Here is a 112,232-nt window from a genome sequence, read left to right as displayed (position 1 = left end):
CTGGCGCAATCGCGGTTTTCTGCACGACCCGTCGCTACGCACCCGCTATGCCTGGCGTGACCTGGACGAAACGGAAAGCTCCGACAAACTGATGTCGTTCTGGCTCAAGGAACTGCCGATATGATCCGCCTGGCGGCCTGCCAGTATGCGATCGAGCTGCATGAAACCTGGGAGGCCTACGCCGCGCACCTGCAAGGCCTGTGCGCCGAGGCTGCGGCGGCGGGGGCGCGCCTGCTGCTGTTGCCGGAGTACGCCGGGCTGGTGCTCAGCGGGCAGTTGCCGGCCGAGCAGCGTGGCGACCTGAAGGCCTCGATTGCCAGTATCCAGCCGCTGGTCGAACCGTGGCTGGCGCTGTGCGAGGGCATTGCCCGGCATTGGCAGATCTATCTGCAGCCTGGCAGCCTGCCGGTGCAGGATGCCGATGGGCAGTACCGCAACCGTGCCTGGCTGTTCGGCCCCGAAGGCGTGCTGGGTTACCAGGACAAGCTGATGATGACCCGTTTCGAGCGCGAGCAATGGAACATCACCGCAGGCCAGGGGCTGCAGGTGTTCGACACCGAACTGGGGCGCCTGGGGATCCTGATCTGCTACGACAATGAATTCCCGATGCTGGCCCGGCACCTGGCCGAGCAAGGCGCCGACCTGATCCTGGCGCCGAGCTGTACCGACACCGAGGCGGGCTACCACCGGGTGCGCATTGGCGCGCAGGCGCGGGCACTGGAGAACCAGATTGCGGTATTGCAGAGCCCCACGGTCGGGCTGGCCGCCTGGTCGCCGGCGCTGGACGAGAATATCGGGCGGGCAGGCTTGTTCGTGCCACCGGATCATGGCATGCCGGGGGACGGCGTGATGGCGTTGAGTGAGCAACTGAGCCCGGTGCATAGCCAGTGGCTGCTGTGCGAGGTGGACCTGGAGGAAGTGCGGCGGGTGAGGCGGGAAGGGCAGGTGTTTACCCGCAGGGACTGGCCGGAGCAGTTTGACAGAATCCTGTGAAAGCAGTGGCGGCCTCTTCGCCGGCTTGCCCGCTCCCACAGGTACAGCGCAAGCCTGAGGGCTACGCCTTACCTGTGGGAGCGGGCAAGCCCGCGAAGAAGCCGCCGCAGTTACATCAGGCTTACTTCACTTCGACTGCCAGGCTCTGGGCAATCTTGCTCTGCCACAAGGCAGGGCCAGTGATGTGCACCGACTCACCGTTGCTGTCCACGGCGACGGTCACCGGCATGTCCTTGACCTCGAACTCGTAGATCGCTTCCATGCCCAGCTCGGCGAAAGCCAGGACCTTCGACTTGCGGATGGCCTGGGCCACCAGGTAGGCGGCGCCGCCAACGGCCATCAGGTACACGGCCTTGTTGTCCTTGATCGCTTCGATGGCGGCAGGGCCGCGCTCGGACTTGCCGATCATGCCCAGCAGGCCAGTCTGCTCGAGGATCTGGCGGGTGAACTTGTCCATGCGGGTCGCGGTGGTCGGGCCGGCTGGGCCTACCACTTCGTCACCTACCGGGTCGACCGGGCCGACGTAGTAGATGAAGCGGCCTTTCAGATCCACCGGCAGCTCTTCGCCACGGTTGAGCATCTCGACCATGCGCTTGTGTGCGGCATCGCGGCCGGTGAGCATCTTGCCGTTGAGCAGGATGGTCTCGCCCGGCTTCCAGCTGGCGACTTCTTCCGGGGTGATGGCGTCGAGGTTGACACGACGGGCGCTCGGGCCGGCTTCCCAGACGATTTCCGGGTAGGCGTCCAGCGACGGCGCTTCCAGCTCGGCCGGGCCGGACCCATCGAGCACGAAGTGGGCGTGGCGGGTAGCGGCGCAGTTGGGGATCATGCACACCGGCAGCGAAGCGGCGTGGGTCGGGTAATCCATGATCTTGACGTCGAGCACGGTGGTCAGGCCGCCCAGGCCCTGGGCGCCGATGCCCAGCTGGTTGACCTTGTCGAACAGCTCCAGGCGGATTTCTTCCAGACGGTTTTGCGGGCCACGGGCTTTCAGTTCGTGGATGTCGATGGACTCCATCAACACTTCCTTGGCCATCACCGCAGCCTTCTCGGCGGTACCGCCGATGCCGATGCCGAGCATGCCAGGCGGGCACCAGCCAGCGCCCATGGTCGGCACGGTCTTCAGCACCCAGTCGACGATCGAGTCGGACGGGTTGAGCATGGCCATCTTCGACTTGTTCTCCGAGCCGCCGCCCTTGGCTGCGACATCGACCTCGACCTTGTCGCCGGGGACGATGGAGTAGTGGATCACGGCCGGAGTGTTGTCCTTGGTGTTCTTGCGAGCACCGGCCGGGTCGGCCAGGATCGACGCGCGCAGCACGTTTTCAGGCAGGTTGTAGGCGCGACGCACACCTTCGTTGATCATGTCGTCGACGCTCATGGTGGCGCCGTCCCAGCGCACGTCCATGCCCACGCGGATGAACACGGTGACGATACCGGTGTCCTGGCAGATCGGGCGGTGGCCGGTGGCGCACATGCGCGAGTTGATCAGGATCTGGGCGATGGAATCGCGCGCGGCAGGCGATTCTTCACGCAGATAGGCCTCGTGCATGGCCTGGATGAAATCGACGGGGTGGTAGTACGAAATGAATTGCAGGGCATCGGCGACGCTCTGAATCAGGTCGTCTTGCTTGATCACGGTCATGCAGCGCGCTCCTCTTAAAGACGGGAACATTCATAGAGACGCTCGACGGTGCCGACCAGCATGTCGAAACGCCTTGCAAAGGCGCGCCGGCGGCATGGCCGACGCAAAAAGGCGCGGCAGTATAGCGTGCCTCTCGGTGTGAAACACCTGCGTGTGGTCTGGACCATGGTCGGCAGGGCCCGGGCATCCTTTTTGCTGCCATTGCCCGCTTGGCATACAGTGGCCTGATGACCGATGGAGAAAGACCGACCATGCCTGAACTTTGCGTGGGCGAGCGCCGCTGGACGGTGCCGACCGGCAGCAACCTGCTCGATGCCCTGAATGAGGCCGGGCTCGATGTGCCCTACAGTTGCCGCGCGGGCAGCTGCCATGCCTGCCTGGTGCATTGCCTGGCCGGGCAACCGCTGGATGCCCGGCCCGAGGCCCTGGCGCCGGACAAGCATGCCCAGGGTTGGCGCCTGGCGTGCCAGTGCCAGGTGGTCGAGGACCTGCGTGTGGCGCTGTTCGACCCGCAGCACGATGGCGTAGCGGCCGAGGTCTGTGCGCTGGATTGGTACGGCGATGTGTTGCGCTTGTGCTTGCGGCCCGAGCGGGCGTTGCGTTACCAGGCCGGGCAGCATGTAGTGCTATGGCATGCTGCGGTCGCGCGGCCCTATTCGCTGGCCAGCCTGCCGGGTGAGGACGATTTCCTCGAGTTCCATATCGACTGCCGGCGCCCTGGCGCCTTTTGTGACCAGGCGCGCGGCTTGCAACTGGGTGATGTGTTGCGCCTGGGGGAATTCCGGGGCGGCGCCTTGCACTACGACCCGGACTGGCAGGACCGGCCGCTGTGGTTGCTGGCGGCGGGCACCGGGCTGGCGCCGTTGTGGGGCATCCTGCGCGAAGCGTTGCGGCAGGGGCATCGGGGCGAGATCCGGCTGCTGCATGTGGCGCGGGAGCGGTCAGGTCACTATTTGGCGGAGCCGCTGCTGAAGTTGCCAGGGGTTGAGGTCGAGCTGGTGCTGGCGGAGCAGCTGGAGGATGTTCTGGCCGGCTTGCGGCCGTCATCGCGGCAGACGCTGGCGCTGCTGTGCGGGGCGCCGGGGAGCGTCGAGCGGTTTGCCCGGTGGCTGTTCATTGCCGGGGTGCCGCGGGGGCAGGTGTTTGCCGATGTGTTCGTCGAACATGCCTGAGGCATTTTTGTGGATTGTGCCGGCCCTTTTGCGGGCACGCCCGCTCCCACAGGTACAGCGCTAGCCTCAAGCTTGGCGCGCATCCTGTGCGAGCGGGCGTGCCCGCGAAAGGGCTGCAAAGCGGCCCCTTGGAACGGATCAACCGACCAGCGGATCACCCACGTGCAGGATCTTCATGCCGTTGGTGCCACCGATGGTGTGGTAGCTGTCACCCTTGGTCAGGATCACCCAGTCACCTTGTTCCACCAGGCCACGCTTGAGCAGTTCGTCGACCGCCGCCTGGCTCACCTTGTCGGCCGGCAGCGAAGCCGGGTCGAAGGCGATCGGGTACACGCCGCGGAACATCGAGGCGCGAGCCTGGGTGGCGCGGTGCGGCGACAGGGCGAAGATCGGCACGTGCGAACGCAGGCGCGACATGATCAGCGGGGTGTAGCCACTCTCGGTCAGGGCGATGATCGCCTTCACGCCCGGGAAGTGGTTGGCGGTGTACATGGCCGCCAGGGCGATGCTTTCGTCGCAGCGCTCGAAGGTGGTGTGCAGGCGGTGGCTGGACTTCTGGCTGGTCGGGTGCTTTTCGGCACCCAGGCAGATGCGGGCCATGGCCTGGACGGCTTCGATCGGGTAGGCACCGGCGGCACTTTCTGCCGACAGCATGACCGCGTCGGTGTTGTCCAGCACGGCGTTGGCCACGTCGGACACTTCGGCACGGGTCGGCATCGGGTTCTGGATCATCGACTCCATCATCTGGGTCGCCACGATCACCGCCTTGTTGTTGCGGCGGGCGTGCTGGATGATCTTTTTCTGGATGGCGATCAGCTCGGCGTCGCCGATTTCCACGCCCAGGTCACCACGGGCGACCATCACGGCGTCGGAGGCGGCGATCAGCTTGTCGAGGGTGTCGTCGTCGGCAACGGCTTCGGCGCGTTCGATCTTGGCTACCAGCCAGGCGCTGCCGCCGGCCTCGTCACGCAGCTTGCGCGCATATTCCATGTCGCTGGCATCACGCGGGAACGACACGGCCAGGTAGTCCAGGTCCATTTCCGCGGCCAGCTTGATGTCGGCCTTGTCTTTTTCGGTCAGGGCCGGTGCGGTCAGGCCGCCACCTTTACGGTTGATACCCTTGTGGTCCGACAGCGGGCCGCCGATGATCACCACGCAGTGCAGGGCGTCTGCGGTGGCGGTTTCGACGCGCATGACCACGCGGCCATCATCGAGCAGCAGTTCGTCGCCGACGCCGCAGTCCTTGACCAGGTCGGGGTAGTCGATACCGACGATGTCCTGGTTGCCTTCGGTCAGCGGGTGGGCGGTGGAGAAGGTGAACTTGTCACCGATCTTCAATTCGATGCGCTTGTTGGCGAACTTGGCAATGCGGATCTTCGGACCCTGCAGGTCACCCAGCAGCGCGACATGGCGGCCGTTCTTGGCGGCGATGTCACGGATCAGGCGGGCGCGGGCCTTGTGCTCGTCCGGGGTGCCGTGGGAGAAGTTCAGGCGTGCCACGTCCAGGCCGGCGAGGATCAGCTGTTCGATCACTTCCGGCGAATTGCTGGCGGGGCCAAGGGTGGCGACGATTTTGGTACGGCGGATGGTCATGCACAGACTCCTATAGTGAAGCGCAGCGAAAGGCTACTCCTGAATCTCGCTGTAGTCATTGTTCCGTTGCACTACCTGCGACTTCCTGGGTAGGGCAGCTGCAAGCTGACAGCAACAGGTTACAAGTTGAGGCATGGGCCCAATGCGTGCTGATTTTGCTGGCGCTGAAGAAAACCCGGCCGCGGCCGATATACTGGCCATCAAAGGAGATCCCCATGCGCGCCCTGATCGTTTTTGCCCTGGCTGCCAGCGCCGTCGGCTGCACCCGCTGGTCGATGGACCATCACCTGAACAACGCCTACCGCGCCTATGACCGCGGCGACTGCCAGCGGGTCATGCTCGAGTTGTCGCAAGTCGACCGCACCAGCCGTGCGCGGCCGTTCATCCACCCCGAGGTGTCGCTGCTGCGTGGCCAGTGCCTGGAGCGCCAGGCGCTGTACGTGGATGCTGCGCAGACCTACCAGTACCTGATCCAGCAGTATCCGGGCAACGAGTATGCCTATCGCGCCCAGGCGCGCCTGCAGACCCTGGAAAAACTGGGCCACCTGCGCGGCGAAGCAGCTGTGGCCAGCCCGGTGCAGAGCGCACCTTGGCGTTAACACCAAGGTGTGATTTATTTCACGGGATTTGCTGCGTGCGCTGCGCTAATCTGTAAATCAGCTGTTACAACAACCGCCAGTTCATCGTATTCCTGGCCCCTGGGTACGGACTGCACTGCGATCATGTTCAACAAGCGCTACATAGAACGACACCAGCTGCCCTGTGTTCTCAAGGTGTTCAATCGCTTTACCGGCCAGCTCATCGGCCAGTTGGGTAACGCCTCCGAGGACGGGCTGATGCTGATCAGCCAACTGCCGGTGCTGGTAGGGCCCGACTACGAATTGCAATTGCGCTTGCCGTTGCTCGGCGGCGGGCATCAGTTCGTCAACCTGACTGCCAGTTGCCTGTGGTGCCGCGAAGACCAGACGCCCGGCCATTACGATTCCGGTTTCATGCTGCTGCAAACGCCCCGCGAGTACGATGAATTCGTCGCTTCGTTGCGCGACTATTTCAGTTTTCTTCCCGCCGACGCTTCGGTCTGAGGCTGCGTTAGAATCGGTCGACCTCGATACAGGACGACCCCGTGACCTCCAGCATTTTCTGGCACGACTACGAAACCACCGGCATCAACCCGCGCTGCGACCGGCCGTTGCAGGTGGCCGGTGTGCGCACCGACTTCGACCTCAATGAAATCGACGAGCCGATCAGCCTTTATTGCCGGCCCTCCGACGACATCCTGCCGCACCCGGCTGCCTGCCTGGTAACCGGCATCACCCCGCAGCAGCTGGCTGAGCAAGGGCTATGCGAAGCCGAATTCATGACCCGGGTGCATGAGCAACTGGCCCAGCCAGGCACCTGTGGTGCTGGCTACAACACCCTGCGCTTCGACGACGAAGTGACCCGCTACAGCCTGTACCGCAACTTCTTCGACCCCTATGGCCGTGAATGGCAGGGCGGCAACAGCCGCTGGGACCTCATCGACATCGTGCGCACGGCGTATGCCCTGCGCCCTGACGGTATCGAATGGCCGCAGCAGGACGGGCGTGTCAGCCTGCGCCTGGAACTGCTGAGCAAGGCCAATGGCATCGACCACGGTCATGCCCACGAAGCACTTTCCGACGTGCGGGCAACCATCGCCCTGGCCCGTCTGATACGCCAGAAACAGCCGAAGTTGTATGAATGGCTGTTCCAGTTGCGCAGCAAGCATAAAGTCATGGAACAGGTCCGTTTGCTGCAACCGCTGGTACATATATCCGGGCGCTTTTCAGCGGCCCGCAACTACCTGGGTGTCGTTTTGCCACTGGCGTGGCACCCGCGTAATCGCAATGCGCTGGTTGTCTGCGACTTGCATCAGGAAACCCTACCTTTAATACGGGAAAGTGCTGAAGTTCTACGCCAGCGCTTGTATACCCGCCATGAACAACTGGCCGAGGGTGAACTACCCGTGCCGTTGAAACTGGTGCAGATCAACCGCTGCCCGGTACTGGCACCACTGTCGGTACTGCGCCCGGCCGATCAACAACGGCTGGGCCTGGACTTGGCCTCGTTGCAATTGCGCGGCGAAGAACTGGCCAGGCAACAGTTGCAATGGCAAGACAAACTGGAACACATCTACGGCCAGGAAGACTTCGCCCCGAACGATGACCCGGAACAACAGTTGTATGAAGGATTTTTCGGCGACCGTGACCGCCGCTTATGCGAGCAAGTTCGTGCGCTGGAGCCTGCGCAATTGGGCCGTGGGCACTGGATGTTCGACGACCCGCGCTTGCCGGAATTGTTGTTCCGCTACCGGGCGCGCAACTTCCCCGACACCTTGAGCAGCGAAGAGCGGCAACGCTGGTTCAGCTTCTGCCAGCAGCGCCTGAGCGACCCGAAATGGGGCGCGCCGAATACCCTGGGCGACTTCGAGCAGGCGCGCCAGCAGGCCTGGGCGGGCGCTGACGAGGCGGGGCGGCGTGTGCTGGAGGCCTGGCATGAGCACGCCCGGCAGTTGCAGGCCAGGTTTGCCATTGGCTGAGTACCAGGGAAAACACAGGCAAACAAAAACGCCGGCAGGGTGCCGGCGTTGTTGCTGCGATAAGCAATAAGCGTAGATGGACAATCAGTCTAGCAGGGTCGCCCAGCTTTCAACCACATCGCCACCCCATTTGGCTTTCCACTCTTTCAGGGTCTTGTGGTTGCCGCCTTTGGTTTCAATCACTTCATTGTTGTGTGGGTTCTTGTATTGCTTGACCTTGCGCGCACGCTTGGTGGCGGTAGTCTTGACGGCACCGCGAGGCGCTTTGCTCAGTTTCGAATCGGGGTCGAGCAGGGCAATCACGTCGCGCAGCGACTTGGAGTATTCGCCCATCAGGTTGCGCAGTTTGCCTTCGAACTCCAGTTCTTTCTTCAGCTTGTCATCCTGCGACAGATTGGCCAGGCGAGCTTGAAGTTCCTTGATGGCTTCTTCGGTGGCGCGGTATTCGTTGATCAGGGACATGGAGTGTTCCTTAATGCGTGTTCAGAAATGTGTGGGCCAATAATAGACAGGCGATCCGCTCAAGTAAATATATTATTGGGCGGTTAACTGTTAATTAAGCTGTGACAACATTTCTCTAGGTGAACAAAAATTTACATTTAACCCCTGCATTTGTCCTGTCTGTCAGATGCTGTGCACAGCGCGCAGGGCAAGGCTCACAATCCCGGGCGGCTGCGATCAATACTGCGTTTTTGCTGGCGGGCCGCTAGAATGGGCGCCTTTGCGAAGTTCTGGAGTCTCATTCATGCGCACCTATCGTCTGGTGATCGCCTGCCCCGACCGTGTTGGCATCGTGGCGAAAGTCAGTAATTTCCTGGCCTTGTACAATGGCTGGATCAACGAAGCCAGCCATCACTCCGATGAGCAGAGTGGCTGGTTCTTCATGCGTCATGAAATTCGCGCCGAATCGCTGCCGTTCGGTATCGAGGCCTTCCGCGAAGCGTTTGCGCCGATCGCCGAAGAATTCTCCATGACCTGGCGGATTACCGACTCGGCGCAGAAAAAGCGCGTGGTGCTGATGGCCAGCCGCGAATCGCACTGCCTGGCCGACCTGCTGCACCGCTGGCACACCGATGAACTGGACTGCGAGATCCCCTGTGTAATCTCCAACCATAACGACCTGCGCAGCATGGTCGAATGGCATGGCATTCCGTTCTTCCATGTACCGGTCGACCCCAAGGACAAGGCCCCGGCATTCGCCGAAGTGTCGCGCCTGGTGCAGGAGCACGCTGCCGATGTGGTGGTGCTGGCTCGCTACATGCAGATCCTGCCGCCGCAACTGTGCCAGGACTATGCCGAGAAGGTGATCAACATCCACCACAGCTTCCTGCCGTCGTTCGTCGGCGCCAAGCCTTACCACCAGGCTGCGCTGCGCGGCGTCAAGCTGATCGGCGCGACCTGCCACTACGTCACCGAGGAGCTCGATGCTGGCCCGATCATCGAACAGGACGTGGTGCGCGTCAGCCATGCCGACAGCATCGATGACATGGTTCGCTTTGGCCGTGACGTGGAAAAGATGGTGTTGGCCCGTGGCCTGCGCTATCACCTGGAAGACCGCGTGCTGGTGCATGGCAACAAGACCGTGGTATTCGACTGAGACAACTGGGTTGTCGGGATACCCTGGGGCTGCTTTGCAGCCCATCGCCACACAAGGCCGCTCCTGCAAGAGATGCGCGACGCAATGGCGGAACGCGATTTCTTGCAGGAGCGGCCTTGTGTCGCGATGGGGCGCAACGCGCCCCCGCTAATCCTGGAGGGAACATCAATGACCAAGCAGCGCAACCAACCCACCGCCGCCGCCCCACCGACCCTCGGCGAAGGCTGCCTGGCCCGCTACGACCCCGCAGCCCTGGCCGATACCGACGGCACCGAGTTCCCCGGCGCCGCCGAACTCTGGCAGCAGCTCAACCAAGCTGACGCCGCCGCCAGCGCTCCAGCAACGGCCGCGCCAGCAGAAACACGAATACCGGCCCACCCGCCAACAGGTAGAAGTAGTAGGTAACCGCCCGCCATATCACGATCGCCGCCGCCGCGGTCGAGCTGCCCACCAAGGGTGTCAGCAGGCTCGCCGAGGTCAGCTCGGCGGCACCGGCACCGCCCGGCAGCAGGCTGAACTGGCCAGCGCTGAGCGACAGCATCTGCACCAGAAAGCTGGGTATCCACGCCAGGTTCACCCCCAGCCCCTGCAACACCAGGTACAACACGCTGTAGCGCAGCCCCCAGTGCACGCAGGTGAGGGTGAAAACCAGGATCAGCGTGCGTTTCGGCAGGCGCCAGGTTTGCGCCAGGGCATCGATGAAGTGCAGCAGTTTGCGCGCCCAGCGGCGTTTGCGCTGCGGGCTCATGCCCAGGCGGCGCAACAGGCGGCCATTCAGGCGCATCACCGTGCGCCGGTAGCGCAACAGCCCAAGCACCCCGGCCAGGGCCGTGCACAGGAGCAACGCGCTGCCCAGTAGCATGCCTTGCTGGCTACGCCCCAGGCTGTGGAACAAGGCGTAGCCGGCAATCGCCAGCATGGCGCAGAAGAAGAACACCAGGTCGTTCAACTGGTCCATGGCGAAAACCGCGCCGCTGCGCGCCGGGCCGATACGGTCGCGGGCCAGCAGGGCCATCAGCGCCAACGGGCCACCGCTGCCGCCGGGCGTAGTGCAGATGGCGAACTCGGTGGCCATCACCACACCCAGGCTGCGCAGGCGCCCGAGCCTTGCACCTTGCTGGCCGAGCAGCAGGCGCAGGCGAAGGGTATTGATCACCCAGCACAGCAGGATCATGCCAAACAGGGTCAGCAGCAAGCTCGGATCGAAGCGTTGCAGCCTTGGCAGCAGCCCGCTGCCACCGAGCAAGGCCGGCACCAGCACCGCGCCGAGCAGGGCCAGGCCCAGCCATGCCAGGCGGTTCATGCGCCGACCTTGCGGTCCAGCCAGGCCGACTTGGTCAGAGGTTCGCGGCCCTGGGCCAGGAGGTTGCGCAAGGTGTTCAACCAGTAGTCGCGGGAGCTGCGATGGCGCATGTCCACCGGGTGCAGGCCCAGGCGCAGGGTTTCGGCCTCGCGCCAACGCCGGCATTGCCAGTCGCAGACCCACCGTGACAGGCCGCGGCGCCAGGCGCTGCGGGCACTCCAGACCAGGCCTGGGGCCTCGACCGCGGTGAACTCCGGCAAGCGATACAGGTGCTGCGGCGTGCTGGTGTAGCGCAGCGGCAGTTGACGCAAGGCCTGGCGGGTACCTTCGCTCATCAGCCAGGCGGGTGCGACAAAGCCGGCCACTGGCCAACCCTGCTGGCCGAACACGGCCAGGCCGTGCTGCAGGCGTTGCAGTGCCTGTTGCTGGTCGAGTGCGTAGAACTCGCCTTCATGGGTATAGATGCGGCGCATGAAGTACTCGCCGGGCGTACGCGGCGGCGGGCCGTCATCGGCATGGTAATAGCCGTGCAGCGCCAACTCGTCGCCTTGTGCCAGGCGCCGTTCGAGCAGACGGCAGAAGGCGGGCGAGCGCAGCAGGGGGTTGCGCTGGTGAAAGTCCGGTACCACCAGCCAGGTCATGGGCACGCCGCCGATGGCGTCGACTGCCTGGACGAAGGGTTGGTAGTCCGGCCAGGTCTCGGGGGCCACATCGTGCAGCACCAGCATCAGGCTGCGCGCACCTGGCAATGGCTCAAGCATGGGCGCGAGCCTGCGGCTGGTGGCCGAGCACGGCCTGGTAGTGCTGCAGCAGGCCGGCCACCACGTTGTCCCAGGAGTAATGCTGTTCGACATGGCGGCGGGCCTGTGCCCCCAGTTTGCGTACGCCGGCCTCGAACGCCTCGCGCACGGCGTCCGCCATGGCCTGGCCATCGTTCGGCCGGCACAGGCGCCCGCAGTGTTCGTTGACGATCTCGCCGAATGCACCGGCGCGCACGGCCACCACCGGGGTGGCGCTGGCCATGGCTTCGAGAATGACCAGGCCGAAGGTTTCCTGGTCGCCGGCATGCACCAGCAGGTCAGCGCTGGCCATCAGCCTGGCGACTTCCGGGGCAGGGCAGAAGTGGTCGATCACGCTGACGTTCTGCGGCACGTTGGCCGGCATGTTCGAGCCCACCAGCAACAGGTGGTAGGGGCGGCCAAGGTGCTGCATGCAGTCGAGCAGTACCGGCAGGTTCTTTTCCCGCGAGCCACGGCCGGCATAGATCAGCAACCGGCTGGTGTCGGCAATGCCCAGTTCGGCACGCAGCTGCGGGTCCCGTCGGCTGGGGTGGAAGGTGCCCAGGTCGACGCCCAGGCGCTGCACGTGCACGTCCCGCACGCCCAGCCGGCGCAGTTTGTCGGCCATGACCTGGCTGGGCGCCAGGACCCGGTCGAAATTGCCATACAACTTGCTGACGTAAGCTTCGACATTGGGCGTGAACCAGTTGCCCATGCGGTTGCTGACCAGCAGTGGCAGGTCGGAATGGTAGAAACCGATCACCGGCACATTCAACTGGCGCCTTGCTTCCAGCGCAGCCCAGGCAGTGAGGTAGGGGTCGCCGACTTCGATCAGGTCAGGCTTGAGCTTGCGCAGTACGTTGCACCAAGGGGCCAGGCGTACCGGGAAGCGGTAGCCGTTGCCGAATGGCAGCGGCGGTGCGGGCACCTGGTAGATGCCATCGGCATGTTGCGCGCTGGCGCCGGGTATCAGCAGGCTGTGGCGCACGCCGTGGATGGCGTCGAGGCGGTGGTGTTTGGCATCAAGATAGGTACGTACGCCGCCGCTGGCGGGGGCGTAGAACATGGTGATGTCGGCGATGTGCACGATCAGCATCCCTCCGGGATCGTCTTCGGGTCTGTCATCCGGCGGTAAAGGGCCGGCGATGACGCGCCTTAAAGTTGACCTATCAGAAGGATAGTTTGTTCGATCGGGGTTGGGCGGGATAAGGCGGGGAGCGGTGTCGGCTCATTCACGGGCGTGCCCGCGAAGAAGCCGACGCGGTCCTGGGTCAGATACGGAAGCTGCCCACCAGGTGCTTCAGGCGGCTGGCCTGTTGCTCCAGGTCGGAACAGGCGCGCAGGGTGGCCTGCAGGTTCTCCACGCCCTCCTGGTTGAGCATGTTGATTTCGTTGATGTCCATGTTGATCGCTTCGACCACGGCGGTCTGCTCTTCGGTGGCGGTGGCCACCGACTGGTTCATCCCGTCGATTTCGCCGATGCGCACGGTAACGCTGTCCAGGCGTTCGCCGGCCTGGTTGGCGATCTGCATGCTGTCCTGGCTGTGGCGTTGGCTCTGGTCCATGGTCTCGACCGACTCGCGGGCGCCGACTTGCAGCTCTTCGATCATGGTCTGCACCTGCTGCGCCGATTCCTGGGTGCGGTGGGCCAGGTTGCGCACCTCGTCGGCGACCACGGCAAACCCGCGCCCGGCCTCACCGGCACGGGCCGCTTCGATGGCCGCGTTGAGGGCCAGCAGGTTGGTCTGCTGGGAAATGCTGGTGATCACTTCGAGGATCTGGCCGATGTTAACGGTCTTGCTGTTCAGCGTCTCGATGTGCGCGCTGGAGGTGACGATCAGGTCGGACAGGCGGTTCATCGCCGCAATGTTGCGCTCGACCACCTGTTGCCCTTCTTCGGCCAGCAGCCGCGCCGAGCTGGCGTGCTGCGAGGCCTGGGCGGCGTTGCCGGCAATTTCCTGGGCCGCGGCGCCCAGTTCGTTGATGGCCGCGGCCACGCTGTTGGTGCGGTTGGCCTGCTCGTCGGAATTGGTCATGGACGAGTTGGAGGCGCTGATCACCCGCAGCGCCACTTCGTTGACCTGCTCCGTGGCCGACGACACTTCGCGGATCGAACTGTGGATACGCTCGACGAAACGGTTGAAGGCGTTGCCCAGGATGCCGAATTCGTCGTGGTTGTGGATACGCAGGCGCTTGGTCAGGTCGCCTTCACCTTCGGCGATGTCCTCCATGGCGCGGGTCATGGTGTGCAGCGGCTGCATCAGCACACGGATCAGCAGGCCGAGCAGGCCGATGATGATCACCACCGCCACCAGCGTGGCGATCACGGCCGAGGTGCGGAAGGTGCTGAGCATCGAGAAGGCCTTGTCCTTGTCCACCGACAGGCCGATGTACCAGTTGGCCGACGGCAGCCCGGTGATCGGGGTGAAGGTCAGCAGGCGGGTCTGGCCATCGCTCTGCACTTCGGTCAGCTCACCGGTCAGTTTCGGCGTGTGCTGCGGGAACAGGTCCGACAGCGACTTCATCACCAGGTCTTTGTCCGGGTGCACCAGGATCTTGCCCTGGTCGTTGACCAGGAAGGCGTAGCCCATGCCGCCGAAGTTCAGCGAGTTGATGATCTGCACCAGGCCGTCGAGGGCCAGGTCGCCACCGACTACCCCGACATTGCCGGCGATCTTGCTGATGATGCCGATGACCATCTTGTTGGTGGCCATGTCGATATACGGCTCGGTCAGGATGGTGCCGGTGGCATTCATGCCGTCTTTGTACCAGGGGCGGGTGCGCGGGTCGTAACCGTCCGGCATCTTCGTATCGGGGCGCACGCTGAAGCCGCCATCGACCTTGCCCGCGTAGACCGTGAGGAAGCTGGAAATAAGGGCGTTCTGGCCCAGCAGGGTGTCGGAGCTGGCCGGCTCCTGGGCGATGTTCTGTGCCAGGTTTTCCACCAGCTTGATACGGCCGTCGAACAGGTTGCGGATATTGGTCGAAGTGGAATCGCCCATTTCAGCCAGATAGTTTTCCAGGTCTGCGCGGATCGCATTACGCTGGAGGTAATCGTTGTAGAGCGTGAAAAGGCTGAAGGCGAGGATCACGATCAGTGATGCGGCCAAAAGGATCTTGTGGCTGAAACGAAGGCTTTTGTTCATGGCGTAATCGGTTCCGCTAAGGTGTTGTATCAGGCGTTTGCACGCGTGGCGTCGCAGCCGTGCAAGATCCCGAAAAGTCCCTTTTCGGTTGTCCCTCTCTATTAAGGCGAATATCACCCACTGGTATCGGCCGAACTAAGGCAAAGCTTGAGAAGAGGATTAAAGAGATGTCGGAAATTTCGACCATCGTTGTAGGTGCTGGCCCGGATGGCCAACCAGTCGGGCAGGCGATGAGGCTGGCCAACCGCCATGGCCTGGTAGCGGGTGCTACAGGCACTGGCAAGACTGTCACCCTGCAGCACCTGGCGGAAGCGTTCAGTGATGCGGGGGTGGCGGTGTTCGCCGCCGATGTCAAAGGCGACCTGTGTGGCCTCGGCGCTGTCGGCGCGCCGCAGGGCAAGGTGGCCGAACGCATCGCCGGTATGCCTTGGCTGGGGCACCGGGCGCAGGCCTACCCGGTAAGCCTGTGGGACATCGCCGGGCAGTCCGGGCACCCGCTACGCACCACCCTCAGCGAGATGGGGCCGCTGCTGCTGGGCAATTTGCTGGAGCTGACCGACAGCCAGCAGGCGGCGCTGTATGCCGCGTTCAAGGTGGCCGACCGTGAAGGCCTGTTGCTGCTGGACCTCAAGGACCTGAAAGCGCTGCTGGCGCACCTGAAGGACAACCCGCAACTGCTCGGCGAAGACAGTGCACTGATGACCACGGCTTCCACCCAGGCCCTGTTGCGCAGGCTGGCTACCCTGGAACAGCAGGGGGCCGAGGCGCTGTTCGGTGAGCCGGCATTGCAGCTCGAGGACCTGCTGCGAGCAGACCCGGATGGCCGTGGGCGCATCCACTTGCTGGACGCCAGCCGCCTGGTGCACGAGGCACCCAAGGTGTATGCAACCTTCCTGTTGTGGCTGCTGGCCGAGCTGTTCGAGCAGTTGCCGGAGCGCGGCGATGCCGACAAGCCGGTACTGGCGCTGTTCTTCGATGAAGCGCACCTGCTGTTCAACGATACGCCCAAGGCCTTGCAGGACCGCCTGGAGCAGGTGGTGCGGCTGATCCGCTCCAAGGGGGTTGGGGTGTACTTCGTTACCCAGTCGCCAGGGGACTTGCCGGATGCAGTGCTGGCGCAGTTGGGCTTGCGCATCCAGCATGGCTTGCGGGCATTCACCGCCAAGGAGCAGAAATCGCTGCGAGCGGTGGCAGATGGCTTCCGCCCCAATCCGGCGTTCGACACCTTGGCGGTGCTGACCGAGCTGGGCATTGGCGAGGCGTTGGTAGGGACGCTGGAAGAAAAGGGCACGCCGGCGATGGTGCAGCGCGTGTTGGTGGCACCGCCGCAGTCGCGTATCGGGCCGCTGAGCGCCGTCGAGCGTAGTGCGCTGATTGCGGCTTCCCCATTGGCCGGGCGTTATGACAAGCCGGTGGACCGTGAATCGGCTTATGAAATGCTCAGCCAGCGCAAGGGCGAGCCGGTAGAGCCGGCACCACAGCCCCAGGCGGACGAGGAAAGTTTTGCCGACAAGGCCGGCGAGTTTCTGCAGAGTGCGGCCGGGCAGGCGATCAAGTCGGCGGTGCGTCAGGCGGCCAACCAGTTGGGGCGGCAGCTGGTGCGGGGGCTGATGGGGTCGTTGCTGGGGGGCAAGAAAAGGTAGGTTGCCTGTACCGGGGCCTTCGCGGCCTGCGCTGTACCTGTAGGAGCGGCCTTGTGTCGCGAAAGGGCTGCGCAGCAGCCCCATCGATTGCAAACCAATCGGTTGAACCAGACGTTTCCCGCTCACCATCCTGGGGCTGCTGCGCAGCCCTTTCGCGACACAAGGCCGCTCCTACAACAGGCGTGCATGTTTGCGGATATGAAAAAGGCGCCCTCAGGCGCCTTTTTCATTGCGGTTGTCACTCAGCCAATGGCTTTGGACGCCAGCCAGAACAGGCCAGCCGCCAGGCCCATCGACGCCGGCAGGGTCAGGACCCAGGCCAGCAGGATGGTTTTCACGGTGCCGCCTTGCAGGCCGCTCTTGTTGGCGACCATGGTGCCAGCCACGCCGGACGACAGCACGTGAGTGGTCGATACCGGCAGGGCGAACACGTTGGCCATGCCGATGGCGCAGGCCGCAGTAATCTGCGCCGACATGCCCTGGGCATAGGTCATGCCCTGCTTGCCGATCTTCTCGCCAACGGTCAGCACCACGCGCTTCCAGCCAACCATGGTGCCCAGGCCCAGTGCCAGGGCGACTGCCACGATCACCCAGAACGGTGCGTATTCGGTGGTGGCGGTCAGGTCCTTGCGCAGTTTTTCCAGGTCGGCCTTTTCACGGGCCTCCAGGCCTGGCAGCTTGCCGACCTTTTTCGCGGTGTCGTCCAGGCACAGCAGGTAGCGGCGCACTTCAACGCGTTTTTCAGCATCCAGGCTGTGGTAGTCGGTCACGCCCTGCAGCGAAGACTGCAGCGCGGCGATGGTCGGCTCGGTCTGTTGCGGGTTGCAGCTGAACTGCTCCGGCAGGTCGCTGGCATTGGCCTTGCCCAACGCCAGGAACTCGCCCAGGGTGGCGGCATTGCGCTGGTAGAACTGGCTCATGTGCAGGGTGGCGTCGCGGGTACGCTCGATCTGGTAGGTGGTGCTGTTCAGGTCGAGGACGAACTTGGCCGGGACGATACCGATCAGTACCAGCATGATCAGGCCGATGCCTTTCTGGCCATCGTTGGAGCCGTGCACGAAGCTCACGCCCATGGCCGAAACCACCAGTACCAGGCGGTTCCAGAACGGCGGGTGCTTCTTGTCGTCGAGCTTGCGGCGCTGTTCGGGGGTCTTGTGCATCTTCGACAGCGGGCGCCACCACTTCAGGCCGATCAGCACCAGGGCTGCGACGGCGAAGCCGGCCATCGGCGAGACCACCAGCGACATGGCGATGTCGATCGCCTTTTGCCAGTTGACGCCATCACCAAGCGGGATGTCGTTGATCAGCGCGTTGGCCAGGCCGACACCAAGGATGGAGCCGATCAGCGTGTGCGAACTGGAGGCCGGGATGCCGAAGTACCAGGTGCCCAGGTTCCAGGTGATGGCCGCAGCCAGCAACGAGAAAACCATGGCCAGGCCGTGTCCGGTGTTCACGTTGATCAGCAGCTCTACCGGCAGCAGGTGGACGATGGCATAGGCCACCCCGACACCGCCGAGCAGAACGCCAAGGAAGTTGAACACGCCGGAGAAGAACACGGCGAGGTGCGGCGGCATGGCTTTGGTATAGATGACGGTGGCTACCGCGTTGGCGGTGTCATGAAAGCCATTGATGAACTCGAAGGCGAGTACGAAGGTCAGGGCGAGCAGCAAGCTCACCAGTACCCAGGCATCCAGTCCGCTGAATAATTCGATCATGAAGGTTGTCTGGCGGTCATAGGGGGGCGGGATTATGCCAGAAAACCGCGGCAATCGATGCATCTGCTACAGACCGATGGCAGCCTTCCGGCGGTGAACTGAATCTGCGCGGGGAGCCGAGTGCCCAGGGAAATGTCGGCCAAAACGCTTGAAACAGGGCAAAAAATGGCAAAAGCATGAGGAAAATGCCGCTTTTGAATCATTCAAACGGCTGTATGAAATTTGTGTAATTCCATTTCACTCATCGGCTTGGCGGTAAAGATCAAGCGTGCCCGGGCTGGCCGGGCGACGACCCGCTGCTGGCGAGGCCGTGCTCAGGGATTATCGCTGCGCAGTTCCTTTTCCATGCGTTCCAGTTCCTGGCTGAAGGCCTGGTCACGCACGCTGGCACGCTTGCGCCAGGGTTTGCGTTCCGGATCCGGTTGTGCGGCGTAAGTCGTGACTTCACCACCGTAGACGTCCTTGTAACGTTCAGCCTGGCGCTCGAGTTCTGCGCGCAGTTCATCTTTCGTCACATGCAGTACCTGATATTAAGTTTGATGACTGTTTGTCATGCGCAGTGCAGTGTGCGCATGCGTGCTGGCCACGCTTGCGTGATACAGCGGAAGGTTCATTGCCGCGGCAGCGCCATGGCCTGCGCAAGCGATTATAGCAATCGCCATTTCGCCGGACATCGTTATTTACCCAACCGTGACATATCTGACATTAACTAATGAACGCTACCCAACAATAGCCTGCACTCTTCGTACAAGTTCGAAAGGCAAGGCGGATAAAAGTTCGTTCCGGTACAGGCGTGCGAGGGGGCGGGCATGCAATGAAAAACGGCCTCGCCTGAAAGGCGAGGCCGTTGCCTGGGACTTCTACGGTGGGTACCTGACCAGTCTCTCCAAAGAAGCCACAAGTGGCCTGAGAAAGGTATAAGCAAAAGTGTCAGCGGTCAATTGCGATTATCGGCCGTTTGTTCGATAATCGCACGAGCTGGCGATTTTTTTGAGGTATGCAATGAGCGACGAAACCCTGGCCAACGATTCCGTCAATCCAGAGTCGGCCACTCCAGAGCAGGCACGATCTGTCTCGACAGCCCTGGCTCCACCGATCGTGGCTTCCCCGGCCAAGCGCATCCAGGCCTTTACCGGTGACCCGGACTTCATGACCTCCCTGGCCCGTGGCCTGGCCGTGATCCAGGCTTTCCAGGAGCGCAAGCGCCACCTGACCATCGCCCAGATCAGCCACCGCACCGAAATTCCCCGGGCTGCGGTGCGCCGTTGCCTGCATACGCTGATCAAGCTGGGTTATGCCACCACCGACGGGCGTACCTATTCGCTGTTGCCCAAGGTGTTGACGCTGGGGCATGCATACCTGTCATCGACGCCGCTGGCGATTTCTGCCCAGCCTTATCTGGATCGCATCAGCGACCAGTTGCACGAGGCGGCCAACATGGCCACCCTCGAAGGTGACGATATTCTTTATATAGCCCGCTCAGCCACGGTGGAGCGGCTGATTTCGGTCGATCTGTCGGTGGGTGGGCGCTTGCCCGCCTACTGCACCTCGATGGGGCGCATCCTGCTGGCGGCGATGGACGATACCAGCCTGCGCGAGTACCTCGAGCGCGCCGACCTGAAGGCGCGCACCAGCCGTACCTTGCACGACCCCGAGTCGCTGTTCGCTTGTATCCAGCAGGTACGCGCCCAGGGCTGGTGCGTGGTCGACCAGGAGCTGGAGCAGGGGCTGCGTTCGATAGCGGTACCGGTGTATGACGCTTCGGGGCAAGTGTTGGCGGCGTTGAACGTGAGCACGCATGTGGGGCGGGTGACGCGCAGCGAGCTGGAGCAGCGCTTCCTGCCGATTCTGCTGGCGGCCAGCCGCGACCTTTGCCACCAGTTGTTTGGTTAAGCCCGCTGCGGGCGCTTTGCGCCCGGCCTGCCGGCAAGCCTGGCTCCGACAGGTCAGCGCCAGCCCGATATTTCCCGACAACCTGTGGGAGCCGCGCGATTGCGCCGCAAAACGGCCGCTTTCAAATTTAGAACAGGCAAAACCCTTTCCTGTGCGATAAACGCACAGTGTCGTTCGCGACGAATTGCTTCACCTCCGCCCGCTGATTAATGTCTCTCGCAGCGGTCGGCCGTGCTGACCGAACAAGAAAAATACAAGAGGCACTTAGCAATGAATACTGTCCCTTCGCTGGCGCGGCCGCACCCGCGCGCAGTCCCGTTGTATCCAGGCTGACGCAAGCCGCTTTCTCGCAATGATTGCCTTCTGTGCCGGTTTACCGTGTGCAGTGGCGTGGCTGTGCCCTCATTCTGGATAACAATAATGAACCAAGTGCAATCCAACGTCGGCAAAAGCCTCGACGTCCAGTCGTTCATCAACCAGCAGCCGCTGTCCCGCTATCAATGGCGGGTGGTGCTGCTGTGCTTCCTGATCGTCTTCCTCGATGGCCTGGACACCGCGGCCATGGGCTTCATTGCCCCGGCCCTGTCGCAGGAATGGGGGATCGACCGGGCCAGCCTCGGCCCGGTCATGAGTGCCGCATTGATCGGCATGGTGTTCGGCGCCCTGGGCTCCGGCCCGCTGGCCGATCGGTTTGGCCGCAAGGGCGTACTGGTCGGGGCGGTGCTGGTGTTTGGCGGCTTCAGCCTGGCATCCGCCTACGCCACCAACGTCGACCAGTTGCTGGTGCTGCGTTTCCTGACCGGCCTGGGCCTTGGCGCGGGCATGCCCAATGCCACCACGCTGCTTTCCGAATACACGCCCGAGCGTCTCAAGTCGCTGCTGGTAACCAGCATGTTCTGCGGCTTCAACCTCGGCATGGCCGGTGGTGGCTTCATTTCCGCCAAGATGATCCCGGCCTACGGTTGGCATAGCCTGCTGGTGATCGGTGGTGTGCTGCCGTTGCTGCTGGCGCTGGTGCTCATGGCCTGGCTGCCGGAGTCGGCGCGGTTCCTGGTGGTGCGCAACCGCGGCACCGACAAGGTGCGCAAGACCTTGTCGCCGATCGCCCCGCAGGTGGTGGCCGAGGCGGGCAGCTTCAGCGTGCCGGAACAAAAGGCGGTGGCCGCACGCAACGTGTTTGCGGTGATCTTCTCCGGCACCTATGGCCTGGGCACCGTGCTGTTGTGGCTGACCTACTTCATGGGCCTGGTCATCGTCTATCTGCTGACCAGCTGGTTGCCGACGCTGATGCGCGACAGCGGCGCGAGCATGGAGCAGGCTGCTTTCATCGGCGCGCTGTTCCAGTTCGGTGGCGTGCTGAGCGCGGTCGGTGTGGGTTGGGCCATGGACCGCTTCAACCCGCACAAGGTGATCGGCATTTTCTATCTGCTGGCAGGGGTGTTTGCCTACGCCGTGGGGCAGAGCCTGGGCAACATCACCCTATTGGCTACCCTGGTGCTGGTTGCCGGCATGTGTGTGAACGGGGCGCAGTCGGCCATGCCGTCGCTGGCGGCGCGCTTCTACCCCACGCAGGGCCGGGCCACGGGGGTTTCGTGGATGCTGGGCATCGGCCGTTTCGGGGCGATTCTCGGGGCCTGGAGTGGCGCGACGCTGCTGGGCCTGGGCTGGAGTTTCGAGCAGGTACTGACGGCGCTGCTGGTACCGGCAGGGTTGGCGACCATTGGTGTGATCGTGAAAGGTTTGGTGAGCCACGCTGACGCGACCTGATGTGACGGCCTGATCGCCGGCAAACCGGCTCCCACACGAGTGCGCCGACCGCCGTACCTGTGGCAGCTGGCTTGCCGGCGAAGGGGCCGCTACCGGTAACGAAAGGAGATAGGTAGGGATGCAATAATTGGTTCGATAATCGAACAAATAGTCGATTATCGGATTGTCAGCCCCCCGCGAGCCTCCTTAATCTGAGCTTACCGAAGCATCCTGACCAGGAGTCTCCAAATGGCCGCAATTCTCTCGCTTCACGAGGCCGTGAAGCAGTTCATCCAGGATGGCGATACCGTCGCCCTGGAAGGTTTCACCCACCTGATCCCGACCGCCGCTGGCCACGAAATCATCCGCCAGGGCAAGCGCGACCTGACCCTGGTGCGCATGACCCCCGACCTGATCTACGACCAGCTGATCGGTGCCGGTTGCGCCAGCAAGCTGATTTTCTCCTGGGGCGGCAACCCGGGTGTCGGTTCGCTGCACCGCCTGCGGGATGCCGTCGAAAAGCAATGGCCACATGCCATCGAGATTGAAGAACACAGCCACGCCGACCTGGCCAACGCGTATGTTGCCGGTGCCTCCGGCCTGCCCTTCGCGGTGCTGCGTGCCTACGCCGGTTCCGATCTGCCGAAGGTCAACCCGCTGATCAAGAGCGTTACCTGCCCGTTCACCGGTGAAGTGCTGGCGGCGGTACCGTCGGTGCGCCCGGACGTGACCGTCATCCACGCGCAGAAGGCGGACCGCAAGGGCAACGTGCTGCTGTGGGGGATTCTCGGTGTGCAGAAGGAAGCTGCCCTGGCCGCCAAGCGTTGCATCGTCACCGTCGAGGAAATTGTCGACGACCTGCAGGCACCGATGAACGCCTGCGTGCTACCGACCTGGGCCCTGAGCGCAGTGTGCCTGGTGCCGGGTGGGGCACACCCGTCCTACGCTCACGGCTACTACGAGCGTGACAACCGCTTCTACCAGGCGTGGGACCCGATCGCCCGTAGCCGCGAATCGTTCACCGCCTGGATCGACACCTACATCCGCGGCACTGCCGATTTCAACGAATTCAAGGCCAGGCTGGCCAGCACTGCGGAGGCCGCACAATGAGCTACTCCACTTCCGAAATGATGACCGTCGCCGCAGCCCGGCGCCTGCGCAATGGTGCAGTGTGCTTCGTCGGCATCGGCTTGCCGTCCAAGGCCGCCAACCTGGCGCGCCTGACCTCGTCGCCTGACGTGGTATTGATCTACGAATCCGGCCCGATCGGCGCCAAGCCAAGCGTGCTGCCGCTGTCGATCGGCGACGGTGAGCTGGCCGAGACTGCCGATACCGTGGTGCCGACCGGCGAGATCTTCCGCTACTGGCTGCAGGGTGGGCGCATCGATGTCGGTTTCCTGGGCGCCGCGCAGGTCGACCGCTTCGGCAACATCAATACCACCGTGGTCGGTGACTACCACGCCCCGAAAACCCGCCTGCCGGGTGCCGGCGGCGCACCGGAGATCGCCGGTTCCGCCAAGCAGGTGCTGATCATCCTCAAGCAGTCTCCGCGTGCCTTCGTCGACAAGCTGGATTTCATCACCTCGGTTGGCCACGGTGAAGGCGGCGACTCGCGCAAGCGTCTGGGCCTGCCAGGCGACGGCCCGGTCGGCATCATCACGGACCTGTGCATCATGGAGCCGGAAGCCGGCACCAACGAGTTCGTCGTCACCGCCATCCACCCAGGTGTGAGCCGTGAGCAGATCATCGCTGCCACTGGCTGGGCGATCCGCTTTGCCGACGATGTGCAGACCACCGCCGAACCCACCGAAGTCGAGCTGTCCGCCCTGCGCGACCTCGAAGCCCGTACCGCCGCGGCGCATGGCCAGGCGGCAGGAGAAGCCTGATGCGCGACGTATTCATCTGTGATGCCATTCGTACCCCGATCGGCCGCTTCGGTGGCGCACTGGCTGGCGTGCGCGCCGATGACCTGGCCGCCGTGCCGCTGAAGGCGCTGATCGAGCGCAACCCGAGCGTGCAATGGGAACAGCTCGACGAGGTGTTCTTCGGCTGCGCCAACCAGGCCGGTGAAGACAACCGCAACGTGGCGCGCATGGCACTGTTGCTGGCCGGCCTGCCGCAGAGCATCCCCGGCGTCACCCTGAACCGCCTGTGCGCTTCGGGCATGGATGCCATCGGCACCGCCTTCCGCGCCATCGCCAGCGGTGAAATGGAGCTGGCGATTGCCGGCGGCGTCGAGTCGATGTCGCGTGCCCCGTTCGTCATGGGCAAGGCCGAGAGCGGCTACTCGCGCAACATGAAGCTCGAAGACACCACCATTGGCTGGCGTTTCGTCAACCCGCTGATGAAGAGCCAGTACGGTGTGGATTCGATGCCGGAAACCGCCGACAACGTGGCTGACGATTACCAGGTTTCGCGCGCCGACCAGGACGCCTTCGCCCTGCGCAGCCAGCACAAGGCCGCCGCTGCCCAGGCCGCCGGGTTCTTTGCCGAAGAGATCGTGCCGGTGCGTATCGCCCACAAGAAGGGCGAAACCGTTGTCGAGCACGACGAACACCTGCGCCCGGAGACGACCCTGGAAGCCCTGGCCCGGCTCAAACCGGTCAATGGCCCGGACAAGACCGTCACCGCTGGCAACGCTTCGGGTGTGAATGATGGCGCTGCGGCGCTGATCCTGGCATCGGCCGAGGCGGTGCAGAAGCACGGCCTGACCCCACGTGCCAGGGTCCTGGGCATGGCCAGCGCCGGGGTCGCGCCGCGGGTGATGGGCATCGGCCCGGTGCCGGCGGTGCGCAAGCTGACCGAGCGCCTGGGGCTGGCAGTGCCGGATTTCGATGTGATCGAGCTTAATGAAGCCTTTGCCAGCCAAGGTCTGGCAGTGCTGCGTGAACTGGGCGTGGCCGACGATGCGCCACAAGTGAACCCCAACGGTGGCGCGATCGCCCTGGGCCACCCGCTGGGCATGAGCGGTGCGCGCCTGGTGCTGACGGCGCTGCACCAGTTGGAGAAGAGCGGCGGGCGTAAAGGCTTGGCGACCATGTGTGTGGGCGTTGGGCAAGGGTTGGCGTTGGCCATCGAACGGGTTTGACCTGTACCGGCTTCTTCGCGGCCATGCCTGCTGTCACAGGGGAACCACGCCTCCTGCTGTGGGTGTGGGCATGCCGGCGAAGAGGCCGAACCTTAGACACGAGGCCAAGGCGGAACGAGCGTGTTACCAGGTGTGTCTAGAATTACCTGCGACCCTCCAGGAGTGAACTCACCATGACTTCAACCTATTACACCGGCGAAGAACGCAGCAAACGCATCTTCGCCATCGTTGGTGCCTCTTCAGGCAACCTGGTGGAATGGTTCGACTTCTACGTCTACGCCTTCTGCGCCATCTACTTTGCCCCGGCTTTCTTTCCCTCCGACGACCCTACCGTGCAGTTGCTGAACACGGCGGGCGTGTTTGCCGCAGGCTTTCTGATGCGCCCCATTGGTGGCTGGATCTTCGGCCGCCTCGCTGACCGCCATGGTCGCAAGAATTCCCTGATGATCTCGGTGCTGATGATGTGCTTCGGCTCGCTGATGATCGCCTGCCTGCCCACCTATGCCAGCATCGGCACCTGGGCCCCGGCATTGCTGTTGCTGGCCCGCCTGATCCAGGGCCTGTCGGTAGGCGGCGAGTACGGCACCACCGCCACCTACATGAGCGAAGTGGCCCTGCGCGGCCAGCGCGGTTTCTTCGCATCGTTCCAGTACGTCACCCTGATCGGCGGCCAGTTGCTGGCGGTGCTGGTGGTGGTGATCCTGCAGCAGTTGCTCACCGAGGACGAGCTGCGCGCCTGGGGCTGGCGCATTCCGTTCGTGGTGGGTGCCATCGCCGCGCTGATCTCACTGATGTTGCGCCGCTCGCTGCACGAGACCAGCAGCGCCGAAGTCCGTCAAAGCAAGGAAGCCGGCACCATCAAGGGCCTGTTCAGCAACCACGCGGCGGCCTTCATCACCGTGCTCGGCTATACCGCCGGCGGCTCGCTGATCTTCTACACCTTCACCACCTACATGCAGAAATACCTGGTGAACACCGCCGGCATGACAGCGAAGAACGCCAGCTACGTGATGACCGGTGCGTTGTTCCTGTTCATGGTGCTGCAGCCGTTCTTCGGCATGCTCTCCGACCGCATCGGCCGGCGCAATTCGATGCTGCTGTTCGGCGCCCTGGGCACATTGTTCACGGTGCCGCTGCTGATGGCGTTGAAAACCGTGACCAGCCCGTTCATGGCCTTCGTGCTGATTACCCTGGCGCTGTGTATCGTCAGTTTCTACACCTCGATCAGCGGCCTGGTGAAGGCCGAGATGTTCCCGCCGCAGGTGCGTGCGTTGGGTGTGGGCCTGGCCTATGCGGTGGCCAACGCGGCGTTCGGCGGTTCGGCCGAATACGTGGCCCTGGGCTTGAAGACCCTGGGCATGGAAAACACTTTCTACTGGTACGTGACGGCGATGATGGCGATAGCCTTCCTGTTCAGCCTGCGCCTGCCGAGGCAGGCGGCGTACTTGCACCACGATGATTAAGGACGTGGCATGACCAACCAACTGTTCGACGCCTACTTCACCGCGCCGGCCATGCGCGAGATATTTTCCGACCGCGGCCGGCTGCAAGGCATGCTCGATTTCGAAGCGGCACTGGCCCGTGCCGAAGCTGCAGCCGGGCTGGTCCCGCACAGCGCCGTCGCGGCCATCGAGGCGGCCTGCCACGCCGAGCGCTACGACGTGCGCGCACTGGCTGACGCGATTGCCAGCGCTGGCAACTCGGCAATCCCGCTGGTGAAGGCGTTGGGCAAGGTGATTGCCAGTGGCGTGCCCGAGGCCGAGCGCTACGTACACCTCGGCGCCACCAGCCAGGATGCGATGGATACCGGCCTGGTCCTGCAGCTGCGCGCGGCCCTCGACCTGATCGAGGCTGACCTGGCCAGGCTCGCCGATACCCTGTCGCACCAGGCCTTGCAGCACGCCGATACGCCGCTGGTGGGGCGCACCTGGCTGCAGCACGCCACACCGGTGACCCTGGGTATGAAACTGGCGGGTGTGCTGGGCGCCTTGACCCGCCACCGACAACGCCTGCAGGAGCTGCGCCCACGCTTGCTGGTGCTGCAGTTCGGTGGCGCCTCGGGTAGCCTGGCGGCCCTCGGCAGCAAGGCAATGCCGGTGGCCGAAGCCTTGGCCGCTCAGCTCAAGCTGACTTTGCCCGAGCAACCCTGGCATACCCAGCGCGACCGCCTGGTTGAGTTCGCCTCGGTGCTGGGCCTGGTCGCCGGGAGCCTGGGCAAGTTTGGCCGCGATGTCAGCCTGCTGATGCAGACCGAGGCGGGGGAGCTGTTCGAGCCTTCCGCGCCAGGCAAGGGCGGCTCCTCGACCATGCCGCACAAGCGCAACCCGGTGGGTGCCGCTGTGCTGATCGGGGCGGCGACGCGCGTGCCGGGCCTGGTCTCGACGCTGTTTGCCGCCATGCCCCAGGAGCACGAGCGCAGCCTGGGCCTGTGGCATGCCGAGTGGGAAACCCTGCCGGATATCTGCTGCCTGGTCTCCGGTGCGTTGCGCCAGGCCCAGGTGATTGCCGAGGGCATGCAAGTGGATGCCGCACGCATGCGCGCCAACCTCGACCTGACCCAGGGGCTGGTACTGGCCGAGGCAGTGAGCATCGTCCTCGCCCAGCGGGTGGGCCGCGACCGCGCCCACCACCTGCTGGAGCAATGCTGCCAGCGCGCCGTGGCCGAGCGGCGTCACTTGCGTGCGGTGCTGGGCGACGAACCGCAGGTCAGTGCCGAACTGTCTGGGGAAGAACTCGATCGCCTGCTCGATCCTGCCCATTACCTGGGCCAGGCCCGCGTCTGGGTGGCCCGCGCCGTATCTGAACATCAACGTTTTACTGCCTGAAGGAGACCGCTGTGGCGCACTTGCAATTGGCCGATGGCGTTTTGAACTACCAGATCGATGGCCCGGAAAACGCCCCGGTGCTGGTCCTGTCCAACTCGTTGGGCACCGACCTGGGCATGTGGGACACGCAGGTCCCGCTGTGGAGCCAGCACCTGCGGGTGCTGCGCTACGACACCCGTGGCCACGGCGCATCGCTGGTCACGCAAGGCCCCTACACCATCGAACAGCTGGGCCGAGACGTATTGGCCCTGCTCGACGGCCTGGACATCGCCAAGGCGCACTTCGTCGGCCTGTCGATGGGCGGCCTGATCGGCCAGTGGCTGGGCATCAATGCCGGCCAGCGCCTGCACAGCCTGACGCTGTGCAACACCGCCGCCAAGATTGCCAACGACGAGGTGTGGAACAGCCGGATCGACACCGTGCTCAAGGGTGGCCAGCAGGCCATGATCGACCTGCGCGACGCCTCCATCGCCCGCTGGTTCACCCCGGGGTTTGCCCAGGCCCAGCCAGCCCAGGCCCAGCGCATCTGCCAGATGCTCGCGCAGACCAGCCCGCAAGGGTATGCCAGCAACTGCGCGGCGGTGCGCGATGCCGACTACCGCGAGCAACTGGGCCGTATCCAGGTACCAACGCTGATCGTGGCCGGTAGCGAAGACGTGGTGACCACGCCTGAACACGGCCGCTTCATGCAGGCTGCGATCGAAGCTGCCGAATACGTCGACTTCCCGGCTGCGCACCTGTCCAACGTCGAGGTCGGCGAGCCGTTCAGCCGCCGCGTGCTCGACTTCCTGCTGGCTCATTGAGGATATCGGCATGGACGAGAAACAACGTTACGACGCCGGCATGCAGGTACGCCGGGCAGTGCTTGGCGATGCCCATGTGGACCGCAGCCTGGACAAGCTCAACGATTTCAATGGCGAGTTCCAGGAAATGATCACCCGCCACGCCTGGGGTGACATCTGGACCCGCCCGGGCCTGCCGCGCCACACGCGCAGCCTGATCACCATCGCCATGCTGATCGGCATGAACCGCAACGACGAGCTGAAGCTGCACCTGCGTGCAGCAGCCAACAACGGCGTGACCCGCGACGAAATCAAGGAAGTACTGATGCAGAGCGCGATCTATTGCGGCATTCCGGCGGCCAACGCCACCTTCCACCTGGCCGAGTCGGTGTGGGATGAGCTGGGGGTGGAATCACGTAGCTGACCCCTGCGCGGTTGAGCTGCGCCCCGGATGTTGGGTACCTGTCCATCATCAAGGGCGCCGATCAGCTAGCTGTAGGAGCGGCCTTGCGTCGCGATGGGCCGCAAAGCGGCCCCAGGATCTCAGCTTCGCAACCGCATCCCAGCTTCGCAGCCAATACCGCCGGGGCCGCTTCGCGGCCCATCGCGACGCAAGGCCGCTCCTACAACGAGCGCGCCACAACCGGGCCTGCGTTGCGCTCCACGGCCTGCTTCAGGGCCGGGCACAGGCCCAGCATGAACGCCGCTTCCGCCACCACGAACAGCGGCCCGATGATCAAGCCGCTGATGTCGTCGACAAACGCCGGTTTGCGGCCTTCGTAGTAATGGCCGACGAACTGGATGATCCAGCCCAGCACGAACGCTGCCAGCCCGCTGCCGAGCCACAGCGCCGTGGACTGTACTGCCAGCACCTGGCCGACCCACAGGCAAAGCCCCAGCAGCACGCCCATCACCAGCCCGAAGCGCAGGTCCAGGCGCAGGTAGAACCATACCGCGGCTGCCGCTGCCAGCATCGCCGGAGACAGCCACATGCCGGCCACGTCCCAGCCAGGGCGTGACAGCAGGATGGTGACTGCCAGTACGATCAAGGGAATGCCCACGAAGTGGGTGGCGATGTTGCGTGGGTCGCGGTGGTAGCTGGCGTATTGGCTCAGGTGGTCGACGAGGTTCTTCATGTTGTGCCTCCCTGGTTTGCCGGATCGGGGTGAATTGCCGGCACCGGCCTGTTCTCACAGGGTTCGCTGGAAACCTCGTGGCAGCGGGGTTAGCCGCGAAGCGGCCGGTGCAGCAACCGATATAGCTCAGGATAGACCGCTGCCACCACCATCATCAGCCAGGCGAATGGCAGTGGCCCGCACTGCCGTATCCAGCCTGTTCAAAGCAGGTTCAGCGGGTAACTTACAATCAACCGGTTCTCATCGAACGCGTTGGTGCTGAAGTCCCGGCGCATGGTGGAGTTGCGCCATTTCAGCGACAGGTCCTTGAAACTGCCCGATTGCACCACATAGGCCAGTTCGGTTTCCCGCGCCCATTCCTTGCCGTCGTCTACCCCGCCTGCGGTGACGTTGTCACCCTTGATGTAGCGGTTCATCAGGGTCAGGCCGGGCACGCCGACGGTGGCGAAGTTGAAGTCGTAGCGTACCTGCCAGGATCGCTCCTTGGCATTGTCGAAGCTGGAGTTGTAGCTGTCGTTGGCCAAGGTGCCGCCGCTGGTGCCGTTGACCCGCATCCAGGCGTTGTCGCCGCTGACCTTCTGCAGGCCGACATAGAAGGTGTGGCCTTGGTAGCGTGCCGAAAGCAGCGCCGAGGCGGTGCGGTTGTCCAGTTCGCCGGCGCGTTCGGCACCGTCTTCCTTGCCGGTGAAGTAGCCCAGGTTGGCGCCCAGGGTCCAATCGCCCAGCGGCTGGCTGTGCACCAGGTTGAGGTACTGCTGACGGTAGATGTCCTTGAGCTGCGCATCCCACAGGCCAATCATGGTGCGCTTGTCGTTGAAGGTGTACTCACCACCGGCAAAGTTGAAGCGGTCGGAGGTGAACGCCGCCTTGCCGTTCAGCGACATGTCTTCCATGCTGGCGTCGTTGCGCGGGCTGTTGCCGCGGAACTGGCCGGCATACAGGGTCAGGCCGGCGATTTCCTTCGAGGTCAGCTGGCCACCGCGGAAGGTCTGCGGCAACGAGCGGCCGTCGTCCGAGCGCAGGATCGGCAGTACCGGCATCCATTCGCCGACCTTCAGCTCGGTTTCGGACAGCTTGGCTTTCAGCGCTACGCCCAGGCGGCCGAAGTCATCGGCAGGGCGGCCATCGTCGTGCACCGGCAACAGGTGGGTGTTGGTGGTGCCTTTGCCGCCGTCGAGCTTGACCGAGTACAGGCCCAATACGTCCATGCCGAAACCGACGGTACCCTGGGTGAAACCGGAGCGGGCGTCGAGGATGAAGCTTTGCGTCCATTCCTCGGCCTTGGCCTGCGGGTGGGCCGGGTCGACGAAGTTGCGGTTGATATAGAAGTTGCGCAGGTTGAGGGTGGCCTTGGCGTCTTCCATGAAGCCACCCTCGGCGGCGAACAGCGGGAAGGCGCAGGACATGGCCAACAGGCCTGGCAGCAGCTGGCGTGCGGGTTGCAAAGTGCTCATCTGTCGTCGATCTCTTGTTTTTATGGGCGAGCCGGTGTGCTGCAGGATGCGGCCTGCAGGTGCGGGTCTGTGGGATGAACCGGGGCAACGTTGCGTGGCGAGGATGGTGCGGGGTGGGGCGGGGCTGAGGCAATTCGCCACAAACGGAAACGGGCGATAATCGAACGGAATGTTCCGGTTGGTTAATTGTTTTCCTGTGCAGGCCTCTTCGCGGGCTCGCCCGCTGCCACAGGATTACCACAGCCTGTGAAACGGTGGTGATTCTGTGGCAGCGGGCGAGCCCGCGAAGAGGCCAGAGCAGGCAACAGAAAACAAAAAGCCCACCGCGAGGGTGGGCTTGATGCTGTTGCTGTCTCGATCAGCCTTGCGGTGCTTCCACCGAGGCCTGCTGGTTGGCCTGCCCGGTCTGCTCGTACCAGCCACCGCCAAGCGCCTTGTACAGGTTGACCTCGCTGGTCAGCTGCGAAAGGCGGTCGCCGATCAGGGCTTGCTGGGCGCTGAACAGGTTGCGCTGAGCATCGAGGAAGGTCAGGTTGCTGTCGATACCGATGCGGTAGCGGCGTTCGGCCAGGCGGTAGTAGTCCTGGTTCGCCTGCACCAGGTCGCGTTGCGCCTGCAGCTGCTCTTCGAAGGTCTTGCGCGCCGCCAGGCCATCGGAGACTTCCTGGAAGGCCGTCTGGATGGTTTTCTCGTACTTGGCGACGTTGATGTCCTTCTGGATCTTCGAGTAGTCCAGGCTGGCCTTCAGGCTGCCGGCGTTGAAGATCGGCAGGTTGATCTGCGGCTGGAACAGCCAGGTACCTTGGCCACCCGAGAACAGGTGACCCATGTCCGGGCTCAGGCTGCCGGCATTGGCGGTCAGGCTGATGCTCGGGAAGAACGCTGCACGGGCCGCGCCGATGTTGGCGTTGGCGGCCTTGAGCAGGTGTTCGGCCTCCTGGATGTCCGGGCGCCGCTGGAGGATGTCCGACGGCAGGCCGGCCGGTACTTCGGCCAGCTGGTCGGCATTGAGCTCCAGTGGTTTGGGCAGGTCGGCGGGGATGCCGGTGCCCAGCAGCACGGTCAGGCTGTTGACGTCCTGGGCGACCAGGCGCTGGTACTGCGAGTACTTGACCCGGGCGCCTTCCACGGCGGTGCGCGCCTGGCTGACATCGAGTGCCGAGGCGACGCCGACTTCATTGCTGCGACGGGTGAGGTTGTAGCTTTCCTCGTAGGTCTTCAGCGTTTCTTCGGTCAGCTTGAACAGCGCCTGGTCGGCCTGCCAGGTGTAGTAGGCGTTGGCCACGCTGGCCACCAGGCTGATCTGCGTGGAGCGCCGCGCCTGTTCGCTGGACAGGTAGGTTTCCAGGGCCTGCTCGGTCAGGCTGCGTACGCGGCCGAACAGGTCCAGCTCGTAGGCACTCACGCCGAGGGTGGCCGAGTACTGGCTGCTGATGCCGGCTTCACCGGTTTGCGACATGTTCGCCGGCACCCGTTGGCGGCTGCCGCTGCCGTTGGCGGAAACCGCCGGGAACAGGTCGGCCCGCTGGATGCGGTACTGTGCGCGATAGGCATCGATGTTCAGCGCCGCCACACGCAGGTCGCGGTTGTTCACCAGCGCGGTCTGGATCAGCTGTTGCAGCGCCGGATCGTGGAAGAACTGGCGCCAGCCTTGTTCGGCAGCGGCAACGTCCGCCGACTGGGTCGGCGAGTAGGCAGGGCCTTGCGGCCACTGCGCGGCCACCGGCGATTCCGGGGTTTGGTAGTCAGGGATCAGCGAGCAGCCGCCGAGAATGAAAGCGGTTACCGCCAGGGACAACAAAGACTTGGTCATTGCCCAGCCTCATAACGTGGAGTTTCAGGGGTGGCGTCCTGTTCCGGCTGTTTGCTGCCGAACAGCGACGACACTGCGACGAAGAACAGCGGTACCCAGAAGATTGCCAGTACGGTCGCACTGATCATGCCGCCGATCACACCGGTGCCGATGGCGTGCTGGCTGCCGGCGCCGGCGCCACTGGCGATGGTCAACGGTACCACGCCGAGGATGAACGCCAGCGAGGTCATGATGATCGGGCGCAGACGCATGCGGCATGCCTCGATCGCTGCGTCGTACAGGCTGCGGCCTTGTTCGTGCAATTCCTTGGCGAACTCGACGATCAGAATGGCGTTTTTCGCTGCCAGGCCGATGGTGGTCAACAGGCCGACCAGGAAGTACACGTCGTTGGACAACCCGCGCAGGCTGGTGGCGATCAGTGCACCGATGATGCCCAACGGCACGACCAGTACCACGGCGATCGGGATCGACCAGCTTTCATACAGGGCTGCCAGGCACAGGAACACGAACAGTACCGACAGGGCGAACAGCGCCGGCATCTGCGAGCCGGAGAGCTTTTCCTCATAGGACATGCCGGTCCACGAGTAGCCGATACCGCTAGGCAGTTCGCCGGCGATGCGCTCGACTTCGGCCATGGCTTCACCGGTACTGTAGCCAGGTGCCGGTGCACCCAGGATTTCCATCGCTTCGACGCCGTTGTAACGCGACAGCTTGGGCGAGCCGTAGGTCCATTCGCCCTTGGCGAAGGAGGAGAACGGCACCATTTCGCCGGCGCCATTGCGCACGTACCACTTCTGCAGGTCTTCCGGGCTCATCCGCGCGTTCGGTTCGCCCTGGATGTACACCTTCTTGACCCGGCCACGGTCGATGAAGTCGTTGACGTAGCTGGCACCCAGGGCAATCGACAGGGTGTTGTTGATGTCGGCGATGGTCACGCCCAGGGCGCTGGCACGCTCGTCATCGATGGTCAGCTGGTACTGCGGCTCGTCGTTCAGGCCGTTCGGGCGCACAGCGCTGAGGATCTTGCTCTGCGCGGCCTTGGCCAGGAACTGGTTGCGTGCTTCCATCAGCTTGGCATGGCCGACACCACCACGGTCCTGCAGGAACACGTCGAAACCGGTGGCGTTACCCAGTTCCAGCACCGCAGGCGGGGCGAAGGCGAACACCATCGCATCGCGGAAGGTGAAGAAATGCTGCTGGGCACGTTGGGCCAGGGCGAACACGCTGTTTTCCTTGGAGCGTTCATCCCACGGCTTGAGCATGATGAATGCCATGCCCGAGCTCTGGCCGCGGCCAGCGAAGTTGAAGCCGTTGACGGTGAACACCGACGCCACGGTGTCGGCTTCGTCCTTCAGCAGGTACTCGCGCATCTGGTCGACCACCACCTGGGTGCGCTCGGCACTGGAGCCGGCCGGGGTCTGTACCTGGGCGAACAGCACGCCCTGGTCTTCTTCCGGCAGGAACGCGGTCGGGATGCGGGCGAACAGCCAGATCATGCCGACCACGATCAGTGCATAGGCCAGCAGGAACGGCGCCTTGTTGCGCAGGATGGCACCTACGCTGCGCTCGTAGCCGGTAACGCTGCGGTCGAAGTTGCGGTTGAACCAGCCAAAGAAGCCGCGCTTGGCCACATGGTGCTCGCCCTTCTTCAGCGGCTTGAGCATGGTGGCGCACAGTGCCGGGGTGAAGATCAGCGCCACCAGCACCGACAGGCCCATGGCCGAGACGATGGTGATCGAGAACTGCCGGTAGATTACGCCGGTGGAGCCGCCGAAGAACGCCATGGGCAGCAGTACTGCCGACAGCACCAGGGCGATACCCACCAGGGCACCCTGGATCTGCTCCATCGAGCGCTTGGTCGCTTCCTTGGGCGGCAAGCCTTCCTCGGACATCACCCGCTCGACGTTTTCCACCACGACGATGGCATCGTCGACCAGCAAGCCGATGGCCAGCACCATGGCGAACATGGTCAGCGTGTTGATGCTGAAGCCTGCTGCGGCGAGGATGCCGAAGGTACCCAGCAATACCACCGGGACGGTCATGGTGGTGATGATGGTGGCGCGGAAGTTCTGCAGGAACAGGTACATCACCAGGAACACCAGGACCACGGCTTCGATCAGGGTGTGGATCACGCCGCTGATCGACTCGGTGACCACCGGGGTGGTGTCATACGGGAATACCGCTTTCACCCCAGGCGGGAAGAACGGTTCCAGGTCGGCGATGGTCTTGCGCAGGGCCTTGGCAGTGTCCAGGGCGTTGGCACCGGTGGCCAGCTTTACCGCAAGACCGGAGGCCGGCTTGCCGTTGAACTGGGCGCTGACTGCATAGTTCTCGCCGCCCAGGCCAACCTGGGCGACGTCACCCAGGCGTACCTGCGAGCCGTCGCTGTTGACCTTGAGCAGGATCTTCTCGAACTGCTCGGCAGTCTGCAGGCGGGTCTTGCCGATGATGGTGGCGTTCAGCTGGGTACCCGGCATGGCAGGCAGGCCGCCGAGCTGGCCGGAGGACACCTGCACGTTCTGCGCGGCCACTGCGGTCTTGACGTCGACCGGGGTCAGCTGGAACTTGTTCAGCTTGGCCGGATCGAGCCAGATACGCATGGCGTACTGGGCACCGAACACCTGGAAGTCACCTACACCCGCAGTACGCGAAATCGGGTCCTGCATGTTGGAGACGATGTAGTTGGCCAGGTCGTCCTTGGACATGCTGCCGTCTTCGGACACCAGGCCGATCACCAGCAGGAAGTTCTTCACTGCCTTGGTGACGCGGATACCTTGCTGCTGCACTTCCTGCGGCAGCAGCGGGGTGGCCAGGTTCAGCTTGTTCTGTACCTGCACCTGCGCGGTGTCGGGGTTGGTGCCCTGCTCGAAGGTAGCGGTAATGGTCATGCTGCCGTCGGAGTTGCTTTCCGACGACACATAACGCAGGTGGTCGATACCGTTGAGCTGCTGCTCGATCACCTGTACCACGGTGTCCTGCACGGTTTGCGCCGAGGCGCCCGGGTAGGTCACGGCGATGGCAATGGCCGGCGGCGCGATGCTGGGGTACTGGTTGATCGGCAGCTTCAGGATCGACAAGGCGCCGACCAGCATGATCACCAAGGCGATCACCCAGGCGAAGATCGGGCGATCGATAAAGAACTTCGACATGGTTTACTCCGCTTTGGCGTCTGCTTTCGCCGCGTTGGCCTGATCGGGGCCTGCGGGTTTCTTGACGTTGGTGGCTTCGCTGACCTTGACCTCGACGCCCGGGCGCACGTACTGCAGCCCTTCGGTGATCAGGCGGTCACCGGGGTTCAGGCCTTCCTCGATCAGCCAGTCGCTGCCCAGGGTACGGTTGGCCTTGAGCTGGCGCAGTTCGACCTTGTTCTGCTGGTTGACCACCAGCGCGGTCGGCGCGCCTTTCAGGTCGCGGGTCACGCCCTGTTGCGGCGCCAGGATGGCGTTGGCGTTGACCCCGGCCTTGAGCCGCGCATGCACGAACATGCCAGGCAGCAGGGTGTGATCGGGGTTGGGGAACAGCGCACGCAGGGTGACCGAGCCGGTGGTCTCGTCGACCGCCACTTCGGAGAACTCCAGGCGGCCTTCCTGCTTGAACAGGCTGCCGTCTTCCAGCACCAGTTGCACCGAGGCGGCGTTGTCACCAGCCTTCTGCAGCTGGCCGCTTTCCAGGTCACGGCGCAGCTTGAGCAGCTCGGCGGTGGACTGGGTGACGTCGACGTAGATCGGGTCGAGTTGCTGGATGGTCGCCATGGCGTTGGCCTGGCCATTGCTCACCAGCGCACCTTCGGTGACCGCGGAGCGGCCGATACGGCCGCTGATCGGTGCCAGCACCTTGGTGTAGCGCAGGTCGATCTGCGCACTCTTCAGCGAAGCCTCGGCCTGCAATCGTTTGGCATTGGCGTCGTCGTATTCCTGTTTGGACACCGCCTGTTCGTCGATCAGCTGCTTGTAGCGTTCGGCCAGCGAGCGGGTGGCCTGCAGGTTGGCCTGGGCATTGGCCAGGTTGGCTTCGTACACGGAAGGGTCGATCTGGTACAGCTGCTGGCCTTCCTTGACTTCGCTGCCTTCCTTGAACAGGCGCTTGAGAATGATGCCATTGACCTGCGGGCGCACTTCGGCGACGCGGTAGGCACTGGTGCGCCCCGGCAGTTCCGAGGTCAGGGTGAAAGCTTGCGGCTGGATGGTCACGACGCCGACCAGAGGAGCCTGCGCCACAGGCGCTGCTTCTTCTTTCTTGCAGCCACTGAGCAGGGATGCCAGGGCGACGGCGGAAACCAGAGCGGTAACGGCTGGCTTGAATTGCATGAGGATCCTCGGGTCGCTGGAGCAGGGAGACGCTCAAGAGTAATGGAAGAATCTTGATCTGGAAAAATTGCTATCCAGTGGATAAATAGCTTGCTAAGGAATATACTTACATTCATGGTTGTTTGTAAATACCGCTGGGTTGTACTTGGGTACTGCCACAGCCCTTGATTAGCTCATCCGCGAGGCGCCCTGCAGAGGTGCTCCGGAGCATTTCCCGTACGCGCCGAGCGTTCGGGCCAGACGAGGTTGGTACTGCCATGGTCCGTCGAACCAAAGAAGAAGCCCAGGAAACCCGCGCCCAGATCATCGAGGCGGCGGAAAGGGCCTTCTACAAGCGCGGGGTTGCGCGAACCACCCTGGCCGATATCGCCGAACAGGCGGGTGTGACGCGCGGGGCCATCTACTGGCACTTCAATAACAAGGCCGAGCTGGTGCAGGCCTTGCTCGACAGCGTGCACGAAACCCATGACCACCTGGCGCGAGCGAGCGAAAGCGAGGACGAAGTGGACCCGCTTGGCTGCATGCGCAAGCTGTTGCTGCAAGTGTTCAACGAGCTGGTGCTCGATGCCCGAACCCGGCGTATCAATGAAATCCTGCATCACAAGTGCGAGTTCACCGATGACATGTGTGAAATTCGCCAGCAGCGCCAGGCTGCGGTGCTGGATTGCCACCAGGGCATCACCCTGGCGTTGGCCAATGCCGTGCGCCGCGGGCAGTTGCCAGGCGAGCTGGATGTCGAGCGCGCGGCGGTGGCCATGTTTGCCTATGCCGATGGCCTGATCGGGCGCTGGCTGTTGCTGCCTGACAGTTTCGACCTGTTGCAAGATGTCGAAAAATGGGTCGACACCGGGCTGGATATGCTGCGCTTGAGCCCGGCGCTGCGCAAATGACACTTTGTTAAGGATTGTTAGGGAGTGTTTCCTCTTTGTATTAAGAGAGGATTAATGCGGCGGCCTTCAGCGGCCGCGCAACTGCCGGTCTGGCAATGCCAATGCGGCAAACAGCCCCAGCACCGCCACCCCGGCACTCCCCATCAACAGCTGCCGGAACGTTTCCAGCAAGCGTGCCTGCGTCTCCAGGTCCACCTCACCGGCCTTGAGGCTGCCCAGCAAGGGATTGCCCAGCGACTCGAACCCGCCTTGCTGCAGCAGGGCCAGCAGCAGGCTGGACATGCATGCCACGCCCATGGCCCCGCCCAGCGAGCGGAACAGGTTGGTGGTGCTGGTGGCGACACCGATGTCCTGGCTGGCCACCGCGCTTTGCGTGCCCACCAGCGAGGTCGGAAACTGCAGCCCGCAGGCAATACCGGTCAGCAGCATGAACAGCGCGCTGAGCCCGCCCGCCTGTGGCGGGGTCAGGGCCATGGCCAAAATGGCCACTGGCATCAGCAGCGCACCGGCCAGGATCTGTGGCTTGTAGCGCCCGGTCCGGCTGGTCAGGCGGCCGCCAGAAAAGGCACCCACGGGCAAGCCCATCACCAGCGGTAGCAGATGCAGGGCAGCGCTGTCGGCACCGGCGCCGGTGATGCCCTGGAAGCGCAACGGCATCAGCATGGTCAGCGAGATCGACTGGAAGCTGGCGAAGAAAATGATGCCCCAGCACAGCACTGCCACACGGTTGCCGAACAGGCTGAGCGGTAGCAGCGGCTCCGGGCAGCGGCGCTCGTGGGCAATGAACAGCAGCAGGCCCAGCCCGGCACAGGCAAACAGGGCCAGTACGGCCGGGTCGGCCCAGGCGTGGCCTTGGCCGACCAAGGTGATGCCCAGCAACAGGCTGCCCAGGCCGAGGATCAATAGGACCGCGCCGAGATAGTCCACCTGCGCCTCGCGGCGTTGCGCCGGCATGCCGCCGAGCGCGCGGCGGATCGCCCACAGCGCGAGCAGTCCCAGGGGCAGGTTGATCCAGAACACCCAGCGCCACGACAAATACGCAGTCAGCCAGCCACCCAGCACCGGCCCGGCGACGCTCGCCACCGCGTACATGCTGCTGAAATAGCCTTGGTAACGGCCGCGCTCGCGCGGTGGTACGAAGTCACCGATGATCGCCTGGCTCACCGAAACCATGCCGCCCGCGCCGATGCCCTGCAGTACCCGGGCCAGCACCAGTTGCGGCATGTCCTGGGCCAGGGCGCAGGCGATCGAGGCCAGGGTGAACAGGCTGATGCCGGTAAGGATCATCCGTCGTCGCCCATACAGGTCGCCCAGTTTGCCGTAGATCGGCACGGCCACGGTCATCGCCACCATATACCCGGAGATGACCCAGGCCAGCAGGCCGACATCGTTGAACTGTGCCGAGATCGCAGGCAGCGAGACGGCGACGATGCTCTGGTCCAGTGCGCCGAGAAAGATCGCCAGCATCAGGGCGGTGAGCACGTTGCGCAGGGTGGTGGGTGGTAGGGCGGCGGTCACGGGAATACCTTGTCTGTGTATGGCGGCCTGTTCGCGGATATCGTTGGGCCTGAGGCCAGCGCCGTACTTGTGGGCGCGGCTCCATACGCGAAAAAGCCCTCGGATTGTAACCTGAGTTAGGTAGCTTCCTATGTACTATCTGCATCCCCTATGCAAGATCGGCATTGGCGCATTCATCCAGTGCTGCATGGCTGCGTGATATCGTTGGTATGCCACAAAGGCTGAAAACCGCGGTTTGCACCAGCTTGGTGCAACATTTTGCCGCAGCTGTTTTGCGCCTTTGTCTCCCACACCTTTTATTCCTCTGCCTGCATGTCGAGCATGACCGCCCAGATGGCGACGGTTGGAACAGGTCAGGTAGACCCGATTACAGGGGTCGGTAGTTACCGTTCGAATTTCAACTCATTTTGCGGAGTGATCATGCCCAAGGCTTCCCATCAAGATCTGCGTTTTGCCTTCCGCGAGCTGCTCGCTTCAGGTGCCTGTTACCACACCGCATCGGTGTTCGACCCGATGTCGGCACGCATTGCCGCAGACCTGGGCTTCGAGGTCGGCATTCTCGGCGGCTCCGTCGCTTCGTTGCAGGTACTGGCCGCGCCGGACTTCGCCCTGATCACCCTCAGCGAGTTCGTCGAGCAGGCCACCCGTATCGGCCGGGTGGCGCAACTGCCGGTGCTGGCTGACGCTGACCACGGCTACGGTAACGCGCTGAATGTCATGCGTACGGTCATCGAACTGGAGCGTGCCGGCGTGGCCGCACTGACCATCGAGGACACCCTGCTGCCAGCACAATTCGGGCGCAAGTCCACCGACCTGATCCCGGTCGAAGAGGGCGTTGGCAAGATCCGCGCGGCGCTGGAGGCGCGGGTCGATTCCTCGTTGTCGATCATTGCCCGGACCAACGCTGGCGTGCTGCCCACCGAAGAGATCATCGTGCGTACCCAGAGCTACCAGAAGGCCGGTGCCGACGGTATCTGCATGGTCGGCGTGAAGGACTTCGAGCAGCTCGAGCAGATTGCCGAGCACCTGACGGTACCGTTGATGCTGGTCACCTATGGCAACCCGAACCTGCGCGACGACGAGCGCCTGGCGCGCCTTGGGGTACGCATCGTGGTCGATGGCCACGCCGCCTACTTTGCCGCGATCAAGGCTACCTACGACTGCCTGCGGCTGCAGCGCGGCCAGCAGAACAAGTCGGAAAACCTCAGCGCCACCGAGCTGTCGCACACCTACACCCAGCCTGAGGACTACATCCGCTGGGCCAAGGAATACATGAGCGTCGAGGAGTGACAGCGCGACCTCTGTAGGGGCGGCCCTGGGTCGCGAAAGGCTGTACAGCAGCCCCGGCATTTTTTTTGATTTTGAACAGGATCCTGGGACCGCTTTGCGGTCCTTTCGCGACACAAGGCCGCTCCTACACCGGCGTCACAGGTCCCTGTCCCACTCCGGTTCGTCGCTGAACCGCTGCACCAGGAAGTCCAGCATGCTGCGCAAGGTCGCCGGCATGTGCTTGCGCGAAGTGTACACCGCATTCAGGTTCAGCTCGCGCGGCTTTGCCTCGGGCAGCAGGCGCACCAGCTCGCCTCGGCGCAGGGCCTCGGCGGCCTGATAGGTTGGCAGCATGGCGATGCCGGCGCCGGCCAGCGCCGCCTTTTGCAGGGTCATCGCCTCGTTGGCGCTGATATTCCCCGCCACGGGCACGCCGACCTGCTGCCCTGCCACCTCGAAATGCCACAAGCTGTGGCCGAAATAGGCATGAGTGAGGCAGTTATGCCGGCTCAGGTCCTCGACCCGTTTTGGCGTGCCGTGTTCGCGCAGGTAGGCCGGTGCCGCGCAGACTGCCGAGCGGCACACGCTCAGGCGCCGGGCGATCAGGTTGGGGTCCAGGTCGTTGCTGGTGCGGATCGCCAGGTCGATGCGTTCGTCCACCAGGTTGACCGTGCGATCGAGCATTTGCAGCTCCACCTTCACTCCCGGGTAGCGCCGAACGTAGGCAGCGACCGCATCCACCAGCTGGGCCTGGCCGAATGAGGTGCTTACGCTGATGCGCAGCGCGCCTCTGGGGGCGTCATCCGGTTGCTGCACCGCGGCTTGCAGGTCGCCAGCCAGTTCCAGCAGTTGTCGGCAACGGGGCAGGGTTTCCTGGCCGGCGGCAGTGAGGCTGAGCCTGCGCGTGGTGCGCTGCATCAACCGCGCGCCAACCCAGTCTTCCAGCTCTGCCAGGTAACGCGACACCACTGGCCGGGAAAGCTGCAGATGATCCGCCGCCGCTGACTGGCTGCCGAGGTCGACGACGGTGACGAAAACACGCATGGCGTTGAGGCGGTCCATGATCTGCCCGATTTCAGAAACAAACTATGTGCGAGGATCGCATTTTTTGGCATGGATCGGGCAACTAAGCTGTTGGGCATTGTTCACCTGACGAGCGTTCCCAATGCCTCTTTCCACCACCTTGCGTGGCCTGCTACTGGCCTGCATTACCCTGGCCGGCCCGGCGCTGGCTGCCGAGCCCTTGCAGCTGGATGTCTACAACCCAGGCCATGCAGCGATCTTCCCGGTCAGCTCGGTGATCATCAGCGGCGAACATGACGCCGTGCTGGTCGATGCCCAGTTCGGCAAGGCCCAGGCCGAGCAGCTGGTGCAGCGTTTGCGGGCTGGCGGCAAGCACCTGACCAGCATCTACATCAGCCATGGTGACCCGGACTACTACTTTGGCCTGGATACCCTGACCCGGGCCTTCCCCGACGCCAAGGTACTGGCTTCGGCCGCCACGGTTGCCCATATCCGCCAGACCATGGCGGCCAAGATGGCCTACTGGGGGCCGCAAATGGGCGCGGACAAGCCGGTGCGGCTGGTGCTGCCGCAGGTGCTTGACGGCAACCGGCTGATGCTGGAGGGCCAGGCCCTCGAGGTGGTTGGCCTGGACGGCCCGCAGCCCGATCGCAGTTTCGTATGGATCCCGTCGATCAAGGCGGTGGTCGGTGGCGCGGTGGTGTCCGAGCACATCCATGTATGGATGGCCGATACCGCATCGGCCAAGTCGCAGGCTGACTGGCTCGCCACCCTGGCGCATATCGAAGCGCTGGCGCCGCGCACGGTCATCCCCGGGCACTACCTGGGGGACAGCAGCCGGTCGCTGCAGGCCGTGCAGTTCACGGCGAACTACATTCGTGATTTCGATACCGAGACCGCCAAGGCGAAAGATGCCGGGGCGTTGATCAAGGCGATGAAGCAACGGTACCCAGGCCTGGCCGATGAGAGCTCGCTGGTGTTGGGGGCCAAGGTCGCCAAGGGTGAGATGAAGTGGTAGTTCCTTACTGGATGGAGAATATCCCATGAAGATCGCGATTATTGGTGCCACTGGCCGTGCTGGCAGCCAGTTGCTGGAAGAAGCCCTGCGCCGTGGCCACAGTGTGCTGGCCATCGCCCGTGACCCTTCGCGCTTGCAGGGGCGTGACGGGGTGACCGTCAAGGCGCTTGACGTCAAGGACAGCGCAGCCTTGCAAGCGGCGGTAGCCGGGATGGATGCCGTATTGAGCGCGGCGCACTTCGCGACCATCGAGCCGCACGCCATCATCGAGCCAGTCAAGCGGGCCGGGGTCCGGCGCCTGCTGGTGGTGGGCGGGGCCGGCAGCCTGTTGCTGCCCTCGGGGCACCGGGTGATCGACAGCCCGGACTTCCCGGAGGCATACAAGGCCGAGGCGGCGGCCGGGGCGCATTTTCTGCAGGTGTTGCAACGGGAGCCGAACCTCGACTGGACCTTCCTGTCGCCGTCGGCGGAGTTCGTCGAGGGTGAGCGCAGCGGGCATTACACGCAGGGCAAGGACCACCTGCTGATCGGTGCCGACGGCCGGAGTTGGATCAGCTTTGCCGATTACGCGATAGCCATGCTCGACGAACTGGAAAAGCCGCAGCATTCGCGGCAGCGCTTCACAGTCGGCTATTGAGCGGCCCCATGCGCGGGTAAACCCGCTTCCCCTGCTAGGTCACGGGTGCTGAAACCCGCGCAGTGCTTAGCCGTCACAGACCGGCCTGGCGTTCCAGCCAATTCAGCAATTCCACCAACCCCGGTGGCAAGCCCTTGGCCTGGCTCACCAGGTAATACCCCTTGCCGGTCATCACCTTGAGCGCAAACGGCATGCACAGCCGCCCCCCGCGCAAGTCATCGCCGATCAGCGACCAGTCACCGATGGCCACACCAGTCCCCTGCGCGGCCATGGCCATCGCCATGTCCAGGGTCTCGAAATGCTGTTTTGGCCCCTGACTGGCCAGCGTCACCCCGGCCGCCTGCAACCACAGGCACCAGTCATGCTCATCCCGCGACGGGTGCAGCAGCATGTGCCGGGCCAGGTCTTCAACCTGCTGCAGCGGCAGCGGCCCGTGGCGCAGCGAGGGCGCACAGACCGGCGTCAGCTGCTCGTCGAACAGCTTGCGCACGCGCAGCCCCTGGTTCGGTGCATCGCCATAGACCACCGCCGCATCGAAGCCCTCGCGACGCAAGTCCACCCCATGCTGCACCGTGGTGGTCAGTTCCACCGGCACATCCGGGCGTAGCGCCTGCCATTCCATCAGGCGCGGTAGCAGCCAGCGCATCACGCAGGTTGGCGCCTTGAGCTGCAAGGTGGCGCTGCGCCCACCCACCTCCCGCACCCCTTGTTCGATCAGCGCGAATACCTGTTGCACCCGTGGCAGCCAGTCCTGGCCCTCGCGCGTCAGGCTCAGCCCGCGCGCCTGGCGCTGGAACAGGGCATAACCCAGGTGCTCCTCGAGAGCTGCAATCTGCCGGCTGACGGCTCCTTGGGTAATGTGCAAGTGCTGCCCGGCGCGGGTGAAATTGCAGTGCTGGGCGGTGACCAGAAAGGTATGCAGCGCAGGCAGCGGCGGAAGGCGTTTCATTGTGCTCAGCCATGATCTCAGGACATGGCTAGTATGCGTTTTTTTGCATTGTGGGGTTAGCCGTGGCTTCGGTCCAATAACGCCATAACTCAACAAGATTGACGGTGGACCCCAATGGCAACCTGCGGCGAAGTTTTGATCAAACTCCTTGAAGGCTATGGCGTGGACCATGTCTTCGGCATCCCTGGCGTACATACCGTGGAGCTGTACCGCGGCCTGGCGGGGTCGTCCATCCGCCATATCACCCCGCGCCATGAACAGGGTGCCGGGTTCATGGCTGACGGCTATGCGCGCACCCGTGGCAAGCCCGGGGTGTGCTTCATCATCACCGGCCCGGGCATGACCAACATCACCACCGCCATGGGCCAGGCCTATGCCGACTCGATTCCGATGCTGGTCATTTCCAGCGTGCAGTCCCGCAACCAATTGGGCGGTGGCCGCGGCAAGCTGCACGAGCTGCCGAACCAGGCGGCGCTGGTGGCGGGGGTAGCGGCGTTTTCCCACACCTTGATGAGTGCCGACGACCTGCCACAGGTGCTGGCGCGGGCCTTCGCCGTGTTCGACGGGGCCCGGCCGCGGCCGGTGCATATCGAGATCCCGCTCGATGTGCTGGTCGAGCCGGCCGAGCACTTGCTGCCCGGGCGTGCGGTGCGTGGCAGCCGGGCAGGGGCAGCGCCGCAGGCGGTGGCACAGATGGCCGAGCGCCTGGCCAATGCACGGCGGCCACTGATCCTCGCCGGGGGCGGCGCGCTGGCTGCGGGTGCTGCGCTGGCGCGCCTGGCCGAACACTTGCAGGCCCCGGTGGCACTGACCATCAATGCCAAGGGCTTGCTGCCGTCCTGCCACCCGCTGCAGATCGGCTCGACCCAGTCACTGCCAGCCACGCGGGCACTGGTGGCCGAGGCTGACGTGGTGTTGGCTATTGGCACCGAGCTGGCCGAAACCGATTATGACGTGACCTTCAAGGGTGGCTTCGCGATCCCAGGCAGCCTGCTGCGCATCGACATCGACCCGGACCAGACCGTGCGTAACTACCTGCCTGAGCTGGCGCTGGTGGCTGATGCCGAACTGGCGGCCGAGGCGTTGCTCGGCGCCTTGCAGGCGCAACCGCAGCCCGTGCGCGAAAGCACCTGGGGGGCTGCCCGCGTGGCCAACCTGCACCAGGCGCTAGCGGCCGGTTGGGACCAGCCAACCTTGAGCCAGACGCGTCTGTTGCAAGCGATCCTCGAGTGTTTGCCGAATGCCGTTCTGGTGGGCGATTCGACCCAACCGGTCTACACCGGCAACCTGACCCTGGACATGGACCAGCCACGCCGCTGGTTCAATGCTTCGACCGGCTACGGCACCTTGGGTTATGCCTTGCCGGCGGCCATGGGCGCCTGGTTGGGCAGCGCCGAGCAGCTTGGCGAGCGTGCGCCTGCGGTGTGCCTGATCGGGGATGGTGGTTTGCAGTTCACCTTGCCGGAGCTGGCCAGTGCAGTGGAGGCGCAGGTGCCGCTGATCGTGCTGCTGTGGAATAACCAGGGGTACGAGGAGATCAAGAAGTACATGGTCAACCGTGCCATCGAGCCGGTCGGGGTGGATATCCATACCCCGGATTTCCTTGGCGTGGCGCGGGCACTGGGGGCCGCGGCGGAACATGTGGCCGATGTGGCACAGCTGCAGGCGGCGCTGATGCTGGCGGTGGAGCGCAACGGGCCGACCCTGATCCAGGTCGACCAGAACCAGTGGCAAGCGGCTGTGTTGGGTTGAGCAAGCATTGTTGCCTGTACCGGCCTCTTAGCGGTAACACCGCACTCAGCCGGCCGTGGCTCGCAATCGCGCCACATCGCGAATCGGTGGCGCACCATACAGCCGGCTGTATTCCCGGCTGAATTGCGACGGGCTTTCGTAGCCGACCCGATAGGCTGCCACCGCCGCCTCGAGCCCGTCGTTCAGCATCAACCGCCGCGCCTCCTGCAAGCGCAGCTGCTTCTGGTACTGCAACGGGCTCATCGAAGTCACGGCCTTGAACCGGTGGTGCAAGGTCGAGGTACTGAGGTTGACCACCCGTGCCAGGTCCTCGATGCGCAACGGCAACTGGTAGTTCTGGTTAAGCCAGGTGATGGCCTGGCAAACCCGGTGGGTCTGGCTGTTGGCCAGGGCGATTTCATACAACCGGTAGCCCTGCGGGCCTCGCAACAGGCGGTAGAGGATCTCTCGGCGAAACAGCGGCGCCAACATGGAAATGTCGCGCGGCGTGTCCAGCAGGCGAATCAGCCGCAGCAGGGCGTCGAGCAAGGCAGCGTCGGTTCGTTCCACGTACAGGCCACGCCCCGAGGGCCGGTTGGGCACCAGCATCGGCCCGCTTTCGGCAATCAGCTGGCTGATCTCGGCCGGGTCCAGGTCCAGGCGCAGGCCCAGGCTGGGGTGCTCGGGGCTGGCATCGAGCCGCACGCCGCTCAGTGGCAAGGTCACTGAAACCACCATGTAGTGCAGCGGGTCGTAGGCGTACTGTTCATCGCCGAGGAACAGGCTCTTGCTGCCTTGGGCGAGGATGCACAGGGCGGGTTGCGCCAGGGTCGGCACCGAGCGGACATTCTCGGTATAGCGCACCAGGTACAGGTCATCGATGGCCGAGGCCGGGCCATAGGGCTCACCGGCGTGGCGGCTGATCAGCTCGGCCAGCTCCTGGCGTTGCAGTTCCAGGGTGGGGTCGATGGACGTGGCGATGGTCATGATGGCTTTCCTCTGCTGACCGACGCAGCATAGGTTTGGGCAATGGCCGGCGCTAGTCGAAAGCTGCACGCCGATTGCCTGATCCTGCCGCGCTGCAGGATCAGGCAATCGCCAGGCAGTATTGGCCTAACGCGTCGCGTGGGGCAGCGCCTAACCTTGGCAGCCTGGCTTTTCCGTCCGCCTGCTTCAAGGAGATTGTGCAATGACCCCGACACGACCGGTCACCCACCTTGCTTTCATCCGTGCCAGCAGCGGGCGCTCGGCAGAACTGGGCGCACGCCTGCGTGACCTGCTCGAACCCTCGCTGCGGGCACCGGGTTGCCTGAGTTTCACCGTCCAGCGGTCGCAGGCCGATACCGACCTGTGGCTGCTCAGTGGGAGCTGGCAGGACCAGCAGGCAATGAGCGGGTACTTTGCTTCGCCGACGCTGGAGGTGTTTGGTGAGCTGGTACAGGCTCAGGTAGTCAGCAGCCTTGACCTGCATACCTTTGAATGAGGTGTCGCTTGTAGTGGCCCTATTGCCGGCTTGCCGGCGATGGGGCCGTACAAGCGAATAAGGTAGAATGCCGGCCCTCGATAAACCAGTCGGATAGCAACATGGCACGTAGAGAATTCCCGCATTTCGAAGCAGTTTCGGCGATGGTCCCGGTGGAAGGCGGCGGTTACAACGCTGCCATTGCGGTCAAGGCCCTGGGCATAGGCGGCGCGCCGCGCTTTCACAAGGTGCTCGACGGCCAGGTGTTCAAGGGTGCCGTGGCCGCCGACGAAGCGGCCACGGCCGAGCTGCAACGCCTGCAGGGCGTCAGCGATGAAGGCGAACTGATCTGGTGATCAGGCCGGTGGCCGGGCCATCTTGAACAGGTTGCCCAGTTCGAAATAGTCCGCCGGGCCACCGCCACGCAGGATCGGTTCGGCGGCAGCGGTATCGTAGATGCCGTTGTTCAACAGGTGCTCGGCAATGTGCACCGCCACCACTTCACCGAGGATCAGCCAGCTGGGCACCAGTTCCTGGTCGGCCCGCTTGAGCTGGACGATCTGGCTGACCTTGCACTCGAAGGCCACCGGCGTTTCGCCGACCCGAGGCACGCTGACGATGCGCGACTGCGTGGCGGTGAGGCCGCTCAATTCGAATTCGTTGACCTCGGCGGCAACCGGCGCACAGCTCTGGTTCATTTGCGCGGCCAACGGGCGGGTGGCCAGGTTCCAGACGAATTCGCCGGTCTGCTCGATGTTGTTCAGGCTGTCTTTGCGCCCGACGCTGCAGAAACCGATGATCGGTGGAATGTAGTTGAAGGCGTTGAAAAAGCTGTAGGGCGCCAGGTTCAGGCGGCCTTCGCGGTCCTGTGAAGAGATCCAGCCGATAGGGCGGGGGCCGACGATGGCGTTGAATGGGTCGTGGGGCAGGCCGTGGCCTTTGGCAGGTTCGTAGTAGTACATCGGTGCTGGGCTTGCAGGCCCTACCTCCTGGTGGACAAGACGCCTAGTGTGCCAAGCCTGTGTCCGCCTGCAAATGATCAAGCCCGGCCAAAGCCGGGCTGGTAGCGCGCATCAGTAGATCAGCTGATGCGGTGGGCGTCGGTGCGGTCGAAACCATCTTCAGCGAAGCGCTGGCCACCGGTGCGGTCGAAACCATCTTCAGCGAAGCGCTGGCCACCGGTGCGGTCGAAGCCGTCTTCGGCGAAGCGCTGGCCACCGGTGCGGTCGTAGCCATCTTCGGCGAAGCGCTGGCTACCGGTGCGGTCGAAGCCATCTTCGGCGAAGCGCTGGCCACCGGTACGGTCGTAGCCGTCTTCGGCGAAGCGTTGGCTGCCAGTGCGGTCGAAACCATCTTCAGCGTAGGTAGCGGCTTGGCTCTGTACCGCTGTGAAGGTGTTGGCCTTGGTGCGGCTGTAGCCATCTTCAGCGAAAGCACCAGCAGCGAAAACCGAGAGGGCCAGGGTCAGGATCAGTTTGTTTTTCATGGTCGTTGCTCCAGTGGGTTTGAAGGTTGTTTGTTTCTATGGGTTTGATACTACGCCGATTAATTAGATTAAAAAGCGCAAAAAATAGCGCTTAAGAATCTATTTTTTCGATGTATTTGTATGCGTCTATCGCTGATCCCTGGCGTGGTGCTGCCCGAGATCCCCTGTTTCACACACGCAATCGATTACCAGCCATTGCAGCTTGGAGGGGAGGAATTAATAGGGTGTTAAGAATGAAAAATAAGTCATGAATGACCGATGAACGCATTTTTCATTTATCACCAACCTATTTTTCAGACGCTGCTCAGCACCATCGCCGCATTTCATAAGGAGCGGCACAATAATGAACAAACTTCCGCAAATCACCTTGGCCTTCTGGGTCATGAAGATCTGCGCTACCACGCTTGGGGAAACTGCGGGTGACTTGCTGTCGATGACGCTGAACATCGGCTATGCACTCAGCTCGCTGCTGCTGATCAGCGTGTTCATGCTGACTTTGCTCGGCCAGCTTTACTCGCGCCGCTACCACCCGATGCTGTACTGGTTGGTGATCCTCTCCACCAGTACCGCCGGTACCACCATGTCCGACTTCATGGACCGCACCCTGGGCCTGGGCTATGCCGCGGGTTCGGCCCTGCTCATCGGCATTTTGCTACTGACCTTCCTGGCCTGGCGCCTGAGTGGCAACCCGCTGGATGTCACGCGCATCAAGAACCGTGCGGGCGAGCTGTTCTACTGGGTGGCAATACTGTTTTCCAACACCCTGGGCACTGCCTTGGGCGATTACCTGGCAGACGACTCGGGGTTAGGCTTTGCCGGCGGCGCTTTGCTGATTGGCTGCACTATCGCCCTGGTGGTGGTGGCCCGCTACTGGACGCGCATCCCCGGTGTGCTGCTGTTCTGGGTGGCGTTCGTGCTCACTCGTCCGTTCGGTGCAACGCTCGGTGATTTCCTCACCAAATCGCCTGCAAAGGGCGGCCTCGGCTTCGGCACAGTCGGTTCTTCGGCGGTGTTGGGCGGGGTGTTGCTGATACTGGTGCTGATGGCCACCTGGTACCAGCGCCGTGAACCGCGTCCGGCATTGGAGATGTCCTGACCGGTTGGGGGCTAGAGCTGCGTATTGAATGACCCAATGAAAAGGGCGCCCCGAAAACGGTGCGCCCTTGTTCATTTCGGTACCCTCACACGGTTACTCGGTAGTAATCCGCGAGTGCTGCTTGGTGTCCTTCATGGTTGCGTATACCAGCAGCGAGCAGGCGATGCAGGCGGTGACATACCAGTAGAAGCCGCTTTCCATGCCAATGCTCTTGAACCACAGGGCCACGTACTCGGCAGTGCCGCCGAAGATCGACACGGTCAGGGCGTACGGCAGGCCCACGCCCAGGGCGCGGATTTCGGTGGGGAACAGCTCGGCCTTGACTACGGCGTTGATCGAGGTGTAGCCGCTGACGATGATCAGCGCGGCCATGATCAGGAAGAACGCGCCCCACCAGGTCTGGATGGTGTGCAGGGTGCTGAGGATCGGTACGGTGAACAGGGTACCGAGTACCCCGAAGGCGATCAGGATCGGACGACGGCCGATCTTGTCGGACAGGCCACCGATTACCGGCTGCAGGCACATGAACAGGAACAGCGTGGCGGCCGAGATGGTGGTCGAGTCGCTGATGCTCATGCCCACGGTGTTGACCAGGTACTTCTGCATGTAGGTGGTGTAGGTGTAGAACGCCAAGGTGCCGCCCATGGTCAGGCCGACCACGGTCAGCAGTTCCTTGGGATGACGCAGCAGGGTGCGCATCAGGCTTTCCTTGGCCTTTTCCTTCTTGGTGAAGGAGGCGGTTTCTTCCATGCCGCGACGCAGGTACAGGGCCACCACGGCGCACAGCGCACCAATCACGAAGGGTACGCGCCAGCCCCAGGCATACAGCTGCTCGGTGGTCAGGGTCTGTTGCAGGACGATCAGTACCGCCAGGGCAATCAGCTGGCCGGAGATCAGCGTCACATACTGGAAGCTGGAGAAGAAGCCACGGCGGTCCTTGCTGGCCATTTCGCTGAGGTAGGTCGCCGAGGTGCCGTATTCACCGCCCACCGACAGGCCCTGCATCAGGCGGGCGATGACCAGCAGGATCGGCGCGGCAACGCCGATGGTTTCGTAGCCCGGGGTCAGGGCGATGACCAGGGAGCCGGCGCACATCAGCAGCACCGAGGCCATCAGCGCGGCCTTGCGGCCTTTGCGGTCGGCGTACAGGCCCATCAGCCAGCCACCGATCGGGCGCATGAGGAAGCCCACGGCGAAGATCGCGGCGGTGTTGAGCAGTTGTGCGGTGGAGTCGCCGGCCGGGAAGAAGGCTTTGGCGAAGTACAGCGAGAATGCTGCGTAGACGTACCAGTCGTACCATTCGACCATGTTGCCGATGGACCCGCTGAAGATCGACTTCAGGCGGCTGGCGGTGGTTTTTTCCGCGGCGGGCGCAGTGGCCGCCCCGGTGGGCAGGGTGGTGGCGTTATCCATCAGGGATACCTTCTCGTTGTTTTTGTGGAGCGCGCCGAGGCGCAGCTTGCACAGGCAATTGCAGAAGGTGTGCCAAACAGGTGCGCCATGTTCCAGATGGGGGCGCCTGGCGCCCTTCGCGGGCACGCCCGCTCCCACAGGGACTGCGTCACGCTTGAGGGCGCGTATTTTCTCTATGGAAGCGGGCGTGCCCGCGAAGGGCTGCGACACAGCCCCCAGAAACCTCCCGGTGAGCGGTTTTTTGCTTACTCACTGCGCCTGATAGGCGGATTTCCGCTCATTCCCGCCCGACAAAGTCCTCGCGGACCAACCCGTGCCGCTGCATTTTCTCGTTAAGCGTGCGCCGAGGCAGTTGCAAGGCTTCCATCACCGCCTTGATTTCGCCCCCATGCTGGCGCAGCGCCGCCCGCAGGCATTGCGCCTCGAACGCCTCCATCTGCCCGCTCAGTGACTGCCCGGCGGGTGCCTCCTCGAGGTCTGGCGAGCCCAGCCCCAGGGCGTGGCGTTCCGCCGCGTTGGCCAGTTCGCGCACGTTGCCCGGCCAATCATGCACCAGCAGCTGTGCCAGTTGGCTTCCCGACAGGGGCAGTGCCGCACGGCCGATCTTTTCTGCGGCCGCGCGGGCAAAGTGCTCGAACAGCAGCGGAATATCCTCACGCCGTTCACGCAACGGCGCCAGGCGCAGCTCGGCCACGTTCAAGCGATAGGCGAGGTCTTCACGAAAACGCCCGGCGCGGGCTTCTTCGAGCAGGTCGGGCTTGGTCGCGGCAATGATGCGCAGGTCGACGGCAATGCTCTGGTTGGCCCCCAGCCGCTCCAGCTTCTGTTCCTGGATCACCCGCAACAGCTTGGCCTGTTGTGCCAGTGGCATGCTCTCGATTTCGTCGAGGAACACCGTGCCACCGTTGGCATATTCCAGCTTGCCGATGCGTTTGCCCTGGGCGCCGGTGAAGGCGCCGCTCTCATGGCCGAACAGCTCGGCCTCGAACAGCGATTCGGGGATGGCCGCGCAGTTGAGGGCGACGAACGGTTTGCCCGCGCGCGGGCCAAAATCGTGCAGGCAGCGGGCTACACGTTCCTTGCCGCTGCCGGTTTCGCCACGGATCAGCACATTCACCGGCAGGCTGGCCAGGTCCAGCACTTGCCGACGCAGCTGTTGCAGGCCCTGGGACATCCCAAGCAGCGTACCTTCCAGGCGAGACTTGAGGTCGGCCTGATGGTGCAGCTTGCGGTTTTCCAGCACCAGTTGGCGCTTCTCCAGGGCCCGGCGCAGGCTGCCCAGCAGGTGCTGCGGGGTAAAGGGTTTTTCCAGGAAATCGTAGGCGCCGCTGCGCATGGCTTCCACTGCCATAGGCACGTCGCCATGCCCGGTCAGGAGGATCACCGGCAGGTCGGGGTCGTCCGTTTGCAGACGTTCGAGCAGTTGCAGGCCATCCATGCCAGGCATGCGCACGTCGCTGATGATTACCCCGGGAAAATGCCGGGGCAGGTGGGCCAGGCACTCTTCGGCGCGGGAGAACAGCTGCACGCTGAAGCCGGACAGGCTCAGCCATTGCTCGACCGCAGTACGGATACTGGCTTCATCATCGACAACGATCACCGAATTCAACATACAGGCTCCAGGTCACGGGGCAGGGTAAGGCTGAGGCGTGCGCCGCCGGGCAGGTTTTCGGCCTGCAGCTGGCCACCGGCTTCATGCACGATGCCATAGGAAATGGCCAGGCCCAGCCCCAGGCCTTCGCCTACCGGCTTGGTGGTGAAGAACGGGTCGAACACCTTGGCCAGGTTGGCCTGGTCAATGCCCCCCCCCGAATCCAGCACGCTCAGGCGCCATAGCTGGCCGTCGGGTTCGATGCGGATCTCCAGGCGTTTGTAGCGCTTGTCGGCCATGGCGTCGAGCGCATTGCGCAGCAGGTTGATCAGCACCTGCTCCAGGCGAATGGCATCACCGCGTACCCAGGCCGGGCGTGCCAGGTACAGCGCCACTTCCACCGCTTCGCTGCGTATGCGCGCTTCCAGCAGGTGCAGGGCCTGGTCTACCACGGTGGCCAGGTCGAGGCGCTCGCGCAGGCCGACCGGGCTGTTGCGGGCGAAGGTTTTCAGGTGGCCGGTGAGCGCGGCCATGCGCGTGAGCATCTGCTCCAATGGCTCCAAGGCCTGGCGCGCTTCGTCGTAGCGGCCCTGATCAAGCAGCAGGCGCAGGGTTTCCAGTTGCATGCGCTGGGTGGTCAGCGGCTGGTTGATCTCGTGGGCCATGGCCGCCGACATCTGCCCCAGCGCGGCCAGCTTGGCCGACTGTACCAGGCCCTCCTGGGCCGTGCGCAGTTCGCGGGTGCGTTCCTCGACCTGGCGCTTGAGCTCTTCGCGGCTGCGCTGGCGCAGGCGGGCCAGGCGCAGGCGCTGGCTGAGGAACAGTGCGGCGAACACCAGGCTCAGCCACACGGCAGCGGCGGCCAGGGCCGCATTACGGCCGTCGGCCACGACCTGCGGCTTGCGCAGCAGGTGCAAGGTCCAGGCTTCACTGCCCAGCGGCAGGCTTTCCCACAGGTATTCGCCAGTGCCGGCCGGGCCGTGCACACGGCTGAGCGTGCTGTTTTCGGCAAAGCGGGTCAGCACCTCGTGCTGTAGCGGCACCAGCGGGTGCTTGTCGTATTGACGGGTTTCCGCCAGTTCGGCGCGGTCGGCGCCACTGAGCGGTTGCAGCTCGCGGTAGCGCCAGCCATCCTGGTTGGCGATGAAGGTGATGCCGCGGGCGTCGCTGACCAGCAGGATGTCGCTGCCCTGGCGCCACTCGCGTTCCAGTTCGGGAAACTCCAGTTTCACCACCATCGCGCCGAGAAACTGGCCGTGCTCGTCGTTCACGGCACTGGCGAGGAAATAGCCTGGTACCCCGCTGGTTACCCCGACGGCATAGAAGCGGCCACTGCCTTGGCTGCGCGCCTGCTTGAAATAGGGCCGGAAGCCATAGTTGGAGCCCACGTAGCTGCTGGGCAGGCGCCAGTTGCTGGCGGCAATGGCCAGGCCGTTGCGGTCGAGCAGCTCGAGGGTCGAGGAATTGGCTGCGCCGTTGATGCGCTCGAGCTTGCGGTTCAGGGCATTTTGCAGCGCTTCGCTGACCGGGCCCTGCAGGGCGGCGATCAGCTCCGGGTCCAGCGCCAGCACGGCGGGCAGGGCGCGGTAACGGTCAATCAGGGTGTGCAGCGTATTGGCGTACAAGCCCAGCTGCTGGCTGGCGCGCCGCGCATCGTCTGCCATGGCCTGGCGCTTGGCCTGGTGCATGGCCCAGCCGGCGCTGAGGGCGGTGCCCAGCACGATCAGCAGGGTGATCAGCCCCAGACGCAGGGCGCGAAAGGAAAACGGCATGGGAGGCGGATCCGGTTGATTGGGACATCGGGGCCGGCTTCTTCGCGGGTGAAGCCGCTCCCACTGGAGCTGCACAGCCTGTCAGTTTGCAGTGAACCCGTGGGAGCGTTTTACCCGCTGGAAGGCCGGCACAGGCAGCCTTCAGTTACAGCAGTTCAAAACTCTGCTGCTGTACCGCCTGGGAGTCCAGGCCCACCTGGACATTGAACTCGCCCGGTTCGGCCAGCCGCTGCAGCTGGCCATTGTAGAACTTCAGGTCTTCCTCGCTGATGCGGAAGCTCAAGGTGCGCGACTCACCCGGCTTGAGCATGAGTTTCTGGAAGTTCTTCAGCTCCTTGACCGGCCGGCTCATCGACGCCGACACATCCTGCAGGTACAGCTGCACCACGGTCTCGCCGGCCACCTTGCCGGTGTTCTTCACCGTCACCTGGGCCTGCAGCGTGTCGCCACGCTTGAGGTCCTTGCTCGACAGCTTCAGGCCCGACAGCTCGAAGCTGCTGTAGCTCAGGCCGTAACCGAACGGATACAGCGGGCCGTTGGGTTCCTCGAAGTACTGCGAGGTGTAGTTGCCTGGTTTGCCCGGGGTGAAGGGGCGACCGATGCGGGTGTGGTTGTAGTACATCGGGATCTGCCCGACCGAGCGCGGGAAGGTGATGGCCAGCTTGCCGGACGGGTTGTAGTCGCCGAACAGCACGTCGGCGATCGCATTGCCACCTTCGGTACCGGCGAACCAGGTTTCGAGAATGGCATCGGCTTGCTCGCGCTCCCAGCTGATCGACAGCGGGCGGCCGTTCATCAGCACCAGCACCAGCGGTTTGCCGGTAGCTTTCAGGGCCTTGATCAGCTCACGCTGGCTGGCCGGGATTTCCAGGGTAGTGCGGCTCGACGACTCGTGGGACATACCGCGGGATTCGCCGACCACTGCCACCACCACGTCGGACTGCTGCGCCGCCCTCACCGCCTCGTCGATCAGCACCGCAGGCGGGCGCGGGTCGTCGACGATCTCGGGGGCATCGAAGTTGAGGAAGTTCAGGTAATCGAACATCGCCTTGTTGCCGGTGACGTTGGAACCCTTGGCGTAAACCAGCTTGGCCTTGCCCTCGACGGCGCGGCGCAGGCCTTCGCGCACGGTCACCGAGTGCATCGGTTTGCCGTCGGCTGCCCAACTGCCCATCATGTCGATCGGCGCATCGGCCAATGGGCCGACCAAGGCAATGGTGCCGGCCTTTTTCAGCGGCAGGGTCTGGTTGTGGTTTTCCAGCAATACCAGGCTGCGCCGCGCCACGTCACGCGCGGCTTCGCGGTGCAGGCGGTCGTTGCCGTAATAGTCCTTGAGGTCGGTTTCGGCCTTGCCGATGCGCACGTATGGGTCCTTGAACAGACCCATGTCGTACTTGGCGCCCAGCACTTCGCGCACTGCCTGATCCAGCTCGCGCTGGGTCACTTCGCCGGTCTTCAGCAAGCCTGGCAGCTCTTCGCCGTACAGGGTGTCGTTCATGCTCATGTCGATGCCGGCCTTGATCGCCAGCTTGGCGGCTTCGCGACCGTCGCGGGCGACGCCGTGGCGGATCAGCTCCTGGATGGCGCCGTGGTCGCTGATGGTGACACCCTTGAAGCCCCACTCCTTGCGCAGCAGGTCATTCATCAGCCAGGTGTTGGAGGTGGCCGGCACGCCGTTGATCGAGTTCAGCGCCACCATCACCCCGCCGGCACCGGCGTCCAGCGCGGCGCGGTAGGGCGGCAGGTAATCGTTGTACATCTTCGGCAGGCTCATATCGACCGTGTTGTAGTCGCGCCCGCCTTCCACCGCGCCGTACAGGGCGAAGTGCTTGACGATGGCCATGATGCTGTCGGGGTTGGCCGGGCTGCTGCCCTGGAACGAGCGGACCATCACCTGGCCGATCTTCGAGGTCAGGTAGGTGTCTTCGCCAAAGCCTTCACTGGTGCGGCCCCAGCGCGGGTCGCGGGCGATGTCGACCATCGGTGCGAAGGTCATGTCCAGGGCGTCGGCCGCCGCTTCGATGGCGGCAGTACGACCGACCTTGGCCACGGCGTCCATGTCCCAGGTCGCGGCCATGCCCAGGCCGATCGGGAAAATCGTGCGTTCGCCATGCACGGTGTCGTAGGCGAAGAACATCGGGATCTTCAGCCGGCTGCGCATCGCCGCGTCCTGCATCGGGCGGTTCTCGGGCGCGGTGCGCGAGTTGAAGGTACCACCGATGCGGCCGGCGGCAATTTCCTCGCGGATCTTGTCCTTGGGCATCTCCGGGCCGATGCTGATCAGGCGCAGCTGGCCGATTTTCTCGGCTTCGGTCATCTGGCTGATCAGATGGTCGATGAACGCCTGCTTGTCCTGCAGGGGCGGAGCGGAGGGGGCGGCGAGGGCCGCCTGGCTGGCCAGGCCCATGGCCAGGCCCAGCAAAGACAGTTTCATCATCAATTCCATTTTTGGGGCCTCTGCCGTATCGACGGTGATACGCGCGCGGCCGAAGTTTTCAGGCGGCTATTGTTGTACGATTTGCGGGCTTTTCTTCCTGCGGCGGATTATGCCTGAATCTGTCGCCAGCGGACGAAGCCCCGAATGCCGGGAAAACAACTATAAGAACGCTAAAGAGACCGACGGCATGACCCCCCTCGACGAATACCACCAGCGCCAGGTTGCCGAAGCCATTGCCCGCGCCGAGCAGCGCACCGATGCCGAGCTGGTCACGGTGCTGGCCCGGCGTGCCGACGACTACGCCTACTGGCCGTTGTTCTGCGCTGCGCTGCTGGCACTGCTGGTGCCGGGCCTGTTGCATTGGCTGCTGGGCTGGCCCGGTGGGCGCGGCTTGCTGGTGGCCAATGTGTTGTTGTTTGTCGGCTTGTGCCTGCTGCTGCGCCAGCCGCGCCTGGCCGCCTGGCTGATCCCGCGAGCGCTGCGCCGCTGGCGCGCGTCGCGCCTGGCCCGGCAGCAGTTTCGCGAACAGAACCTGCAGCGTACGGCTGGCGCCACCGGGGTGCTGATCTTCGTCTGCGAGGCGGAGCGGCATGTCGAGATCCTGGTCGACCGCGGTATCGAGCACTGCCTGGATGCCAGGGCCCGCGCGGTCATCGTCGCCCGGCTTGCCGAGCAGGTGCGCCAGGGTCGGACCTTGCAGGGCTTTGTCGAGTGCATCGAGGCATGCGGCGAGCTGCTCAGCGAACATGTGCCGCCTACCCATGCGCGTAACGAGTTGCCCAACCGCCTGGTGATCCTCGACTGATTGGCAGTCTGCCGGCCGACCGCGTCTTCACCGTGGGGGCGGGCGCGCCGCGAAGCCGGCAACGCGGTGCATGGCAGCGGCTCTGCCGCTATTCGCGGGCAAGCCCGCTCCCACAGGATCGGCGCCCCCCTGTAGAATGCGCAGATTGCGCCCTGCGCTTCCCGCTATCCGAGGCACCGCTTTCCTATGTCCGCCCGTTCTTCCGCCCCCGCCGCGCCGGATGCCCGCGCCCAGTTTCTCGACCTGCTGAACACCGCCCTGCAGGGCAATACCTTGGTCAAGCTGGTGCTGGCGCGGCATGTCGGTGCCGACCAGACCTTGCAACGGATCATTGCCAAGCCGCTGCAGGTCAAGGGCCAGGCGTGCCTGTCGCTGGTCTATCGCCACCAGACCCGCGACATCACCCGTAACCTGGCGCTGGAGCAGGCCCAGGCACTGGTTGCCGAACTGTTGCCGGGCAGCTTCCGCAACGCCCACTTGTTCGACGCCGACGGCGAAGTGCAGCTGACCTTCAGCAAGAAGGGCAAGCCCATGCTGCAGCGCCACGGCGCCCAGGCACCGCGCGAGGCGGCCGACAGCAGCGGCCATGATCGTGAGAAAAAACGCTACCTGGAGCTGTCGCGACCGTTCCTGCGCGATCTGGGCGTGACCGATGCGCAAGGCGCGCTGATCCCGTCGATGTCGCGCAAGTGGAAGCAGATCAACAAGTTCATCGAGGTGTTCGACCACGCCCTGGCCGGCGCCCCGGTAACGGCGCAGCAGGCGTTGCGGGTGGCCGATTTCGGTTCGGGCAAGGGCTACCTGACCTTCGCCATGCACGATTACCTGCGCAACAGCCTGGGCCGCGATGCCGAGGTTACCGGCGTCGAACTGCGCCAGGACATGGTCGACCTGTGCAACGCCGCGGCCTCGCGCCTGGCACACCCGGGCCTGGTGTTCCAGTGTGGCGATGTACGCAGCGTGGTGCCGGCGGCCATCGAAGTGATGATCGCCCTGCATGCCTGCGACATTGCCACCGACTACGCCATCCACACCGGCATCCGCTGCAACGCCGCGATCATCATGTGCTCGCCGTGCTGCCACAAGCAGATCCGCCCGCAGCTGCACAGCCCGGGGTTGTTGCAACCGATGCTGCAGTACGGCCTGCACCTGGGCCAGCAGGCCGAAATGCTCACCGACAGCCTGCGCGCGCTGTACCTGGAAGCCTGCGGTTACGAGACCAAGGTATTCGAGTTCATCTCGCTGGAGCACACCAACAAGAACAAGATGATTCTTGCGGTGAAACGGCGACAGGTTGGAGACAACACGGCATTGCTGGAAAAGATCGCGCAGCTCAAGGCGTTCTATGGGGTGCAAGAGCATTGCCTGGAGACATTGTTGCGGGCGGACGGTTTGCTGCCTGGGGCATGACCCATCAGCGGTTCTTGTGAAACGCCGCACTCGTTGGCAACGCATTTTCCAGTACGCGCGCCAGGGCGCTCTTCAACGGGTCTGCTTCGCTGACCACACCGCCGAGCTGGCTGGCCTGGCGATACTCGCTGGGGGTGCAGTTGGTGAACTGCTTGAAGGCGCGGGCGAAGTAGGACGGGTCCTTGAAGCCGGCCTCATAGCCGATGCTGGTGATGGGCATCTGGCTGTTGGCAAGCAGGTCCATGGCCAGGTTCATGCGCTTGCTCAAGATGTACTCGACAAAACCAAGCCCATTGACCTCCTTGAACAGGCGACTGAAGCGAGCCGTGGTCATGCCACAGCGCTGGGCGAGGTCCTTCTGGTCGATGCATTCACGAAAATGCTGGTCGATGTAGGGCATGACCTTGCCGAGCGCCTTGTGCTTGTGGTGTTCGTTGGTTAGGCGAATGCTGTCTGGCAACGACGGCAGATGGTCGATCTGCTGCGCATTGTCCTGACGGTTGGCGACACGACGGACCTCGCAAAGCTGTTTCAGTACATCGAGGTAACGACTCATCTCGCTGCTGGTCAGCGGCAAGACCAGGTACTCCCAGACACGTGAGCGCATGGCCCAGACCGCCAGCTCTTCGGAATGCTGCACGGTGAACATGGTGATCGGGATGGAGGGGGAGTTGCGCTTCACTTCCAGCAGCAGGTTGAGGTTGAGCGTGTCGGGGCGATCGAAATGCATGCAGATCATGTCTGCCTGCTGGCGCTCGGCAGCTGTGGCCGTTTTTGCCAGCTTGCAATCGCAGACATGGCTGAATTGCGCCATCAATGCTTCGGTGGATCGATCGCGGGTCAGATCGAACCACAGCAACAGCGGCTTTCTGCCCAAGTTAGACATCATGCTTAACCTGCTCCTGGCGGGTTTCCCTACGTGCTGAAGTATCGACAATAGACTATCGGCCTGCCGAATGATTGGTTATCAGGCTAGTTCAATTTTTTTATTTGAGTTCTATGTCTTCGCTAAAGCACTGATTCCAGACACTCTCGGCTGGATACCTGGTGGTTGAACCGGGTGACCGCCTGTCGGCATTGAACAAGATTGCCGATGCATGTCCGGAATCGGCAGCAACTGCATATGAAAACGCGTCTCGCATAGAGTTGCCCCCGCTTGTTTTCACGTTTTCAGGTGATGGCAAAAAGCCGCAAAAAAGTCCTAGCGATTCGCAAAAAACTCCTAACGACTATGACCACGCCCTGACTAGGATTCCCAACAGGTAGTGCAAACGCCACTGCCCGGGAAGAAGAACATTGTCCTTAGCGAGGTGAGCGAAAATGACTCTGCAAACAATCAAGGCTTCGGTCACGAAGTTTGTCAAAGACGAAGACGGCCTGACCGTTGTGGAATATGCAGTAGCCGGTGGGTTGATCGCCCTCGTTCTGGTGACGGCTTTCACCAACTTGGGTACCGCAGTAAAGACCAAGATCAACGCACTGATTACTGCCCTCGGCGGTACCCCTGCTCCTTGAATCAATTCTTCACCAGGCCCCAAGGGGGATGCAGCAATGTCAGCAGAGTCTCTGTCCGCCATTGTCGTGCTGCTAGGGCTGTTGGGCATTGCGGTGGTTGGCGATCTTCGCAGCCACCGCATTCCCAACCTGTTGATCTTGTTGGGGCTGGGGTTGGGGTTGGCAGGCCAGGTTCACGCGGCGGGATTTGCCGGGCTGGGTAATGGCGTGCTGGGCATGTTGATAGGTTTTACCGTTTTCATTCCGATGTACGCGCTGGGGGGCATGGCCGCCGGCGACGTTAAGTTGATGGCCATGGTCGGTACCTTCCTTACACCACATGACGCACTTTCGGCTGCACTTCTCAGCCTGATTGCCGGCGGCGTATGGGGGATGTCGATAGTGTTAATACGCGGACAGTTGAAACAGACTTTGCAACGTTATTGGTTGGTGGTGACGGCTCAGGCCTATTTTGCACCGACGGCCGATGAAGTTGCAGGCAAGCCATTTCCTTATTCAGTCGCGATCCTGTCCGGAACCCTTGTCAGCCTTTTCTGGCAACCGCTTGGCCAATAGCCTGGGAGGCTAACGATGTACGCACTCAGAGACAGTGGTGCCTGCGCCTTCGCCAAGGAAGCAGTGCAAAGCCTGGCACCTCAGCCACGTACGGTTCGCGAGACTGGCCTGGCCGAAAGCTTTCTCGGTGATTTGCTGTGCAAGCACCTGCACGACGCCGGTACCCTGGACCTGTCGCGCCTGGTGGAGCGGCTGGCGCTGACCGGTGCGGTGGTGGAAGAAGTGTTGGCCTTCCTGCGCAAGGAAGGCCGCGTCGAGGTGCTGGGCCAGGTCGGTGTGCAATCGGGAGGGCAGGCGCTGCGCTTCGGCCTGACCGAGCGCGGCCGCATTACTGCCCGTGATGCACTGGCGCGCAGTGGTTACATCGGTGCGGCGCCTTTTCCGGTAAATGCCTACCGTGATCTGCTCAAACTGCAGACCATCCACCATGGCTGCATCACTACCCAGGACATGCAAACCGCCTTCGCGGGCGTGGTGCTTGCGGAGGGTATGCTCGATCAACTGGGGGTAGCGCTGAACTCCGGGCGCGCCATCATGATTTACGGCCCTGCTGGCACTGGCAAGACCTACATCAGCAGCCGCCTGATTCGCCTGTTCGCGGAAGCCATCTGGGTCCCCCGTGCCATCGAGATCAACGAGTCGGTCATCGAGGTCTTCGACCCCCAGGTGCATCAGCCGCTGGAGGAGGAGGGCCAACAGAACAGCCTGCTGCTCAACGAAGGTATCGATCGGCGGCTGGTCCGCTGCAAGCGCCCGGTCGTCATCACCGGCGGCGAACTGGGCATGGAGCAACTGGATATCCGCTTCGACGCCGCGAGCCGCCAATACCAGGCATCCTTGCAGCTCAAGGCCAGCAATGGCCTGTTCATCATCGACGACATGGGCCGCCAGCGCATGGCCCCGGCCGAGCTGCTCAATAGGTGGATCGTGCCGATGGAAGAAAAGCGCGACTTCCTCAACCTGGGGGGCGGGCGCCATTGCGAACTGCCGTTCGACCTGGTGCTGGTGTTCTCCACCAATCTCAATCCGCTGGAGTTGGCCGACGAGGCCTTTTTACGGCGCATTGGCTACAAGCTGCAATTCAGCTACCTGAAAGTCGATGAGTACGAGCGCATCTGGCGCCAGGAGTGCGAGCGCCTGGGCCTGGTGTACGAACCGTCGCTGTTGCGCTATGCGCTGCAGGCACTCTACGAGGCCGAAGGCGTGCCGTTGGTGCCATGCCACCCGCGCGACCTGCTGAGCATGGCGCTCGACCGCCAGCGTTACCTGGGCGGCGAGGGGCCGTTGTCGGCGCAGGAACTGAAATGGGCCTGGCAAAACTACTTCGTCCAGATCGACTTCCTTGGATAAGGAGATGCACACATGAGTGCCCGCACGCTGATCCTGGTTGCCGTTTCCCTGACCCTGGGGCTTGGCGCCGCCTTGATGGCCAACAACTGGCTGAACGGGCGGCTCAAGGCCTCCCCGGATGACAACATGAAGAACGTGGTGATCGCCACGGTGGAGATCCCGTTCGGGCAGATGATCGAGGCCCAGCAGGTCACCTTGGTGCGCATGCCCAAGGATACCGTGCCCGACGATGCCTTCGACAGTACTGAAAAAGTGCAAGGCAAGATCGCCACCTTCGCCCTGCTGCGCGGCGATGTGCTGCGCAGCGCGCGGGTGGCCGAACACCTGGGTGGCAGTACCCTGGCGTCGTTGATTGCCCCCGACAAACGGGCCATTTCGGTGCGTGTGGACGATGTGGTCGGGGTAGGCGGGTTCCTCTTGCCGGGTAATCGGGTCGACGTGCTGGCGACCCGGCAAAGCGACGGCAGCAGTAACCAGGCCGAGTCCACCACCATCCTCCAGAACCTGCGGGTGTTGGCCGTGGACCAGACGGCAGGGACCGACAAGACCCAACCGGTGGTGGTGCGTGCCGTGACCCTGGAAATGTCGGCCAAAGAGGCAGAGGTGCTGGTCAAGGCGCAATCCGAAGGGAAGCTGCAACTTGCCTTGCGTAACCCGCTGGACGCGCAGAAACCAGCTCCAATAGTTGCCGCTGCCGAACCGGCCAAGGCTGCACCGCCAGTGATCAAGCCCCAACCGAAACCGGTGGTGAATCGCGGCAGTGGTGGTAGCGCTATCACCATCATTCGCGGGACTGAAGTCGAAATAGCGAAAGCAAGATTTTAACGCAGCTGGCGGGCAGTGGCTAACCTTCGGTGGGAACAAGATCACTTCGCAAGGAGTCGTGAATGAATACTTGGCAGAGAGTAGGGCTGTACCTGTTGTGCGGGCTGGGTATGCCGTTGCTGGTCGCTGGCGCTACCCAGGCTGAAGGCATGGGGTCTGAGTTCAGCTCCATGCCGGCGGCCAACGGCAATGCTGTTCAGGTACCGATCTTCAAGTCGCGTACGATCAGCAGCCGTACCGCGGTCAGGAAGATCTCGGTCGGCAACCCTGAAATTGCCGACATCCTCATTACCAGCCCGACCCAGCTCTACCTGCTCGGGCGCTCGCTGGGCACTACCAACGTGCTGCTGTGGGACGCCAACAACCGCTTGATCGAGACCTTCGATGTGGAAGTGGTGCATGACCTTACCGGGCTCAAGACCAAACTGCATCAACTGCTGCCCGCGGAGAACATCGAGGTGTTCAGCGCCCAGGGCGCGCTGGTGCTGCGCGGCCAGGTGAGCAGCGCTGCGGCCATGGACACGGCGATGAAGGTCGCCAAGTCCTATGCCGCGCAAACCGCGAGCGTGGTGCAAGGCAAGGGCGAGGCTGCCGCAGCGGCACCGGCCCAGTCGCTGGAGGTGATCAACCTGCTCAGCGTCGGTGGTGGCCAGCAGGTGATGCTGGAGGTCAAGGTGGCCGAGATGCAGCGCAGCCTGATCAAGAACCTCAACGTGCGCTTCAATGCCCTTGGCTTTGGCGGCAACTGGAGCGGTGGCGGCTTCAACAATGGTCAGGGGCTGGGCCTGTCACCCAGTGGCGGCACGGTCCTTTCGCCCGGTTCGCTGATTGGGGGTGGCAAGGGCTTGTTCGCCCAGTTCCTGTCCGACGACTTCCTGTTCAACGTGGTACTGGAGGCGTCCAAGGACAATGGTTCTGCCAAGGTGCTGGCCGAACCCACCCTCACTACCCTGAGCGGCCAGCAGGCAGAGTTCATTTCCGGTGGCGAATTCCCGGTGCCGATCACCGAGGACGATGGCATTACCATCGAGTACAAGGAATTCGGGGTCGGGGTGAAGTTCATGCCGGTGGTGCTCGATTCCGGCCGCATCAACCTCAACCTGAATGTCTCGGTGAGCGAGCTTTCCAACGCCAACTCGCTGGTGCTCGACACCGGCCTCGGCAGCATCCTGGGCGACAGTGTGGCCCAGTTGATTCCGTCGCTGACCAAGCGTAGCGCCGAGTCCACGGTCGAACTGGGCAATGGCCAGACCATCGCCATCGCCGGCCTGATCAGCGAAAACACCCGTGACTTCGTCAGCCGGTTCCCGGGGCTGGGGGATTTGCCGGTGCTCGGCCACCTGTTCCGCAGCCAGTCGTTCATCAACGGTGAAACCGAACTGGTGATCCTGGTGACACCGCACCTGGCCAAGCCCGTGGATGCCAAGGCGGTACGCCTGCCCACCGAGAAATTCGTCGAACCCAGTGACCTGGACTTCTACCTGCTTGGCAAGACCAAGGGCAGCGAGCCCGGTCGCGCGGTCCCCGTCAGCCTTGGGGTCAGCGGTGGCAACTTTGGCCATGATCTGAACTGATCGGAGAAACCAGCATGAGAACCGTGATCGTGTGTTGCGCGCTTGTATCGGGGTTGTCCGGTTGCATTACCTACGACCCAGGCCGGGTGGGCCCGCTGGGTTACAGCGTCTACCAGACCAACTACCAGCAGATTGCCGACAAGGAGGTTGCCGCCCACCCGGGCACCGAGCTGCCGGCCGCAGGCGTCGATGGCCCGTTGCTGGAGAAGGTGGTCAATGGCTACCGGGGCGCGACCGGCGAAGCTCAGCAGATTGGCCAGCCGATCCAGATCAAGTTCAGCAACGATTGAGGGCGTGATCATGACTCCTCGAGCTCAACGTGCGTTCACCGCCTGGCCAGGCCAGCAGCGGGGGGCCGTGACTGTCATTATCGTGATCGCCCTGGTCGCGATACTGATGATGGCGGCGTTGGTGCTCGATGGCGGCCATATGCTGTTGAACAAGACCCGCCTGCAGAACGCCGTGGATGCAGCTGCCCTGAGTGGCGCGAAAACCCTGAGCCAGGTAATGGGTGCAGGCAACGCCGCCAGTGCCACACGGGATGCCGCGCTGTTTACCCTGAACGAGAATGCCAAGGCTGCGGGCAACCAGGAACTGCTCACGGCCATCGGGGGCAACCTTGGGGCATTTGCCGTGGTGGAGCTGGCCGACAACGTCTATGGGCCCTTCTCCTTCCCCGGGCCAGCCAATGCCAGCTATGTACGGGTCAAGGTCGCGAACTACTCGCTGGCGGGTTATTTCTGGAGCATCGCCCAGTCGATCGGTACCGGCACCGTCGGTGCCAAGAGCCTGACAGCGATCGCCACCGCCGGGCCGAGCCCGACCAGCCCCTGTAGCCTTGCGCCGCTGCTGGTGTGTGGCGACCCGGCAAAATACAACCCGGATACCGGTATGTTCTGGGGATATCGCTTCGGTGACCTGGAGGTGTTGAAGTCTGCCGCCAAGAACAGCGACCCGATTGGCCCCGGCAATTTCCAGCTGCTCGACTTCGGCGCGGGCGGCAAGGAGGTGGGCGACCTCCTGGCAGGCGGCGGCTCGGTTTGTCGTAACGTTGGTGACAGCGTCGACACCAAGCCTGGCAACACCGTTGGCCCTTCCGTCCAAGGCCTGAATACGCGCTTCGGCGACTACACCGGGCCATACAGGAGCAGCGACTATCCGCCTGACCTGGTGACCACCTACAGCAATCCGCTGATGACGTACAACGACGCTGTCGCACCCGCGCGGGTGGAGTATGGCGGCAAACCTGTTGCTTCTAGCAATGGCAACCTCTCGGCCGGTGGCACCCAGCTGTTCGACTACAACGACTATGCCGCACGTGCTGCGGCGTGTGTCGCGGGTGGGGGAACCGGGTGCGAGTCAAACGGGGTGTTCGAGCGCAGGATACTGCGGATCGTGGTCGGCGACTGTTCGGGCAAGAATGCAGGAGCGACCTCGATTCCGGTGCTCGGCTTCGGCTGTTTCTACGTGCTCCAGCCAGCCCAGAGCGTTGGAGGGGACTCGCAGATCTTCGGCCAGTTCGTCAAGCAGTGCGATGGCGACAACGTACCCGGGCCCACGCCGCAGGACGATGCAGGCCCACAGATCATTCAGCTGTACAAGACCTTCATCAATGGCAGTGGCACACCGAGCATCGACTCCTAGGAGCGTGTCATGGAACTTCACCGGCTCAAGCGCGCGCGGCGCCAGCAAGGTGTGGCAATCGTCGAGTTCACGCTGACCCTGCCATTGCTGTTGCTGACTTTGCTGGTCTTTGGCGAATTCGGCCGCATGCTCTACCAGTACAACAGCTTGTTGCAGGGCAGCCGTGATGCTGCACGTTACGTCGCCAGCCGGGCCTGGAACGCGACCCTTGGCCAGGTCGAGGTAAGCCCCGACCTCGAGTGCATGACCAAATACGTGGCGGTGTTCGGTGCCCCTTCCGCGCCGCCCTGCAGCCTGACCGGGATGCCGGCCAACACCACCGTACAGGTGGCCAAGGTGGCGGGTACCACCGACCACGTGCAGGTGACCATCAGCTATGTGTTTTCCCCGCTGATCGCCAGCGGCATTCCGGCCTTTGTCGGCAACAGCGTGGCGCTGAATTTCCCACTGGTCGCCACCACCGTGATGAGGGCACTGTGATGAAGCGCAGCATGCAAGGGGTGTATGTGGTGGAGTTCGCCTTCATCAGCGTATTGCTGTTCACCCTGTTGTTTGGGGTGCTGGAAATGGGGCGGCTGTATTACACGGTGAATGTGCTGAACGAATCCGTGCGGCGTGGAGCACGCCTGGCGGCGGTATGCAATATCAGCGACCCGGTCGTGCTGCGCCGGGCGATCTTCAACAGCGCCGGTGACAGTGGCGTCAGCAGCCTGTTGGCCGACCTGGACACCGGTGACCTGACCCTGCGGTACCTGGACCAGAACGGCGCGCCGGTGGCCAGCCCCGGTGACCTGGTGAATGCCAGCGGATTTGCCGCTGTGCGCTATGTCCAGCTGACCCTGCAGAACTTCCAGTTCAGCCTGTTCATTCCAGGTTTTGGGGTACCCATCACCTTGCCCGTATTCAAGGCGACCCTGCCTCGCGAAAGCCTTGGCCGTCATCCCAGGGCGGACGTCGCACCGGAGATCACACCATGCTGAATTTGAGTGAAGCCTCTGTATCCGCTACCTCCAGCAAGTCCAGGAAGCGCCTGTTGATCAGCAGCTCGGACGCGTTGGCCTTGCGTCAGCTGCAGGAAATCTGCCAGCGCATTCCGGCACTCGAGATCAATGTTCGGCAGGTGGGCAATGGCCATAACGACCCGCTGTTCGGCCTGGACCGGATGCCCGACTTCCTGCTGTTGCGCGTCGGCCAGCTGTGGCGCGAGGAGCTGGCAGCCCTGTTGCAACGCCCGGCCCACGAACGCCCGCCGCTGTTGCTGTGTGGCCTGCTGGATGATCGGGAAGGCATGCGCCTGGCGATGCAGGCCGGTGCCCGCGATTTTCTGCCAGAGCCGATCGTGGCCACGGAGCTGATCGCGGCCTTGGGCCGTATGGTCACGGAGACCCAGACCAGCAGCGAGTCGACCGGCAAGCTGGTCGCGGTGATGAATGCCAAGGGCGGCTCCGGTGGCACGGTACTGGCCTGTAACCTGGCGCATCAGTTGAGCCTCAAGGGCAACGCCCTGTTGCTTGACCTGGACCTGCAGTTCGGCAGCGTGTCGCATCACCTGGATGTTGCCCAGTCGCACAGCCAGCTGGACGTGCTGCAGCAGATAAAAGAGATGGATGGTGTCGCCCTGCGCGGCTTCTGCAGCCATTTCAGCCCCTCGCTGCATGTGCTTGGCAGCCGCGCCAATGAGCTGTGCCTGCCGCAGGATGTCCAGGCCGAACAGCTCGACAGGCTGCTGCAGCTGGCGCGCGCCAACTATGACTGGGTGGTGGCGGACCTGCCACGGCAGATCGACCACATCACTGCTACGGTGCTGGAACAGGCTGACCGGGTTTATGTCGTCATGCAGCAAAGTGTCAATCACCTGCGTGACGCCAGCGCCCTGGCGCGCATTCTGCGGGATGACCTGGGCGTACGGGGCAACCAGCTCGAGGTGGTGGTCAACCGCTACGACAAGGCGGCCCCGGTCAGCCTCAAGGACATCGGCGAGGCGCTGCGCTGTACCAATATCGTGAAACTGCCCAATGACTTCAGCGTCATCAACCAGAGCCAGAACACCGGTGTGCCGTTGGCTTTGCAAGCGCCTCGGTCTGCCATCGCCCAGGCGTTGCGTGGCCTGGCCGAGGCGCTGGCTGGCGAAGCGGTGGCCACTGACAACGGCTTGTTCAAGCGCGCATTCAAGCGTGTCTTTCGGGGGTGAACCATGCTCAACGACTTCCGTAACCGTTTACGCAAACAGACCGGCACCCCGGAGGCCGCCTCGCCGCCCATGCAAAGTGGCGGCGTGAAGGATGCGGCAGAGGCGCTGATGGCCTGGGAGCAAGCAGCACCGGATGTGCTTTTCGAAACCAGAACCCAGGTCACCCAGGTGGAAGCCGAATGGCGCGAGAAGACCTATCAGCAACTGCTGAAGGTCATGGACCTGTCCTTGCTCGACTCGCTCGGGCAGGCCGAGGCCGTGCGCCAGATCCGCGACATCTGCCAACGCCTGCTCGACGAGCAGTCGGCGCCGGTGAGCTCAGCCAGCCGCCAGTTGATCATCAAGCAGATCACCGACGAAGTGCTCGGCCTCGGCCCTTTGGAGCCGTTGCTGGCCGACCACACGGTGTCCGACATCCTGGTGAATGGCCATGACTCGGTGTACGTCGAACGGTTCGGCAAGTTGCAGCGCACCGACGTGCGTTTCCGCGATGACCAGCACCTGCTGAACATCATCGATCGCATCGTCTCCAGCCTGGGCCGACGCATCGACGAGTCGTCGCCGTTGGTCGATGCCCGGCTCAAGGACGGTTCGCGGGTCAATGCGATCATCCCACCACTGGCCATCGATGGGCCCAGTATCTCCATCCGCCGCTTTGCCGTGGACCTGCTCAATACCGAAAGCCTGATCCAGACGGGCGCGCTGACGCCAGCCATCGCCTTGCTGCTCAAGGCGATCGTGCGGGGACGGTTGAACGTGTTGATTTCCGGCGGCACGGGCTGCGGCAAGACCACCATGCTCAATGTGCTGTCCAGTTTCATTCCGCACAACGAACGGATTGTCACCATCGAGGACTCGGCCGAGCTGCAACTGCAGCAGCCGCATGTGGTACGCCTGGAAACCCGGCCGGCGAACATCGAGGGGCGCGGCGAGGTCGGCCAGCGCGAGCTGGTGCGCAACAGCCTGCGGATGCGCCCCGACCGCATCGTGATCGGCGAGGTGCGTGGCGCCGAGGCACTGGACATGCTGACGGCGATGAACACCGGCCACGATGGTTCGCTGACCACCATCCACGCCAACACCGCGCGCGATGCCCTGGGCCGGATCGAGAACATGGTGCTGATGTCTGGCGCCACGTTCCCGATCAAGGCCATGCGCCAGCAGATCGCATCGGCCATCGATGTGGTGATCCAGCTGGAGCGCCAGGAAGACGGCAAGCGGCGCCTGGTCAGTGTGCAGGAGATCAACGGCATGGAAGGCGAAATCATCACCATGACCGAGATCTTCTCCTTCGTGCGCAATGGTGTGGGCGAGCAGGGCCAGGTACTTGGTGACTTCCGCCCGAGCGGCATGGTCCCGGCGTTCCGCGATGCCCTGGCCAAACGTGGTATCGAATTGCCGCTGGCGATGTTCAGGCCTGAATGGATGGAGGCTCGTCAGCCATGAGCCAGATACCCGGCGAATACATCCTGGTGTTTCTCGGCATGGTGTTCATTGCCGTGTTTCTGCTCAGCCAGGGGCTGGTGGTGCCCGTGTTTGGCGAGGCGGGCAAGGTGCGCAAGCGTATCCGCGGCCGCCTGGCGATCCTGGAGCGGGCAAGCCACCTGCCGAACATGCAGACCGTGTTGCGGCAGAAATACCTGACACGTCTGTCGCCGCTGGAGGCGCGGCTCGAGCAGTTGCCGTTCATGGCCACGCTGACGCAGATGATCGAGCAGGCCGGGCATGAATACCGCGCCTACCGGGTACTGTTGACCGGGCTCGTGCTGGCAGCGGCGAGCGGCATGCTGGTCTGGCTGTTCCTGCCTTACTGGTGGCTGGCGCTGGCGGCTGCGTTCGTGGCGTTCTGGTTGCCACTGCTGAAGATCATCCGGGACCGTGGCAAGCGTTTCGCCAAGTTCGAGGAAGGTTTGCCGGATGCGCTGGAGGCCATGTGCCGGGCCTTGCGTGCCGGGCACCCGTTCAATGAAACCCTGCGCCTGGTAGCGGATGAGCACAAGGGGCCGGTGGCACAGGAATTCGGCCTGACCTTCGCCGACATCAACTACGGCAATGATGTGCGCCGGGCCATGCTCGGCCTGCTGGAGCGCATGCCCAGCATGACGGTGATGATGCTGGTGACCTCGATCCTGATTCATCGCGAGACCGGCGGCAACCTGACCGAAGTGCTGGAGCGCCTGAGCAACCTGATCCGTGGGCGTTTCCGCTTTCAGCGCAAGGTCAAGACCATGTCGGCCGAAGGGCGGATGTCGGCCTGGATATTGGTGGCCATACCCTTTCTGCTGGCGGCAGCGATCATTGTCACAAGCCCGGACTACCTGACGTTGCTGATCAAGGATCCTACCGGGCAGATGTTCGTCATGGGGGCTTTCGGCTCCATGTTGGTAGGGATTTTCTGGATTCGTCGAATTATCCGTATCCAGATCTAGGCAGTTCTCGCAGGGGGAGCGTCAGTCATGGACTATTTGCTCGGTTTGTTGAGTGGGGTGACGGACAGTGAGGCGTTGGCACGCCTGCTGATTGTCGGTGCGATCGGGGTGAGCACAGTCATTGCGTTCGTTACCGTGACGCTGCTGGTGCTGGGCTTGCAGAGCCCGTTGCAGCGCCGCCTTGCCTTGATCAAGCGTGATCATTCCAGCGCTGCGACCGGGCGGGAGGCACCCGGCAACCTGCAGCTGCTGCTGGAGCGGGTAGGGCGGCGCATTACGCCGTCTGCAGCCGGCAAAGTGTCGGCCACCCGAACCCTGTTGACCCATGCCGGCTATGGCTCGGCGTCGTCGCTACAAGTGTACTGGGCCGTGCGTCTGCTGTTGCCGCTGACGCTGTCGGGCGTGTCGCTGCTGATATTGCCCATGGTGCCGAACGTTTCCCCGATGACCGGCCTGGGCGTGGTGGTCATGGGGGCTGCCGTCGGCTGGTTGCTACCGGCGATGTATGTGGACAAACGCCGCACCGCGCGACAGGGGCGGTTGCGGGCGGCCTTTCCTGATGCCCTGGACTTGATGGTGGTGTGCGTGGAGTCGGGCCTGGCGTTGCCCCAGGCTATCGAGCGGGTGGCCGAAGAAATGGCGGTCAGCCAGGCCGAACTGGCCGAGGAACTGGCCTTGGTCAATGCGCAGATCCGCGCGGGTATCTCCAGTACCGAAGCACTCAGGCAACTGGCGGATCGCACCGGCCTGGAAGACATTCAAGGCCTGGTCAGCCTGCTGGCGCAGAGTATCCGCTTCGGTACCAGCGTCGCGGCGACCTTGCGCATCTATGCCGAGGAGTTTCGCGACCGGCGCATGCAGGCCGCTGAAGAAATGGGCGCGAAAATCGGAACGAAGCTGGTTTTTCCGCTAATTTTCTGTCTGTGGCCAAGTTTTTTTCTGGTAGCCATCGGCCCGGTGATCATCGGGATAATAAAAACGTTCGGGAAGCCATGACATGAACAGGATCGGTTTGCTGTTGACCATGATAGCCGTGCTGTCGGGGTGCCAGAGCATGGGGCCGGAGCTGAACGGGGTGCGTTCGGTGTATTCGACTGGGAACTCGGTGCTTTACCAGGTGCAGACGCAGAGCAACTCGCCCGACCAGGCGATGCAGGTTGCGGCGATGGCCTACCAGGCGGGGGACCTTGACCAGGCACTGTACCAGTACCTGCGCGTACTCGAACTCGCCCCGGAACGCTATGAGGCGCTGGTGTGGGTGGGGCGCATTCACCGTGAGCGCGGCAATAACCAGCTTGCCGAGATGGCCTTCAACGAAGTGCTGGCCAAGGCACCCGATAACCCCGACGCGCTGACCGAACTAGGCCTGATGAACCTGTCCATGCGTAAATATGAGCAAGCCAAGGCACTGTTGTCCCAGGCCGTGGCGGTGGACCAGAAACGTTTCGTCAAGGACCCCGCCAACACCCAGACTGGGACGGCGGCGCTCAGGGTCGACAACAAGTCCCCGCTGAAGGCGTACAACGGCCTGGGCGTGCTTGCCGACCTGGGCGACAACTTCGCCGAGGCGCAGATGTACTACCGCCTGGCCGAGCTCATCGAGCCACGTTCCGCGTTCGTGCAGAACAGCCTGGGCTATTCCTACTACATGGCCGGGCAGTGGGGCGAAGCCGAACAGCACTACAAACGCGGGGTGAGCTACGACGGCACCTACAAACCGCTGTGGCGCAACTATGGCTTGCTGCTGGCACGCATGGCGCGTTATGAGGAGGCCGTGTCTGCCTTCGAGCAGGTCGAAAAACGTGCCGAAGCCAGCAATGATGTCGGTTATGTCTGCCTGGTAGAAGGCAAGCTGGACATTGCCGAGCAGTTTTTCCGCAGTGCGATCGAACAGTCGCCCGGGCACTACCCCGTTGCCTGGGAAAACCTGAACAGGGTCCAGCAGGTACGGCAGATTCGCCAATTGGGCGGCAATGCACCGGTGGCCGAGCCGGTTGCGGTGGGCCCAGCGGGCCCGGTGGTGCAGGTGACGACCGCGTCGGCGCCTTGATCGGGCGGGTGGTCAGCGGGTTGGCGGCAATGTTGTCGCCAATTCCGCGCTACCGAGCGGATGGGTACTGGCATCGAAGAAATGCAATGCCGTTTCTGGCAAATCCCCCAACCGATCGACGAAATGCTGCTTCTGGTTGATCACCGAAGCCTCGCTCAACGGCCGTATTGCCACCGCCAGATGCTTCGGCCGGGCCTGCCGAATGGCTTCGAGCAGGTGCTGGTCAGTGTTGTCCAGATGCTGCCCGAACAGGCATAGCCCCTGACTTTCCCCTGCCAGTTGCCCCAGGCACCAGCTCAGGTAGTCCGAGTTGCGGATAGCGCGCAGTTTCTCGTCGCTGCGGTCTTCGTTGACGAACAGCGGTACTTCGCCGGGGATGTTCACGGCAAAACCATCGAGCAGTTCGGCGCTGTCGGCGCTGCGCTGGCGGGTGCTGCCGTCGGGCAGCTTGAGCAGGTGCAGGCCGCCGTGCAGGTGCAGCAGCCGGGTGCCTTCAGCGTGGGTGCGACGCACGTCGAAGAAGCCTTGCTCGTCGAACAGTTCGGCGAAGCCGTGTGGTGCGTGTTGCACGGCCCATGACAGCAGCAGATCGTAGTTGCTGGTATAGACGCTGCGGTAGCTGCGCAGGGCCTGGTTGAGCGCTGCCAGGGTGGCGACCGGCATGCGTGGCCATGGCAGGTGCACGGTGCGAACGGCGTGGATCAGCGCTTCCTTGATCGAATAGTAGCGGTTCAGCGGCGCGGTGGAATTGATGGCCAGCGCGGCGTTGGCCCGTACGGTCGTGTTGAGGGTGCTGAGCACGGGCTCGAACAGTTCCGTGCCCAATGACTTGAACAGGGCCTGGTCGCTGACCGCCAGGCCTTTCTTGCGGCCGGCGCGCTGCGCTTCCTCGAACAGCGAGAAGTAGCCGAACGGCTTCCACAGTGCTCGGCTGAGGCCATTGCCGAGCAGCAGGGCGTCACAGGGATGGCGGGCGGCGAGTGCTGGCCAGGGAATGAGGGCGGCGTCGAGTGCGGGCATGCTGGGGTCCGTTGGGTGGAGCGGGAACGGGGGCGACTTTAGCACGCCATGCAAGCTGTGTAGCTTTGCCATCGCTGTGCTAGCCGGCGTGCCGGCGATAGGGCCAGCAGCACCAGCGCGGCGTTTTCAACCCTGCGCAGCCACCTGCACATGGCGATTACGGTTACGCCACAGCCGATAGGCGCGGATGCCCGCCCGCACCGAACCGAACAGCAGCTTGTCTTCCATCTGCCGTGCCATCCCCGAGCGCACCAGCATGCGCAGGAAGGTGCCGCGGGCGCGGGCGATGGCGAAGAGGATGCCCTGGGCGGCCAGGGTGTCACGCACTTCGCGCAGGGCGGCGATGCCGCTGACGTCGATGCTGGTGACCGCTTCGGCATCGAACAGCACGGCCTTGGGCTGCGCCTGGCTCTGCACGGCTTCAAGCAGGCGCATCTTGAAGTAGTCGGCGTTGAAGAACAGGATCGCGTCGTCGAAACGGTACACCACCAGGCCGGGCACGGTGCGGGCGTCCTTGTGCTTGCGGATGTCCACCTGGCCTTCGGTGCCCGGCAGCCAGCCCAGCACTGCGTCGGTAGGCTGGTAGATGCTGTACAGCAGGCGCAGGATCGCCAGGGTCACGGCAAACACGATGCCGGGCAGCACGCCCAGGCCCAGCACGCCGACCGTGGTCAGCAGGCACAGCCAGAATTCGAAGCGGCTCAGGCGGCGGATCTGCCCCAGCGACTTGATGTCGATCAGCCCCCAGCCGGCCATCAGCAGCACAGCACCCAGCGCGGCCTGCGGGATCCACGCCATCGGTGCGGTGAACAGCAGCAGGATCAGGGCGATGACCAACGCGGCGATAATACCCACCAGCTGGCTTTTGCCACCGACCATGTCGTTGACGGCGGTACGCGAGTCGGCGCCGCTGATGGCGAAACCCTGGGACACCCCGGCGGCCAGGTTGCTGACGCCCAGGGCGACGAATTCGTGGTTGGCATTGATGGCGTAGCCGTGCCGGGCGGCAAAGCTGCGTGCGGTGAGCATGGCGCTACAGAAACTGACGGTGGCGATACCCAGGGCATCGCGCAGCAGGCTTTTCATTTCTGCCAGGTTACTGTGTGGCCAGGCCAGTTGCGGAATGCCGGCGGGTACCGGGCCAAGGATGGCGACACCGAAGCGGTCGAGGCCGAACAGGCCGACCAGCAGCATGAACAGCGCCACTACCGTAAGTGCTGCGGGCAGGCGCGGGTAGCGCCGTGGCAGCCATATCAGCAGGCCCAGTGCGCCCAGGCCGATGAACAGCGTCACCCAGTGGATTTCCCCCAGGCGCTGGAAGAAATCGATCACGCTGAGAATGAACCCGTCGCCTTCGATCCTGAACCCCACCACCTTGGACAGTTGCCCAGCGATCAGGCTAAGGCCGATGCCGTTGAGGTAGCCGATCAGGATCGGTCGCGAGAAGAAGCTGGCGATGAACCCCGCCCGGGCCAGGCCGGCGGCGATAAGCATCACCCCGACCAGCAGGGTGACGATTACCGAAAGCTCGGCAATCCGCTGTGGGTCGCCCATGGCCAGTGGCGCCACCGCGCCAGCGATCATGGCGCAGGTGGCGGCATCCGGGCCGACCATCAACTGGCGCGAGCTGCCGATCAGGGCATAGACCATCATCGGTAACACACAGGCATACAAGCCATACTGCGGTGGCAGGCCGACGATCTGCGCATAGGCGATGGCAATCGGGATCTGGATCGCCGCCACCGACAGGCCGGCCTGCAGGTCGGCGTGGAACCACTCGCGGCGGTAGTGCAGCAAGTTGGCAAGGCCCGGTAGCCAGCGGGAGAGAAACATGCGTCGTCCTTTCGAAATGTTTCACGGAACCATCTGCGCATTGAAGCGGATCAGCGGGCAAATGGCCATGGTGCAAGTCAAAGGAGAGCTGAAACGAAAAAAGGAGCCGAGGCCCCTTTTGATAGCGATGACGTTGTTGGAACGCCATGCACAAGTGCGATGTGGAGCGGGTAGAGGGAATCGAACCCTCAACTAAAGCTTGGGAAGCTTTCGTTTTGCCACTAAACTATACCCGCGTCTGCGCTGAGCTTTTTACCAGAACCCTCCACGAATTAGAAGCCCGAGTTATAAAAAAGCTTGTCGGCACCCTATAGCTGCGGGTATTGGCTACAGGGCGCCGAGGCGCTCAAATGGCAAATGCATGCTGCCCCTGTTGTACCGGCTGGTAGTGTTGGCGCGGTTCGCGCAGGGTCGGCTTGAGGAAGTTGAGCATGACGCTGCGAGTACTTTCACAGGCGGCCTTGTGTTCCATATCCAGGAAATGCCCTGCGTCACGTATCACGCTGAACTGGCTCCTGCCCACATGCTTGCTGAACTGCCGGGCATCTTCGACGGTGGTGTACTCGTCGCGCTCGCCGTTGATGAACAGCACCGGGATGTCGATATTGCGCGCTCCCTTCAGGGCCCGTTCCAGGTCATGCTGCAGCACTTCGTTGATGTGGAAATGCATCTGCGCGTACTCATGGCTGTCCAGGCTGCTGACGTGCCGGTAGTTGAAACGCTTGAACAGCGACGGCAGGTACTTGCCGATGGTGTCGTTGACCAGGTTGCCGACCTGGTAGCGATCACAGGCGGCCAGGTACTGGCAGCCGCGCTCCAGGTAGTCGCGCATCGGTTCGTTGATCACCGGCGAGAACGAACTCACCACCGCTTTCTTGACCTGCCTTGGCTGGTGCGCCAGCGCCAGCAAGGTACTTGCGCCGCCCCACGAGAACGACATCACGTGGTCCGCCTGGAAGTGCTCGATCAGCTCGAGAAGAATATGCGCTTCGGTCTCTTTGCTGATCAGGCGTTCGTGACGGTTGTGTGGCTTGGATTTGCCCGCGTAGGGCTGGTCGAACAGTACTACGTTGAACTGCGGGTGCAGGTTACGTACCGTTTGGGCGAACGAGGCGGTGGTGGCCAGCGAGCCGTTGATCAGGATGATCGTTTTTTCGGCTGCTTCCGCGCGATAGAACTCCGTGTAAACCCGATACTGACCTTGGATATCAAGTACAGCAATTTCTGGCCTCATCTCATCGACTCCTGGCGCAAAAAGGGTATTCGCGTCACCTAGGGTGCACGTTCTTTATGACAGGTAGGCATTTGCCTGAAGAGAAAGCGGGGCCCTGTGTCGATCCTTGGCACGTGTGTCGACGGGTATTGTTTTTGGCGGGCAATTTGCCGTGCCCCAAGGCATCGAGGCTTTGGGTGGCCGGCAAAAGGTGTCTTCGACTGCAAATGTGACTTGGTAGTCACATGCAGACTGACGATTTGGATTCAAGCAGCGGGTCGTGGATCCTGCAAGTGCCGTTCGGGGGAAAATGTGACTTTTCTCGCTGAGCGGTCGTATGGCGCTGCTGGATTGCTGTGCCGGCGTCTTCGCGGGTGAACCCGCTCCCACAGGTCATCTGCAAGGCCGAAGCCTGGGTTACTCCTGTTGCAGCGGTTTCACCCGCGAAGCGGCCCGCTCAGGCAGACTAGACCGTGGCTATTTCATCCGCTGTCAGCTCGCGAAACGCCCCCGGCGCCAATTCCGGGTCCAGGTGGATGGCGCCCATGCGCTCGCGGTGCAACCCCACCACCTTGTTGTCGAAATGGCCGAACATGCGCTTGACCTGGTGATAACGCCCTTCGACGATCGCTAGCCGCGCCTGGCGCGGGCCCAGGATATCCAGCTGGGCAGGTTGCGTGGTCAGACCCTCGAAGGCGAAGTAGAAGCCCTCGCGGAATTTGGCCACGTAGTGCTCGCCAATCTCGTCCTCGGTTTCCACCAGGTAGTGCTTGGGCAACTTGGTCGCGGGCTGGGTAAGCCGCCGTGACCATTGGCCATCGTTGGTCAGGATCATCAGGCCAGTTGTGTTGAAGTCCAGGCGCCCGGCTATGTGCAGGTCCTCACGCAGCGCAGCGGGCAGGAGGTCGAGCACGGTGCGATGCTGCGGGTCCCGGGTGGCGCTGACGCAGCCTGCGGGCTTGTGAAGCATCAGGTAGCGCGCCGGCCGGCCTGTCTGCAGCAGCTGGTCGTCGAGTTCGACACGGCTGAATTCGCGTACTTCGGTCATAGGGTCGCTGGCCACCTGGCCGTCCACGCGCACGCGGCGTTGCGCCAACATCAGGCGGACTTGCTGGCGGTTGTGGCTGGGCAGGTTGGCGAGGAAACGGTCGAGACGCATTGGGGCCCGTCAGTCGGCGGCAGAGGTGCGCAGTTGTTGTTCAACCGCAGCGCAGCGCGGGCACAGGCAGGCTTGGTCGCGCAGCTCGGCAGGCAGGGCCTGAAGCACGGCCGGGTCGATGGTTACGCTATAGCACCAGCAGGCCTGGGTAGCGCGGGCCGGGTCGGCCAGGCTGCACCGGTTGGGCGCGCCACAGGCGGGGCAGTGTCGGTTGTCAGGCATGGCTGCCGCTCAGCTGTATCAAATTGTTGCAGAAATGGCACTGCACCTTGGCGCCACGGTCTTATCACATGTCGATGATCGCATTTCGCGTCGACGCTCGCCAGCGCCGCTGTTCGGGCACTCCAGCGGTCCAGGAGGCCGCCATGTCCTATCGAATCCTGTTGATCGCCCTGCTGGGGCTGATGACTGCCGCCTGCGTCCCGTACTACGAGACCGGGGGCTACTATCGCTCGGATCACTACTACGCCGACCGTTACGTGTCGCCGGGGTATTACCGCTATGACCACTATTACGTGACGCCACAACCGCGCTATTACTACCAGCCAGCACCGCGCTACTACTACCGCCCGGCGCCAGCGCCATATTACCGCTCGCCGCCGCCGCCGGTGATGAAGCAATGGCATGGCAACCCACGCTATGACTATGGCAACCGCCAGCGCTACGACTATGGGCGCGACCGGGATCGGCATGACTATCGTGGCGGCAGCCAGCGTTACCAGAACGACCGTTGGCATTCCGACAGACGGGGGGACGGTGACCGTCGTTGGGATGGGCGGCGTGGGCAAGGGGGGAACTGGCAGCGGTAGGTGAATTGAGACGGGGGCGTCATGCGCCCCCCTCTCGAAGCTAATCCAGGTCTGCCAGCGGGTGGCGGCCTTCCCACACCTTGGCAAAATGCGCCTCGACCACCGCCGCCGGTACCTGCGCCACATCCGGCCAGTGCCAGCGCGGCTGGTTGTCCTTGTCCAGCAGGCGCGCGCGTACCCCTTCGCTGAATTCCGGGTGGCGGCAGCAGTTCAGGCTCATGCCGTATTCCATCTGGAACACCTGCGCCAACGACAAGTGGCGTGCCCGGCGAATCTGCTCCCACACCAGGTGTGCCGTCAGCGGGCAACCGGCATGCAATTGTCGGCCGGCCTCGGCCAGCAGCGGATCGTCGTGGTGCTTGAGCCCTTCCAGGGCACGCCAGGCCGCGGCCGCATCGGCTACGTCGAGCAACTGGTCGATGACCTGCCGTCGTGGCAGCCACTGGGCTTCGGGCAGTTCGGCGCAGGCCCGGTGCTGTTCGGCCTTGAGCAGGCTGTTCAGTTGCAGCGCGGTCTGCTCCTGCCAGTTCAATTGCAGCAATTCCTCGATCAGCGCTTCCTGCTGGTATTCGCCCAGGAAGCGATCGGCCAGGCCCAGGTCAAGGGCGTCGTGGGCATTGATCGGCGCCCCCGTCAGGCCAAGGAACAAGCCCAGCTTGCCTGGCAAACGGGCAAGGAACCAGCTGGCGCCCACATCCGGGTACAGGCCGATGCTGATTTCCGGCATGGCCAGCCGACTGCTGGGGGTGACGATACGCACATTGGCGCCTTGCAGCAGGCCCATGCCGCCGCCCAGCACATGCCCGTGGCCCCAGCACAGCAGCGGCTTGGGGTAGGTGTGCAGGGCGAAGTCCAGGCGGTATTCGGCGGCAAAAAAGGTGGCGGCCAGCGGTGGTACGCTGCCGGGGTGGTCGCGGCAGGCGTGCGCCAGAGCGCGTACATCGCCCCCTGCGCAGAATGCCTTGCTGCCGTTGCCGCGCAGTAACACGCAGACGACCCTGGGGTCTCGGGCCCAGGCGTGCAACTGCTCGCCCAATACTTCGATCATCGGCAGGTTCAGGGCGTTGAGCGCCTTGGGCGCATCCAGGGTGGCGATGCCGATGCGGGCGCCATCGGCGCCGGTGAGTACCTCGCAATGAATGGCCATGGACTACCTCGCGCAAGTCATCGCACAAGTATGGCTTGCCTGGCCGATCATGCCGGTCGTCGGTCGGATCGTTTGACAAGCGCACAAGGCTTACCTAGTGTCGCGCCATTGTTTACGGAAGGCCCCATGACTGACGACGATCGCATCAAACTCGAACCCGGCTGGAAGGCCGCGTTGCGCGCCGAATTCGACCAGCCCTACATGCATCAGCTGCGCGAGTTCCTGCGTAGCGAATATGCCGCCGGCAAGGAGATCTACCCGCCAGGGCCGCTGATCTTCAATGCGCTCAATTCGACGCCGCTGGACCAGGTAAAGGTGGTGATTCTCGGCCAGGACCCCTATCACGGGCCGGGGCAGGCGCATGGCCTGTGTTTCTCGGTGCAGCCGGGCGTGGCCACGCCACCGTCGCTGGTCAACATCTACAAGGAATTGCAGCGTGACCTGAATATCCCGATTCCCGACCATGGCTACCTGCAGAGCTGGGCCGAGCAGGGCGTGCTGCTGCTCAACACGACCATGACCGTGGAGCGTGCCAATGCAGCGTCACATGCCAAGAAGGGCTGGGAATTGTTTACCGACCGGATCATCCAGGTGGTCAGCGAGCAATGCCCGAACGTGGTGTTCCTGCTGTGGGGCTCGCATGCGCAAAGCAAGCAGAAGCTGATCGACGGGACCAAGCACCTGGTGCTGAAATCGGTGCATCCATCGCCCCTGTCGGCTTACCGCGGGTTCCTGGGCTGTGGGCATTTCAGCCGCACCAACAGCTTCCTCGAACAGCGCGGGCTGACCCCGATCAACTGGGCATTGCCGCCGCTGTGATGGACCGGCCGCGTTGCTTTCTTCGCGGGTAAGCCCGCGAAGAAAGCGACACGATCATTCCGGCCTGGCACTCCACAGCCGGAACAGTGGCTCTGCCAGAAACAGCACCAGTAGCAGCCGCATCACCTGCAGCGCCGTCACCAGCGGTACCGACAGCTGCAAGGTCTCGGCGGTCAGGCTCATCTCGGCAATTCCCCCGGGCATCATGCCCAAGGTCAGCGAGCGCAGGTCCAGCGCGGTCATCACGCTCAGCCCCCAGGCTGCGCTGGCGGCGATCGCCATGCACAGCGCAGTGGCGACCAGGGTGCGCAGGAGGAAGGAAGGGGCGCGGCGGAAGAATGCCCGGTTGAAGTGACAGGCCAGGCCGCTGCCGATCAGCCACTGGCCAATCTGGCTGGCGCCGTGGGGCAGGGCGATCTGCAGGTTGCCCGCCAGGCTCAGCGTGGCCGCCACCAGCAATGGCCCGAACAACCATGGATTGGGTTGGCGCAAGCGCTGCCAGAGCAACGCAACGGCCACCCCCAGCGGAGCGATAAGCGCCAGCCAGCCCCAGCTCACGCTGCCGGTGTGATTCATCGGCACCCCATCACCCAGCAGAAACTTGAACAGCGCCGGTACGCACAGCACCACGGCGAGGACACGCAGGCTCTGCGCCGCCGCCACCTGGCTGAGCACCGCGCCATTGCGAGCGCCAAGGTTGACCATCTCCCCCGAGCCGCCGGGCATGCTGGCGAAGAACGCCGTTGCGCGGTCTTCGCCGCTGCGCCGTAGCAGCCAGACGCTGATAACGCTGGACAGGCTGATGAACAGCGCGCCGAAGAAGATCAGCGCGAAATGGCTGGCCACTTGCTCGATCACCGCCGGGGTGAAGTGCAGGCCGATACCGATGCCGATGATGCATTGCCCGCATTTGCGCCCGTTGGGGATTTCCGGCAGTTGCCAGGGCGTCAGGCAGCGTACCAGGATGATCGCCAGCAGCGCGCCGACCATCCACGGCAACGGCCAGCCGACCTGGCTGGCGGCAAAACCACCAGCAAGGCCAACCAGCCCGGTCGCGACAGACAGCGGCAACCCACGGTCAGGCATCGGCCATCGCCCGGCGTTGCATGCTGCGTTTACGCCAGCTGCGCAGCAGCGGCAGGGTCAGCATGCAAAGGGTCAGCACCCATACCGACATGCTGATCGTGCTCGACCAGAGGATGCCCAGCTCACCGTTGGAGATCGACAGCGCCCGGCGCAGGTTCTGCTCCATCAGCCCGCCAAGGATGAAACCGAGCAGGATCGGCGACAGCGGGAAGTCCAGCTTGCGCAGGATGTAGCCCATGATGCCGATGCCGACCATCAGGAACAGGTCGAAGGTGGTGGCATGCACCGCGTACACACCGATCGCGGTGATGATGGCGATCACCGGCACCAGTGCCCAGTTCGGCACGGCGAGGATGCGGGTAAAGATGCGGATCATCGGAATGTTGAGGATCACCAGCATGATGTTGGCGACGAACAACGAGGCGATCAGGCCCCAGACGATGTCTGGCTGCTGTTCGAACAACAGTGGGCCGGGCGTTATGTTGTACAGGGTCAGTGCACCGATCATCACCGCCGTGGTACCCGAGCCGGGTACGCCCAGCGTCAGCATCGGCACCAGGGCACCGCAGCAGGATGCGCCGATGGCGGTTTCCGGGGCGGCCAGGCCGCGGGCATCACCCTTGCCGAAATTGCCTTTTTCGCCCGCCAGGCGTTTCTCGGTCATGTAGGCAACGGCGCTGGCCAGGGTTGCACCGGCACCTGGCAGCACGCCCATGACGAAGCCCAGCAGGCCGCAGCGGATGTTCACCACGAACACCGAGGCGGCTTCCTTGAGGTTGAACAGCATGCGCCCGGTGGCCTTGACCGCCTGGTGGCCATGGTGGGTCTTTTCCAGCAGCAGGAGGATTTCGCTGATGGAGAACAAGCCCAGCACCAGCACCACGAACTGGATGCCGTCGGCCAGGTGCACGCTGTCCCCGGTGAACCGGTACACGCCACTGTTGGCGTCGATACCAACGGCCGACAGGAACAGGCCGATCAGTGCGGCGATGAAGGTTTTCAACGGCTTGTCACCGGCCATGCCGCCAAGGGCGACGATGGCGAAGACCATCAACACGAAGTATTCCGCCGGGCCGAAGGCAATCGCCCATTTCGCCAGCAGCGGGGCGAACAGCACCATGCCGCAGGTGGCGATCAAGGCACCGATGAACGAACTCCATGCCGACAGTGACAGCGCCACGCCAGCCAAGCCGTTGCGGGCCATCGGGTAGCCGTCGAGGGTGGTCATCACGGTCGAGGCTTCGCCCGGGATGTTCAACAGGATCGAGCTGATGCGGCCGCCGTACTCGCAGCCCAGGTACACCGCGGCCAGCAGGATCAGCGCCGATTCCGGCGGCAAGCCGAGGGCGAAGGCGATGGGGATCAGCAGGGCGACGCCGTTGATCGGGCCCAGGCCAGGCAGCAGGCCGACCACGGTGCCGATCAGCGTGCCGGTAAGGGCGGTGACCAGGTTGTAGGGGGACAGGGCGACGCCGAAGCCCTGGCCCAGGTAGCTCAAGGTATCCATGTGTCAGTTCTCCAGTACGCTCAGCAGGCCAAGGGGCAGGGGCACGTCCATCACGCGGTCGAACAGCCAGTAGAGGAACAGGCTCATGCCTGCCACCACGATGAAGCTGTGCAGCCAGCGACCGCCATACAGGCGGGCCATGGGCACGCCGATCAGGACGGCACTGAGGATGAAGCCCAGGGCTTCGAAGGTGCTGGCGAACACGATCAACAGGCCGACACAGGCGCTGATCTTGATCAGGGTCTCGCGGTCCAGTTCCGGCTCGTCGTCCTTGCGCACGATGGGCGTGGGGCGGAACACCAGGTACAGCAGGCCCAGGCCCATCAGGCCGAGCATCAGCAACGGATAGGCGCGCGGGCCCACCGGCTCATAGGAAAACGCCGCCTGGTAGGGCCAGGCCATCACGGCCAGGGCGGCACACACCGCCAGCAGGACCAGGGCGAAGATGCGTTGCAGGATCATCAGGGAATCCTCTCGTTTTTCGGCAAGACGCAGATCCTTTGCAGGCGCGGCCTTGTGTCGCGAAGGGCGGCAAAGCGGCCCCAGGATTTCAGCATCGCTGCGCAAATTGCTGGGGCTGCCTTGCAGCCCTTTCGCGACACAAGGCCGCTCCTACAAAGAGCGAGCGGCGTTGGCTTTACTGGATCAGGCCGAATTCCCGGGCCAGGGTCTTGTAGTCAGCCACCTGCTTCTTCACATAGCCGTCCAGCTCTTCGCCGGTCATGGCGAACGGGAACAGCTCGCGCTGGTCACGCAGCTTGGCGAAGTCTTCCGAGGCCAGCATCTTGTCGAACGACTGCTTCCACCAGGCGTAGTCTTCGTCGCTCACCTTTGGCCCCAGGTAGAAGCCGCGTACCACTGGCCAGACGATGTCGTAGCCCTGTTCCCTGGCGGTGGGAATGTCTTTCATCTCGGGCTCGTCCAGGCGGTTTTCCGAGAACACCGCGAGGATGCGCATATTGCCGCTCTGGATGTGTGGCATGGAGTCGGAGATGTCGGTCGAACCCACCTGAATGTGCCCGCCCAGCAGTGCCGTGGCGATTTCGCCACCACCTTCCAGGGCCACGTAGCGCAGGTCACGCGGGTTGATACCCGCCGCCTTGGCGATCAACGCGGTCTGCATCCAGTCCTGGCTGCCAACGGTACCGCCCGAGCCGATCACCACCTTGCTCGGGTCTTTCTTCAGCGCCGCGACCAGGTCGTCGAGGGTCTTGTAGGGCGAGTCGCTCTTCACCGCGATGGCGCCGTAGCTGGTACCGACGGCGGCCAGCCATTTCACCGCGTTTTCGTCAAAACGGCCGAACTTGCCTTGGGCCAGGTTCAGCAACGAGCCGCTGGACCAGGCCACCAGGGTCCCGGCATCAGCCGGCCGTTGGGCGACCACCGCGTTGTAGGCCACCGCGCCGACACCGCCTGGCATGTAGGTGACGCGCATCGGCTTGCTGAGGATCTTTTCCTGCACCAGGGCGCTTTGCACCAGTTTACAGGTCAGGTCGAAGCCGCCGCCGGGCGAGGCGGGGGCGATGCATTCAGGGCGTTTCGGTTCGCCAGCGAGGGCGTTGCCGGCCAGCAGCAGGCAGCCGGTAGCGAGGACGAGGCGGCGCAGGGAAAAAGTCATCGTTCATCTCCGTAAGCGTTGTTGTTATCGGTTTACCGCTGTTGGGTTAGTGCGATCGGATTACCACAGCGCCACGCTGTAGCTCACCAGCAGCCTGACTTCATCGGCATCACGGGCAAAATTGGAGCGGAAGGTGGCGTTGCGCAGGCGTACGGCAACGTTTTTCAACGGGCCGCTTTGCACCACGTACTTCATTTCGGTATCGCGTTCCCATTCCTTGCCCTCGCCACCGGCGGCGCGGCTGACATTGTCGCCGCTGATGTAGCGGGTCATGAAGGTCAGGCCGGGCACGCCGAGCGCGGCGAAGTTGTAGTCGTAGCGCGCCTGCCAGGAACGCTCGTCGGCGTTGGCAAAGTCGTTGATCTGGACGAAGTTGACCAGGTACGGGTCGGCGCCATCGACGTAAGGGAAGGCGCTGTCACCGGACAGCTGCTGCCAGGCGGCACTGACCTTGTGCCCGCCCAGGGCATAGCTGAGCATGCCGTTGATGGTGGTGTTGTCGATGTTGCCGGCCTTGGCAGCACCGGCGTCGTCGCTCACGGCCAGGCGCAGGTCGGCGCCGAAGGTGCCCGGGCCCCACGGCTGGGTGGCGAGCATGCCGATGAAGTGCTGGCGATAGATGTCGTCCAGCTGGGCAAAGTGGTAGCTGCCGGTGATGCGATCGGTGAACTGGTAATCGAGGCCGGCCAGGTCCAGGTTGTCGGCGCTGAACGAGCCGCCGAAGCGCCCGTTCTTGTTGTTCAGGGCCAAGTCTTCCCAGTTGGTGTCGTTGCGGTCCTTGGCCTTGTCCAGGCGGCCGCCGGTGAAGGTCAGGCCCTTGATCTCCTTCGAGGTGAGCAGGCCGCCTTCAAAGGTTTGCGGCAGGATGCGCCCGTCGTTGGGCTGCAGGGTCGGCAATTCCGGGATCAGGGTACCGATCTTGAGTTCGCTCTGTGACACCTTCACCTTGCCGGTCAGGCCCAGCTTGGAATACTCGTCGGCAGCCTTGCCGTCATCATGGGTGGGCAGCAGGCCGGTATCGGTGCGGTCGGGGCTGGAGTCGAGCTTGATGCCGAGCATGCCCAGCGCATCCAGGCCGAAGCCTACGGTGCCGTCGGTATAGCCGGACTCGAAGTTGAGGATGAAGCCCTGGGCCCATTCGTCGCGCTTGGATTGCTGTGCGCTGGTGCCGTCGCGGAAGTCGCGGTTGAAGTACATGTTGCGGGTTTCGAAGGTGGCCGTGCTGTCTTCGAAGAAAGCGGCCTGGCTCATCGGGGCGACACCGGCAAGCGCAAGAGCGCTGGCGATGGCGGAAGGGCGTGCGGCAAAGGAACGGGTAGGCGTGAACGCCTGCGGCTGCAATGACAGCATCACTGATGGCTCCGATTATTGTTCTTATTCGTTGCACCTTGCTGGTGCTTTTTCGGCGCGAAGGGCGACCGTGGTGCGATGCTAGGTAATCAACCTTTCGCTAACCTTTCAGCGTGAAAGGTTTGTCGACAGGGGCTTCACAGGCCTGCCGACAGCGGTACACTCCGCGCCACCGCCCCACCCGAGCAGGGAGAATCCGATGCGTGTGCTGCTGGTCGAAGACCACCTGCAACTGGCCGAAAGCGTGGCCCAGGCCTTGAAGAGCCATGGCCTGACCGTGGACGTGCTGCATGATGGCGTGGCCGCCGACCTGGCCCTGGCCAGCGAGGAATACGCCGTGGCCGTGCTGGATGTCGGCTTGCCGCGGATGGACGGCTTCGAGGTGCTGGCGCGCCTGCGTGGGCGCGGCAAGACCTTGCCGGTGCTGATGCTGACTGCGCGCAGCGACGTCAAGGACCGCGTCCACGGCCTGAACCTTGGCGCAGACGACTACCTCGCCAAGCCGTTCGAACTGACCGAGCTGGAAGCCCGGGTCAAGGCCTTGTTGCGCCGCAGCGTGCTCGGTGGCGAGCGCCAGCAACGCTGTGGGCCGCTGGTATACGACCTGGACACCCGACGCTTTACCCTGGGTAACGACAACCTCACCCTGACCTCGCGCGAACAGAGTGTGCTGGAAGCGTTGATCGCCCGCCCGGGCCGGGTGATGAGCAAGGAGCAACTGGCTGCCCAGGTGTTCGGCCTGGATGAAGAGGCCAGCCCTGACGCCATCGAGATCTATATCCACCGGCTGCGCAAGAAGCTCGACGGTCACCCGGTTGCCATCGTCACCTTCCGCGGCCTGGGCTACTTGCTCGAGCACCGCGATGCGTGACAACGGCAGCCTGCGCGGGCGCTTGCTCGGCAACCTGGCCTTGCTGCTGGTGGTGCTGATGCTGGCCAGCGGCCTGAGCGCCTACTGGAATGGCCGCGAAGCTGCCGACACGGCTTATGACCGCACCTTGCTGGCCTCGGCGCGGACCATTGCCGCAGGCCTGTCCCAACGCGACGGTTCGCTCAGTGCCGACGTGCCTTACGTGGCCCTGGACACCTTCGCCTACGACAGCGCCGGTCGCATCTATTACCAGGTACTGGACATCCAGCAGCGGCTGATCTCCGGCTACGAGAATTTGCCGCCGCCGCCACCGGGCACGCCACGTACCGATGACTACCCGGCACTGGCGCGGTTCTACAACGCCAGCTACCTGGGCCAGGACGTGCGTGTGGTGAGCCTGTTGAAGCCGGTGAGCGAACCCAACATGAACGGCATGGCGGAAATCCGCGTGGCCGAGACCGAGGAAGCCCGGGTGCGCATGGCCCGTGGCTTGATGGCCGATACCCTGCTACGCCTGGGCATGCTGGCGCTGGGTGCGCTGGTACTGGTGTGGTTTGCCGTGAGCGCCGCGTTACGGCCACTGGAGCGCTTGCGTACGGCGGTGGAGGAGCGCCAGCCGGACGACCTGCGGGCTTTGCCGGTGGTGCAGGTGCAACATGAGCTGGGCCCGCTGGTACGGGCCTTGAACCACTTCACCGAACGCTTGCGCGGCCAGTTCGAGCGCCAGGCGCAATTCATTGCCGACGCTGCCCACGAGTTGCGTACGCCGCTGGCTGCGCTCAAGGCCCGGGTCGAGCTGGGCTTGCGCTCGTCCGAGCCGCAGGTATGGCGGCAGACCTTGGAATCTGCCGCGCAGGGCACCGATCGCCTGACCCACCTGGCCAACCAGTTGTTGTCACTGGCGCGGGTCGAGAATGGCGCGCGGGCGATTGCCGAAGGCGGCGCGCAGCGCCTTGACCTGAGCCAGTTGGCGCGCGAACTGGGCATGGCCATGGCTCCGCTGGCACACAAACGCGGGGTGGCGCTGGCCCTGGAAGCCGAAGCACCAGTATGGCTCAAGGGTGAACCGACGCTGCTCAACGAGCTGTTGAGCAACCTGGTGGACAACGCTCTGGCCCATACGCCAGCGGGCGGCAACGTGATCTTGCGGGTGCTGACGCCCGCCGTGCTGGAGGTAGAGGACGACGGGCCGGGGATCCCCGAGGCCGAGCGTGAGCGGGTGTTCGAGCGCTTCTATCGGCGCAGTGCGCAGGGCAGCGGGCTCGGGTTGGCCATTGTGGGCGAAATCTGCCGGGCGCACCTGGCCCAGGTGAGCCTGCATGATGGCGCCAAGGGCGGCCTGCGGGTGCGGGTGAGTTTCATCGCTGATTGATGAGGTGCCTGTGCCGGCCCTTTCGCGGGCTTGGCCGTGAAGAAGCCGGCACTGGCCGACGCCGGTCAGCGCAACATGCTCCGCGCATCGATCAGTTCATCCACTTCCAGCTCGGTGCCGAACGGCAAGCCCAGATGGCGGTAGGCGGGCAGCGCCGCCAATGGCCGATGGCGCCCGCGCTGGCTGATGCAGCGGGCGATTTGCACGATGTCGATATAGTCGATGCTGTCGGTCTGCCGGTCCAGGTCTTGCACCTGGCTTGGCAGGTTGACCAGTTGTTCCGGAAACTCCCACGCCTTGAGAATCTTGTCGCCCAGCACCGGCTGGATGTGTTCGATCACGTAATGCAGGCACACCGGGTCGGACAGCAGCTCATTGTGCTCTTCGGCATAGATCAGTACCGGCAGCGCGCCAATCTGGTGGACCAGCCCGCCGAGGGTGGCCTGGTCGGGCTTGAGCTGGGTAAAGCGTCGGCAGATTTCGTAGCTGATGCCTGCCACATCCAGGCTGTTGGCCCAGATATCGCGTAGCTTCTGTTCAACCGCCGGCGCGCGGGCGTGAAAGATCTGCTCGATGACCAGGCCAATGGCCAGGTTGCAGCTGTAGTTGATACCCAGCCGCGTGATGGCGGTGTGCAGGTCGGTGACTTCGATCGCCGCGCGTAGCAGCGGGCTGTTGACGACCTTGATCAGGCGCGCCGAAAGCGCCGCATCGCGACCGATCACCTTGCTCAGGGCCGCTACGCTGATTTCGCTGTCTTCCGCTGCCTCGCGGATGCTCAGGGCAACCTCGGGCAGGGTCGGCAGGACCAGATCATCCTTTTCGATGGCCTCGAGCAATTGTGCTTGAACCATCTCGGCCAGCTTGTTCATGGGCGTGTCTACCGCAGTGGTGGTGCGGCCCCGCCACAAGGGCGGGGCAGGCTGGTCAGCGCTGGATTTCCCGGTCGCGGTCCAGTTCATAGGGCAGGCTCAGTACCTGCAGGCGCGGGCCGCCGAGGCTGCCCAGGTGCAGGTTGTCGTCGGCCACCGCTTCGGCACTGAGTACCGCGAGCAGCTCGCAGCCGCTGCCGGTGCTGGCAGCCAGGACCACTTCACCGACCGACGAGCCATGGGTAGGCGAGAAAATCTCCTCACCCGGAGCCGGAATGGCCTGTTGGTCCAGGGCCAGGCGGTACTGGCGGCGCTTGAGCTTGCCCAGGTACTGCATGCGGGCGACGATTTCCTGCCCGGTGTAGCAGCCCTTCTTGAAGCTTACGCCGTCGACGGCCTGCAGGTTGATCATCTGCGGAATGAACAGCTCACGGGTCGGCCCCATGACCTGGCCGATACCGGCACGCACCTGGCCCAACAGCCAGTCGTTGAGGCTGCCTTCCGGCAGGGCGGCGGCCAGGGCCTGGCGTACCCTGCCGGCGTCATCGGCGGGCGCCCACAACTCCACGCGGCCTGCCGAAACAGCGATCGCGATCAGGCCTGCATGCCGGACGGTGCTGCCGGCGGCTGCGGGCACGTCGAGCCCCAGCGCCTGCAAGGCCGTAGCGCCAGCCTGCACACCGAAACGTGCCCATGCGGCGCTTTCATCGGCCAGCGTGGCCTTGGAGAACACGGCGTATTTCTTCAGATCGGCCAGCTGTGCGTCGAGCAGATCGCTGGCCATGGCCAGCAGGTAGCCGTTGCCTTCGGGCAGGATGCGGAAGCTTGACTGCATGCGCCCCTTGACCATGCAGCGGGCGCCGAGGCTGGCGTGTTCCTGGCTGAGGTAGTTGATGTTGCAGGTCAGCTGGCCCTGCAGGAACTTGCCTGCATCGGAGCCGCGGACGGCGAGGATGCCCTCGTGGGACAGGGGGCAGAAGAAAGCGGAATCGGCCATGGGTCATCGCGGTGGCTTAAAGACTGGCGGCCATCATAGAACGCCGGTAACAAAATAGGTAGGTGACTAGACCAACGCCCGGTGTCGCTTCGCTCGCCTGGCTGTATACTGGCGGGCCATTCGAGGAGGGCCCCATGGTCGAACAAACTGAACTCAACCGGCTTTTCTGGCACAGCCGCCGCGGCATGCTGGAACTGGACGTCCTGCTGGTACCTTTCACCCAGGAAGTCTATCCCACGCTCAACCAGGCTGACCGCGAACTCTACGTGCGACTGCTGAGCTGCGAAGATCAGGACATGTTCGGCTGGTTCATGGAGCGCACCGAGTCCGAAGACCCGGAGCTGCAGCGCATGGTCCGCATCATTCTGGACCGTGTCCAGCCCAAGTGAGTGTTTCGAGTGCCGCTGGCACGGCTCGCGCCGGCTGCTGACGGCCTACCTGGTGTGCCAGGTGCTGGCGTGGCTCGCCATAGGGGCGAGCCCGCTGTCCGGCTGGCAGGCCCTTGCCGTTGCCGCCATCTGTATCGCCCACGCTGGCTGGGCCATCCCCCGACGTATTCTGCTGACCCATGAGCATGCCGTGACTGGCCTGCGCCGTGATGCGCGCGGCTGGCACGTGTTCAGCCGTGCCCTCGGCTGGCAGCCGGTGCGCTTGTGCCGCGACAGCGTGGCGTTGCCGGCGCTGGTGGTGTTGCGTTTCGAGCGGGCGGGGCGATGGGTGGGGGAGAGCCAGTGTGTGCCGCGGGATGCGCTGGGGGCCGATGAGCACCGGCGCTTGCGGGTGCGGTTGAAGTTCAGCCGGCGCAGGTGGGCAGGGGTGAGCCGGGCATAAAGCCATACCGAGTTGGCTTCTTCGCGGGCTTGCCCGCTCCCACAGGTACTGCGCAAGGCTGCAAGGCAGCGGGATCTCTGTGGGAGCGGGCGTGCCCGCGAAGGCCGCGACGCCGATTCAAATCGGGCTGAGGATGGTGTCCCTGGCCTCGGCGAGCATCCCCGGGTAGTCCAGCGTGTAATGCAGCCCGCGGCTTTCCTTGCGCTGCATGGCCGAGCGGATCATCAGCTCGGCCACCTGCGCCAGATTGCGCAGTTCAATAAGGTCGCGGCTGACCTTGTAGTTGCTGTAGAACTCATCGATTTCGTCCAACAGCAAACGAATGCGGTGCTGGGCCCGCTGCAGGCGCTTGCTGGTGCGCACGATGCCGACGTAGTCCCACATGAAGCGCCGCAGTTCATCCCAGTTGTGCGCGATGATCACGTCTTCATCCGAGTCGGTGACCTGGCTGGCGTCCCAGCCGGGCAGGGCCTTGGGCATGACCACTTCATCCAGGCAGGCCTGGATGTCGGCTGCGGCAGCGCGGCCATAGACAAAGCACTCCAGCAGCGAATTGCTGGCCATGCGGTTGGCGCCATGCAGGCCGGTAAAGCTGGTTTCGCCGATGGCATACAGCCCTGGCACATCGGTGTGGCCGCGGTCGTCCACCATCACCCCGCCACAGGTATAGTGCGCCGCCGGTACCACCGGGATCGGCTGGCGGGTGATGTCGATGCCAAACGCCAGGCAGCGCTCATAGACGGTGGGGAAGTGGCTCTTGATGAACTCGGCCGGCTTGTGGGTGATGTCCAGGTAGACGCAATCCACACCCAGGCGCTTCATTTCATGGTCGATGGCGCGGGCCACGATGTCACGCGGGGCCAGCTCTTCGCGTGGGTCGAAGCGCGGCATGAAGCGCTCGCCGTTGGGCAGGCGCAGCAGGGCGCCTTCACCGCGCAGGGCTTCGGTGATCAGGAAACTCTTGGCTTGCGGGTGGTACAGGCAGGTCGGGTGGAACTGGTTGAATTCCAGGTTCGCCACCCGGCAACCGGCGCGCCAAGCCATGGCGATGCCGTCGCCGCAGGCACCATCGGGGTTGCTGGTATACAGGTAGACCTTGGCTGCGCCGCCGGTGGCCAGCACGGTGAAGCGCGCGCCGAAGGTGTCCACTTCGCCGGTGTTGCGGTCGAGTACGTAGGCACCCAGGCAGCGCTCGCCAGGCAGGCCCAGGCGCCGTTCGGTGATCAGGTCGATCGCCACGCGCTGCTCCAGCAACTGGATATTCGGGCGCAGGCGGGCCTGGGCCAGCAGCGTGGTGAAGATGGCGGCACCGGTGGCGTCGGCAGCATGGATGATGCGCCGGTGGCTGTGGCCGCCTTCGCGGGTCAGGTGGAATTCGAAGCCACCATCGTCGACGCTGTAGTGTTCATCGCGGGTAAACGGCACGCCTTGTTCAATAAGCCATTCGATGGCTTCCCGGCTGTGCTCGACGGTAAAGCGCACCGCCTCTTCATGGCACAGGCCACCGCCAGCGTTGAGGGTGTCCTCGACATGCGACTGCACGGTATCGCTATTGTCCAGCACCGCTGCTACACCGCCCTGGGCCCAGAAGGTCGAGCCGTTGGCCAGGTCGCCCTTGCTGAGCACGGCGACGCGCAGGTGGCTGGGCAGGTTCAGTGCCAGGCTGAGACCGGCGGCACCGCTGCCGATCACCAGGACATCATGTTGGAATTGTTGGCTCATGTCGGGACACTAGTATTCTTCGGAAGGGGCGCGGCACAATAGTCACGCGCCGATGGCATTGTGAAACTATCGTTAAGGCTGGCCGGGTTGCCTTTATAGCAGCCCAAGGTGGCCAATTTCCATGCCACTTGCCTGGTGGCGACAACCTTGTGGGAACTTTCCGATAACGCTGGAAATCCTATGAAGGCTGCCCGTACGCCACAATTTACCGCGGCGACGCAGGGCGGCAGGCCTGTCCAGGCTGTCCCTGCGTACTCGAAACCTGATTATCGACGTAGCCGGCCGTGACCGTGCAGCGTCTTTCGTGCAAGCCGACCAAGGGCTGCAGGAAACTTGCTTGGAGGGGAGAACTTTTGCGCAAAGCCCGAGTCTATGGTTGCAAGCCTGATCGATGGCTGCTGCAACGCTCCTTCGAGTTCACTGAGGAGTGTTCATGCTAACCCAGGAAGAGGATCAGCAGCTTGTCGAGCGTGTTCAACGCGGCGACAGGCGAGCGTTCGATCTGTTGGTGCTGAAGTATCAGCACAAGATTCTCGGGTTGATCGTGCGGTTCGTTCACGATACCCACGAGGCCCAGGATGTAGCACAGGAAGCCTTCATCAAGGCCTACCGTGCGCTTGGCAATTTCCGCGGCGACAGCGCGTTCTATACGTGGCTTTACCGCATCGCCATCAACACGGCGAAGAACTACCTGGTGTCCCGTGGAAGACGGCCACCAGACAGCGATGTGAGCTCCGAGGATGCGGAGTTTTACGACGGCGATCATGGTCTCAAGGATCTCGAGTCCCCAGAGCGCTCGTTGTTGCGGGATGAAATCGAAGGCACTGTCCATCGCACCATCCAGCAACTGCCGGAAGACCTGCGCACGGCCCTGACGCTGCGCGAGTTCGATGGACTGAGTTACGAAGACATTGCCAGTGTCATGCAATGTCCGGTGGGTACCGTGCGCTCTCGAATCTTCCGCGCTCGGGAGGCCATAGACAAAGCCCTGCAACCTTTGCTGCAGGAAACCTGAGACAGCGGCGACAGCCAAGAGAGGAACCGCCATGAGTCGTGAAGCTTTGCAGGAATCGCTGTCCGCGGTAATGGATAACGAAGCGGACGAGCTTGAACTGCGTCGGGTATTGAATGCCGTCGACGATACTGAAACCCGTGCCACCTGGTCGCGCTACCAGGTCGCCCGTGCAGCCATGCACAAGGAGCTGCTGCTGCCGAACCTGGATATTGCGGCGGCGGTTTCTGCAGCACTGGCTGACGAAGCCGTGCCGGCCAAGGTCAAGAAGGGCCCATGGCGCAGCATTGGCCGCCTGGCGGTGGCTGCCTCGGTTACCGTCGCGGTGCTGGCCGGTGTACGCATGTACAACCAGGACGAGATCACTGGCGCCGAGCTCGCAGCCCAGCAACCTGCCCAGCAAGGCGTGACCGTGCCACAAGCACAGGGCCCGGCCGTTTTGGCAGGCTATAGTGAGAGCAGTGAGCAACCGACCGGGCCGATGGCCAACGGCGTGCTGCAGAACCAGGCCGGCTGGGATCAGCGTCTGCCGGGCTATCTGCGCCAGCATGCCCAGGAATCCGCGCTCAAGGGCACTGAAACCGCATTGCCGTATGCCCGCGCCGCAAGCCTGGAAAACCGTTAAGTAAGGAGGATCATGCGCGCGCTACCTCTCCTGTCGCTGCTGATTGGCAGCTGCATGACGGTGCCAGCATTGGCGGCCAACTCATCGCCCGAAGCAGGCGAGTGGTTGAACAAGCTGGCACAGGCCGAGCAAAAGCAGAGCTACCAAGGCTCTTTTGTCTACGAACGTAACGGCAGCTTCTCCTCCCACGAGATCTGGCACAAGGTTGAGAATGGCAAGGTCAGCGAGCGGCTCCTGCAGCTCGATGGCGCGGCCCAGGAAATCGTGCGCGTGGATGGCAAGGTAGAGTGCGTCAGCGGGGCTTTGGCCAACGGTGTGACGCCGCCTGCGGACGCTGCCCAGCGTGTGCTTGATCCACTGAAACTGATGGGTTGGTACGATTTGAGCGTGGCGGGCAAGTCGCGTGTCGCCGGGCGCGATGCCGTGATCGTGACGCTCAACCCGCGTGACCAGCACCGCTATGCCTTCGAAATGCATCTGGACCGCGCCACCGGGCTGCCGCTGCGCTCGTTGATGATCAACGACAAGGGGCAGTTGCTCGAACGCTTCCAGATGACCCGTCTCGATACCGCCGTGCCCAGCGATGAGGACCTGCGCGCCAGTGCTGCCTGCAAGCCCGTGCAGCGTGTGGCTGCCGTGGCCAATGACAAGGTTGCCGGCTGGCGTTCGGACTGGTTGCCGCCAGGGTTCGAGCTGGTCAACAGTTCGGTGCGCCGTGATCCGAAGCAAGGTGGTGTGGTCAGCAGCCTGATGTATGACGATGGCCTGGCGCGTTTCTCGGTGTTTCTGGAGCCGGTAAGCGATGACGGTGGGACCGACATGCGCACCCAGCTTGGCCCGACCTCGGCGGTATCGCGGCGGCTGAACACGCCCAAGGGCAAGGTGATGGTCACCGTGGTCGGCGAAATTCCGCTGGGGACCGCGGAGCGCGTGGCGCTGTCCATGCGCCCCCAGGACGCCCAGGCGCGCCAGTGATTGCGCGCCTTGCCGGGCAGGCATGTCGGCTGTGCCAAGGCGAGCGGACAGGCGCCTGAAATGAAATTAAAGCATTGTCATTTGCAATCCTTCGGCAAATTTTCTATAGGTCAGGCTTCTTGGAGCCTGGCCTTTCCTGCTTTGGGCAGGGCCTTTCTAAACTACCGCTCGTTGTGACGGGAGCCGTATGTCAATACCACGCTTGAAATCCTACCTATCGATGTTCGCCGCCGTGCTGATGCTCGGCCAGGTGCTCACCGCCCAGGCCGAGGAAGCCCTGCCGGACTTCACCACCCTGGTCGAGCAGGCCTCGCCAGCCGTGGTCAACATCAGTACCAAGCAGAAGCTGCCGGACCGCCGCATGGCCGCCGGTGAGATGCCTGACCTGGAAGGCCTGCCGCCGATGTTCCGCGAGTTCTTCGAGCGCAACATGCCGCAGCAGCCACGCTCGCCGCGCGGTGACCGCCAGCGCGAGGCTCAATCGCTGGGTTCGGGCTTCATCATTTCCAGCGATGGCTACGTGCTGACCAACAACCACGTGGTGGCCGATGCCGACGAGATCATCGTCCGCCTGTCGGACCGCAGCGAGCTGCAGGCCAAGCTGGTCGGCACCGACCCACGCACCGACGTGGCCCTGCTCAAGGTCGAGGGCAAGAACCTGCCAACCGTGAAGCTGGGGGATTCCGAGAAGCTGAAAGTGGGCGAGTGGGTGCTGGCCATCGGTTCGCCGTTCGGCTTCGACCACTCGGTGACCAAAGGTATCGTCAGTGCCAAGGGCCGTACCCTGCCCAACGACACCTATGTGCCGTTCATCCAGACCGACGTGGCCATCAACCCGGGCAACTCCGGTGGCCCGCTGTTCAACATGAACGGCGAGGTAGTGGGTATCAACTCGCAGATCTTCACCCGTTCCGGTGGGTTCATGGGCCTGTCGTTCGCCATTCCGATCGATGTGGCGATCGATGTTTCCAACCAGCTGAAGAAAGACGGCAAGGTCAGTCGTGGCTGGCTGGGTGTGGTGATCCAGGAGGTCAACAAGGACCTGGCTGAGTCCTTCGGCCTGGACAAACCGGCTGGCGCCCTGGTAGCCCAGGTGCTGGAAAACGGCCCGGCGGCCAAGGGCGGCCTGCTGGTCGGTGACGTGATCCTGAGCATGAACGGCCAGCCAATCATCATGTCGGCAGACCTGCCGCACCTGGTGGGCAGCCTCAAGGATGGCGAAAAGGCCAAGCTGGAGATCATCCGCAACGGCAAGCGCCAGACCCTTGACATCAGTGTTGGTGCGTTGCCCGACGACGATGCTGAGATCGCTACCGGTGTCGAAGGCAGTGCCGAGCGCAGCAGCAACCGCCTGGGTGTATCGGTGGCCGACCTGACCGCCGAGCAGAAGAAATCCCTGGAGCTGAAAGGCGGTGTGGTGATCAAGGAAGTCCAGGATGGCCCGGCTGCAATGATCGGCCTGCGTCCAGGTGACATCATCAGCCACCTGAACAACCAGGCCATCGGCTCGGCCAAGGAATTCACCGAAATTGCCAAGGAGCTGCCGAAGAACCGTTCGGTGTCGATGCGTGTGCTGCGTCAGGGCCGTGCGAGCTTCATTACCTTCAAGCTGGCTGAATAAGCAGCCTGGCTACGGCGAAAGGGCAGCTTTGGCTGCCCTTTTTCATGAGTGTTCACAAGTGCAGGGCGCAAATGCTGTGTACAGTCGGACAGAGGAATCTCCCATATCCCAGCGGCTTAAGGTACAATTGCCGGCTATTTTTCGGCGGGCGTCCGGCTCGCAGCCTTTTCGAGTGTTGACCCGTGAGTGATTTGAGTCATATCCGCAATTTCTCCATCATCGCCCACATCGACCATGGCAAGTCGACGCTGGCCGACCGTTTCATCCAGATGTGCGGTGGCCTGTCGGCACGCGAAATGGAAGCCCAGGTGCTCGATTCCATGGACCTGGAGCGCGAGCGCGGTATTACCATCAAGGCCCACAGCGTCACGCTCAACTACAAGGCGCAGGACGGCAAGGTCTACCAGCTGAACTTCATCGATACCCCCGGCCACGTCGACTTCACCTACGAAGTTTCGCGCTCGCTGGCGGCCTGTGAGGGGGCGCTGCTGGTGGTTGACGCCGGCCAGGGCGTCGAGGCCCAGTCCGTGGCCAACTGCTACACCGCCATCGAGCAGGGCCTGGAAGTCATGCCGGTGCTGAACAAGATGGACCTGCCCCAGGCTGACCCGGACCGCGTCAAGGACGAGATCGAGAAGATCATCGGTATCGACGCCACCGACGCCGTGGCCTGCAGTGCCAAGAGCGGCATGGGCGTGGACGAGGTGCTCGAGCGCCTGGTGCAGACCATCCCCGCGCCGGAAGGCGATATCGACGCGCCGCTGCAGGCGCTGATCATCGACTCCTGGTTCGACAATTACCTGGGCGTGGTCTCGCTGGTGCGCGTGCGCCATGGCCGCGTCAAGAAAGGCGACAAGATCCTGGTCAAGTCCACCGGCAAGGTGCACCTGGTCGACAGCGTGGGCGTGTTTACCCCGAAGCACACCCAGACCGCCGACCTGAAGGCCGGCGAAGTGGGCTTCATCATCGCCAGCATCAAGGACATCCACGGTGCCCCGGTTGGTGACACCCTGACCTTGTCCTCGACCCCTGAAGTCGAAGTGCTGCCAGGCTTCAAGAAAATCCAGCCGCAGGTCTACGCCGGCCTGTTCCCGGTCAGCTCCGACGACTTCGAAGACTTCCGCGATGCCCTGCAGAAGCTGACCCTGAACGACTCTTCGCTGCAATACATGCCGGAAAGCTCCGATGCACTGGGCTTCGGCTTCCGTTGCGGCTTCCTCGGCATGCTGCACATGGAGATCATCCAGGAGCGCCTGGAGCGCGAATACGACCTGGACCTGATCACCACCGCGCCAAGCGTGATCTATGAGCTGGAACTGAAAACCGGCGAGACCATCACCGTCGACAACCCGTCGAAGCTGCCGGACGTCTCGGCGGTCGCCGATTTCCGCGAGCCGATCGTCACCGCCACCATCCTGGTGCCGCAGGAACACCTGGGCAACGTCATCACCCTGTGCATCGAGAAGCGTGGCGTGCAGCGCGACATGCAGTTCCTCGGTAGCCAGGTGCAGGTGCGCTACGACCTGCCGATGAACGAAGTGGTGTTGGACTTCTTCGACCGCCTCAAGTCCACCAGCCGCGGCTATGCTTCGCTGGACTATCATTTCGATCGCTACCAGTCGGCCAATCTGGTCAAGCTGGACGTACTGATCAACGGCGACAAGGTCGATGCCTTGGCTTTGATCGTGCACCGCGACAACGCGGCCTACAAGGGCCGTGCGTTGACCGAAAAGATGAAGGAACTGATCCCTCGGCAGATGTTCGACGTGGCGATCCAGGCAGCTATCGGCGGCCAGATCATTGCGCGGACAACCGTCAAGGCGCTCAGAAAGAACGTACTGGCCAAGTGCTACGGTGGCGACGTCAGCCGTAAGAAGAAGCTGCTGGAGAAGCAGAAGGCCGGTAAGAAACGCATGAAACAGGTGGGTAACGTGGAAATTCCACAGGAAGCCTTCCTCGCCGTGCTCAGGTTGGATAGCTAGGTCCTATGTCGCTAAATTTCCCGCTGTTGCTAGTCATCGCCGTCTTCGTCTGCGGCCTGCTGGGCTTGATCGACCTGCTGTTCCTGGCCCCGCGCCGGCGTGCGGCAATCGCCAACTACCAGGGCAGCGTCAGCCAGCCCGAGATGGCGGTGGTCGAGCGCCTGGGCAAGGAGCCGTTGCTGGTCGAGTACGGCAAGTCGTTCTTCCCGGTGCTGTTCATCGTGCTGGTGCTGCGTTCGTTCCTGGTCGAGCCGTTCCAGATCCCTTCGGGGTCGATGAAACCGACCCTGGAAGTGGGCGACTTCATCCTGGTGAACAAGTTCTCGTACGGCATTCGCCTGCCGGTGATCGACAAGAAGGTCATCGAGGTGGGTGACCCGCAACGCGGTGATGTGATGGTGTTCCGCTACCCTAGCGACCCGAACGTCAACTACATCAAGCGTGTGGTCGGCCTGCCGGGCGACCAAGTGCGCTACACCAGCGACAAGCGGTTGTTCGTCAACGGCCAGCCGATTGCCGAACAACTGGTGGGCACCGAGCCGGGCACTTTGGGCAGCGCCGAGTTGTACAAGGAAAAGCTCGGCGAGGCCGAACACCTGATTCGCAAGGAAATGAGCCGTTATCGCATGCCGCCGGACCAGCAATGGACCGTGCCGGCAGGCCATTACTTCATGATGGGCGACAACCGCGACAACTCCAACGACAGCCGTTACTGGGATGACCCGAACATCCCGAAGGAACTGCACGGCATGGTTCCCGACCGGAACATCGTCGGCAAGGCCTTCGCGGTGTGGATGAGCTGGCCAGAGCCCAAGCTCAGCCACCTGCCCAACCTGTCGCGGGTCGGTCTGATCCATTGATACCCATCGGCGCTGGCCTGCAGGCAGCGCCGAATGCATTTCTGACATAGGCTGTGTTCTCAGGGATCGGGAGATTCGTCGCACATCGCGGCGGGCCACAGCCAAACAGTCTTTCAGGATGTTGATTTGAACAACGCGTTGAACAACGAACGGGTGGCTGCATGAGTGCTCCCCTTGCCCGTCTGGAGCGAAAGCTCGGTTATACCTTCAAGAACCAGGACCAGATGCTCCTGGCACTGACCCATCGCAGCTACGCCGGGCGCAACAATGAGCGCCTGGAGTTTCTCGGTGACGCCATTCTCAACTTCGTCGCCGGCGAAGCGCTGTTCGAGCGCTTTCCGCAGGCCCGCGAAGGCCAGCTGTCGCGCCTGCGCGCGCGGCTGGTCAAGGGTGAGACCCTGGCCCGCCTGGCCCGTGGTTTCGACCTGGGCGATCACCTGCGCCTGGGCTCGGGTGAGCTCAAGAGCGGTGGTTTCCGCCGCGAGTCGATCCTGGCCGACGCCCTGGAGGCGCTGATTGGCGCCATCTACCTGGACGCCGACATGGAAACGGCCCGGGAGCGCGTGCTGGCCTGGCTGGCCGATGAATTCGAAGGCCTGACCCTGGTCGATACCAACAAGGACCCGAAAACCCGCCTGCAGGAGTTCCTGCAGTCGCGCAGCTGTGAGCTGCCGCGTTACGAAGTGGTGGATATCCAGGGCGAACCGCACTGCCGGACCTTCTTCGTCGAATGCGAAGTGGTGCTGCTGAACAACAAGAGCCGTGGCCAGGGCGTCAGCCGGCGTATCGCCGAGCAAGTCGCCGCCGCGTCTGCACTGATCGCCCTGGGCGTGGAGAATGGCAATGACTGATAGCAACCCGACCCGCTGCGGCTACGTGGCCATTGTCGGCCGCCCGAACGTGGGCAAGTCGACCCTGCTCAACCACATCCTCGGCCAGAAGCTGGCGATCACCTCGCGCAAGCCGCAGACCACCCGCCACAACATGCTCGGCATCAAGACCGAGGGTGACGTGCAGGCGATCTACGTCGATACCCCCGGTATGCACAAGGCCAATGACAAGGCCTTGAACCGCTACATGAACCGCAATGCCTCGGCGGCCCTGAAGGACGTCGACGTGGTGATCTTCGTGGTCGACCGCACCAAATGGACCGACGAGGACCAACTGGTGCTGGAGCGCGTGCAGTACGTGACGGGCCCACTGATCATCGCGGTCAACAAGACCGACCGCATGGAAGAGAAGGCCGAACTGATCCCGCACCTGCAATGGCTCCAGGAGCAGTTGCCGAACGCCGAAGTGATGCCTATCTCCGCGCAGCAGGGGCACAACCTGCAGGCGCTGGAAGCACAGATCGCCAAGCACCTGCCCGAGAACGAGCACTTCTTCCCCGAAGATCAGATCACCGACCGCAGCAGCCGCTTCCTGGCCGCCGAACTGGTGCGCGAAAAGATCATGCGCCAGCTGGGTGCGGAATTGCCGTACCAGATCACCGTGGAAATTGAAGAATTCAAGCAGCAGGGCCACGTGCTGCACATCCACGCGCTGATCCTGGTCGAGCGCGATGGCCAGAAGAAGATCATCATTGGCGACAAGGGCGAGCGCATCAAGCGCATCGGCTCCGAGGCGCGCAAGGACATGGAGGTGCTGTTCGACTCCAAGGTCATGCTCAACCTGTGGGTCAAGGTGAAAGGCGGCTGGTCCGATGACGAGCGCGCCCTGCGCTCGCTGGGCTACGGCGACCTGTAGGCCGCGCACAGTTCCCTGTAGGAGCGGCCTTGTGTCGCGAGAGGGCTGCATGGCAGCCCCCAGAATCTATGCAACAGTCGGGATCTGGGGGGCCGCTGCGCGCCCCTTTCGCGACGCAAGGCCGCTCCTACATGGGCCAGTGCAACCCTCGGGGCGAGTGATCATTCATGGAACAACCTGTCGGCCAGCCAGCCTACGTACTGCACAGCCGTGCCTACAAGGAAACCAGTGCGCTGGTGGACTTCTTCACCCCGCAGGGCCGCATGCGCGCTGTGTTGCGCCGGGCGCGCGGCAAGGGCGGCAGCCTGGTGCGGCCGTTCGTGCCGCTGGAACTGGAGCTGCGCGGGCGTGGCGAGCTGAAGAATGTCGGGCGCATGGACAGCGCTGGCATCGCCGCCTGGCTGCATGGCGATGCCCTGTTCAGCGGGTTGTACCTCAACGAACTGCTCATGCGCCTGCTGCCCGCCGAAGCGCCTTTCCCGGCGCTGTTCGAGCACTACACCCTGACCTTGCAAGCCTTGGCCGCCGGTCGCCCGCTGGAGCCGCTGCTGCGCTCCTTCGAATGGCGGCTGCTGGACGAGCTCGGTTACGCGTTTTCGTTGCACCACGACGTCAATGACCAAGCGATCGCGGTCGATGGCCTGTACCGCTTGCGTGTGGACGCCGGCCTGGAGCGGGTCGAGCTGGTGCAACCCGGGCTGTTCCGCGGCACCGAACTGCTGGCCCTGGCCGAAGCCGACTGGGATGCCCCAGGTGCCTTGCTCGCCGCCAAGCGCCTGATGCGCCAGGCACTGGCGGTTCACCTGGGGGCAAAACCACTGGTCAGCCGCGAACTGTTTCGCAAGCGCTGATCACGACGTATGCTGTGGGGCTCAATCTTCAGGAGAGCCTTTCGTGACTCACAGCAACCGCATGCTTCTCGGCGTTAACATCGACCACGTGGCGACCCTGCGCCAGGCCCGGGGCACGCGTTACCCTGATCCGGTCAAGGCTGCGCTGGATGCCGAAGAAGCAGGCGCCGATGGCATCACCGTACACCTGCGTGAAGACCGCCGGCATATCCAGGAGCGTGATGTGCTGCTGCTCAAGGATGTGTTGCAGACGCGCATGAATTTCGAGATGGGCGTCACCGAAGAGATGATGGCCTTTGCCGAGAAGATTCGCCCGGCACATATCTGCCTGGTACCCGAAACCCGCCAGGAGCTGACCACCGAAGGTGGCCTGGACGTGGCGGGCCAGGAGGCGCGGATCAAGGCGGCGGTAGAGCGCCTGGCGCGTACCGGTGCCGAAGTGTCGCTGTTCATCGATGCCGACGAGCGGCAGATCGAGGCCTCGCGCCGAGTGGGGGCGCCAGCCATCGAGCTGCACACCGGGCGTTACGCCGACGCCCAGACCCCGACCGAAGTGGCCGAAGAGCTCAAGCGTATTGTCGATGGCGTGGCGTTTGGCTTGGGCCAGGGGCTGATCGTCAATGCCGGCCACGGGCTGCATTACCACAATGTCGAGGCAGTAGCGGCGATCAAGGGTATCAATGAACTGAATATCGGCCATGCGCTGGTAGCGCACGCCCTGTTCGTCGGTTTCAAGGCCGCGGTCGCCGAGATGAAGGCGCTGATTGTGGCGGCTTCGCGCTGATCCTCGGGTAGCCTGTAGCGGCCTCTTCGTCGGCAAGCCGGCGAAGAGGCCAGCACGGCCAGCCGATCATCCGGCAGGAAACACCAGGGTAAAGCGGGTAGGCCCCATGGGGCTGGTGCTGACCTCGACCCGCCCGCCATGCAGCTGCATGATCGACTTCACGATCGCCAGCCCCAGTCCTGTTCCGCCTTCCAGCCGCGAGCGCCCCGAGCCCACCCGGTAGAACCGCTCGAACAGGCGCGGCAGGTGTTCTGCGGTAATGCCAGGCCCCTGGTTCTCCACTGACAGCCGAACTTCACTATCCAGCCGCTCGATGCGCAGTTCCACGGACGTGCCATCAGGGCAATGGCGAATGGCATTGCTCAACAGGTTCGACAATGCCCGTTGAAACATCAGCCGATCCGCCATCGCCGTGCCCCAGCCCTGGACGCGCAATTCAACCTCTTTCAACTCGGCGCTGAAGGCGAACAGTTCGACTACCCGCACTGTTTCGTCGGCCAGGGCCATGGGCTTGAGCGGAACCTGGGCCTGGGGCTCGCTGACCTGGGCGAGAAACAGCATGTCGTTGATGATGCGGTTGAGCCGGGTCAGCTCTTCAATGCTGTCTTCCAGCACTTCGCGGTAATTGGCGTTGTCCCGTTCACGCGCCAGGGTCACTTGCGCCTTGCCCATCAGATTGCCTATCGGTGTGCGCAGTTCATGGGCCAGGTCGTCGGAAAACTGCGACAGCTGGCTCACGCCCTGATCGAGACGGTCGAGCATCACGTTGATGCTGCCGGCCAGCTCCGCCAGTTCCAGCGGCAGGCCGCTGGCAGGCAGGCGATGTTGCAGGTCCTGGGCCGACACTTGCCCGGCAATGCGCCGAAAGTGTCGCAACGGCTTCAGGCCACGCTGCATGAGCCACCAGGCACCCGCGCCGATCAGCAGCAACAGCAGCGGCAACGCGAACAAGGTGGACTGCAGGTAGGCTTGCAGCAGGGCGTTATCGTCGGCACGGTTGAGCGTCATCATCACCTTGACCGGGGTGTCGTCACGCAGGCGCATCAGGCGAGTCACGGTGAGCAGCTGGTTGCCGTTGCTGTCGCGCCAGGTGTGGAAGGCCAGGCGGGTGCCGGTACCCAGCTCGCCGATGCGTGATTCCAGGGCCGGGCCGAGGCTCAGCAGGTGCGGGTGGCGCCCTTCGATGGCCAGTACGTTGAGGCTGAGGTTATCGTGCCCCATCACCAAGTCGAGCAGCGGATGGGCGCGCGCACCCAGGTCTTCGCTGCGCAGGTCGACGCGCAAATTGTGCTCGACCTGCAGCATCTTGCGCGCCAGGTCCTTGCGTGCGCGGCTGTCCAGCTCGTGATCCAGCGCGAACACGGCCAGGCAGGCCAGCAGCAACACCAGCGCGGCGCCCATCAGTGTCACGCCCAGGCCCAGGCGCAATGACAGGCTGGCGTTGTTCAAAAGCGTGCCTCGAGCACGTAGCCGACACCGCGCAGGGTGTGGATCAGCTTGTTGTCGAACGGGTCGTCGATCTTCGCTCGCAGGCGGCGGATGGAAACCTCGACCACGTTGGTGTCGCAATCGAAGTTCATGTCCCATACCAGTGAGATAATCTGGGTGCGCGAAAGCACCTCGCCGGTCTGGCGCATCAGCAGGTGCAGCAGGGCGAATTCCTTGGCAGTCAGGTCGATACGCTGTCCGGCGCGGTAGGCGCGGTGGCGACCGGGGTCCAGCTCCAGGTCGGCGACGCGCAGGGTGCTGGGCTGCAGTTGCTGGTCGTTGCGCCGTAGCAGGCTGCGAATGCGCGCCAGCAGTTCAGGGAATTCGAAGGGTTTGAGCAGGTAGTCGTCAGCGCCCAGGTCCAGGCCCTTGACCCGGTCTGCCAGGCGGCCATGAGCCGTGAGCATCATGATGCGCGTGGCCGATTCGGCACGCAGCCGCTGCAACACGGTCCAGCCATCGAGTTCGGGCAGGTTGACGTCGAGGATGACCAGGTCGTAGGGCTGCTGGCGGGCCAGGTGCAGGCCGTCGGTGCCGGTGTGGGCGCAGTCGACAATGTAACCGTTCTCGCGCAGGCCTTGTTGCAGATAGTCGGCGGTACGTAGTTCGTCCTCGATGATCAGTAGGCGCATGAGCGGGCTCGGTTGGATAAAGGGGGCGATTGTCGACCCTGTAGTGACATCAGGGTCAAGCGACAGGATGTTACGGCATGAGCAAGGGCATGCGGCGCAGATGACGGATTTGTAATTCTGCTGTTATCTGGCTGTCTGTTCCGGCCTTTTCGCCGTATACCCGCTCTTGCAGTGTCACCCCTGAAGCGGGAGTCAGCCGCGAACAGGCGGTGTCGGAAGGCCAGATTGCAAGACTGTAATCTCAGCCTCACCTTGCCGTTAGCCAGCCCTCGCTAGGATGGGCGCGTCTGATCGGTTATCACGAGGCAAACACGATGAACCTGACCAAATATCTGCTGGTGGCCATTCTTGCCCTGGGCAGTGCGAGTGTTTACGCCGAAGGTGGTGCGGAGCGCTCCATGCAACTCTGGCAAGCATTTCGCGAAGACCAGCAACGCCTGCACGATGACAAGCAGCAGGCTGTTGCCGAGCGCGAGCGCAAGGCGCAGGAAAAGGCCCGCGAACTGGCCAAGGACTGAAGCAAAGGCACCCGCGACGTGAAAGCTCCTCGTCGCAGGTATATTCAGGCGCCCAACCAGGCGCCTTTTTTATTTACGCGCCAACAGGGTGGCGCGGCGCGGGGCTGGCAGCCCTTCGATGGTCTTGCCGTGGTCGTTCGGGTCGAGGAAGTCGCTGAGGGACTGATAGCGCATCCACTCGGTGCTGCGCTGTTCCTCGATGCTGGTCACGCTGACATCGACGCAACGGACATCGTTGAAACCGGCGCGGCGCAGCCAGCGCTCCAGGGCGGGGACCGACGGCAGGAACCAGACGTTGCGCATCTGCGCGTAGCGGTCTTCCGGTACCAGCACCTGGTTTTCGTCGCCCTCGATCACCAGGGTTTCCAGCACCAGTTCACCGCCCTTGACCAGGCAGTCCTTGAGCGCCAGCAAGTGTTCGATGGGTGAACGACGATGGTAGAACACACCCATCGAGAACACTGTGTCGAAGCCTTCGAGGTTGGCCGGCAGGTCTTCCAGGGCGAACGGCAGGTGCCAGGCGGGTAACTCCGGCAGGTATTGCTGCACGGCCTGGAACTGGCAGAAGAACAGCCAGTTGGGGTCGACGCCAATGACCATGTCGGCGCCGGCACCGAGCATGCGCCACTGGTAGTAGCCATTGCCGCAGCCTACGTCGAGCACGCGCTTGCCCTTGAGGTCCAGGTGTGGGCTGACCCGGGACCATTTCCAGTCGGAACGCCATTCGGTATCCACATGCACGCCGAACAGGTCGAACGGCCCCTTGCGCCACGGCGACAGGCCCATCAGCGCCTGGCGCATCTGCGCGCGGGTCGCGTCGTCGCACTCGCAGTCCAGGCGCAGCCCATTGACCAGGTCGATTTCACTTGGCTGCAAGGTGGGCAAGGCGTCGAGTGCACCGCGCCAGCGGTCGAGGTCACCGTGGCCCTTTTCCAGCTTGGCTTCCAGTTGTGCTTGCAGGCCTTGCGACCAGGAAGCCAGGGGCGTGCCCGCCAGGCGGCGGACGAGGGGGGACAGATCGATCATGGCAGGGCTATCAGCGAGGCGAAGTTAAGGCACTGGAACCACGGCACGACTTTCGAGAAGCCGGCGGCGCGCAGACGTTGTTGATGGGCTTCGAGGGTATCGGGGCGCATCACGTTTTCAATGGCGCTGCGCTTCTGGGCGATTTCCAGTTCGCTGTAGCCATTGGCCCGTTTGAAGTCCAGGTGCAGTTCATTCAGCAGGTCCTGTTCTTGCTCATCGGCGAAGCGCAGCTTCTCCGAGAGGATCAGCGCGCCGCCCGGTAGCAGCGCCTGGCGGATACGGCCCAGCAATTCCAGGCGCTGGTCGGGGGCGATGAACTGCAGGGTGAAGTTCATCGCCACCACCGAGGCGGGCTCGAACGGCAGGACCAGGATATCGGCTTCCAGCACTTGCACCGGCAGCAGCTCCTGGAACATCGAGTCCTGGGCGGTGAGGTACTGGCGGCAGCGTTCGACCATGGCGGCGGAATTGTCCACGGCAATCACCCGGCAGCCGTCGCTGCGCACATGGCGCCGCAATGACTGGGTGACCGCACCCAGCGATGCGCCCAGGTCGTACAGGGCGCTGTGCGGCTGGGCGAAGCGCGCGGCCAGCACGCCGAGGTTCTCGACAATGGTCGGGTAGCCCGGCACCGAGCGCTTGATCATGTCCGGGAAAACCCGCACCACGTCCTCATTGAAGACGAAGTCAGGCACTTGCTCCAGGCGCTGGGCGAAAAGGCGGTCGGGTTGTTTGCTCACGGCGGGCTCGATACGGGTGAAACGGAGGCGCATTTTAGCCAAAGGCGGCGATTCTTGCTATGGCAGCGCTTCATCGGCAGCGCCGCTATGCCGAAGTCAGTGAACTTTCCCACAGCATCAGATTATCTCGGCTAATGAGTTGGCTTCAATAAGCTCCGACACTGGCAGGGTAATTTCAACTTGCAAGTCTTAAACTAGCGTAATGAGGGTCTGATGAATATAGAAACTCGGATGGAACAACCTTCCATAGATGAAATGGATCTGGTTGCCAAAGTAAAAAAGTTGCCGGAGCGCTATTTCCAGTTTCTTGAAAGCAGAGCGGGTGCCGGCCAGCAAGTCGGCAGCCTGCTGACAGCGGAAAACCTGAAGGTCATAAAACGATATGCCAATACCGTGAACCTGTTGCCGCGCACCTTGGATCAGGTCAGGGAGGAAGCGGATTACGAGACGCTGGGCCTGGATGCCTCACTGGTGCATGCCCTTTACGAAGCGTTGCACAGGCATGTGGATGAGTGGGACAAGCTGGAACGCAGCATCAAGCAACTAGGGCCTGAAATCGAGCTGTTTGCCGAAAGCCTGGTGGAGCGTGGCCATGCCTTGTTGGAGAGTCTTGAACGCAGTGAAGTCTTTTTGGCATTGCGGGACCGCAAGGACGAGCAGGGCGAGGATCCCTATGCGCTTGAACTCAGCCACGACGAGCAAGCACAGATCGCCACTATCCTGACGCCCGGCATCAGCGGCCTGGTCAGGGAAATCGAAGCTACTCAACGCCGAATTGAAGATGTCGACAGGCGTGCCCACTGGTTCAACGCTGAAATCAAGCGCGAACTCAAGCCGCGCATGGGGCGGCTGTTGAAACACTTCTCGGAGAAGATTTCCGATGACGTCGTGCTGGAAAAACGCAAGCAGATCGACCTGTGGGATGAACAGATCGACCAGCTGCAAGGCGAATATGACGCGTATGTAGGCTATGCATTCACCGGCTTGGTGCTAGGCCCGATCGGACTGGTCATCACCGGTGGCGTGTTTGGCAGCAAGGCGGAAACAATCCGTGCCGAAAAGAATCAACTGATCGAAAAACGCGAGGAGCTGGCATGCCTTATCGGCAAAATGGTTCCTGCGCTGGAGGACTACGAGCGTGTCTCGACGCTGGTCAGGGATTTGCAATTCAGATGCAAGGACCTGTCGTCCGCGACCAGGCGTTTGGCGGACGTCTGGCTGTTCCTGGCGTCCTATGCCAGTAGTTCGGTGAACGAAGCCAAAGAGCTGAGTTCGATCCATCAGCTTGATACGTTTGTTCATGATTTTGCCGAAGTTATCAAGCCATGGGGCAAAATAGGAAATATTTGCCATAGGTTGTCGGAACTGTTCGATGAACTGGTTGAAGAGTATGGGGAAGCCTGACATGGATGTTATCAATGCTGATGCACTCACCCCAGATTTTATAAAAATGCAGAAAGTGCAGGAGGAAATATTCCAGCTAATAGAAACCTGGGATATGAAAGTGCTCGCAGGTGCGCGTGAACAACTTGGCCAGCTTCGTACATTGATGCTGGCCGTCGAACGCTCTTTCAACGAAGTCCTGATTGGCGCGATCGTATTATTGGAAGACCGTGACTTCATCCCGAGCCAGCAAGGCGCAGATACCCATTACAGGCTTTCCAGCGTGCTGAGCCGCTTGTCCCAGCTTTGTGCGGAATTGACCAGGCAAAACCAGCGGCTGGAGCTGTTCCCGTTGTCGTCGTTCGAGGAGGCGCTACCAGAGTTGCAACGCCAAGTCACCAGCAAGCAGCAACAGGCAATGATGTTCAGCCAGCGGCTGACGCAACTCCGGCAACAGAAGGCAGACATCGTGCAGGCGATCGAGGTGTTCGATAAACCCTCCCTTGCCACTGTGCTGAAAGGCCAGATACCGAGCGAAGAGGAAATCGACCAGATCCTCGGTTTGATTTCGGACCCCAAGATCGACGCCGGGCTGGTAAAGCTGGTAACGCAGAAGCTTGGCAAACACGCCGATGCGTTGCAGGGGGCAAAAACCTTCAGCGACCTGAGTGCAGCCCGGATCAGGCTCGATGCAAAAATCGATGTAGCGCTCGCGGATCAGCAGCAAGCGCTGCACATGCAACAGGTTTCACAGATGGAACTGGAGGCCATGACGGCTTTGTGCGCTATCGAGCCGCGGCGCAATGAGTGGCTGGCGGAACTGCGCAAAGTCGAGCAGGAATGCCATGCTCAAACTTCGAAGTTCAGCGCGAGCATGGACCTGAAGGTTGCCACGGTCGCGCTACAAGAGCTCTACGCGTATTTGAAATCGGTGCACATGGCCTACGATCGCAGTTGATTCTTCAGCGGACAATGACCTTGCAATCGAAGCTTTGTACCGGGGCGACATCTGCAGCCCATGGCTGCTGGTAGACCAATACCAGTTGGGCCTCTCCGGCACGGTTGGCCTGGTAGCGCCAGGTGGAGACGCCGGCGCTGCCGACCACATCCTCTTCTTCAGGGGCGCTGTACACTTCCGGGCCGAGGCTGCGCAGCACGTTGGCGGCAGGGTTTTCGATGCGCCAGCGATAGCCGGTGGACGGGTTGCTGGGCAGGGTCAGGGTCAGGGTCTGGCCCACCTGCAGGCGTGTCGGGCATTCGCTTTCGGCGCCCAGTTCGATGGGTTGCGTGGGTTGTTGGGCACAGGCGGAAAGCAGGGCGAAGCTCATGGGAACGAGCAGACGAGGGGCGGTCATGTTGGCTCCGGAGGCTGGCGATGGCCTGAGGATAACCGATGATCGAGGAGATTTGTGTTGCCGGCAGCGACCTCTTCGCGGTTTTACCCGCAAAGAGGCCGGAACAGCTTAGAACAGCACTTTTGCCACGTCGGCGAAGCGCTTGGCGAAATGCACCGTCAGGCCCTCACGCAAGTAGTCCGGTAGCTCTTCGAAATCACCCCGGTTGGGCTCCGGCAGGATCAGCTCGAAGATCTTCTGCCGCCGCGCCGCAATCACCTTTTCGCGCACCCCCCCGATCGGCAGTACTTGCCCGGTCAGGGTCAGCTCACCGGTCATGGCCACGCCTTTCTTCGGTGCCTGGTCACGGGCCAGCGACAGCAGGGCACTGGCCATGGTGATGCCGGCACTCGGACCATCCTTGGGGGTAGCCCCTTCGGGCACGTGCAGGTGGATGAACGCTTCGTTGAAGAAACCCGGGTCACCGCCAAACTGCTTGAGGTTGGAACTAATGTAGCTGTAGGCGATTTCGGCAGACTCCTTCATCACGTCACCCAGTTTGCCGGTGAGCTTGAAACCGCGGTTGAGGGTGTGGATGCGGG

The 112,232-nt window shown here is 63.3% G+C and carries 105 protein-coding genes, 1 tRNA gene and 1 pseudogene (2 of these 107 cut by a window edge); 60 read left to right on the top strand and 47 right to left on the bottom strand.

Features of this window, described 5'->3' with window-relative positions; translation table 11 throughout:
- Both JKP78_RS13950 and JKP78_RS13945 read left to right on the top strand, forming a co-directional pair.
- On the top strand, positions 1-124 hold the 3' portion of the coding sequence (locus JKP78_RS13950; RefSeq protein ID WP_186685272.1) for a GNAT family N-acetyltransferase. 467 nt of this gene lie to the left of the window's left edge; 124 of the gene's 591 nt are visible here — the last part of the coding sequence; its start codon lies beyond the left edge, outside the window; the stop codon is at positions 122-124.
- The gene (locus tag JKP78_RS13945) at positions 121-993 is read left to right on the top strand and encodes a carbon-nitrogen hydrolase family protein (protein ID WP_200626833.1); all 873 of its coding nucleotides are present in this window, start codon (positions 121-123) and stop codon (positions 991-993) included. Before JKP78_RS13950 ends, JKP78_RS13945 begins: the two co-directional genes overlap by 4 nt.
- A 121-nt stretch (positions 994-1,114) precedes the next feature.
- On the opposite strand, the gene JKP78_RS13940 is transcribed toward JKP78_RS13945, so the two are convergent.
- On the bottom strand, positions 1,115-2,638 hold the full coding sequence (locus tag JKP78_RS13940) for a fumarate hydratase (RefSeq protein WP_186685269.1): 1,524 nt from the start codon (positions 2,636-2,638) through the stop codon (positions 1,115-1,117).
- A 251-nt stretch (positions 2,639-2,889) separates the two neighbouring features.
- On the opposite strand from JKP78_RS13940, the gene JKP78_RS13935 reads away from it, so the two are divergent.
- The gene (locus JKP78_RS13935) at positions 2,890-3,810 is read left to right on the top strand and encodes an iron-sulfur-binding ferredoxin reductase (protein ID WP_200626832.1); all 921 of its coding nucleotides are present in this window, start codon (positions 2,890-2,892) and stop codon (positions 3,808-3,810) included.
- 138 nt (positions 3,811-3,948) lie between these two features.
- Here JKP78_RS13935 and pyk read toward each other — a convergent pair whose 3' ends face one another.
- Positions 3,949-5,403 carry a pyruvate kinase gene (pyk, locus tag JKP78_RS13930; protein WP_170032278.1) on the bottom strand — a complete coding sequence of 485 codons (1,455 nt, stop codon included), beginning with the start codon at positions 5,401-5,403 and terminating at the stop codon, positions 3,949-3,951.
- Between the two features lie 215 nt (positions 5,404-5,618).
- On the opposite strand from pyk, the gene JKP78_RS13925 reads away from it, so the two are divergent.
- From JKP78_RS13925 to sbcB, 3 genes are all read left to right on the top strand, one after another.
- Positions 5,619-6,002 carry a tetratricopeptide repeat protein gene (locus tag JKP78_RS13925; protein WP_170032275.1) on the top strand — a complete coding sequence of 128 codons (384 nt, stop codon included), beginning with the start codon at positions 5,619-5,621 and terminating at the stop codon, positions 6,000-6,002.
- A 123-nt stretch (positions 6,003-6,125) separates the two neighbouring features.
- Complete coding sequence (locus JKP78_RS13920; RefSeq protein WP_186685267.1) at positions 6,126-6,485, top strand: PilZ domain-containing protein; 360 nt, start codon at positions 6,126-6,128, stop codon at positions 6,483-6,485.
- A 41-nt stretch (positions 6,486-6,526) separates the two neighbouring features.
- Positions 6,527-7,960, top strand: a complete 1,434-nt coding sequence (sbcB, locus tag JKP78_RS13915) for an exodeoxyribonuclease I (protein ID WP_186685263.1) — start codon at positions 6,527-6,529, stop codon at positions 7,958-7,960.
- A gap of 84 nt (positions 7,961-8,044) precedes the next feature.
- On the opposite strand, the gene mvaT is transcribed toward sbcB, so the two are convergent.
- Positions 8,045-8,422 carry a histone-like nucleoid-structuring protein MvaT gene (mvaT, locus tag JKP78_RS13910; protein ID WP_170032265.1) on the bottom strand — a complete coding sequence of 126 codons (378 nt, stop codon included), beginning with the start codon at positions 8,420-8,422 and terminating at the stop codon, positions 8,045-8,047.
- Between the two features lie 283 nt (positions 8,423-8,705).
- Here mvaT and purU point away from each other — a divergent pair, with 283 nt between their 5' ends.
- Positions 8,706-9,557: a formyltetrahydrofolate deformylase gene (purU, locus tag JKP78_RS13905; protein ID WP_023662871.1), complete on the top strand. Its 852-nt coding sequence runs from the start codon at positions 8,706-8,708 to the stop codon at positions 9,555-9,557.
- A 307-nt stretch (positions 9,558-9,864) separates the two neighbouring features.
- Here the strand turns inward: purU and JKP78_RS13900 are convergent, their stop codons facing one another.
- The 5 genes and pseudogenes from JKP78_RS13900 to JKP78_RS25455 all read right to left on the bottom strand — a co-directional run.
- The gene (locus JKP78_RS13900) at positions 9,865-10,860 is read right to left on the bottom strand and encodes a lysylphosphatidylglycerol synthase transmembrane domain-containing protein (RefSeq protein ID WP_186685261.1); all 996 of its coding nucleotides are present in this window, start codon (positions 10,858-10,860) and stop codon (positions 9,865-9,867) included.
- Positions 10,857-11,621 carry a DUF2334 domain-containing protein gene (locus JKP78_RS13895; protein ID WP_170032260.1) on the bottom strand — a complete coding sequence of 255 codons (765 nt, stop codon included), beginning with the start codon at positions 11,619-11,621 and terminating at the stop codon, positions 10,857-10,859. The genes JKP78_RS13900 and JKP78_RS13895 overlap by 4 nt, the downstream gene beginning before the upstream one ends.
- Positions 11,614-12,735, bottom strand: a complete 1,122-nt coding sequence (locus JKP78_RS13890; protein ID WP_170032256.1) for a glycosyltransferase family 4 protein — start codon at positions 12,733-12,735, stop codon at positions 11,614-11,616. Before JKP78_RS13890 ends, JKP78_RS13895 begins: the two co-directional genes overlap by 8 nt.
- Before the next feature lie 175 nt (positions 12,736-12,910).
- Positions 12,911-13,675 (bottom strand): methyl-accepting chemotaxis protein, encoded by a 765-nt coding sequence (locus JKP78_RS25460; protein ID WP_372241584.1) that lies wholly within the window; start codon positions 13,673-13,675, stop codon positions 12,911-12,913.
- 93 nt (positions 13,676-13,768) lie between these two features.
- Positions 13,769-14,785: pseudogene (locus tag JKP78_RS25455) on the bottom strand (HAMP domain-containing protein); the annotation flags it as partial.
- Between the two features lie 167 nt (positions 14,786-14,952).
- Here JKP78_RS25455 and JKP78_RS13880 point away from each other — a divergent pair.
- Positions 14,953-16,428, top strand: a complete 1,476-nt coding sequence (locus JKP78_RS13880) for a helicase HerA-like domain-containing protein (RefSeq protein WP_200626830.1) — start codon at positions 14,953-14,955, stop codon at positions 16,426-16,428.
- 242 nt (positions 16,429-16,670) lie between these two features.
- Here JKP78_RS13880 and JKP78_RS13875 read toward each other — a convergent pair whose 3' ends face one another.
- Both JKP78_RS13875 and JKP78_RS13870 read right to left on the bottom strand, forming a co-directional pair.
- Positions 16,671-18,143, bottom strand: coding sequence for an inorganic phosphate transporter (locus tag JKP78_RS13875; protein ID WP_170032247.1), 1,473 nt, complete (start codon positions 18,141-18,143; stop codon positions 16,671-16,673).
- A 314-nt stretch (positions 18,144-18,457) separates the two neighbouring features.
- Complete coding sequence (locus JKP78_RS13870; RefSeq protein ID WP_063913241.1) at positions 18,458-18,658, bottom strand: hypothetical protein; 201 nt, start codon at positions 18,656-18,658, stop codon at positions 18,458-18,460.
- A gap of 487 nt (positions 18,659-19,145) precedes the next feature.
- Here JKP78_RS13870 and pcaR point away from each other — a divergent pair, with 487 nt between their 5' ends.
- The 9 genes from pcaR (at position 19,146) to pcaC (ending at position 28,901) form a co-directional block, all read left to right on the top strand.
- Positions 19,146-20,036, top strand: coding sequence for a pca regulon transcriptional regulator PcaR (pcaR, locus tag JKP78_RS13865; RefSeq protein WP_225931900.1), 891 nt, complete (start codon positions 19,146-19,148; stop codon positions 20,034-20,036).
- Positions 20,037-20,456: 420 nt separating this feature from the next.
- Positions 20,457-21,803: an MFS transporter gene (locus tag JKP78_RS13860; protein WP_200626829.1), complete on the top strand. Its 1,347-nt coding sequence runs from the start codon at positions 20,457-20,459 to the stop codon at positions 21,801-21,803.
- A 228-nt stretch (positions 21,804-22,031) separates the two neighbouring features.
- The gene (locus JKP78_RS13855) at positions 22,032-22,892 is read left to right on the top strand and encodes a CoA transferase subunit A (RefSeq protein WP_170032241.1); all 861 of its coding nucleotides are present in this window, start codon (positions 22,032-22,034) and stop codon (positions 22,890-22,892) included.
- Positions 22,889-23,668 (top strand): CoA-transferase subunit beta, encoded by a 780-nt coding sequence (locus JKP78_RS13850; RefSeq protein WP_186685253.1) that lies wholly within the window; start codon positions 22,889-22,891, stop codon positions 23,666-23,668. The genes JKP78_RS13855 and JKP78_RS13850 overlap by 4 nt, the downstream gene beginning before the upstream one ends.
- Positions 23,665-24,870 (top strand): 3-oxoadipyl-CoA thiolase, encoded by a 1,206-nt coding sequence (gene pcaF / locus JKP78_RS13845; protein WP_200626897.1) that lies wholly within the window; start codon positions 23,665-23,667, stop codon positions 24,868-24,870. Before JKP78_RS13850 ends, pcaF begins: the two co-directional genes overlap by 4 nt.
- Positions 24,871-25,043: 173 nt before the next feature.
- Positions 25,044-26,333, top strand: a complete 1,290-nt coding sequence (locus JKP78_RS13840) for an MFS family transporter (RefSeq protein WP_200626828.1) — start codon at positions 25,044-25,046, stop codon at positions 26,331-26,333.
- Positions 26,334-26,342: 9 nt separating this feature from the next.
- Positions 26,343-27,695, top strand: coding sequence for a 3-carboxy-cis,cis-muconate cycloisomerase (locus JKP78_RS13835; protein WP_186685251.1), 1,353 nt, complete (start codon positions 26,343-26,345; stop codon positions 27,693-27,695).
- Between the two features lie 11 nt (positions 27,696-27,706).
- Entirely contained in the window at positions 27,707-28,498 is a 792-nt protein-coding gene (gene pcaD / locus JKP78_RS13830) for a 3-oxoadipate enol-lactonase (RefSeq protein WP_200626827.1), read from the top strand.
- Between the two features lie 10 nt (positions 28,499-28,508).
- Entirely contained in the window at positions 28,509-28,901 is a 393-nt protein-coding gene (gene pcaC / locus JKP78_RS13825; RefSeq protein ID WP_170032225.1) for a 4-carboxymuconolactone decarboxylase, read from the top strand.
- 199 nt (positions 28,902-29,100) lie between these two features.
- Here pcaC and JKP78_RS13820 read toward each other — a convergent pair whose 3' ends face one another.
- The 5 genes from JKP78_RS13820 to ttgA all read right to left on the bottom strand — a co-directional run bounded on the left by JKP78_RS13820 (position 29,101) and on the right by ttgA (position 37,187).
- On the bottom strand, positions 29,101-29,613 hold the full coding sequence (locus tag JKP78_RS13820; RefSeq protein WP_186685249.1) for an Mpo1 family 2-hydroxy fatty acid dioxygenase: 513 nt from the start codon (positions 29,611-29,613) through the stop codon (positions 29,101-29,103).
- Between the two features lie 200 nt (positions 29,614-29,813).
- Positions 29,814-31,067 (bottom strand): OprD family porin, encoded by a 1,254-nt coding sequence (locus JKP78_RS13815; protein ID WP_186685248.1) that lies wholly within the window; start codon positions 31,065-31,067, stop codon positions 29,814-29,816.
- Positions 31,068-31,425: 358 nt separating this feature from the next.
- Positions 31,426-32,880, bottom strand: coding sequence for an AdeC/AdeK/OprM family multidrug efflux complex outer membrane factor (locus JKP78_RS13810; RefSeq protein ID WP_170032216.1), 1,455 nt, complete (start codon positions 32,878-32,880; stop codon positions 31,426-31,428).
- Positions 32,877-36,029, bottom strand: a complete 3,153-nt coding sequence (gene ttgB, locus JKP78_RS13805; protein WP_186685246.1) for a multidrug efflux RND transporter permease subunit TtgB — start codon at positions 36,027-36,029, stop codon at positions 32,877-32,879. Before ttgB ends, JKP78_RS13810 begins: the two co-directional genes overlap by 4 nt.
- Positions 36,030-36,032: 3 nt before the next feature.
- Positions 36,033-37,187: a toluene efflux RND transporter periplasmic adaptor subunit TtgA gene (gene ttgA / locus JKP78_RS13800; RefSeq protein ID WP_186685244.1), complete on the bottom strand. Its 1,155-nt coding sequence runs from the start codon at positions 37,185-37,187 to the stop codon at positions 36,033-36,035.
- A 257-nt stretch (positions 37,188-37,444) separates the two neighbouring features.
- Between ttgA and ttgR the strand changes: the two genes are divergently transcribed.
- Positions 37,445-38,077 carry an efflux transport transcriptional regulator TtgR gene (gene ttgR, locus JKP78_RS13795; RefSeq protein ID WP_170032208.1) on the top strand — a complete coding sequence of 211 codons (633 nt, stop codon included), beginning with the start codon at positions 37,445-37,447 and terminating at the stop codon, positions 38,075-38,077.
- A gap of 66 nt (positions 38,078-38,143) precedes the next feature.
- On the opposite strand, the gene JKP78_RS13790 is transcribed toward ttgR, so the two are convergent.
- A complete protein-coding gene (locus tag JKP78_RS13790; RefSeq protein ID WP_200626826.1) occupies positions 38,144-39,595 on the bottom strand; it encodes an MDR family MFS transporter in 1,452 nt (483 codons plus the stop codon).
- A 420-nt stretch (positions 39,596-40,015) separates the two neighbouring features.
- Between JKP78_RS13790 and JKP78_RS13785 the strand changes: the two genes are divergently transcribed.
- Positions 40,016-40,885 carry an isocitrate lyase/PEP mutase family protein gene (locus tag JKP78_RS13785; protein ID WP_170032202.1) on the top strand — a complete coding sequence of 290 codons (870 nt, stop codon included), beginning with the start codon at positions 40,016-40,018 and terminating at the stop codon, positions 40,883-40,885.
- 135 nt (positions 40,886-41,020) lie between these two features.
- On the opposite strand, the gene JKP78_RS13780 is transcribed toward JKP78_RS13785, so the two are convergent.
- Positions 41,021-41,926 carry a LysR family transcriptional regulator gene (locus tag JKP78_RS13780; RefSeq protein ID WP_186685240.1) on the bottom strand — a complete coding sequence of 302 codons (906 nt, stop codon included), beginning with the start codon at positions 41,924-41,926 and terminating at the stop codon, positions 41,021-41,023.
- Positions 41,927-42,029: 103 nt separating this feature from the next.
- Between JKP78_RS13780 and JKP78_RS13775 the strand changes: the two genes are divergently transcribed.
- Positions 42,030-42,905, top strand: a complete 876-nt coding sequence (locus JKP78_RS13775; protein ID WP_200626825.1) for an MBL fold metallo-hydrolase — start codon at positions 42,030-42,032, stop codon at positions 42,903-42,905.
- A gap of 25 nt (positions 42,906-42,930) precedes the next feature.
- The gene (locus JKP78_RS13770) at positions 42,931-43,542 is read left to right on the top strand and encodes an NAD(P)-dependent oxidoreductase (protein ID WP_170032193.1); all 612 of its coding nucleotides are present in this window, start codon (positions 42,931-42,933) and stop codon (positions 43,540-43,542) included.
- Positions 43,543-43,615: 73 nt separating this feature from the next.
- Here JKP78_RS13770 and JKP78_RS13765 read toward each other — a convergent pair whose 3' ends face one another.
- Positions 43,616-44,491 (bottom strand): LysR substrate-binding domain-containing protein, encoded by an 876-nt coding sequence (locus JKP78_RS13765; protein ID WP_200626824.1) that lies wholly within the window; start codon positions 44,489-44,491, stop codon positions 43,616-43,618.
- A gap of 114 nt (positions 44,492-44,605) precedes the next feature.
- On the opposite strand from JKP78_RS13765, the gene JKP78_RS13760 reads away from it, so the two are divergent.
- Positions 44,606-46,243, top strand: a complete 1,638-nt coding sequence (locus tag JKP78_RS13760) for a 5-guanidino-2-oxopentanoate decarboxylase (protein ID WP_200626823.1) — start codon at positions 44,606-44,608, stop codon at positions 46,241-46,243.
- A 45-nt stretch (positions 46,244-46,288) separates the two neighbouring features.
- On the opposite strand, the gene JKP78_RS13755 is transcribed toward JKP78_RS13760, so the two are convergent.
- Complete coding sequence (locus tag JKP78_RS13755) at positions 46,289-47,209, bottom strand: AraC family transcriptional regulator (RefSeq protein ID WP_200626822.1); 921 nt, start codon at positions 47,207-47,209, stop codon at positions 46,289-46,291.
- A gap of 202 nt (positions 47,210-47,411) precedes the next feature.
- Between JKP78_RS13755 and JKP78_RS13750 the strand changes: the two genes are divergently transcribed.
- Together JKP78_RS13750 and JKP78_RS13745 are read left to right on the top strand one after the other, a co-directional pair.
- Positions 47,412-47,705, top strand: coding sequence for a putative quinol monooxygenase (locus JKP78_RS13750; RefSeq protein ID WP_186685233.1), 294 nt, complete (start codon positions 47,412-47,414; stop codon positions 47,703-47,705).
- A 101-nt stretch (positions 47,706-47,806) separates the two neighbouring features.
- The gene (locus JKP78_RS13745) at positions 47,807-48,040 is read left to right on the top strand and encodes a hypothetical protein (protein ID WP_186685232.1); all 234 of its coding nucleotides are present in this window, start codon (positions 47,807-47,809) and stop codon (positions 48,038-48,040) included.
- On the opposite strand, the gene JKP78_RS13740 is transcribed toward JKP78_RS13745, so the two are convergent.
- On the bottom strand, positions 48,041-48,646 hold the full coding sequence (locus JKP78_RS13740) for a flavin reductase family protein (RefSeq protein ID WP_186685231.1): 606 nt from the start codon (positions 48,644-48,646) through the stop codon (positions 48,041-48,043). It lies immediately after the preceding gene.
- A gap of 119 nt (positions 48,647-48,765) precedes the next feature.
- Positions 48,766-49,170: a heme utilization protein gene (locus JKP78_RS13735; RefSeq protein ID WP_186685229.1), complete on the bottom strand. Its 405-nt coding sequence runs from the start codon at positions 49,168-49,170 to the stop codon at positions 48,766-48,768.
- Between the two features lie 343 nt (positions 49,171-49,513).
- On the opposite strand from JKP78_RS13735, the gene JKP78_RS13730 reads away from it, so the two are divergent.
- Positions 49,514-50,266 carry a COG4705 family protein gene (locus JKP78_RS13730; protein WP_186685227.1) on the top strand — a complete coding sequence of 251 codons (753 nt, stop codon included), beginning with the start codon at positions 49,514-49,516 and terminating at the stop codon, positions 50,264-50,266.
- Between the two features lie 93 nt (positions 50,267-50,359).
- On the opposite strand, the gene JKP78_RS13725 is transcribed toward JKP78_RS13730, so the two are convergent.
- The 4 genes from JKP78_RS13725 to bglX form a co-directional block, all read right to left on the bottom strand.
- On the bottom strand, positions 50,360-51,679 hold the full coding sequence (locus JKP78_RS13725) for an MFS transporter (protein ID WP_200626821.1): 1,320 nt from the start codon (positions 51,677-51,679) through the stop codon (positions 50,360-50,362).
- A 277-nt stretch (positions 51,680-51,956) separates the two neighbouring features.
- Positions 51,957-53,291, bottom strand: a complete 1,335-nt coding sequence (locus tag JKP78_RS13720; RefSeq protein WP_200626820.1) for a sigma-54-dependent transcriptional regulator — start codon at positions 53,289-53,291, stop codon at positions 51,957-51,959.
- Positions 53,285-55,042: an ATP-binding protein gene (locus tag JKP78_RS13715; protein WP_186685223.1), complete on the bottom strand. Its 1,758-nt coding sequence runs from the start codon at positions 55,040-55,042 to the stop codon at positions 53,285-53,287. The genes JKP78_RS13720 and JKP78_RS13715 overlap by 7 nt, the downstream gene beginning before the upstream one ends.
- A gap of 145 nt (positions 55,043-55,187) precedes the next feature.
- Positions 55,188-57,479: a beta-glucosidase BglX gene (bglX, locus tag JKP78_RS13710; RefSeq protein WP_200626819.1), complete on the bottom strand. Its 2,292-nt coding sequence runs from the start codon at positions 57,477-57,479 to the stop codon at positions 55,188-55,190.
- A 187-nt stretch (positions 57,480-57,666) separates the two neighbouring features.
- Between bglX and JKP78_RS13705 the strand changes: the two genes are divergently transcribed.
- Positions 57,667-58,284 (top strand): TPM domain-containing protein, encoded by a 618-nt coding sequence (locus JKP78_RS13705; RefSeq protein WP_200626818.1) that lies wholly within the window; start codon positions 57,667-57,669, stop codon positions 58,282-58,284.
- Positions 58,285-58,470: 186 nt separating this feature from the next.
- Positions 58,471-59,694, top strand: coding sequence for a class I SAM-dependent methyltransferase (locus JKP78_RS13700; RefSeq protein ID WP_186685220.1), 1,224 nt, complete (start codon positions 58,471-58,473; stop codon positions 59,692-59,694).
- Positions 59,695-59,698: 4 nt separating this feature from the next.
- Here JKP78_RS13700 and JKP78_RS13695 read toward each other — a convergent pair whose 3' ends face one another.
- Entirely contained in the window at positions 59,699-60,583 is an 885-nt protein-coding gene (locus tag JKP78_RS13695) for a response regulator transcription factor (RefSeq protein ID WP_200626817.1), read from the bottom strand.
- A 431-nt stretch (positions 60,584-61,014) separates the two neighbouring features.
- Between JKP78_RS13695 and JKP78_RS13690 the strand changes: the two genes are divergently transcribed.
- From JKP78_RS13690 to JKP78_RS13625, 14 genes are all read left to right on the top strand, one after another.
- Entirely contained in the window at positions 61,015-61,209 is a 195-nt protein-coding gene (locus JKP78_RS13690; RefSeq protein ID WP_170032152.1) for a Flp family type IVb pilin, read from the top strand.
- A 36-nt stretch (positions 61,210-61,245) separates the two neighbouring features.
- On the top strand, positions 61,246-61,764 hold the full coding sequence (locus tag JKP78_RS13685; RefSeq protein WP_200626816.1) for an A24 family peptidase: 519 nt from the start codon (positions 61,246-61,248) through the stop codon (positions 61,762-61,764).
- A 15-nt stretch (positions 61,765-61,779) separates the two neighbouring features.
- Positions 61,780-63,114, top strand: coding sequence for an AAA family ATPase (locus tag JKP78_RS13680; protein WP_200626815.1), 1,335 nt, complete (start codon positions 61,780-61,782; stop codon positions 63,112-63,114).
- 12 nt (positions 63,115-63,126) lie between these two features.
- Positions 63,127-63,939 (top strand): Flp pilus assembly protein CpaB, encoded by an 813-nt coding sequence (cpaB, locus tag JKP78_RS13675; RefSeq protein WP_200626814.1) that lies wholly within the window; start codon positions 63,127-63,129, stop codon positions 63,937-63,939.
- Positions 63,940-64,001: 62 nt separating this feature from the next.
- Complete coding sequence (locus JKP78_RS13670; protein WP_234454614.1) at positions 64,002-65,513, top strand: type II and III secretion system protein family protein; 1,512 nt, start codon at positions 64,002-64,004, stop codon at positions 65,511-65,513.
- 14 nt (positions 65,514-65,527) lie between these two features.
- Positions 65,528-65,803 (top strand): hypothetical protein, encoded by a 276-nt coding sequence (locus tag JKP78_RS13665; RefSeq protein WP_186685210.1) that lies wholly within the window; start codon positions 65,528-65,530, stop codon positions 65,801-65,803.
- Positions 65,804-65,810: 7 nt separating this feature from the next.
- Positions 65,811-67,157, top strand: a complete 1,347-nt coding sequence (locus JKP78_RS13660) for a TadE/TadG family type IV pilus assembly protein (protein WP_186677853.1) — start codon at positions 65,811-65,813, stop codon at positions 67,155-67,157.
- A 9-nt stretch (positions 67,158-67,166) separates the two neighbouring features.
- Complete coding sequence (locus JKP78_RS13655; RefSeq protein WP_200626813.1) at positions 67,167-67,637, top strand: TadE/TadG family type IV pilus assembly protein; 471 nt, start codon at positions 67,167-67,169, stop codon at positions 67,635-67,637.
- Positions 67,634-68,137 carry a TadE/TadG family type IV pilus assembly protein gene (locus JKP78_RS13650; RefSeq protein ID WP_170032134.1) on the top strand — a complete coding sequence of 168 codons (504 nt, stop codon included), beginning with the start codon at positions 67,634-67,636 and terminating at the stop codon, positions 68,135-68,137. The genes JKP78_RS13655 and JKP78_RS13650 overlap by 4 nt, the downstream gene beginning before the upstream one ends.
- Positions 68,131-69,348, top strand: a complete 1,218-nt coding sequence (locus JKP78_RS13645; protein WP_200626812.1) for an AAA family ATPase — start codon at positions 68,131-68,133, stop codon at positions 69,346-69,348. The genes JKP78_RS13650 and JKP78_RS13645 overlap by 7 nt, the downstream gene beginning before the upstream one ends.
- 3 nt (positions 69,349-69,351) lie before the next feature.
- Positions 69,352-70,794, top strand: a complete 1,443-nt coding sequence (locus JKP78_RS13640) for a CpaF family protein (RefSeq protein ID WP_186677554.1) — start codon at positions 69,352-69,354, stop codon at positions 70,792-70,794.
- On the top strand, positions 70,791-71,777 hold the full coding sequence (locus JKP78_RS13635) for a type II secretion system F family protein (protein ID WP_186677557.1): 987 nt from the start codon (positions 70,791-70,793) through the stop codon (positions 71,775-71,777). The genes JKP78_RS13640 and JKP78_RS13635 overlap by 4 nt, the downstream gene beginning before the upstream one ends.
- A 27-nt stretch (positions 71,778-71,804) precedes the next feature.
- A complete protein-coding gene (locus JKP78_RS13630; RefSeq protein ID WP_200626811.1) occupies positions 71,805-72,773 on the top strand; it encodes a type II secretion system F family protein in 969 nt (322 codons plus the stop codon).
- Between the two features lies 1 nt (position 72,774).
- Entirely contained in the window at positions 72,775-73,827 is a 1,053-nt protein-coding gene (locus JKP78_RS13625) for a tetratricopeptide repeat protein (RefSeq protein WP_200626810.1), read from the top strand.
- A gap of 12 nt (positions 73,828-73,839) precedes the next feature.
- Here the strand turns inward: JKP78_RS13625 and JKP78_RS13620 are convergent, their stop codons facing one another.
- The 6 genes from JKP78_RS13620 to JKP78_RS13595 all read right to left on the bottom strand — a co-directional run bounded on the left by JKP78_RS13620 (position 73,840) and on the right by JKP78_RS13595 (position 79,274).
- A complete protein-coding gene (locus JKP78_RS13620) occupies positions 73,840-74,847 on the bottom strand; it encodes a DUF4917 family protein (RefSeq protein WP_200626809.1) in 1,008 nt (335 codons plus the stop codon).
- A 126-nt stretch (positions 74,848-74,973) separates the two neighbouring features.
- Positions 74,974-76,680 (bottom strand): SulP family inorganic anion transporter, encoded by a 1,707-nt coding sequence (locus JKP78_RS13615; RefSeq protein ID WP_186685197.1) that lies wholly within the window; start codon positions 76,678-76,680, stop codon positions 74,974-74,976.
- A 162-nt stretch (positions 76,681-76,842) separates the two neighbouring features.
- Positions 76,843-76,916, bottom strand: a tRNA-Gly gene (locus JKP78_RS13610).
- Positions 76,917-77,026: 110 nt separating this feature from the next.
- Positions 77,027-77,914: an alpha/beta fold hydrolase gene (locus JKP78_RS13605; RefSeq protein WP_186685195.1), complete on the bottom strand. Its 888-nt coding sequence runs from the start codon at positions 77,912-77,914 to the stop codon at positions 77,027-77,029.
- 445 nt (positions 77,915-78,359) lie between these two features.
- Positions 78,360-79,052 carry a pseudouridine synthase gene (locus JKP78_RS13600; RefSeq protein WP_200626808.1) on the bottom strand — a complete coding sequence of 231 codons (693 nt, stop codon included), beginning with the start codon at positions 79,050-79,052 and terminating at the stop codon, positions 78,360-78,362.
- A gap of 9 nt (positions 79,053-79,061) precedes the next feature.
- Positions 79,062-79,274, bottom strand: a complete 213-nt coding sequence (locus JKP78_RS13595; protein WP_170032110.1) for a cysteine-rich CWC family protein — start codon at positions 79,272-79,274, stop codon at positions 79,062-79,064.
- 143 nt (positions 79,275-79,417) lie between these two features.
- Here JKP78_RS13595 and JKP78_RS13590 point away from each other — a divergent pair, with 143 nt between their 5' ends.
- Complete coding sequence (locus JKP78_RS13590; protein WP_186685191.1) at positions 79,418-79,861, top strand: hypothetical protein; 444 nt, start codon at positions 79,418-79,420, stop codon at positions 79,859-79,861.
- Between the two features lie 40 nt (positions 79,862-79,901).
- Here JKP78_RS13590 and JKP78_RS13585 read toward each other — a convergent pair whose 3' ends face one another.
- Positions 79,902-81,008 (bottom strand): enoyl-CoA hydratase/isomerase family protein, encoded by a 1,107-nt coding sequence (locus JKP78_RS13585; protein WP_170032104.1) that lies wholly within the window; start codon positions 81,006-81,008, stop codon positions 79,902-79,904.
- Positions 81,009-81,134: 126 nt separating this feature from the next.
- Between JKP78_RS13585 and ung the strand changes: the two genes are divergently transcribed.
- On the top strand, positions 81,135-81,827 hold the full coding sequence (gene ung / locus JKP78_RS13580; protein WP_186685190.1) for a uracil-DNA glycosylase: 693 nt from the start codon (positions 81,135-81,137) through the stop codon (positions 81,825-81,827).
- 54 nt (positions 81,828-81,881) lie between these two features.
- Here ung and JKP78_RS13575 read toward each other — a convergent pair whose 3' ends face one another.
- The 5 genes from JKP78_RS13575 to JKP78_RS13555 all read right to left on the bottom strand — a co-directional run bounded on the left by JKP78_RS13575 (position 81,882) and on the right by JKP78_RS13555 (position 87,388).
- Complete coding sequence (locus tag JKP78_RS13575) at positions 81,882-82,913, bottom strand: AbrB family transcriptional regulator (RefSeq protein WP_200626807.1); 1,032 nt, start codon at positions 82,911-82,913, stop codon at positions 81,882-81,884.
- On the bottom strand, positions 82,906-84,420 hold the full coding sequence (locus JKP78_RS13570) for a tripartite tricarboxylate transporter permease (protein WP_186685188.1): 1,515 nt from the start codon (positions 84,418-84,420) through the stop codon (positions 82,906-82,908). The genes JKP78_RS13575 and JKP78_RS13570 overlap by 8 nt, the downstream gene beginning before the upstream one ends.
- 3 nt (positions 84,421-84,423) lie before the next feature.
- Positions 84,424-84,882 carry a tripartite tricarboxylate transporter TctB family protein gene (locus JKP78_RS13565; protein WP_170032092.1) on the bottom strand — a complete coding sequence of 153 codons (459 nt, stop codon included), beginning with the start codon at positions 84,880-84,882 and terminating at the stop codon, positions 84,424-84,426.
- A 175-nt stretch (positions 84,883-85,057) separates the two neighbouring features.
- Positions 85,058-86,038, bottom strand: coding sequence for a Bug family tripartite tricarboxylate transporter substrate binding protein (locus JKP78_RS13560; RefSeq protein ID WP_170032089.1), 981 nt, complete (start codon positions 86,036-86,038; stop codon positions 85,058-85,060).
- 60 nt (positions 86,039-86,098) lie between these two features.
- Positions 86,099-87,388: an OprD family porin gene (locus tag JKP78_RS13555; protein ID WP_186685187.1), complete on the bottom strand. Its 1,290-nt coding sequence runs from the start codon at positions 87,386-87,388 to the stop codon at positions 86,099-86,101.
- A 199-nt stretch (positions 87,389-87,587) separates the two neighbouring features.
- On the opposite strand from JKP78_RS13555, the gene JKP78_RS13550 reads away from it, so the two are divergent.
- Together JKP78_RS13550 and JKP78_RS13545 are read left to right on the top strand one after the other, a co-directional pair.
- A complete protein-coding gene (locus JKP78_RS13550) occupies positions 87,588-88,259 on the top strand; it encodes a response regulator (RefSeq protein WP_170032083.1) in 672 nt (223 codons plus the stop codon).
- Positions 88,252-89,631 (top strand): sensor histidine kinase, encoded by a 1,380-nt coding sequence (locus tag JKP78_RS13545; protein WP_186685186.1) that lies wholly within the window; start codon positions 88,252-88,254, stop codon positions 89,629-89,631. The genes JKP78_RS13550 and JKP78_RS13545 overlap by 8 nt, the downstream gene beginning before the upstream one ends.
- A 65-nt stretch (positions 89,632-89,696) precedes the next feature.
- Here the strand turns inward: JKP78_RS13545 and JKP78_RS13540 are convergent, their stop codons facing one another.
- On the bottom strand, positions 89,697-90,503 hold the full coding sequence (locus JKP78_RS13540; RefSeq protein ID WP_170032077.1) for an HDOD domain-containing protein: 807 nt from the start codon (positions 90,501-90,503) through the stop codon (positions 89,697-89,699).
- 55 nt (positions 90,504-90,558) lie between these two features.
- Positions 90,559-91,500 (bottom strand): CAF17-like 4Fe-4S cluster assembly/insertion protein YgfZ, encoded by a 942-nt coding sequence (ygfZ, locus tag JKP78_RS13535; protein WP_186685184.1) that lies wholly within the window; start codon positions 91,498-91,500, stop codon positions 90,559-90,561.
- Between the two features lie 134 nt (positions 91,501-91,634).
- Here ygfZ and JKP78_RS13530 point away from each other — a divergent pair, with 134 nt between their 5' ends.
- Both JKP78_RS13530 and JKP78_RS13525 read left to right on the top strand, forming a co-directional pair.
- Positions 91,635-91,889, top strand: coding sequence for an FAD assembly factor SdhE (locus JKP78_RS13530; RefSeq protein WP_170032071.1), 255 nt, complete (start codon positions 91,635-91,637; stop codon positions 91,887-91,889).
- Positions 91,873-92,331: a protein YgfX gene (locus JKP78_RS13525; protein ID WP_200626806.1), complete on the top strand. Its 459-nt coding sequence runs from the start codon at positions 91,873-91,875 to the stop codon at positions 92,329-92,331. The genes JKP78_RS13530 and JKP78_RS13525 overlap by 17 nt, the downstream gene beginning before the upstream one ends.
- A 117-nt stretch (positions 92,332-92,448) precedes the next feature.
- On the opposite strand, the gene nadB is transcribed toward JKP78_RS13525, so the two are convergent.
- Positions 92,449-94,053, bottom strand: a complete 1,605-nt coding sequence (gene nadB, locus JKP78_RS13520) for an L-aspartate oxidase (protein ID WP_170032065.1) — start codon at positions 94,051-94,053, stop codon at positions 92,449-92,451.
- A gap of 433 nt (positions 94,054-94,486) precedes the next feature.
- On the opposite strand from nadB, the gene rpoE reads away from it, so the two are divergent.
- From rpoE to pdxJ, 10 genes are all read left to right on the top strand, one after another.
- Entirely contained in the window at positions 94,487-95,068 is a 582-nt protein-coding gene (rpoE, locus tag JKP78_RS13515) for an RNA polymerase sigma factor RpoE (protein ID WP_003252049.1), read from the top strand.
- A 31-nt stretch (positions 95,069-95,099) separates the two neighbouring features.
- Positions 95,100-95,690, top strand: coding sequence for a sigma-E factor negative regulatory protein (locus tag JKP78_RS13510; RefSeq protein WP_186685180.1), 591 nt, complete (start codon positions 95,100-95,102; stop codon positions 95,688-95,690).
- A 12-nt stretch (positions 95,691-95,702) separates the two neighbouring features.
- Entirely contained in the window at positions 95,703-96,665 is a 963-nt protein-coding gene (locus JKP78_RS13505) for a MucB/RseB C-terminal domain-containing protein (RefSeq protein ID WP_186685178.1), read from the top strand.
- 220 nt (positions 96,666-96,885) lie between these two features.
- A complete protein-coding gene (locus JKP78_RS13500; RefSeq protein WP_442793995.1) occupies positions 96,886-98,286 on the top strand; it encodes a DegQ family serine endoprotease in 1,401 nt (466 codons plus the stop codon).
- Between the two features lie 182 nt (positions 98,287-98,468).
- Positions 98,469-100,268 carry a translation elongation factor 4 gene (lepA, locus tag JKP78_RS13495; RefSeq protein WP_200626804.1) on the top strand — a complete coding sequence of 600 codons (1,800 nt, stop codon included), beginning with the start codon at positions 98,469-98,471 and terminating at the stop codon, positions 100,266-100,268.
- A 5-nt stretch (positions 100,269-100,273) separates the two neighbouring features.
- Positions 100,274-101,128 (top strand): signal peptidase I, encoded by an 855-nt coding sequence (gene lepB, locus JKP78_RS13490; RefSeq protein WP_003258486.1) that lies wholly within the window; start codon positions 100,274-100,276, stop codon positions 101,126-101,128.
- A 161-nt stretch (positions 101,129-101,289) separates the two neighbouring features.
- Positions 101,290-101,979: a ribonuclease III gene (gene rnc / locus JKP78_RS13485; protein ID WP_003258487.1), complete on the top strand. Its 690-nt coding sequence runs from the start codon at positions 101,290-101,292 to the stop codon at positions 101,977-101,979.
- Complete coding sequence (gene era, locus JKP78_RS13480) at positions 101,972-102,874, top strand: GTPase Era (RefSeq protein ID WP_015271595.1); 903 nt, start codon at positions 101,972-101,974, stop codon at positions 102,872-102,874. The genes rnc and era overlap by 8 nt, the downstream gene beginning before the upstream one ends.
- Positions 102,875-103,041: 167 nt before the next feature.
- Positions 103,042-103,725, top strand: coding sequence for a DNA repair protein RecO (recO, locus tag JKP78_RS13475; RefSeq protein WP_015271594.1), 684 nt, complete (start codon positions 103,042-103,044; stop codon positions 103,723-103,725).
- A 61-nt stretch (positions 103,726-103,786) separates the two neighbouring features.
- Entirely contained in the window at positions 103,787-104,509 is a 723-nt protein-coding gene (gene pdxJ / locus JKP78_RS13470) for a pyridoxine 5'-phosphate synthase (RefSeq protein WP_234454622.1), read from the top strand.
- Positions 104,510-104,575: 66 nt separating this feature from the next.
- On the opposite strand, the gene JKP78_RS13465 is transcribed toward pdxJ, so the two are convergent.
- Positions 104,576-105,958: a heavy metal sensor histidine kinase gene (locus JKP78_RS13465; RefSeq protein ID WP_200626802.1), complete on the bottom strand. Its 1,383-nt coding sequence runs from the start codon at positions 105,956-105,958 to the stop codon at positions 104,576-104,578.
- Positions 105,955-106,629 carry a heavy metal response regulator transcription factor gene (locus JKP78_RS13460; RefSeq protein ID WP_186685168.1) on the bottom strand — a complete coding sequence of 225 codons (675 nt, stop codon included), beginning with the start codon at positions 106,627-106,629 and terminating at the stop codon, positions 105,955-105,957. Before JKP78_RS13460 ends, JKP78_RS13465 begins: the two co-directional genes overlap by 4 nt.
- A 314-nt stretch (positions 106,630-106,943) precedes the next feature.
- On the opposite strand from JKP78_RS13460, the gene JKP78_RS13455 reads away from it, so the two are divergent.
- The gene (locus JKP78_RS13455; RefSeq protein ID WP_186685166.1) at positions 106,944-107,147 is read left to right on the top strand and encodes a hypothetical protein; all 204 of its coding nucleotides are present in this window, start codon (positions 106,944-106,946) and stop codon (positions 107,145-107,147) included.
- 69 nt (positions 107,148-107,216) lie between these two features.
- Here the strand turns inward: JKP78_RS13455 and cmoB are convergent, their stop codons facing one another.
- Positions 107,217-108,173: a tRNA 5-methoxyuridine(34)/uridine 5-oxyacetic acid(34) synthase CmoB gene (gene cmoB / locus JKP78_RS13450; RefSeq protein ID WP_200626801.1), complete on the bottom strand. Its 957-nt coding sequence runs from the start codon at positions 108,171-108,173 to the stop codon at positions 107,217-107,219.
- Complete coding sequence (gene cmoA, locus JKP78_RS13445; protein ID WP_200626800.1) at positions 108,170-108,913, bottom strand: carboxy-S-adenosyl-L-methionine synthase CmoA; 744 nt, start codon at positions 108,911-108,913, stop codon at positions 108,170-108,172. The genes cmoB and cmoA overlap by 4 nt, the downstream gene beginning before the upstream one ends.
- Before the next feature lie 213 nt (positions 108,914-109,126).
- Between cmoA and JKP78_RS13440 the strand changes: the two genes are divergently transcribed.
- Together JKP78_RS13440 and JKP78_RS13435 are read left to right on the top strand one after the other, a co-directional pair.
- On the top strand, positions 109,127-110,317 hold the full coding sequence (locus JKP78_RS13440) for an alpha-xenorhabdolysin family binary toxin subunit A (protein WP_186685160.1): 1,191 nt from the start codon (positions 109,127-109,129) through the stop codon (positions 110,315-110,317).
- 1 nt (position 110,318) lies between these two features.
- Positions 110,319-111,254 (top strand): alpha-xenorhabdolysin family binary toxin subunit B, encoded by a 936-nt coding sequence (locus JKP78_RS13435; RefSeq protein ID WP_186685158.1) that lies wholly within the window; start codon positions 110,319-110,321, stop codon positions 111,252-111,254.
- A 4-nt stretch (positions 111,255-111,258) separates the two neighbouring features.
- Here JKP78_RS13435 and JKP78_RS13430 read toward each other — a convergent pair whose 3' ends face one another.
- Both JKP78_RS13430 and lon read right to left on the bottom strand, forming a co-directional pair.
- Positions 111,259-111,651 carry a protease inhibitor I42 family protein gene (locus JKP78_RS13430; protein WP_186685156.1) on the bottom strand — a complete coding sequence of 131 codons (393 nt, stop codon included), beginning with the start codon at positions 111,649-111,651 and terminating at the stop codon, positions 111,259-111,261.
- A gap of 108 nt (positions 111,652-111,759) precedes the next feature.
- Positions 111,760-112,232, bottom strand: the end of a protein-coding gene (lon, locus tag JKP78_RS13425; protein ID WP_186685154.1) for an endopeptidase La. The gene runs 1,948 nt beyond the window's last position; only the last 473 of its 2,421 coding nucleotides appear in the window; its start codon lies off the right edge, out of view; it ends in the stop codon at positions 111,760-111,762.

It is taken from the genome of Pseudomonas sp. LAM2023 (assembly GCF_016620375.1).
Taxonomy (GTDB): domain Bacteria; phylum Pseudomonadota; class Gammaproteobacteria; order Pseudomonadales; family Pseudomonadaceae; genus Aquipseudomonas; species Aquipseudomonas anuradhapurensis.
This window is presented reverse-complemented; position numbering and strand designations above follow the sequence as displayed.

Excerpts from the sequence above, each read along its gene's own strand:
- JKP78_RS13900 (WP_186685261.1), bottom strand. The coding sequence starts at position 10,860 with ATGAACCGCCTGGCATGGCTGGGCCTGGCCCTGCTCGGCGCGGTGCTG.
- JKP78_RS13670 (WP_234454614.1), top strand. The coding sequence starts at position 64,002 with ATGAATACTTGGCAGAGAGTAGGGCTGTACCTGTTGTGCGGGCTGGGT.
- pcaR (WP_225931900.1), top strand. The coding sequence starts at position 19,146 with ATGAGCGACGAAACCCTGGCCAACGATTCCGTCAATCCAGAGTCGGCC.
- JKP78_RS13810 (WP_170032216.1), bottom strand. The coding sequence starts at position 32,880 with ATGACCAAGTCTTTGTTGTCCCTGGCGGTAACCGCTTTCATTCTCGGC.
- JKP78_RS13755 (WP_200626822.1), bottom strand. The coding sequence starts at position 47,209 with ATGACCATCGCCACGTCCATCGACCCCACCCTGGAACTGCAACGCCAG.
- JKP78_RS13555 (WP_186685187.1), bottom strand. The coding sequence starts at position 87,388 with ATGCTGTCATTGCAGCCGCAGGCGTTCACGCCTACCCGTTCCTTTGCC.
- rpoE (WP_003252049.1), top strand. The coding sequence starts at position 94,487 with ATGCTAACCCAGGAAGAGGATCAGCAGCTTGTCGAGCGTGTTCAACGC.
- JKP78_RS13745 (WP_186685232.1), top strand. The coding sequence starts at position 47,807 with ATGGCACGTAGAGAATTCCCGCATTTCGAAGCAGTTTCGGCGATGGTC.
- JKP78_RS13850 (WP_186685253.1), top strand. The coding sequence starts at position 22,889 with ATGAGCTACTCCACTTCCGAAATGATGACCGTCGCCGCAGCCCGGCGC.
- JKP78_RS13860 (WP_200626829.1), top strand. The coding sequence starts at position 20,457 with ATGAACCAAGTGCAATCCAACGTCGGCAAAAGCCTCGACGTCCAGTCG.
- rnc (WP_003258487.1), top strand. The coding sequence starts at position 101,290 with ATGAGTGCTCCCCTTGCCCGTCTGGAGCGAAAGCTCGGTTATACCTTC.
- JKP78_RS13765 (WP_200626824.1), bottom strand. The coding sequence starts at position 44,491 with ATGAAACGCCTTCCGCCGCTGCCTGCGCTGCATACCTTTCTGGTCACC.
- JKP78_RS13665 (WP_186685210.1), top strand. The coding sequence starts at position 65,528 with ATGAGAACCGTGATCGTGTGTTGCGCGCTTGTATCGGGGTTGTCCGGT.
- JKP78_RS13630 (WP_200626811.1), top strand. The coding sequence starts at position 71,805 with ATGGACTATTTGCTCGGTTTGTTGAGTGGGGTGACGGACAGTGAGGCG.
- JKP78_RS13430 (WP_186685156.1), bottom strand. The coding sequence starts at position 111,651 with ATGACCGCCCCTCGTCTGCTCGTTCCCATGAGCTTCGCCCTGCTTTCC.
- ttgA (WP_186685244.1), bottom strand. The coding sequence starts at position 37,187 with ATGCAATTCAAGCCAGCCGTTACCGCTCTGGTTTCCGCCGTCGCCCTG.
- JKP78_RS13570 (WP_186685188.1), bottom strand. The coding sequence starts at position 84,420 with ATGGATACCTTGAGCTACCTGGGCCAGGGCTTCGGCGTCGCCCTGTCC.
- JKP78_RS13530 (WP_170032071.1), top strand. The coding sequence starts at position 91,635 with ATGGTCGAACAAACTGAACTCAACCGGCTTTTCTGGCACAGCCGCCGC.
- JKP78_RS13645 (WP_200626812.1), top strand. The coding sequence starts at position 68,131 with ATGCTGAATTTGAGTGAAGCCTCTGTATCCGCTACCTCCAGCAAGTCC.
- JKP78_RS13695 (WP_200626817.1), bottom strand. The coding sequence starts at position 60,583 with ATGATGTCTAACTTGGGCAGAAAGCCGCTGTTGCTGTGGTTCGATCTG.
- JKP78_RS13725 (WP_200626821.1), bottom strand. The coding sequence starts at position 51,679 with ATGGATAACGCCACCACCCTGCCCACCGGGGCGGCCACTGCGCCCGCC.
- JKP78_RS13625 (WP_200626810.1), top strand. The coding sequence starts at position 72,775 with ATGAACAGGATCGGTTTGCTGTTGACCATGATAGCCGTGCTGTCGGGG.
- cpaB (WP_200626814.1), top strand. The coding sequence starts at position 63,127 with ATGAGTGCCCGCACGCTGATCCTGGTTGCCGTTTCCCTGACCCTGGGG.
- lepB (WP_003258486.1), top strand. The coding sequence starts at position 100,274 with ATGTCGCTAAATTTCCCGCTGTTGCTAGTCATCGCCGTCTTCGTCTGC.
- JKP78_RS13655 (WP_200626813.1), top strand. The coding sequence starts at position 67,167 with ATGGAACTTCACCGGCTCAAGCGCGCGCGGCGCCAGCAAGGTGTGGCA.
- JKP78_RS13640 (WP_186677554.1), top strand. The coding sequence starts at position 69,352 with ATGCTCAACGACTTCCGTAACCGTTTACGCAAACAGACCGGCACCCCG.
- JKP78_RS13455 (WP_186685166.1), top strand. The coding sequence starts at position 106,944 with ATGAACCTGACCAAATATCTGCTGGTGGCCATTCTTGCCCTGGGCAGT.
- JKP78_RS13705 (WP_200626818.1), top strand. The coding sequence starts at position 57,667 with ATGACCCCCCTCGACGAATACCACCAGCGCCAGGTTGCCGAAGCCATT.
- JKP78_RS13500 (WP_442793995.1), top strand. The coding sequence starts at position 96,886 with ATGTTCGCCGCCGTGCTGATGCTCGGCCAGGTGCTCACCGCCCAGGCC.
- JKP78_RS13720 (WP_200626820.1), bottom strand. The coding sequence starts at position 53,291 with ATGTTGAATTCGGTGATCGTTGTCGATGATGAAGCCAGTATCCGTACT.
- JKP78_RS13895 (WP_170032260.1), bottom strand. The coding sequence starts at position 11,621 with ATGCTTGAGCCATTGCCAGGTGCGCGCAGCCTGATGCTGGTGCTGCAC.
- JKP78_RS13925 (WP_170032275.1), top strand. The coding sequence starts at position 5,619 with ATGCGCGCCCTGATCGTTTTTGCCCTGGCTGCCAGCGCCGTCGGCTGC.
- mvaT (WP_170032265.1), bottom strand. The coding sequence starts at position 8,422 with ATGTCCCTGATCAACGAATACCGCGCCACCGAAGAAGCCATCAAGGAA.
- JKP78_RS13600 (WP_200626808.1), bottom strand. The coding sequence starts at position 79,052 with ATGCGTCTCGACCGTTTCCTCGCCAACCTGCCCAGCCACAACCGCCAG.
- JKP78_RS13590 (WP_186685191.1), top strand. The coding sequence starts at position 79,418 with ATGTCCTATCGAATCCTGTTGATCGCCCTGCTGGGGCTGATGACTGCC.
- JKP78_RS13715 (WP_186685223.1), bottom strand. The coding sequence starts at position 55,042 with ATGCCGTTTTCCTTTCGCGCCCTGCGTCTGGGGCTGATCACCCTGCTG.
- ung (WP_186685190.1), top strand. The coding sequence starts at position 81,135 with ATGACTGACGACGATCGCATCAAACTCGAACCCGGCTGGAAGGCCGCG.
- JKP78_RS13760 (WP_200626823.1), top strand. The coding sequence starts at position 44,606 with ATGGCAACCTGCGGCGAAGTTTTGATCAAACTCCTTGAAGGCTATGGC.
- JKP78_RS13940 (WP_186685269.1), bottom strand. The coding sequence starts at position 2,638 with ATGACCGTGATCAAGCAAGACGACCTGATTCAGAGCGTCGCCGATGCC.
- JKP78_RS13510 (WP_186685180.1), top strand. The coding sequence starts at position 95,100 with ATGAGTCGTGAAGCTTTGCAGGAATCGCTGTCCGCGGTAATGGATAAC.
- cmoB (WP_200626801.1), bottom strand. The coding sequence starts at position 108,173 with ATGATCGATCTGTCCCCCCTCGTCCGCCGCCTGGCGGGCACGCCCCTG.
- bglX (WP_200626819.1), bottom strand. The coding sequence starts at position 57,479 with ATGATGAAACTGTCTTTGCTGGGCCTGGCCATGGGCCTGGCCAGCCAG.
- JKP78_RS13935 (WP_200626832.1), top strand. The coding sequence starts at position 2,890 with ATGCCTGAACTTTGCGTGGGCGAGCGCCGCTGGACGGTGCCGACCGGC.
- JKP78_RS13550 (WP_170032083.1), top strand. The coding sequence starts at position 87,588 with ATGCGTGTGCTGCTGGTCGAAGACCACCTGCAACTGGCCGAAAGCGTG.
- JKP78_RS13685 (WP_200626816.1), top strand. The coding sequence starts at position 61,246 with ATGTCAGCAGAGTCTCTGTCCGCCATTGTCGTGCTGCTAGGGCTGTTG.
- JKP78_RS13840 (WP_200626828.1), top strand. The coding sequence starts at position 25,044 with ATGACTTCAACCTATTACACCGGCGAAGAACGCAGCAAACGCATCTTC.
- JKP78_RS13855 (WP_170032241.1), top strand. The coding sequence starts at position 22,032 with ATGGCCGCAATTCTCTCGCTTCACGAGGCCGTGAAGCAGTTCATCCAG.
- recO (WP_015271594.1), top strand. The coding sequence starts at position 103,042 with ATGGAACAACCTGTCGGCCAGCCAGCCTACGTACTGCACAGCCGTGCC.
- JKP78_RS13820 (WP_186685249.1), bottom strand. The coding sequence starts at position 29,613 with ATGAAGAACCTCGTCGACCACCTGAGCCAATACGCCAGCTACCACCGC.
- JKP78_RS13700 (WP_186685220.1), top strand. The coding sequence starts at position 58,471 with ATGTCCGCCCGTTCTTCCGCCCCCGCCGCGCCGGATGCCCGCGCCCAG.
- JKP78_RS13730 (WP_186685227.1), top strand. The coding sequence starts at position 49,514 with ATGAACAAACTTCCGCAAATCACCTTGGCCTTCTGGGTCATGAAGATC.
- JKP78_RS13635 (WP_186677557.1), top strand. The coding sequence starts at position 70,791 with ATGAGCCAGATACCCGGCGAATACATCCTGGTGTTTCTCGGCATGGTG.
- pcaC (WP_170032225.1), top strand. The coding sequence starts at position 28,509 with ATGGACGAGAAACAACGTTACGACGCCGGCATGCAGGTACGCCGGGCA.
- ygfZ (WP_186685184.1), bottom strand. The coding sequence starts at position 91,500 with ATGGCCGATTCCGCTTTCTTCTGCCCCCTGTCCCACGAGGGCATCCTC.
- ttgR (WP_170032208.1), top strand. The coding sequence starts at position 37,445 with ATGGTCCGTCGAACCAAAGAAGAAGCCCAGGAAACCCGCGCCCAGATC.
- JKP78_RS13920 (WP_186685267.1), top strand. The coding sequence starts at position 6,126 with ATGTTCAACAAGCGCTACATAGAACGACACCAGCTGCCCTGTGTTCTC.
- JKP78_RS13785 (WP_170032202.1), top strand. The coding sequence starts at position 40,016 with ATGCCCAAGGCTTCCCATCAAGATCTGCGTTTTGCCTTCCGCGAGCTG.
- JKP78_RS13460 (WP_186685168.1), bottom strand. The coding sequence starts at position 106,629 with ATGCGCCTACTGATCATCGAGGACGAACTACGTACCGCCGACTATCTG.
- JKP78_RS13750 (WP_186685233.1), top strand. The coding sequence starts at position 47,412 with ATGACCCCGACACGACCGGTCACCCACCTTGCTTTCATCCGTGCCAGC.
- JKP78_RS13540 (WP_170032077.1), bottom strand. The coding sequence starts at position 90,503 with ATGAACAAGCTGGCCGAGATGGTTCAAGCACAATTGCTCGAGGCCATC.
- era (WP_015271595.1), top strand. The coding sequence starts at position 101,972 with ATGACTGATAGCAACCCGACCCGCTGCGGCTACGTGGCCATTGTCGGC.
- JKP78_RS13575 (WP_200626807.1), bottom strand. The coding sequence starts at position 82,913 with ATGCCTGACCGTGGGTTGCCGCTGTCTGTCGCGACCGGGCTGGTTGGC.
- pyk (WP_170032278.1), bottom strand. The coding sequence starts at position 5,403 with ATGACCATCCGCCGTACCAAAATCGTCGCCACCCTTGGCCCCGCCAGC.
- JKP78_RS13740 (WP_186685231.1), bottom strand. The coding sequence starts at position 48,646 with ATGTACTACTACGAACCTGCCAAAGGCCACGGCCTGCCCCACGACCCA.
- JKP78_RS13835 (WP_186685251.1), top strand. The coding sequence starts at position 26,343 with ATGACCAACCAACTGTTCGACGCCTACTTCACCGCGCCGGCCATGCGC.
- JKP78_RS13875 (WP_170032247.1), bottom strand. The coding sequence starts at position 18,143 with ATGATCGAATTATTCAGCGGACTGGATGCCTGGGTACTGGTGAGCTTG.
- JKP78_RS13815 (WP_186685248.1), bottom strand. The coding sequence starts at position 31,067 with ATGAGCACTTTGCAACCCGCACGCCAGCTGCTGCCAGGCCTGTTGGCC.
- JKP78_RS13775 (WP_200626825.1), top strand. The coding sequence starts at position 42,030 with ATGCCTCTTTCCACCACCTTGCGTGGCCTGCTACTGGCCTGCATTACC.
- JKP78_RS13680 (WP_200626815.1), top strand. The coding sequence starts at position 61,780 with ATGTACGCACTCAGAGACAGTGGTGCCTGCGCCTTCGCCAAGGAAGCA.
- JKP78_RS13605 (WP_186685195.1), bottom strand. The coding sequence starts at position 77,914 with ATGAGGCCAGAAATTGCTGTACTTGATATCCAAGGTCAGTATCGGGTT.
- JKP78_RS13440 (WP_186685160.1), top strand. The coding sequence starts at position 109,127 with ATGAATATAGAAACTCGGATGGAACAACCTTCCATAGATGAAATGGAT.
- JKP78_RS13735 (WP_186685229.1), bottom strand. The coding sequence starts at position 49,170 with ATGAAAAACAAACTGATCCTGACCCTGGCCCTCTCGGTTTTCGCTGCT.
- JKP78_RS13690 (WP_170032152.1), top strand. The coding sequence starts at position 61,015 with ATGACTCTGCAAACAATCAAGGCTTCGGTCACGAAGTTTGTCAAAGAC.
- pdxJ (WP_234454622.1), top strand. The coding sequence starts at position 103,787 with ATGCTTCTCGGCGTTAACATCGACCACGTGGCGACCCTGCGCCAGGCC.
- JKP78_RS13615 (WP_186685197.1), bottom strand. The coding sequence starts at position 76,680 with ATGTTTCTCTCCCGCTGGCTACCGGGCCTTGCCAACTTGCTGCACTAC.
- nadB (WP_170032065.1), bottom strand. The coding sequence starts at position 94,053 with ATGAGCCAACAATTCCAACATGATGTCCTGGTGATCGGCAGCGGTGCC.
- JKP78_RS13945 (WP_200626833.1), top strand. The coding sequence starts at position 121 with ATGATCCGCCTGGCGGCCTGCCAGTATGCGATCGAGCTGCATGAAACC.
- JKP78_RS13770 (WP_170032193.1), top strand. The coding sequence starts at position 42,931 with ATGAAGATCGCGATTATTGGTGCCACTGGCCGTGCTGGCAGCCAGTTG.
- ttgB (WP_186685246.1), bottom strand. The coding sequence starts at position 36,029 with ATGTCGAAGTTCTTTATCGATCGCCCGATCTTCGCCTGGGTGATCGCC.
- JKP78_RS13565 (WP_170032092.1), bottom strand. The coding sequence starts at position 84,882 with ATGATCCTGCAACGCATCTTCGCCCTGGTCCTGCTGGCGGTGTGTGCC.
- JKP78_RS13585 (WP_170032104.1), bottom strand. The coding sequence starts at position 81,008 with ATGGCCATTCATTGCGAGGTACTCACCGGCGCCGATGGCGCCCGCATC.
- JKP78_RS13780 (WP_186685240.1), bottom strand. The coding sequence starts at position 41,926 with ATGGACCGCCTCAACGCCATGCGTGTTTTCGTCACCGTCGTCGACCTC.
- JKP78_RS13560 (WP_170032089.1), bottom strand. The coding sequence starts at position 86,038 with ATGACTTTTTCCCTGCGCCGCCTCGTCCTCGCTACCGGCTGCCTGCTG.
- purU (WP_023662871.1), top strand. The coding sequence starts at position 8,706 with ATGCGCACCTATCGTCTGGTGATCGCCTGCCCCGACCGTGTTGGCATC.
- JKP78_RS13620 (WP_200626809.1), bottom strand. The coding sequence starts at position 74,847 with ATGCCCGCACTCGACGCCGCCCTCATTCCCTGGCCAGCACTCGCCGCC.
- JKP78_RS13880 (WP_200626830.1), top strand. The coding sequence starts at position 14,953 with ATGTCGGAAATTTCGACCATCGTTGTAGGTGCTGGCCCGGATGGCCAA.
- JKP78_RS13545 (WP_186685186.1), top strand. The coding sequence starts at position 88,252 with ATGCGTGACAACGGCAGCCTGCGCGGGCGCTTGCTCGGCAACCTGGCC.
- JKP78_RS13505 (WP_186685178.1), top strand. The coding sequence starts at position 95,703 with ATGCGCGCGCTACCTCTCCTGTCGCTGCTGATTGGCAGCTGCATGACG.
- JKP78_RS13890 (WP_170032256.1), bottom strand. The coding sequence starts at position 12,735 with ATGCTGATCGTGCACATCGCCGACATCACCATGTTCTACGCCCCCGCC.
- JKP78_RS13435 (WP_186685158.1), top strand. The coding sequence starts at position 110,319 with ATGGATGTTATCAATGCTGATGCACTCACCCCAGATTTTATAAAAATG.
- JKP78_RS25460 (WP_372241584.1), bottom strand. The coding sequence starts at position 13,675 with ATGACCAATTCCGACGAGCAGGCCAACCGCACCAACAGCGTGGCCGCG.
- JKP78_RS13595 (WP_170032110.1), bottom strand. The coding sequence starts at position 79,274 with ATGCCTGACAACCGACACTGCCCCGCCTGTGGCGCGCCCAACCGGTGC.